This window comes from Streptomyces sp. 4F14 (assembly GCF_048159485.1).
Taxonomy (GTDB): Bacteria; Actinomycetota; Actinomycetes; order Streptomycetales; family Streptomycetaceae; genus Streptomyces.
Genome location: NZ_JBLRVY010000010.1, coordinates 55,872 through 167,651 on the forward strand (window position 1 = coordinate 55,872; position 111,780 = coordinate 167,651).

Sequence of the window (111,780 nt, forward strand, 5' to 3'; positions counted from 1 at the left end):
CACCGAGGTCGACGATGAGGTCGTAGAACGACTCCTCGTCGTCATGGAAGAGCCCCACCATGAGTCGCGCGGTCTGCTCCATTCCCGGCGGGCCGGTCAGCAGCGATTTGAGCATCTCCACGAGCGGAGCCCGGTGTTCCCCCTGGGCCGCGGACACTCTCTCGAACTCGGCGATGATGTCCGCCGCGTCGAGGTTCCGTTCCTGCGCGAGCCAGGCGGTCAGCCCCGCCGCTGCCACACCCGAGCCGATCGCGAGCATGTTGACCTGCTCCGCGCTGCCTGCGGCCAGATCGGCTTCGGCGGCCCTGATCACCACCCGGCACACAGGGGACTCCGTGCGCAGGCGTGCCGTCTTCGTGGCCGGGTCGAGAGCCGCGCGTATCAGCTCCATGGTGGGCCCTTGGCGTGATGTCATCCGGCCATCCTCGCCGCCCGCTCCGCCGCCCGGCGGCCGAACGCCGGATTCAGCGTGCCGAGTTCTCCCCCGGCACGCTCCCGCCTCCCGGCCCGGGGAAACGCTCGGCTCAGCCCTCCTTGATGAACCCCTCGGTCACCTTCAGGAAGATGTCGTTCGCCTCGGTCTCCCCGATCGTCACGCGCGCCCCCTCGGGGAACGGCCGCACGACGACCCCGGCCCGCTCGCACGCGGCGGCGAACGCCGGCGTCCGCTCCCCCAGCCCGAGCCAGACGAAGTTGGCCTGGGAGTCGGGGACGGTCCAGCCCTGGGCCCGCAGGCCGGCGAGCACCCGGGCCCGCTCGGACACCAAGGACCCGACGCGGCCCAGGAGTTCGTCCTCGGCGCGCAGCGAGGCGACGGCGGCGTCCTGGGCGAGCTGGCTGACGCCGAAGGGCACCGCCGTCTTGCGCAGGGCGGCGGCGACGGGCTCGTGGGCGATCGCGAAGCCGACGCGCAGCCCGGCGAGGCCGTACGCCTTGGAGAACGTGCGCAGGACGCAGACGTTGGGGCGGTCGCGGTACAGCTCGACGCCGTCGGGGACGTCGGCGTCGCGGACGAACTCGCGGTACGCCTCGTCGAGGACGACCAGGACGTCGCCCGGCACCCGGTCGAGGAACCGCTCCAGCTCGGCCCGCCGCACGGCCGTACCCGTCGGGTTGTTGGGGTTGCAGACGAAGATCAGGCGGGTGCGGCCGGTGATCGCCTCGTACATCGCGTCCAGGTCGTGGACGGCGCCGGGGGTGAGGGGGACCTGTACGGAGGTGGCGCCGCTGATCTGCGTGATGATCGGGTACGCCTCGAAGGAGCGCCAGGCGTAGATGACCTCGTCGCCCGGGCCCGAGGTGGCCTGGAGGAGCTGCTGGGCGACGCCGACGGAGCCGGTGCCGGTGGCGAGGTGGGAGACGGGGACGCCGAAGCGGTCGGCGAGTTCGGCCGTCAGCGCCGTACACGCCATGTCCGGGTAGCGGTTGAACGAGGAGGCGGCGGCCGTGACGGTCTCCAGGACGCCGGGCAGCGGCGGGTAGGGGTTCTCGTTGGAGGACAGCTTGAAGGCGACCGGGCCGCCCTCGGCGGCCGGCCTGCCCGGCTTGTAGGTGGGGATCCCCTCCAGCTCGACCCGCAGCTTGGGGTTCGTCTCGCTCACCACAGTCCTCCTCGTGCCCGGCTCCGGTACTCAATTCTCCTCACCTTAAGAGGATTCGGCACGTGCACGTCAGCGGGCGTACGGACCCGGTTCGTCACACGCGCATCAGGGGCAACAGCGCACGAAGGCGACGAAACAGGGGGCGTGACGTACATATATCTATGCGCCGGTGGCACGCGCCGTGGCGCGCATCCCTCGTGCAGGTGAGTTGAGACCTCTTCGAGACATCGGTGCCTCGACAGGCTCATCAGCGCCGATGCCACATGTAATGCTGTTCGAACAGCCAACTGACTTTGTTTCTCAAGTACTTGAGCGATTTGACCTTGCAGAAACGTGCCTGTCGATGAGTGCATATGCGTCCGCCCTACCCCACCTCATGAGCCCTACTATCGGCACGCCATGACAGCAGCAGGGAAGCACCAGGTGAGCCGCGCGGAAACCTCACGCCGAGGCAGCCGGCCGGGCCGAGCGGGCATCAGGGACGTGGCCGCCGCCGCCGGAGTATCCATCACGACCGTCTCCGACGCCCTGAACGGCAAGGGCAGGCTCCCTGATGCCACCCGACGCCACGTCCGCGAGGTCGCCGACCGGCTGGGCTACCGCCCGTCGGCCGCGGCCCGCACGCTCCGTACGGGTAAGTCCGGCCTGATCGGACTTACCGTCACCACGTACGGGGATGAACCTTTCACCTTCACCGAGTTCGCGTACTTCGCGGAGATGGCCAGAGCCGCCACCTCCGCCGCGCTCGCCCGCGGCTACGCGCTCGTCATCCTCCCGGCGACCTCGCGCCACGACGTGTGGTCGAACGTCGCCCTGGACGGCACGGTCGTCATCGACCCCTCCGACCAGGACCCGGTGGTCGGCGAGCTCGTCCGGCAGGGTTTACCCGTCGTCTCCGACGGCCGCCCCTCCGGCCCGCTGCCGGTCACCGCGTGGGTCGACAACGACCACGAGGCCGCCGTCCTGGACATCCTCGACCACCTCGCCGACGCCGGCGCGCGCCGGATCGGGCTGCTCACCGGGACCACGACCGACACGTACACCCACCTGTCGACCACCGCGTACCTGCGCTGGTGCGAGCGGGTCGGCCAGGACCCGGTCTACGAGGCGTACCCGGCCCACGACCCGTGCGCGGGCGCCGTCGCCGCCGACCGGCTGCTCGCCCGCCCCGACCGGCCGGACGCCGTGTACGGCCTCTTCGACCCCAACGGCACGGACCTGCTCGCCGCCGCCCGCCGCTACGGCCTGCGCGTCCCCGAGGACCTGCTGCTGGTGTGCTGCAGCGAGTCCACGGTGTACGCGAGCACCGAACCCCCCATCACCACCCTCTCGCTGAAACCGCGCCGGATCGGCACCGCGGTCGTGCAGCTCCTCATCGACGCGATCGAGGGGGTGGACTCGGACCACCCGGTCGAGCAGGTGATACCGACCGAACTGATCATCCGTACGTCCTCCCAGCGCCGCCCGCCGCGTACGACGGTGAGCCCGCCGCGCACGCCCGAGGGGACATAGCGGGACGCTTCCGGGGAGCCCTGAGGGGGTTTCCCGGAAGGTCCGGCCGGCGTGGTGTTTTCGGGGCGGGAGCCGTCGCATGATGTGCGCGGGGCGGGGAACGGGGTCGCGCGGAGCACCGGCGCGACGGACAGGCACGGCTCAATCGGGGCGAATGCCACGCACCGGCGCGCGCCCGAACCGATTCACCACCCCTGGGTCATCACATGGCCCGATCCGCATTCCTATGATGGGCCCACGACACCGCGGGCCGCTGCGACCAGGCAGTCCGAAGCGGTGCAGATGCGGCGCGATGGTGGAGGGGTCTGATGACTCAGGGGGCCGGTCAGGGACCCGAAGCGGAACGGACGGCGACGTTGCGCGACTTCCGGGTGCCCGCGTACGTCCATGAGACCGGTCCGTACGACCCCGCCGGGCATCCCGGCGACGCCGTACCGGCCGACGAGCAGGGCTACCCAGAGGGGTACACGCCGACCCAGCGCGACCTGCCGGTCATCAACCGGGGCGACACGCTGCGGATGCCGGTCGCGGAACCCGTGGCGCCGGTGTCCCCGGACGGCCCCGGACCGCTGTTCGTCGTCGGCGACGTGCACGGCTACCTCGACGAACTCCACGAAGCGCTGCGGGAGAAGGGCCTCATCGACGAGGCCGGACAGTGGTGCGCGGGCAACGCGCGGCTGTGGTTCCTCGGCGACTTCACCGACCGCGGGCCCGACGGCATCGGCGTGATCGACCTGGTCATGCGGCTGTCGGCGGAGGCGGCCGCGGCGGGCGGCTACTGCAAGGCCCTGATGGGCAACCACGAACTCCTCCTGCTCGGCGCGAAGCGGTTCGGCGACACCCCCGTCAACTCCGGCGCGGGCACCGCCACCTTCCAGGCGGCCTGGCTCCTCAACGGCGGCCAGAAGGCCGACATGGACCGCCTCCAGGACCACCACCTCCAGTGGATGGCCCGCCTCGACGCGATCGAGCACGTCGACGACCATCTGCTCGTCCACTCCGACACGACCGCCTATCTCGACTACGGCGACTCGATCGAGGCCGTCAACGACACCGTCCGCGAGACGATCACGCGCAACGACGCGGACGAGGTGTGGGATCTCTTCCGCAAGTTCACCAAGCGCTTCTCCTTCCGCGACGAGGGCGGCGCCGACGCCGTGCGCGCACTGCTCGATACGTACGGCGGCACCCGGATCGTTCACGGACACAGCCCGATTCCCTATCTGCTGGGCGAAGTCGGCTCCGAGGACGGCGAGGACCAGTCGGGTCCGAACGTCGAAGGACCGCACATCTACGCGGAGGGACTCGCCATCGCGATGGACGGCGGAGTGACCATGGCCGGAAAGCTGCTGGTCCAGCGGCTGCCCATGGATAATCGGCAGTCCACCGGGCAGGCGGCCGGTAGGGAGGACTGATCGCCGGCGGCACAGGCCCGGGTCCAATTTCCGCAAACCCCCTGTCACCTTGAGCCGTCGCCGCTCTACCATCGGCTTATCCGTAGCAGGCTCCCCTCCGTTTCTGCCCGACGGCTCGTTGGCATGCGAGCCCCAAGCCCTACGGAGCATCGGGGGATGCACATGAACAGCGTTCCGCAGCACCTGCACAGTGAGGACCGCCAGGAGTACGAGCGGATCCTCGACGAGGCGCTGCGCTCCGCACCACACCACCCGGAACTGGCCGGTATCGGCCGGCGCCTCAACCCCGTACAACTGCGCACCATGGCGCTGGGCGCCACCGCGTTCATCACGACCGCGGCGGCGACCGAGTACCAGCACTACGTGAAGGTCCGTGACGAACTGCGCCATCCGGCGCCGGCTTCCTCCGCATCCCGCGACACCCACGCCGGTGAGCCGGCGAGCGGGGGCGCGGGGATCGCCACCACGCTGGGAGAGGCCGCCGTCGAGCCCGCCGGGGCGGGAGCCGTCGCCGTCGCCGCCGTGCTCACGCCGGTCCTCGCCGGGACCGCCGCGGTGATCTTCCTGCTCGTCGGCTATCTGCTCAAGGCGCTCGACCCGGCCCCGGCGTTCGCCGAGGCGCTGGTCACGGCGGGCTGGGTGTTCGGGGTGGTCACGGCGCTGGCGATCCTCGTCGCCACCGTCGGACTGCTGCTCACCGCGCTGCGCAACCGGCCCGCGCTGGAGGCGGGGCCGTACAACGAACAGGCGGAGGAGGTCGAGCGGGCCAGGGAAGCCTGGCGGGTGGCCCTGCTGGAGCGCGGTTTCCTGCCGTTCTTCCGCGACGCGCTCACCCAGGGCCCGACCGCCCCGGTCCCCCAGACGGCCCCGCCGTCCCCGACCAGCCGCCTCCCGAAAATCGGATACGACCGTCCCGGATTCACCAGCCCCGACGACGGCCCCGCTCCGGGCCACCGCCCGAGCTTCTCCAGCCCGGACTACACCAGCCCGGAATTCGGCGGCCCGGACAACCAGCCCGACTAGATCCACCCATCCCCGGTTGCTCCTGGCTCGCGTCCCTCCACAGGGGGCGCGAGCCAGGGGGGCTTTCACAGCGGCCGAAGGTCGGACAGATAGTCGGTGACGACCACGAAAGAGACCGCCTCTCCCGACGCCGACCGGCCCAGCCAGACGGGGTAGCCCCCGTCACCGGCTGTCGGGAAGCAGATCAGGTCGCTGCCTGTGCTCTCGTCCACACTGCGCAGGTGGCCGTCCGCGACGAAGTCCACGGGAACCTTCTCGCTGTGCCTCCGGTAGTACGTCATGACCTGATCGACGTGCGTGTCCCAGCCGGACGCGTCCGCGAAGGACCCCAGGGCTCCATCGGTGCCGAATCCGAAGCCCCCGCCGTCATGCAACAACCGGACGTCTTCCCCCGACGCCAGCGCCAACTCCCAGGCGGCCACGGGCTCGTCCCGCAACAGCAGGCGTACGGCGACGGGATCCTCCGTCTCGACATGCTCGCCCATGAAGTCGTACTCGTACCCGACGACGGCCTCCTGCATGGGGTACGTCCCCGGCGCGAACCCCTGCACGAGCTCACGTCCGTCGGCCGAAGGATCGGCGACGACCAGCCTGCCGCTGGGCACCCGCAGCCGGGCGATCTCCCGCACCCCGACGACCGTCATCTCCGGCTGGACGTCGGTCGAGAACTTCGTCCCGACGGTGAACAACTCGGTCAGGTAGGCCGGTTCTGCGGGCCGGGGCGAAACCCAGAGCTGGGGCTCGTGGACCGGCTCGGCGGGCTCGGCCTCCTCCGCGTCCACCACCACCGGCGCCGTCCCGGTCTCCCCGGAGACCAGCAACCACCCCTCTCCCCCCACCCCCAACGCCCCTCTGCCCAACCATCGGTCACCCTCGTCGATGTCCGCGGGCGTGTGCGTGGCCCCGCCCCTCGGCCGCTCGACGACCTTGCGCCCCTTGCCGTCGGGGTACAGCTCCTGCCGCACCCACGTGACATCGCCCCCGAACTCCTCCTGCTCGGCGGACACGTACAACCAGGCCCCCACCCGCAGCAGAAAAACCCGCTCCTCCTCCAGCAGCCGCCAATCGGCCTCGGCCTTGCGCCGGCCCCACTCGTCGTACCCCCACACCCCGACGTACGACGCCCCCCAGTCGACAAGATGCACCTCCACCGGCTCCCTCCGCCCAGCCACCCGGTGGACCATCACATATGGCTCCCCCTCCGCGTCCCGCGCCTCGGCCTGTTCCCGGGACAGCGGCCCCACCGCGGCCCGGCCTCTCAGATCCCACCCCACCGCGTACGACACGAACACCTTGTCCACGACACTTGCCCCCACATATCGAACAACCTTGCCAAAACCGTAACCCCCGCCACTGACAACGCCCCATCACGAGGAATACCGGGCTGGGTCACTGCGTCGCGGCGGACGTCATCTCCATGGAATCCACGTGGAGCTGCGGGACAGTCAGCGACCCCCCGACCTGCGTCTCATACGTGAGAGACCCGTTCATCTCGACCTTCGCCTCGAAGGTGTCACCCACGATGAAACGCTCAAGCTGTGCCGCGTCTCCGGTCAGGATGGTGTTGGTCGGATATTCGTAGCTCTCCACGTGCCGAACACCGTCGACGTCGGCACGGAATGTCTCCGAGCCCGTCATCGCGTCGAACTGAGTGACCACCCCGTACACGACGTACCGCTCCCCACTGTGCGCATCGGGGTCCTTGGCGATCTGCGCCCATTCCCGTGCGGTCAACCGCTCGTAGGTCGCCGCAGCCGAGGACGGCGCGGCCTGAGCCGATGCGGCCGGAAGGCGAAAGGCCGTCCCGGGCAGGAGGAAAAGCAACCCGAGTATCGTCAGCGTCCCTATGGTGATCGCTCGTCTGTTCATCGGATCTCCCGGGGTGGTCTCCCCCTTTGTCGATCGTAGATCCGTGCCACGCGACTGTCTCTCCGAACCCGGGCCCGCAGCGGCTTACGCCCCCGCGGGCCCGAGGAGAAGCGGGACTGCTCAGTCCGCGATCGGCAGATACACCCGGTTCCCCGCCGCCGCGAACTCCTTCGACTTCTGGGCCATGCCCTCCTCGATCTCCCCCTGGCTGCCGCCGTGTTCGCGGCGGATGTCCTGGGAGATCTTCATGGAGCAGAACTTCGGGCCGCACATGGAGCAGAAGTGGGCCGTCTTGGCGGGCTCCGCGGGGAGGGTCTCGTCGTGGAAGGCGCGGGCCGTGTCCGGGTCGAGGGCCAGGTTGAACTGGTCCTCCCAGCGGAACTCGAAGCGGGCGTCGGAGAGGGCGTCGTCCCAGTCCTGGGCGCCTGGGTGGCCCTTGGCGAGGTCGGCCGCGTGGGCGGCGATCTTGTAGGTGATGACGCCGGTCTTGACGTCGTCGCGGTTGGGGAGACCGAGGTGCTCCTTGGGCGTGACGTAGCAGAGCATCGCCGTCCCCCACCAGGCGATCATCGCCGCGCCGATCCCGGAGGTGATGTGGTCGTACGCGGGCGCGACGTCCGTGGTCAGCGGGCCGAGCGTGTAGAACGGCGCCTCGTCGCAGATCTCCTGCTGGAGGTCGATGTTCTCCTTGATCTTGTGCATCGGGACATGCCCGGGGCCCTCGATCATCGTCTGTACGTCGTGGCGCTTGGCGATCCGGTTGAGCTCGCCCAGCGTGCGCAGCTCGGCGAACTGCGCCTCGTCGTTGGCGTCCGCGATCGAGCCGGGCCGCAGGCCGTCGCCCAGCGAGTAGGTGACGTCGTACGCGGCGAGGATCTCGCAGAGTTCCTCGAAGTTCTCGTACAGGAACGACTCCCGGTGATGCGCGAGGCACCAGGCCGCCATGATCGAGCCGCCGCGCGAGACGATGCCGGTCTTGCGGTTCGCGGTCAGCGGGACGTACGGGAGACGGACACCGGCGTGGACCGTCATGTAGTCCACGCCCTGCTCGGCCTGTTCGATCACCGTGTCCTTGTAGATCTCCCAGGTCAGCTCCTCGGCCCGGCCGTCGACCTTCTCCAGCGCCTGGTAGAGCGGCACCGTGCCGATGGGGACGGGGGAGTTGCGCAGCACCCACTCCCGGGTGGTGTGGATGTTGCGGCCGGTGGAGAGGTCCATGACCGTGTCGGCGCCCCAGCGGGTCGCCCAGGTCATCTTCTCGACCTCCTCCTCGATGGAGGAGGTCACCGCCGAGTTCCCGATGTTCGCGTTGACCTTCACCAGGAACCGCTTGCCGATGATCATCGGCTCGATCTCCGGGTGGTTGACGTTCGCGGGCAGGACGGCCCGCCCCGCCGCGATCTCCTCGCGGACGACCTCGGGCGCGACGTTCTCCCGGATGGCCACGTACTCCATCTCCGGCGTGACCTCGCCCCGGCGGGCGTACGCGAGTTGGGTGACCGCCCGTCCGTCCCGGCTGCGGCGCGGCAGGCGCGGGCGGCCCGGGAAGACCGCGTCGAGATTCCGCAGGCCACCGCGCGGAGAGGTGTGCTTGATCCCGTCGTCCTCGGGGCGGACGGGACGGCCCGCGTACTCCTCGGTGTCGCCCCGGGAGACGATCCAGTTCTCCCGCAGCGGGGACAGGCCCCGGCGGACGTCCGTCTCGGCGGACGGGTCGGTGTACGGGCCCGAGGTGTCGTACAGGGTGACCGACTGCCCGTTGGTGAGATGCACCTGACGGACCGGCACCCGCAGATCGGGGCGCGAGCCCTCGACGTACGCCTTGTGCCAGCCGATGGACTTCCCGGCCCCGCTGTCAGCCGCGTCCGTGCTGGCCGCGTTCTGCGTGGAGGCAGGCGTGCGTGCGTCCTTGATGGTCATGAGACCTACTCCCTACGCCGGCATTACCCGGTAACAGGTTCAGCGGTCGACGCAGCCGCTTCCGTCTGCCGATGTTTCATGTGAAACATCACTCGAACCCGGTGACGTTTCACGTGAAACACCGCGAAGACGAAGGTCAGCGCCCTCTCAGCCCGGTGCTCCGAGCTCCCGCGTGTGCAAAGGTGCCTCCACGCTAGCGGTATTTGTGGCGCGGTGAACAGTGGGCCTCTGCCGTTCTTGCGATGATCGGTCGGTGACCACGACACCCCGCTCCCCGTTCCCCCCGCCTCCCGAGCCGTCCCGGGACGGGTACGGCGGTGAGGGCGCGGGTCCCACCGACGGCTCCGCGCCGGGCGAGGGCGACGGCGTTCCCGGACGCGGCCCCGCCCCCTCCGGCAACCGCCCCGGCACCCGGCTCGGCTCACTCCCACGCCGGGGCGCGGCCCCCAGACCACCGGACTTCCGGCGTACGGGGGAGCAGGGCCCCGGCACCAACCCGCCCCCCGCGCCCCAGGGTTACGGCTACGGCGTCGGCCCGACCCTGCGCCCGGAGGACACGGGTCCTACGCCGCAGGTGAGGCGCCCGGCGTACGAGAGCGGCCCGGTACCGAGGGTGTCGATGCACGACAGCGGCCCGGTGCCCCAAGTGGGCGGGAGCGGCCTCGGCCCTCATATGTCCCCGCAGGACAGCGGTCCCCTGCCTCAGGTGCCCCCGCACAACAGCGGCCCCGTCCCCCGCGTCCCCGAGCACGAGGCCCACGCCCACCAGGGCGGGCAGCACAGCGCGGGGCCCGGATCCGATGGGCACTCCCACGGCGGCCCTCCCGGTGGCGGGCACGGCGGGCACGGTGACTCGCACGGCGGAGGGCACGGCGGCGGCCACTCGCACTCGCACAGCCATGGCCCCGCCGCCCCCGTCTCCCGGCACCTCCGCAAGGTCATCGGCGCGATCCTGATCCCCTTCGCGGCGGCCGTGGTCGTGGGGCTCGCGGTGCTGTGGCCCGGCGGTGCTCCGCCCCACGAGCGGACCGGGGTCGGCTTCGACCGGCAGACGCAGCAGGCGACGGTCACGAAGGTCGAGAAGCTGAGCTGCGCGTCCGTCAACGCGTCGGGGGTGCCGCCGACCGGTGACACCTCGACGGCCGAGGGCTCCTCGGCGGTGCAGGAGGCGCGCGGCACCTGCAAGCGGGCGACGATCCGGGTGGACACGGGCAGCGACAAGGGCCGTACGTTCACGGAGATCATCCAGCCGGACCAGTCACGGCAGTTGAAGCAGGGTCAGAAGGTCGTCGTCGCGTACGAGCCGTCCGCGCCGAAGGACCTCCAGTACTCCGTCGCCGACATCAACCGGCGCTTCCCGATGGCGCTGCTCGCCGGGATCTTCGCCATCGCCGTCGTGGTCGTCGGCCGGCTGCGGGGCGTCATGGCGCTGGTCGCGCTGGCGATCAGCTTCATGATCCTGAACTTCTTCATCCTGCCGGCCATCCTCCAGGGCTCGAATCCGCTGGTCGTGGCGGTGGTCGGGTCGAGCGCGATCATGCTGATCGCCCTGTATCTGTGTCACGGCCTCTCGGCCAGAACCTCGGTGGCGGTGCTCGGCACGCTGATCTCGCTGCTGCTGATCGGCGTCCTGGGCTCGCTGTTCATCGGCCGGTCCGCGCTCACGGGCAACACGGACGACAACACCGGCCTGATCCACGGCCTGTACCCGTCGATCGACATGAGCGGTCTGCTCCTGGCCGGCATCATCATCGGCTCGCTGGGTGTCCTGGACGATGTGACGGTCACCCAGACCTCGGCGGTCTGGGAGCTGCACGAGGCGAACCCCACGATGGGCTGGCGCGGCCTGTACCGGGCGGGCATCCGCATCGGCCGCGACCACATCGCGTCCGTCGTCAACACCCTGGTCCTCGCCTACGCGGGCGCCGCCCTCCCGCTGCTGCTCCTCTTCTCGATCGCCGACAGCGGCGTCGGCACGGTCGCCAACAGCGAGCTGGTCGCCGAGGAGATCGTCCGTACGCTGGTCGGCTCCATCGGCCTGGTCGCCTCGGTCCCGGTCACCACGGCCCTCGCGGCCCTGGTCGTCTCGGCGGACCGCCCCGAGGCGAAGGGGGCGCCCACACCGGCGGCGGCCCCGACGCAAGCACCGGCAGCGGCGAAGGGAGGCCGGGGGCGGCGCCGCAAGCACTGACGGCTCCGAGGTACGGGGAACTTCGGGGACATGACAGCCCCCGAAACCCCACCTCCGCCGGCGAACGCCCCTCGCCGAATCCCCCAGCCTCAGCAGAACCGTTCCTGCACAGACCCGGAACCGCTGAAGCGTTTCCCCCGCCCCTCGCCCCACCCGGCCTCACCCCGCGCTCTGCTCCTCCGCCAGGATCCGCCCCAACGCCTCGTCGAGATGCGCGTCGAAGTCCGCGAAGGACGCCTCCTGACCGAGGGGGACCACCCGGTCCGTACGGTCGAGGAACGCGATGAGGGGCGCCGCGGAGGAGCGGAACACGGCCTGGTCGGCGCCCACCTGGAGGCGGATGAGGACCTCGCCGAGCGACTCGGGATCGGTGGGGGCGATCCGGACGTCACCCTCGCCGCAGGGCCGGGCGACCCCGTCGACGAGGAGTTCGCGCCCGAACGTCCAGGTCACCGGCGCGTCCCCGGGCAGGTGGAAGGTGAGCCGGACGGCGTACGGGTCGTCCGGCTCGTACCCCAGCTCCACCGGGATCCGGAACGCGAGCTCCTCGGAGACGAGGAAGCTCATCATGACCTCTGCCTGAACTGTCTGTGCGGACTCGCGCATCGCCTTACCCCGTCTGTGCCGTCACCGGCCGGGAATGGACCTCTGACCGGATACCTCTGACTGGAACGCATCTTGCTGAACGTGCACACGGGATCACAAGCAGTGATTTTTCAGATGCTGATAGAGAGCGCGAGCGCCCCCACGGCCCGCCCGACCTCCCGCTCCAGCTTCCGCACCGCCGGCAGCAGCCGCTCGGCCTGCCGCACCGGCAGGGACAGCGCGACGGTCGCCGCCGAGGCCCCCACAGTGATCGGCAGCGCGGCACAGACCGTACCCAGCAGATACTCCTGACGCTCGGTCACCGCCTCGGTGCGCCGCGCCCCGGAGAGCCGGCGCAGCAGACTGTGGCTGTCGCGGACGGTGTACGGCGTGAGGGTCCGCGCCGGATACCGGTCGAGGTGGTCGCGGCGGGCCCCGTCGTCGAGCTGGGACAGCAGGCACTGCCCGATGGCGTGCGCGTGCCCGGTCTCGCGGAAGTCGGCCCACTGCTCGACCGCGGGCGACTCCGGCGTGTCGGCGACGTACAGCGTCTCGATCTCGCCGTCGCGGTACACGGCGTAGTAGACGGGCGCCCCGATCGCGTCCCGCCACTGCGCGAGCGTGTCGACGATCGTGCTGCGACGTTTCTGCGCTGCCCCCGAGGCGGCCAGCCGCTCGGCCGCCTCGCCGAGGAAGAACAGTCCCTTGTCGCGCCGTAAGTAGCCCTCGTGGACGAGGGTGCGCAGCAGGTGGTAGGCGGTGGGGAGGGCGAGGCCGGTCTCGCGGGCCAGTTGTTTGGCCGGAGCGCCGTACGCGTGCCCCGCCACGCTCTCCAGGAGGCGCATCGCGCGCTGGACGGAGCCGATGAGGGTGGTCGTGGGCTCGGGTTGGGCGGGGACGGCCGCGGGGGCGGCCCGTTGTGCCGGGGGGAGCGCGGGGGGTGCGCCCGGTTCCGCGGGGGAGATGTCAGCCGTGGCCAAGGGGCACTCCGGGAGCGCGAGGGTGGTCCGTGCGGGATCGTCCCCGCGTCGGATTCCGGACTCTAACGGCCCGTACGGCCACGCCACCGCGCTGCGCGGGAAACTTCCCCCGCCCGAGGGAACCGGCGTTCCCTGTTACCGCTCTCCGTCGTCACCAGTCGCCGCGGGAGGAGGACCCGGCGGTGAACTTCCGTACGAGGTAGACGAGTCCACCGACGAGCGCGACGAACACCAGCAGCTTGAACAGCAGCCCGATCACGAAGCCGACGACGCTGGCTATCAGCCCGCCGAACACGACGATGGCGATGACCGGCACCGCCACCCACTTCACCCACCACGGCAGTCCCGCGAAGATCTCTCGCATCGCCCTTGTCTCCATCTGTGCACCGGCCGGCGGCCCTTACGGCCACCGGCCCTTTCGGATGTCCTGCTCCGATGCTAGATCCGGCCAGGGGCGGCGCGGGGGCTTCGCACCCCTTGTCCTCCCCTGACCCGTCCCCTAGGGGAAGACCGGGTTCCGGCTCCCCCTTCCGGGTGGGTCTCAGCGCTCCGGCGGTTTCAGCGCTCCGGCGGTGAGAACACCACGAGGACCCGCAGGTCCTCGCTGATGTGGTGGAACTTGTGGGCGACCCCGGCGGGCACATAGACGACGCTGCCGCGCGCCACCTCGGTGGTCTCCATGCCGACGGTGATCGACGCGCGCCCGCTGACCACGAAGTAGACCTCGTCCTGGTTGTGCGGGTTCTGTGGATCGTGGGTGCCCGCGTCGAGGGCGTAGAGGCCGACCGACATGTTCCGCTCGCGCAGAAACTGCAGGTAGGCGCCGTCGTTGGCGGCTCGTTCCGCCTCCAGTTCGTCCAGCCGGAATGCCTTCATCGCCCTCGTCCCGCTCATGGCCCGGTTAGGCCGTCGATCTCTCTGGAACGATCAGACACATGAAGAATTTCGTAGTCAAGACGATCGCCAACGCGGGCGCCCTGGCGGTCGCCGTCTGGCTGCTGGACAAGATCACCCTGACCGGTGACAGCAACGGCAAGAAGATCGGCACCCTGCTGATCGTGGCACTGCTGTTCGGCCTCGTGAACTTCCTGGTCAAGCCGGTCGTGAAGGTGCTCACCTTCCCGCTGTTCATCCTCACGCTCGGCCTGATCACGCTGGTCGTCAACGCGCTGATGCTGATGCTGACCTCGTGGCTGGCCGACAAGCTCGACCTCAGCTTCCACGTGGAGGGCTTCTGGACGGCCGTCCTGGGCGGCCTGATCATCTCGATCGTCTCCTGGGCGCTCAACCTCGCCCTGCCCGACGGGGACTGAGCCCTGGTGCCCTACCGCGTCTGCTTCGTCTGTACCGGCAACATCTGCCGCTCCCCGATGGCCGAATCGGTGTTCCGCGCGCGCGTGGCGGACGCCGGGCTGTCGGGGAGCGTCGTGGCCGACAGCGCCGGTACGGACGCCTGGCACGAGGGCGAGGCCGCCGACCCGCGCACGGTCGCCGTCCTCAGGGAGCACGGGTACGGCACGGCGCACACGGCCCGCCGCTTCGAGCGGGACCGGTTCGCCGGCCTCGACCTGGTGATCGCCCTCGACGCCGGCCACCTCGGGGACCTGCGCCGCCTCGCGCCCACCCCCGAGGACGCCCGGAAGGTACGCCTCCTGCGCTCCTACGACCCCGCGGCCGACCCGGACGACCTGGACGTCCCCGACCCGTACTACGGGGGCCGTGCGGGCTTCGAGGCGTGCCTTGAGATGGTGGAGGCGGCGAGCGACGGTCTGCTCGCCGCCGTACAGCGGGATCTGGAGGGGCGGACGACATGAGTGGCACAGGGATGGGCGACGGCACGCGCGCGGTACGGGCCGGGCTGCCCGAACCCGTCAAGTACGAGCCGGCGCTCCCCGGCCCGGTCTTCGCCGCCCACTACCACCTCCCCGGCGAGCCGACGGGCCCGTACACCTACGGCCGCGACGAGAACCCCACCTGGACGCTCCTGGAGCGCGCCGTGGCCGAACTGGAGGCCCCGGGACAGGACGGCGTCGAGACCCTGGCGTTCGCCTCCGGGATGGCCGCGATCTCGGCCGTCCTCTTCTCCCAGCTCCGCTCCGGCGACACGGTCGTCCTCCCCGACGACGGCTACCAGGCGCTGCCTCTGGTGCGCGCGCAGCTGGAGGCGTACGGCATCGAGGTGCGCACCGCGCCGACCGGCGGGGACGCGCAGCTCGCGGTGCTGGACGGGGCGAAGCTGCTGTGGATCGAGACGCCGTCCAACCCGGAGCTGGACGTGTGCGACATCCGGCGGCTCGCCGAGGCGGCGCACGCGCGCGGCGCTCTGGTCGCCGTCGACAACACGCTCGCCACGCCCCTCGGCCAGCGTCCGCTGGAGCTGGGCGCCGACTTCTCGGTGGCGAGCGGCACGAAACAGCTCAGCGGGCACGGTGACGTGCTCCTCGGGTACGTCACGGGCCGTACGGGGGAGGCTCTGGCGGCCGTCCGGCGCTGGCGCAAGATCGTCGGGGCGATCCCGGGGCCGATGGAGGCGTGGCTCGGGCACCGCTCGCTCGCGACGCTCCCCCTGCGGGTCGACCGGCAGAGCGCGACCGCGCTGGCCGTCGCCCGGGCGCTGAAGGACCGGCCCGAGGTGGTCGCGCTGCGCTATCCGGGGCTGCCCGACGATCCCTCGCACGAGGTCGCCGCCCGCCAGATGCGCCGCTACGGCTGCGTCGTGTCGTTCACCCTCGCCTCCCGCGACCGCGCCGAACGCTTCCTGGAGGCCCTGCGGCTCGTCGACGACGCGACCAGCTTCGGCGGGGTGCGCTCCACCGCCGAACGCCGTGGCCGCTGGGGCGGCGACGCGGTCCCGGACGGCTTCGTACGGCTCTCCGTCGGCACCGAGGACACCGAGGACCTGGTCACGGACGTGCTGCGGGCGCTGGAGGAGTCGGCGGGTTCTTCGCAGGAGTCGGCGGGCTGAGACGTCGTACGCCCGCCGGGCGGCCCCCGCTCCCCACGGCGGCCGGTCCGGCTACGCGTCCCGGACGAGCCCGCCCGGTGCGGCGGGCGGTCCGAGCCTCCCCCCTCGTGGTTCGGACCGCCCTGCGGTTCCGCGCGCGAAGAACCGCGCGAACTAGGCTAGTTGACTCTGTGTCAGTGTCCAATCACAGTAGCGACAGGACCCTATCGACATATTTATAGTTGGCCCCTCGTCGGGGGGCGGGAGAGGCGCCGGAAGGGGGCGGGCCATGGATCTGGCCTTGCTGCGGACCTTCGTGACCGTGCACCGGGCCGGATCCTTCACCCGGGCCGCCGCACTGCTCGGCCTCTCCCAGCCCGCCGTCACCTCGCAGATCCGGACCCTGGAACGGCAGGTCGGGCGGCCGCTGTTCCTGCGCCAGGCGCGGGGCGTCACCCCGACGACGATCGGCGACGAACTCGCCCACAAGGCCGCGCCCCACCTCGACGCGCTCGTCGAGATCGCCGAGACCGGACTCGACGAGGACTCCTCGCTGCGGACCCTGCACCTCGCCGGACCGCCCGAGTTCACCGCCGAACAGGCCCTGCCCGCGCTCACCGAACTCACCGGCGACGACGGCCAGGGGCTCGCCCTGCGCGCCTCCTTCGGCAACGCGGAAGAGGTCCTGGAGGGCCTCGCCGCGGGCCACCACGACCTCGCGATCAGCACGGCCCGCCCCCGCGGCCCCCTGCTGACGGCGACACCGCTGTGCGACGAGGAACACGTCCTGGTCGCGGCGCCGAGATGGGCGGGTACCGCGCTGGAGAACCTCCCCGTCGTCGAGGTCCATGAGTCGCTGCCCTTCGTCGCCCGCTACTGGGCCTCCGTCTTCGACTCGCTCCCGGCCGCCTCCGGCACGGTGATCGTCCCGGATCTGCGCGCGGTCCTCGCGTGCGCGGTCGCGGGTGCGGGGCTCGCCGTGCTGCCCCGCTATCTCTGCGGGCCCGCGCTGGAGCGCGGTGACGTCGTGGCCCTGCACGAGCCCGCGGTGCCGCCGCTGCGGACGTACTTCCTGGTGGTGCGGACGGGGACGCTGGCGATGCCGCACATAGCGCGGGCGCATGAACGGCTGCTGCGGGCGGCGGCGCAGTGGCGGTGATGTTTCACGTGAAACCGAGCCCGACCGTACGACGTGATGTTTCACGTGGAACCAGGTGGGCCACATTCCCCCCATGACCGTCCGACCCGTGGTCAAACGCACCGCACGCGCCGTTCTGCTGGACGGTGACGACCTGATCCTGATCAAGCGCACCAAGCCCGGCATGGACCCCTACTGGCTCACTCCGGGAGGAGGCGTCGAGCCCTACGACGAGACCGTCGTGGAGGCCCTCCACCGCGAGGTGTACGAGGAGCTCGGCGCCAAGATCGCCGATGTGGTCCCCTGCTTCGTCGACACCGTCGAGCACATCGGCGAGGACGGCGGCGCGACCGGCGTGAAGGTGCAGCACTTCTTCGTCTGCCATCTGGAGTCCATGGACCCCGCCCTGCGCCATGGCCCCGAGGTCGACGAGCCCATCGGCGAGTACGAGATCGTCCGGGTGCCGTTCACGCGCGTCGGGATCGCCTCCGTGCACCTCGTGCCGCTGTCGCTGCGGCACTATCTGGACGGGAACATCGAGGGCGTCCGGGCGATGCATGCGCCTGACCTCGGCTGAGGGGTCCGCTCGGCGGCTCGGCTGAGGGTGGCTACCCGGCGGCGACCAGTTCCGCCACCGAGTCGTGCCGTATGCGCTCCTTGGGGATGCCCGCGCCGCGCAGTGCGTCCACTCCGCTGCGGATCATGCCGACCGGTCCCGAGAGGTATGCGTCGTACTCGTCCCAGGGGCCGAACGTGCGGATCGCGTCGGGGAGTTGGAGCAGTCCGTGCTTGTCGACCACCGGGCGGACCTCCAGCCAGGAGTGGGACTGCTGGAGCCGGAGCATCGTGTCGATGTCGTAGAGGTCGTGGTCGGTGCGGGCGCCGTAGAAGACCTCCATGCGGCGCCGGGTGCCGTGTTCGGCGACGTCCTCGACGAGGGCCTTGATGGGGGCTATGCCGGTGCCGCCGCCGAGGCAGAGGAGTCCGCTGTCCCGGGTGTGGTCGACCGTCATCGACCCGGCGGGCGGGCCGAGCCGGATCACGTCGCCGGGCTGGGCGCGGTGCACCAGCGCGCCCGAGACCCAGCCCGCGGGGACCGCCTTCACGTGGAACGAGAGCAGGCCGTCGGAGCGGGGCGCTGAGGCGAAGGAGTAGTGCCGCCAGATCCTCGGCCACCAGGGCGTCTCCAGGCTCGCGTACTGCCCGGCGAGGAACGGGTACGGCTGGTCGGGCCGGACCGTGAGGACCGCGATGTCCTGTGTCCGCAGCTCGTGCGAGACGATCTCCGCCTGCCACCAGGCGGGTGCGCGCAGCTCGTCGACGGCCGCCGCGTCGATCATCACCTGGGAGATCGTGGTGTACGTCCGCACCCACGCCGCCTCGGTCTCCGGCTCCCACACGGACTCGGCGTACTTCGCGAGCGCCTCGATGAGGCACTCGCCGACCGCCGGGTAGTGCTCGGGGCGCGTGCCGTACTTGCGGTGGCCCCGGCCGAGGTTCTGGAGGTAGCCGACGAGCACCGGTGTGTCGTCGATGTGCTCGGCGGCCGTCAGCAGCGCCTTGAGCAGCCGGTCCCGCTGGGCGTCCATCGCGGGCGGGAACAGCGGGCGCAGGTCCGGGTGGCGGACGAAGAGCAGCGCGTAGAAGTACGAGGTGACCTTGTCGGCGACCGAGCCGATGGCGGCCATGGTCCGCCGGACGAGCACGGCGTCCGGGGAGCCCTCGGGTGGGGCTTCCGGAGCGGGCAGGCTGTCGGAGCCGAACGCCCGGAACGGCTCCGGGGCGGTCTGCCCCAGGTCCTCGGCGGGCGCCTGGGGAGGCTCGGGCTCGGCCGGGAGCGTGTCCGTCGTGACCGGGTTCGGCGCGGACGGCCGGGGGAAGCCGGCCGCGGGCCGGAAGGCGTCCGGGACGAACGACCCGTCCGCTTCGGAACCGGCTGCGGCCTGGAGCGTGTCCGAGGCGGACGCCCGCAGGGGCTCGCTCTCGGCCGGCGCCTCTGACGGGAACGCCCGGAAGGGCTCGGAGCCGGAGTCGCCTTCGGGGCGCAGGACGTCCCGGGCGAACGGCCGGAGCAGCTCAGGGCCGGACTCGGATTCGGGCCCGGCGCTGAGGGTTTCCTGGGCGTAGGGCCGGAAGGGTTCGGGGGCCGACTCGGGATCCGGGTGAGGCGTTTCCTGGTCGAAGGACCGAAGGTGTTCGAGGCCCGGCTCGGGCGCGTGAGGCGTCTCCTGGGCGACCGGCCGGGAGGACTCCGGGCCGGGCTCGGGGTGGGGCTGGGGTGCCTCTTCGGTGAACGGCCGGAAGGGGGTCGGCTCGGGGTTCGGTGCGGGCGGCGGGGTCTCGGGCGGCGCGGACAGGGGGGCCGTCGCGGCAGGCGGCGGGGCGGCCGGGGCCGTGCGCTGGGCCGGTACCTGGAGGGCCTCGGGTGCGGCGAACGTGTCGGTGGCCGGGCGGGAGGGGACGGGCGACACGAGGGGGGGCACCGCTGTCGCGGGCGCCGGTATGAGCTTGGGGAGGACGACGGCGGCGGGCTGGGAGGGGGCCTGGGCCGACTGCGCGGCTATTCGGGCGTCGGTGTCGGGGCGGGCGGAGCCGGGACCGTCGGTGCCAAGCCAGGCCCCGTCGTGGCGGCCCATGGTGTGGTGGCCCGTGCTGTGGTGGCCGGCGTCGTCGCGGCCCGCGTCTCGCGGCGCGGCGTCCATGGGAGCCGTCGTCCCGGGAGCCGCTCCGGGCGGCGTACCGGGAGCTGTCGTGCCGCGGCCCACCGGGCGCAGTCCGGCCAGCCGCCTGCCGCCACCCTCCGTGCTCTGCGGTTCCGTGCCTCGCTGCTCGGCGCCGCGCTGGTGGGCGCCTTGTTGCTCGGCGCCGGGGGCGGCTGCCGGCTTGCGCGGCTTGAACCAACCGTCTCCGCCGCCGGACGTGCCGTTGTCGGCCGACGTGGTGGCCGGAGCGTCCATGGTGTGCCTCGCCTCGAACATCTTTCGGTCGGTCTGCACTCCCTACCTCGGGAAGTGCCTGCTCCCCCGCAAACGACTGTGCCCACCTGTTCGGTTCCGCAGCCGCTTCGCCCACAGGGCAGCATCCCACCCCCACCGGATGCCCTGGCCGTATCACCGCGAACGCGGGTTCTCGATCTCTCCGTCCCGTTAGGCTGCGCCGCCTCGTCTCAAGCTCAATCGGAGTCGACCATACCGGCCGCAGGGGACCGCACAACCCCCGCCTTCCCCTCACCGGGGTCTTACCCAGGGGCGATTCGCCGTTTGGCTCAACTACCGGGCGCGGCACACCAATTCGTAGACATCCGCCAGATCCCTCCTTCCGTCCGCATCGCGATTGCGCCGACCTGTGACCCTTCGGCGATCGATGTTTCACGTGAAACGTCCTCTTCGTTTGCTGGTTTCACGTGAAACATGAAGTCTCCCCCCTGATCGCCGGGCATGTTCCCATGGCATGGCCAAAACCGCGTATGTCTCCCGGGAAACAGGTGGACGCCGGCCCCGCCGGTCGGACAGCCTGACCTGCGTGTCGACTCCTTCCCCCACCGCTCTCCCCATCCGCCGCCTGACGCGCCGTGACCTTCTCGCGTGCGCGGACTTGTCCGAGGATCGGGGGTGGCCCCGCGAGGAACACAAGTGGGGCCTCCTCCTCACCGCCGGGAAGGGCTACGGCATCGACGCCCCGGACGGCGGTCTGATCGCCGCGTGCGTCGTGACCGAGTACGGCCCTCAGGAGCACCCCGACCTCGCGGCGATCGGCATGGTGCTGGTCGCCGAGCGGTACGCCCGTCAGGGCGTCGGACGCCGGCTGATGCGGCATGTGGTCGCCGCGCTGAGCCCCACCCCGCTGACTCTGCACGCGACGCCGAACGGCCGCCCGCTGTACGAGGAGCTGGGCTTCAAGGTCACCGGCCGCGCCGAGATGCTGCGCGGCCGTTTCACCCCGGTGGGACCGGAACCCTCGGTGGACACCAGGGCGGCGACGGCCGAGGACCTCACGGGGATCCTGCGGCTGGACGAGGAGGTGTTCGGCTCCGACCGGACCCGCATGATCACCCGGCTGCCCGCCTTCGCCGACCAGCTGAGGGTCGCGGTGGCCGACGGCAGGATCGTGGGGTACGCGGCCGCCTGGCCCAACATGGACACCCATGTCGTGGGCCCGCTCGTCGCCCGTGACACGGAGACCGCCAAGTCCCTCGTCGCCTCCCTCGCGGTCCACACCGACCGCCCGCTGCGCACCGACATCGACGTCCGGCACGAGGAGTTGCTGAGCTGGCTGAAGGAACGGGGCCTGGAGCCGGTCGCCTTCAACGCCGTGATGACGTACGGGATCCCGGGCCTCCCCGGCGACTGGAGCCGGCGGTTCGCTCCGCTGACGGTGGCGGCGGGGTGAGCGCGCGTCAGCGGTGGGCGGCGGCCTGCTGAGGCGTCGTCGTCTCGGAGCCGGCGATCACGGCGCTCGGCCTGCCGTCACGGCGTTCCAGGGTGGCCGAGAGGACGGCGAGCAGGAGCGCGGACCCGGCGAGGGCGGCGCCGACCCAGTTCGGTGAGGTGTAGCCGTGGCCCGCGTCGATGACGAGGCCGCCGAGCCAGGCGGCGAGGGCGTTGCCGAGGTTGAAGGCGCCGATGTTGACGGCCGAGGCGAGCGTCGGGGCGCCGTGGGCCTGGTCCAGGACACGCTTCTGGAGCGGCGGTACGGTCGCGAAGCCCAGGGCGCCGACGAGGGCGATGGTGAGGGCCGCGAGCGCCTTGTGGTGGGCGGTGAGGGTGAAGAGGGCCAGGACGACCGCGAGGGCGCCCAGGGAGACGTACAGCATCGGCATGAGGGCGCGGTCGGCGTACCGGCCGCCGACGAGGTTGCCCGCGACCATGCCGAGGCCGAAGAGAACCAGGAGCCAGGTGACGGAGCCGTCGGCGAAGCCGGTGACGTGGGTGGCCATCGGCGCGATGTAGGTGACGGCCGCGAAGACGCCGCCGAAGCCGAGGACGGTCATCGCCATCGCCAGGAGGACCTGGGCGTTGCGGAAGACGGCGAGTTCGTGCCGGAGGCGGACCCCTTCGGGCCTGGGCAGGTCGGGGACGAGGCAGGCGACCCCGGCGAGGCCGAGCACGCCGAGGGCGGCGACGAGGGCGAAGGTGGCACGCCAGCTGACGTGCTGGCCGACGAGCGTGCCGAGGGGGACGCCGACGACGTTGGCGACGGTGAGGCCGGTGAACATCATCGCGATGGCGCCGGCCTTCTTGTCGGGGGCGACCAGGTCGGCCGCGACGACCGCGCCGATGCCGAAGAAGGCGCCGTGGGCGAGGGAGGCGACGACGCGGCCGATCAGCATCACGGAGAAGGCGGGGGCGAGGGCGGACAGGACGTTGCCCACGATGAACAGCCCCATCAGCAGCATCAGCATCCGCTTGCGGGAGATCTTCGTGCCCAGCGCGGTCATCAGCGGGGCGCCGATCATCACGCCGAGCGCGTAGCCCGTGACGAGGTAGCCCGCGGTGGGGATGGAGACCCCGTAGTCGGCGGCGACCTCGGGCAGCAGGCCCATGATCACGAACTCGGTCGTGCCGATGCCGAAGGCCCCGATCGCGAGAGCCAGGAGCGCGAGAGGCATGGAGGGTGACACCTTCCCGATTGATTGCAGGAGCGTTTTACCCTCACTGACATTAATTGCAGACGCGGGTTATTTGCAAGCGCCGACTATCGCGGTGCTGGCCTATCCTGGTTCCCAGCCGCTCCCGGACGGAGGAGGACGCCCATGGCCGCGACGGACCCCGCGCTCACCGCTCTCGCCCAGGGCTGGTGCGCCCTCTCACTGCTGCACGGCAGGATCGAGAGCCACGTCGAACGCGCTCTCCAGGCCGGACACGACCTGAGCGTGCGCGAGTACTCCCTGCTGAACGTGCTCGGCCGCCAGCACGACGGCGAGGGCGGCCATCTCCAGATGAAGCAGGTCGCCGACGCGGTCGTCCTCAGCCAGAGCGCCACCACCCGCCTGGTGACCCGGCTCGAAGACCGCGGCCTCCTGGAGCGCTACCTCTGCACCACCGACCGCCGGGGCATCTACACGAACGTCACCGAGGCGGGCCAGAAGCTGCTGGACGAGGCCCGCCCGACCAACGACCGGGCCCTGCGCGAGGCGCTCGACACGGCCGCCCTGGACCCGGAGCTGGCACCGTTCGTCCAGGTCGTGGAAACCCGCGGGGCACCGGCCCCCGCCTAGGCTTCCCGTCATGGGAGATCTTGAGACCGCCGACCTGACCATCCGCGGCGCCGGGGCCGACGACCTGCCGGCGATCGTCGCCCTCCTCGCGGACGATCCGCTGGGCGCGCGGCGCGAGTCGCCGGACGACCTCGCGCCGTACCGGGCGGCCTTCGAGCGGATCGGCGCCGACCCGAACCAGCGTCTCGTGGTCGCCGTCCGCGCGGGCGAGGTCGTGGGCACCCTCCAGCTGACGATCGTCCCGGGGCTCTCCCGGAAGGGCAGCACCCGGTCGATCATCGAGGCGGTGCGGATCCGGGCCGACGAGCGGGGCGGCGGGCTCGGGACGCGGTTCATCGAGTGGGCGGTGGAGGAGTCACGGCGGGAGGGGTGCCAGTTGGTGCAGTTGACCTCCGACGCCACTCGGGTCGACGCGCACCGGTTCTATGAGCGGCTGGGGTTCGAGGCGTCCCATGTGGGGTTCAAGCTGGCGCTGTGAGCGCGGTGGTTTCACGTGAAACACGCCTCCGGCCCCCATAGCCGGTGTTTCACGTGAAACACACCCTCAGCGCCCTACAGCCCGCGTTTCACGTGAAACATCCCCGGCGCCTCAGCCGACCCCCCGCCACCCCTCCGGGTCCACCCCGCCCGGCACGACCGCATCGTCGTCGTACGGCTGGCGTGTGAACACGAACGAGCCGAGGTCCAGATGGCTCAGCGTGCCGTCGGGGCGGCGTACGGGGGTCAGGCGCTCGCCGGCGTAGTAGCCCTCCAGGCCGGTCCAGGTGCCGTCGGCGTTCGGCTCGAAGCGGGACTGGCGGCCGGCACGTGCCAGAGGGCCCAGGGACAGGCGGCCGTCGGCGGTCCAGCGCAGGACGAAGGCGTGGGTTCCCCAGTACCACGGGCCAACCAGCTCCAGAGTGCCTGGATCGACGTCCGTGAGGGGCTTCCAGGGCTCGGGGATGCGGGGTTCGGCCTCCGCGACGATCCGGACGAGATCGGCGCCCAGAGAGGCCAGCAGGGGCCCCGAGGTGCAGTTGGCGAGGGCGACCGCGGCGACATCGTCGGCCACGGCGATCGTGAGGTTGGCGAGGAACCCGGGCAGCGAGCCGGAGTGGCCCACGAGGACACGCCCGCCCTGGTGCTGGACCTGGAGCCCGAGCCCGTACCCGGCGCCGACGGCGAGATCCTCGGCCTCGGACGGCGCGGCGGGGGCCCGCATCTCCCGTACCGTCCCGGCGCTGAGCACCCGGTCGTCGCCGTTCGTCAGGAAGAGGGCGAACCTCGCCAGGTCCCGTGTCGTGGACCAGAGCTGTCCCGCCGGGGCCATCCGGCCGAGGTCCTCCACGGCCTCGGGGAGCAGCGCGTCGGCCCAGGGATGCACGGCCCAGCCGCCCGCGTGCGGCATCTCGGGGCGGGCGCCTGTCCGGTTCAGGCCCAGGGGTTCGAGCACTTCACGCCGGAGAACCTCCTCCCACGGGGCTCCCCGCAGCTCCTCGACCAGCGCACCGAGCAGGGTGTAGCCGGGGTTGGAGTAGTGGAAACGGCGTCCGGCCGGGTGCGGGGCGGGCCGCTCGCCCAGGACGTCGGCGAGTTCGGGCCGCAGCGTCCCCGGCGTCCGCTCCCACCAGGGCGCAGGTGACTCCGCCGCCAGCCCGCCGGAGTGCGCGAGCAGTTCGGCGACGGTCACCTCCCCCACGCCGGTCCCGGCGAGGTGCTTCTCCAGCGGATCCCCGAGGTCGATCAGCCCCTCGTCCCGCAGCCGCAGCACGAGCACCGCCGTGAACGTCTTGGTGATCGACCCGATGCGGTACTGCACGTCCCCGTCCGGGCCGTGCCCCTCGACCGACGTCCGGGACCCCTCCCACACGATCCGCCCGCCCCGCACCACGGCGGCGACGAGCGAGGGCGCGCGCCCTTCGGACTGGGCGACGGCGATCCGGTGCAGCAGCGCGCGGCGGGTACTGGGGAGCAGTTCTTCCTGAGGTGTCGTCATGCGCCCAGTCCACCCGCCCGCCGGGGCCGCGTCGAATCCATTTCCCCGCCGGCCGTCACAGAGCGAGGAGGTGCCCGGTCATAGGTGAGCCAACATTCCGCAAAGGAGAACAAGATGAGCCAGGTCGACACCGCACGCCCCGCCGGACCGGGGCTGGACGAGTTAGTGCCGTCGCGCTACGCGCTGAAGGTCGGCGAGATCGACGTCCTGCTGATCAGCGACGGCGTGCTGCCCATAGCCCCGCAGACGCTCGCCACCAACGCCGCCGAGGCCGATCTGGCGGCCTGGCTCGGCGACATGTTCCTGTCGCCGGAGCTGATCGACTGGCCGCTGAACGTGGCCGTGGTGCGCAGCGGCGGCCGGACGATCCTCGTCGACTCCGGGCTCGGGACGGAGTTCCCGGGCTTCCCCCGGGCCGGCCGGCTGGCGACGCGGCTGGACGCCGCCGGCATCGACCCCGCGTCCGTGACCGACGTCGTCCTCACCCACCTGCACATGGACCACATCGGCGGGCTGCTCGTCGAGGGGCTGCGCGGCCGGCTCCGTACGGATCTGCGGGTCCATCTGGCGTCCGCCGAAGCCGAGTTCTGGACAGCGCCGGACTTCTCCCGCACCGCCATGCCGGACCCGGTGCCGGACGTGCTCCGGACGACCGCCGCGCGGTTCCTGGACCTGTACCGCGGCCGGTTGCGGCCGTTCGAGACGGAGTACGAGGTGGCTCCGGGCGTCCTGATCCGCCGTACCGGCGGGCACACTCCCGGCCACAGCGTGGTGCGCCTGGAGTCCGGCGGCGAGCGGCTGACGTTCGCCGGTGACGCCGTGTTCCAGTGCGGGTTCGACAAGCCCGACTGGCACAACGGCTTCGACCACGACCCCGAGCTGTCGACCCGCGTGCGGACCGGTCTCCTGACCGAGCTGGCGTCGACCGGCGGGCAACTGGTCGCCTCCCACCTGCCGTTCCCGTCCGTCTGCCGGGTGGCGACCGCCGGGAACGCCTTCCGCTTCGTCCCGGCTGTCTGGGACCACTGACCGCGTCCGGCGCGGCGCGGGGCTCGTCACCGATGAGTTTCCCGCGCCGCGCCGGTCCGTACGCGTGAGACCGACTCACGGGAGGCTTGCGCCATGCGGAAACTGATCTACGGCATGAACGTGTCCCTGGACGGCTACATCGCAGCGCCCGGCGACGACATCGGCTGGAGCGTACCGAGCGACGAGTTGTTCCAGTTCTGGTCCGACCAGCTGGAGGCGACGGAGCTGTCGCTGTACGGGCGCAAGCTGTGGCAGACGATGGCCCCCCACTGGCCGACCGTCGACCAGCGGCCCGACACCACCCCGGCGGAACTCCAGTTCGGGCACCGCTGGCGGGACATGGCGAAGGTCGTGTTCTCCTCGACGCTCGACAAGGTCGACTGGAACACCCGCCTGGTCACCGGCGACGCCGTCGCCGAGATCACCCGGCTCAAGGCCGAGGACGGTGGCCCGATGGACATCGGCGGCGCGACCCTCGCCGCGGCGGCCATGCGGGCCGGGCTGATCGACGAGTACCTGCTGGCCACCGCGCCCGTCCTGGTCGGCGGCGGCACACCGTTCTTCGCCGCGCTGGACAACTGGGTGGACCTGAACCTGGCCGAGACCCGGAAGCTCCCCGGCGGCGTGCTCCTGACCAGGTACGAGACGCGGCGCTGAGCACCGGCCCGTCAGGTCTGCGCCATGTCCACGAACCGGGAGTAGTGGCCCTGGAACGCGACCGTGATCGTCGCGGTCGGGCCGTTTCGGTGCTTGCCGACGATGATGTCGGCCTCGCCCGCGCGCGGGGACTCCTTCTCGTAGGCGTCCTCGCGGTGCAGGAGGATGACCATGTCGGCGTCCTGCTCGATGGAGCCGGACTCGCGGAGATCGGAGACCATCGGCTTCTTGTCGGTGCGCTGTTCGGGGCCTCGGTTGAGCTGTGAGAGCGCGATGACCGGCACTTCGAGCTCCTTGGCGAGGAGCTTGAGGTTACGGGACATGTCGGAGACCTCCTGCTGGCGGCTCTCGGAGCGCCCCTTGCCGCCGGACTGCATGAGCTGGAGGTAGTCGATGATGACGAGCTTGATGTCGTTGCGCTGCTTGAGGCGCCGGCACTTCGCGCGGATCTCCATCATGGAGAGGTTCGGCGAGTCGTCGATGTAGAGGGGCGCGGCGGACACCTCGGGCATGCGGCGCGCGAGCCGCGTCCAGTCCTCGTCGGTCATCGTGCCGGAGCGCATGTGGTGCAGGGCGACCCGCGCCTCGGCGGACAGCAGGCGCATCGCGATCTCGTTGCGGCCCATTTCGAGGGAGAAGATGACGCTGGCGAGGTTGTTCTTGATGGACGCCGCGCGCGCGAAGTCCAGCGCGAGCGTCGACTTGCCCATGGCGGGGCGGGCCGCGATGACGATCATCTGGCCGGGGTGCAGGCCGTTGGTGAGGGAGTCGAGGTCGGTGAAGCCGGTCGGCACCCCGGTCATCTCGCCGCTGCGCGACCCGATCGCCTCGATCTCGTCGAGCGCGCCCTCCATGATGTCGCCGAGCGGGAGGTAGTCCTCGCTGGTGCGCTGCTCGGTGACGGCGTAGATCTCCGCCTGGGCGCGGTTGACGATCTCGTCGACGTCGTCGTCGCCCGCGTACCCCATCTGGGTGATCCGCGTGCCCGCCTCGACGAGCCGGCGCAGCACCGCGCGCTCGTGCACGATCTCCGCGTAGTACTCGGCGTTCGCCGCGGTCGGCACGGTCTGGACGAGGGTGTGCAGATACGACGCCCCGCCCACCTTGTTGATCTCGCCGCGCTTGGTCAGCTCGGCGGCGATCGTGATGGGGTCGGCGGGCTCGCCCTTGGCGTAGACGTCGAGGATCGCCGTGTAGATCGTCTCGTGGGCCGGCTTGTAGAAGTCGTGGCCCTTGAGGATCTCGACGACGTCGGCGATGGCGTCCTTGGACAGGAGCATGCCGCCGAGGACGGACTGCTCGGCGTCGAGGTCCTGCGGCGGGACCCGCTCGAAGGCCGCGGCGCCGTCCCACTCGCCGTCCTCCCGGCCCCGCTCGTGCTGATCGTCGCGGCCCCGGCGCCGGTCGCCCCCGCCCTCGCCCCGGCGGCGGGTCGAGGGGAGGCGGTCGCTGGGGCCACTGTCCGCCCACGGGTCGTCCAAGGGCTCGGAAATGCTCACCGAGCGACCTCCTCCCGTCCGCGGAGCGGACCTCGCCGTGCCCTCATTTCTACGGCACGGCACTGACAAATGAGAGGCCCGACTCCGGTTGTCGCGCGTCGGTTTTGCGGGGGTTTCCCAGGCCGACGGTCGGAGCGGGCGCCGGACCACGTTAGGCCCCTCAGCACCGTCAGCCAATCTGGTTATCCACAGGCCATGTGGACGACGGCCCCGATGCTGTGGACAACTCCCCGAAACCTGTGCACGAGCCGGTGGACAGTGCTGTGAACAAGCCCTCGACTTTTTCTGACGACCCCCTCTGACCTGCACTTTCTCCATCCACCGGCTGTGCAGAAGAAAAACTTCCCCAGTCGGCCCAAGATGACCTCGAACAGCGCACGAAAGGACACGGAGCGAGACCGCCGGTAAGGATCCAATCCACGTTGCGACACTTACCTGTGGACGATTAGATTGGTGTGCATGACATCGGCCCCCGCGACCACCAAGGCCACCCGCCGCCGGCACGACCGGGAGATCGTCGCGCTGGCCGTCCCGGCCTTCGGCGCTCTCGTCGCCGAGCCCCTCTTCGTCCTCGCCGACAGCGCGATCGTGGGCCACCTCGGCACGGCACAGCTCGCCGGTCTCGGCGTCGCCTCCGCCCTGCTGACGACGGCCGTCAGCATCTTCGTCTTCCTCGCCTACGCCACCACGGCCGCCGTCGCACGCCGGGCGGGCGCCGGTGACCTGCCCGCCGCGATCCGCCAGGGCGTGGACGGCATCTGGCTCGCGCTGCTCCTCGGCGCCGCCGTGATCATCGCCGTACTGCCCTCGGCCCGGGCCCTCGTCGACCTCTTCGGCGCCTCGCCGACAGCCGCGCCGTACGCGACGACCTACCTGCGTATCTCCACGCTGGGCATCCCGGCCATGCTGATCGTCCTCGCCGCGACCGGTGTCCTGCGCGGCCTCCAGGACACCAGGACCCCGCTCTACGTCGCCGTCGCGGGCTTCGTCGCCAACGCGGCCCTCAACGCCGGTCTCGTGTACGGCGCCGACCTCGGCATCGCCGGTTCCGCCTGGGGCACGGTCCTCGCCCAGTGGGGCATGGCCGCGGCCTATCTCGTGGTCGTCGTCCGAGGTGCCCGGCGCCACGGCGCCTCCCTCCGCCCGGACGCCGCCGGCATCAGGGCCTCCGCGCAGGCGGGGGCGCCCCTGCTGGTCCGTACGCTCTCGCTGCGGGCCATGCTGCTGATCGCGACCGCGGTCGCCGCGCGCCTCGGGGACGCGGACATCGCCGCCCACCAGATCGTGCTGTCCCTGTGGAGCCTGCTCGCCTTCGCGCTGGACGCGATCGCGATCGCCGGGCAGGCGATCATCGGGCGCTGTCTGGGGGCCGGCGACGCGGAGGGCGCCCGCCGGGTCTGCCGGCGCATGGTGGAGTGGGGGATCGCCGTAGGAGTGGGCCTGGGCATCGTCGTCGTCCTCGCCCGCCCCCTCTTCCTCCCCCTGTTCACGAGCGACTCCGCGGTCAAGGACGCCGCCCTCCCCGCCCTGCTCCTCATCGCCCTCGCGCAGCCGATCAGCGGCATCGTCTTCGTCCTGGACGGCGTCCTGATGGGCGCGGGCGACGGCCCCTACCTGGCGGGCGCGATGCTGGTGACCCTGGCGGTCTTCGCCCCGGTCGCCCTCCTGGTCCCGACGCTGGGCGGCGGCCTCACGGCCGTATGGGGAGCGATGACGCTGATGATGACGATCCGGATGCTGACGCTGTGGGTACGCACGAGGTCGGGCCGCTGGGTCGTGACAGGCGCTACACGCTGAGCGTTTCACGTGAAACATCGCCCGGTTTCACGTGAAACATCCGGGCGCACCCAGCCCATGAGAAAGGGACCGCACCTCAAGAGGCACGGTCCCTTTCCTGTCGGCTCAAGCCGAGCGCAGCGTCACGCCGCGACGACCTCGATGTTGACCTTCGCGGCCACCTCGGGGTGCAGACGCACGGCGGCCTCGTGGGCGCCCAGCGTCTTGATGGGCGAGCCCAGCTCGACACGGCGCTTGTCGACCTTCGGGCCACCGGCGGCCTCGATCGCGGACGCGACGTCGGCCTGGGTGACGGAACCGAAGAGACGGCCGGCGTCGCCGGAGCGAACGGCCAGACGGACCTTCACACCTTCGAGCTGGGCCTTGACGCTGTTGGCCTGCTCGATGGTCTGGATCTCGTGGATCTTGCGAGCGCGACGGATCTGCTCGACGTCCTTCTCGCCACCCTTGGTCCAGCGGATCGCGAAGTTCCGCGGGATCAGGTAGTTACGGGCGTAGCCGTCCTTGACGTCGACGACGTCGCCCGCGGCGCCGAGGCCGGAGACCTCGTGGGTGAGGATGATCTTCATGTTTCGGTCACCCTTCCCTTATCGAGCCTGAGCGGTGTACGGCAGCAGCGCCATCTCACGGCTGTTCTTGACGGCCGTGGCGACGTCACGCTGGTGCTGCGTGCAGTTGCCGGTCACGCGGCGGGCACGGATCTTGCCGCGGTCGGAAATGAACTTCCGCAGCATGTTCGTGTCCTTGTAGTCCACGTACTGGACCTTGTCCTTGCAGAACGCGCAGACCTTCTTCTTAGGCTTGCGCACAGGCGGCTTCGCCATGGTGCTTTCTCTCCTGTGTGATCAAGAAGTATGAGTGCGAACCCGGCCCTAGAAGGGGGGTTCGTCCGAGTAGCCGCCGCCACCGCCGCCGCCGGAGTTTCCACCCCAGCCGCCGCCACCGCCGCCGCCCTGGTTGCCACCGGCGGGAGCGCCGGTCGCCCACGGATCGGCCTCGGGTGCGCCGCCGCCCTGCTGGCCGCCGCCGGAGTTTCCACCCCAGCCGCCGCCGGCCTGGCCGCCGCCGTAACCGCCCTGGCCGCCCCGGGCACCGCCGCCGCCACCGCCACTGGTCTTGGTGACCTTGGCCGTGGCGTTGCGCAGGCTGGGGCCGACTTCCTCGACGTCCAGCTCGTAGACCGTGCGCTTGACGCCCTCACGGTCCTCGTAGGACCGCTGCTTCAACCGGCCCTGCACCATGACGCGCATGCCTCGCTGGAGCGACTCCGCGACGTTCTCCGCCGCCTGGCGCCAGACCGAGCAGGTCAGGAAGAGGCTCTCGCCGTCCTTCCACTCGTTCGTCTGGCGGTCGAAGGTGCGGGGAGTGGACGCGACACGAAACTTCGCGACCGCCGCACCGGAGGGGGTGAAGCGCAGCTCGGGGTCATCGACAAGATTGCCGACGACCGTGATGACGGTCTCGCCTGCCATGGGGGAACCTCTCGGCGGGTTTGCTCTGGCTGCTTGTTGCTACTCGAATCCCGGGACCCTGCGAGCGGAAGCTCAGTGGGTCTCGGGGCGGAGGACCTTGGTCCGGAGGACCGACTCGTTCAGGTTCATCTGGCGGTCGAGCTCCTTGACGACCGCAGGCTCGGCCTGCAGGTCGATGACCGAGTAGATGCCCTCGGGCTTCTTCTTGATCTCGTACGAGAGACGACGACGGCCCCAGGTGTCGACCTTCTCGACCTTGCCGTTGCCCTCACGGACGACGGAGAGGAAGTTCTCGATCAGGGGGGCGACAGCGCGCTCCTCCAGATCGGGGTCGAGGATGACCATCACCTCGTAGTGACGCATGTGGAACCCACCTCCTTTGGACTCAGCGGCCACGGTCGATCCGTGGCAGGAGGGTTGTGATGCGTGCGCATCGGCGCCCCTGGCAGGCCAGGACAGACACCGGTGCAGACGGTACACACTACCCGCACACCCGCTTCCGGTTGAAATCAGGCCCCGTCGACCGTCAATCTGTACACATCGGGTGTGTACGGCGCTACGATGCGCCGCCTTCCGCAGGAGGTGCCCCATGGCACAGGCATTGCGACCCAACACCGCCGGCTCCCTCTTCGCCACCGACGGCAAGCCCCACCCCCTCCAGGACACGCTGCTCGCGGTGACCCTGGTGCTCGGGGTGACGGCGTTCGTCACGGCGCTGTTCCACAACCTGCATCTGCTCAGCTCCTGGACCGGTCTGGTGGGGATCTTCACCGGCGCCTACGGACAGTGGGTCTCCGAGACCACCCGTGAGCGGTTCGGCCTGATCCTGGGCCTCGGCGCCAGCGCCGTCGGCTTCTTCCTCGGCATGGCCCACGGCGGCCTCTTCGGAGGCGTCATCGGGGGCTGACCCCGGCTCCCGGTTCCCGGCCCAGGACCACCGGTACGCCGCCCCGCGCCCCAACGCGTAGGGCGGCTACGCCACCTGACGGATCGCACCGGCCGTACCGCGGCCCGAACGTAGGTTCCGTACGCCCAGTCGAGGCGCTCGCGGGGCGCAGTAGGCTTCGGCGCTAGAGCCGGAGCCCCTGTACCCATGGGGACACCCCAGCCCGAGGAGCGCCCCGAATGAGCCTGACCCTGAGGACGATCAGCCGCGAGCAGCATCTGGCGTACATCCAGAGCCTGCCGGCGGCGAGCCACATGCAGGTACCGGCATGGGCCGACGTCAAGGCGGAGTGGCGTTCGGAGAGCCTCGGCTGGTTCGACAGGGCGGGTCAGCTGGTCGGCGCGGGCCTGGTGCTCTACCGGCAGCTCCCGAAGATCAAGCGCTACCTGGCCTACCTGCCCGAGGGCCCGGTGATCAACTGGTACGCGCCGAACCTGACGGAGTGGCTGGAGCCGATGCTCGCCCACCTCAAGCACCAGGGCGCGTTCTCCGTGAAGATGGGCCCGCCGGTGATCATCCGCCGCTGGGAGGCGGGCTCCATCAAGGCGGGCATCCAGAACCCGGACGTGAAGCGGCTGCGCGACATCGAGGCCGACTTCATCGAGCCGCGCGCCTTCGAGGTGGCCGACAAGCTGCGCCGGATGGGCTGGCAGCAGGGCGAGGACGGCGGCGCGGGCTTCGGTGACGTCCAGCCCCGGTACGTCTACCAGGTGCCGCTGGCGAACCGCTCGCTGGAGGACGTCCACAAGAACTTCAACCAGCTGTGGCGCCGCAACATCAAGAAGGCCGAGAAGGCCGGCGTCGAGGTCGTCCAGGCCGGCTACCACGACCTGGAGGAGTGGCAGCGGCTGTACGAGATCACGGCCGTGCGCGACCACTTCCGGCCGCGCCCGCTGTCGTACTTCCAGCGCATGTGGTCGGCCCTCAACTCCGAGGACCCCAACCGCATGCGGCTGTACTTCGCCCGCCACAACGGGGTGAACCTCTCGGCGGCGACGATGCTGATCGTCGGGGGCCACGTCTGGTACTCGTACGGCGCCTCGGACAACATCGGCCGTGAGTTCCGGCCGTCGAACGCGATGCAGTGGCGGATGCTGCGGGACGCGTACGCGCTCGGCGCGACCGTGTACGACCTGCGCGGCATCTCGGACTCGCTGGACGAGACGGACCACCTCTTCGGCCTGATCCAGTTCAAGGTCGGCACGGGCGGGCAGGCGGCCGAGTACCTGGGCGAGTGGGACTTCCCGCTCAACAAGCTGCTCCACAAGGCCCTCGACATCTACATGTCGCGCCGCTGACGCCGCGTTCAGTGCTTCGATAACCCCTGACACCACCACAGCCCCGAGAAAGGTCCCAGGTCCGGCCATGGCGCTCACCCTCTACGTCGACACCGCGCGCTGGCGGGCGCACCACAAGCACGTGCAGGACCAGTTCCCGGGCCTCGTCCCGGTCTGCAAGGGCAACGGCTACGGCTTCGGGCACGAGCGCCTCGCGGAGGAGGCGACCCGGCTCGGCTCGGACGTCCTGGCGGTCGGTACGACGTACGAGGCCGCGCGGATCAAGGACTTCTTCGGCGGCGACCTGCTGGTGCTGACGCCCTACCGGCGCGGCGAGGAGCCCGTCCCGCTGCCGGACCGGGTGATCCGCTCGGTCTCGTCGATCGACGGTGTGTACGGCCTGGTGGGCGCGCGGGTGGTCATCGAGGTGATGTCCTCGATGAAGCGGCACGGCATCAGCGAGCAGGACCTGCCGCAGCTGCACGCCGCGATCGAGAACGTCCGCCTGGAGGGCTTCGCGATCCACCTGCCGCTGGACCGCACGGACGGCTCGGACGCCGTCGAGGAGGTCATCGGCTGGATGGACCGGCTGCGCGCGGCCCGGCTGCCGCTGCACACGATGTTCGTCAGCCACCTGAAGGCGGAGGACCTCGGACGGCTCCAGCAGCAGTTCCCGCAGACCCGTTTCCGGGCCCGGATCGGCACCCGGCTGTGGCTGGGGGACCACGACGCCACGGAGTACCACGGCTCGGTCCTGGACGTCACGCGCGTCGCGAAGGGCGACCGGTTCGGCTACCGCCAGCAGAAGGCGGCCTCGGACGGCTTCCTGGTGGTCGTGGCGGGCGGTACGTCGCACGGAGTGGGCCTGGAGGCGCCGAAGGCGCTGCACGGCGTCATGCCGCGCGCGAAGGGCGTCGCCCGCGCCGGTCTCGCCACGGTGAACCGCAACCTGTCGCCGTTCGTCTGGGGCGGCAAGCAGCGCTGGTTCGCGGAACCGCCGCACATGCAGGTGTCGATCCTGTTCGTCCCCTCCGACGCCCCGGAGCCGAAGGTCGGCGACGAACTGGTGGCCCATCTGCGGCACACCACCACGCAGTTCGACCGCATCATCGACCGCTGAGGACGCCCGCCGCAGCACGAAGGCCGTACGCGACATCCCGCGTACGGCCTTTTGCGTACCCCATCAGGGCCGTTCGCCCAGAGCGAACGCGCCCCTAGCCGTCCTTGCCCCAGCTGACCTGCGGTCCGTCGAGCGGCTCGTCCCGGCGCAGCGCGGCCCCGACGGAGCTGAGCACGAAGCGGTCCTCGGCGCCGTCCAGGACACCGCCGGAGGGATCGTCGTCCCCTGTCTGGCGCACGACGTCCCGTTCGGGCATCAGGATGTCGCGGACGACCATCGCGCAGAAGTAGAGCGTGCCCAGCAGGTGGAAGGCGATGGCCCAGTGGTAGCCGTCCATCGACAGCCCCTTGTGGGCGTCCCCGCTGGTCGTGTACGCGAGGTACATCCAGATCCCGAGGAAGTACGCCACCTCGCACACCTGCCAGACGAGGAAGTCGCGCCACTTGGGGCGGGCGAGCGCCGCGAGCGGCACGAGCCACAGCACGTACTGCGGTGAGTAGACCTTGTTGGTGACGATGAACGCGGCCACCACCAGGAAGGCGAGCTGGGCGAAGCGCGGCCGGCGCGGGGCGGTCAGGGTGAGGATCGCGATGCCGAGGAAGCACAGCAGCACCAGCAGCGTGGCCAGCGTGTTGACGCTGTCGGTGGTGAGCGGGTCGGAGGAGTTCTGGGCCAGGATCAGCCAGAAGGAGCCGAAGTCGACGCCTCGTTCCTGGCTGAACGTGTAGAACTTCGACCAGCCGTCGAAGGCGAAGAGCATCACCGGCAGGTTCACCACGAGCCAGGCGACCGCCGCGCCGCCGACGCCCTTGCCGAGGTCCCGCCACTTGCCGGCCCGCCAGCACAGCAGGAACAGCGGTCCGAGGAGGAAGACGGGGTACAGCTTGGCGGCCGCGGCGAGCCCCAGGAGGATCCCGAAGGCCAGCGAGCGGCCCCGCGCCCACATCAGCATCGCCGCGGCCGTCAGGGCGCCCGCCAGCAGGTCCCAGTTGATGGTGGCGGTCAGCACGAAGGCGGGCGCCAGGGCGACCAGGAGACCGTCCCAGGGCCGGCGGGCGTGGGTGCGGGAGACGCAGACGGCGATGACCGCGGCGCAGGCCATCAGCATCCCGGCGTTGACCATCCAGTACCACTGTTCCTGGTGCTGGATGGTGCCGCTGTGCGGGGTGAGCCAGCTCGCCACCTGCATGAACACCCCGGTCAGCACCGGGTATTCGAGGTACTGCATATCGCCGGCGAACCGGTCGAAGTACGGGACGAGCCCGTCGGCGAAGCCGCGTCCCTGGTAGAGGTGCGGGATGTCCGAGTAGCAGGCGTGCGTGTACTGGGTGCTGGCGCCGTAGAACCAGCCGCCGTTGTAGCAGGGCGCCTTCTGGATCAGTCCGAGGGCGAACATCCCGATCGCCACGAGCGCGATGACCCGGACGGGGCTCCACCAGGACGTCCCGAACAGCGCGCGCCGCCCGATGGGGCCGCCGATCAGCTCGCTGCCGGCCTCGGCGATCCGGTCTTCCTTGGTGGGCCGTACCGGGTCCGGCTCGCGCACGCTCGCTGGCGTCGATTCTGCACTGGGCATGGCGCACATCCTGCCGTACCGGCCTGGGAAAAAACCGAGGGCCGCCGCACCTCGTCCGGTGCGACGGCCCTCAAGCGGCCCTCAAGCGGCCCTCACGCGGCCTTCATGGCCGGGGGACGGTCTTCGTTTCACGTGAAACATGGCGATGTTTCACGTGAAACACCCGAGTCGGGCAAGCGGCCCGCTATCCGGTGGAGGTCCCTCCCGAGTTCGCTCCGCCGAAGAGACCGCCCGAATTGCCTCTGGACGTATCTCCCGTGTCGCCGCTCGGCGACGGTGACGGACTGGAACCGGTGCCGCCGTTGTCGCCGCCGTTCGTGGTGCCCGCGTCCGTGCCGCCGTCCTCGCACCCGAAGCCGAAGGCACCGCAGGTGTCGGACGGGGTCGGCGAGGGCGAGGGGCTGTTCTGGCTGGGCGACGGGCTCGGCGAGGAGCTCGGCTCGTCGCTCTCGGAGGCCGAGGGCGTCGGGGTCGGCGACGGCTCGGGGTTGAGGACCTCACCGATCGGCTCCGGCTCCGGGAACGACTCCGCGCGCTGGCCCTTCAGGGCCTCCTCCATGTAGTCGTGCCAGATCTCGGCCGGGAACGAGGCGCCGTGGATCTTCTTCTGGCCGCCCGTGCCGAACATCTTCAGGAACTCACGGTTCTTGTTGGTCTCGTCGTCGTCGTAGCGGAACATCGTGATCGCCGTCGACAGCTGCGGGGTGTAGCCGACGAACCAGGCGGACCGGTTGCCGTCGGTGGTACCGGTCTTGCCGGCCACGTCCCGGCCCGTGAGCTGGGCGGCCGTACCAGTGCCCTTGTCGACGACGGTCTTCAGGATGTCCGTGACGTTGTCGGCGACCTTCTTGGTGAAGGCGTCCTTGGTGACCGTCTCGTGCTTGAAGGCCACGCCCTTGCCCGTGGCCTCCGTGACGGAGAACGGGTCGCGCTGCTTGCCGCTGGCCGCGAAGGTGGCGTACGAGGACGCCATACGGATCGCGCTGGGGTCGGAGATGCCGATGGAGAAGGACGGGAAGGTGGTGCCCGTCAGGCTGCCCGGCTTCAGACCGGCGCTGACCGCGGCCTCCTTCACCTTGTCCAGGCCGACGTCCATGCCGAGCTGCACGAAGGCGGAGTTCACGGACTCGCGCATCGCCTCACGCAGGTCGATCTTGAAGTCGGGCGGGTTGCCGAGGGAGACGTCCCCGTCGTTGGTCTGGAGCCACTCCCTGCCCTTGTCGTCCTTCCAGACGTTCCCGTCGTACTCCTCGATCTTGAGCTTGTTCTTGCCGCTGAACATGCTCTTGGGGGAGACGATGGTGCGCTCGTCCTGGGCCTGCGAGGTGCCGAGCTTCGGATCGCGCACGCCCCAGGTCATCGCCGCGGCCAGGACGAAGGGCTTGAAGGTCGAGCCGACCTGGGCACCGGTCTGGTCGGCGTTGTTGGTGAAGTGCTTGGTGGAGTCCTCGCCGCCGTAGATCGCCTCGATGGCGCCCGTGTCCGGGTTGACGGAGGCCCCGCCGAACTGGACGTGGGTGTCGGTGTCGGGGCGCTGCTCGGGCTTGATGTTGGCGTCCTGGACCGCCTTGACCGACTTCTCCAGCTCGTTGACCTTGTTCTTGTCGAAGGTCGTGTAGATGGAGAGGCCACCGCGCTGGAGCCGGTCCTGGCTGATCCCGGTCGTCTCCTCGTTCGTCACCAGGTAGGCGTTGGCGAGGTCGACCAGGTAGCCGGTCTGGCCCTTCAGGTTGGTGTTCGAACGCGGGTTCTGCCACGGGGGGAGCGTGGTGTACTTCGCCCGCTCCACCGCGTCCAGGTGGCCGTACTCGACCATCTTGTTCAGGGTGTCCTGCATCTGGCGCGTGGCCCGGATGGTGTTCTTCTCGGCCGAGGCGTTCGGGTCGACGGACGGCAGGCCCGCCGGGTCGTAGTACGTCGCGCCCTTCAGCATCGCCGCCAGGAACGCGCACTCGCCGGCGTTGAGCTCCCGGGCCTTCTTGTCGAAGTAGGCGTGCGCGGCGGCCTCGATGCCGTAGGCGTTGCGCCCGTAGTAGGCCGAGTTCAGGTACCCGGCCATGATCTCGTCCTTGGAGACGTCGTTGCCGACCTTGATCGACACGAAGATCTCCTTGAGCTTGCGGGAGATCGTCTGCGACTGGTCGGCCAGCATGGCGTTCTTGACGTACTGCTGGGTGATCGTGGAACCACCCTGGGTCTGGCCGCCGCGGGCCATGTTGAAGACGGCGCGGGCGATGCCCTTGGGGTCGATGCCGCTGTCCGTGTAGAAGGACTTGTTCTCCTGCGAGATCACCGCGAACTGCATCGCCTTGGGGATCTCCGGGAGATCGACGATCTGCCGGTTCGTCTCACCCCCGGTGGCGACCATCTGGGTCTTGTCGCTCCAGTAGTAGACGTTGTTCTGCGCCGTGGCGGTCTCGTCGAGCTTGGGGATCGTCACGAAGGCGTACGCGACGCTCGCCGCCGCCATCATGCCGCCGAAGAAACCGAGGCACAGGCCCGTGACGAGCTTCCACGAGGGCACCCAGCGCTTCCAGCCGTACTTGTCCTGGCGCGGGTAGTCGATCAGGCGCTTGCGGCCGGACGGCTGCCGACCCCGGCCGCGTCCCGGACCTGGATCGGGTGCCCTGCGGCGTGCTCCTCCCGACGGTCTCTGGGCTGCTCGCCGGGCGTCGGCGCGGCCGCCGTACGGCCGCTCCTCGGCTCCCGACTGATACAGACCGTCGGAAGGGGACCCGGTGTCGCCTCGCGGTGCCGCGCGGCGGCCGGAGGACGAACCGGACTGGCCGCGCCGGGCCGCGGCACGTCCGCCTCCTTGCGGCTGCGACTGTTTGCGACGGTGCTCGCTCATCGAACGACTACTCCTCGGGCAGGCGCACCCGTGGGCGCCTGAAAACAACGGCGGCTTTTTTCCGGTCCCCCCGATGTACGGACGCGGCCGGTATCGCATTCATCCGTACGGCAGCGGGGGCGACGACGCCCTCCGGCGTCACTCGGCTCCCGGTGGTCTGCATGGCGCACACACTACGCACCGCCAAAACCCGTCGAGCTCCGAAGTTCACCCCAAAACAGGCAAGTTGATTCCAACGTTTCAGTGATGTGATCCCGTTCACCGATCTCCCTCCCGTCTCCCTCTTGTCGGGTCCGGAAGGTCGTTCTATCGTCGTGATGTATCGAGTCGATACATCGGAGCGAGATAGACGTGCCGAGGACGGAGGAGGAGTGATGAGCCGGCGGTCCGGAATCCTTGAGTTCGCCGTCCTCGGCCTGCTCCGCGAGTCCCCCATGCACGGCTATGAGCTGCGCAAACGACTCAACACCTCGCTGGGCGTGTTCCGGGCCTTCAGCTACGGCACGCTCTACCCCTGCCTCAAGACGCTGGTCGCGAACGGCTGGTTGATCGAAGAGGCGGGGAACACCCCCGAGGAAGCCCCGGCCGTCCCGCTCACAGGACGCCGCGCCAAGATCGTCTACAGGTTGACGGCGGAGGGCAAGGAACACTTCGAGGAACTCCTCTCCCAGACCGGGCCCGACGCCTACGAGGACGAGCACTTCGCGGCTCGTTTCGCGTTCTTCGGGCAGACCTCCCGCGATGTGCGCATGCGCGTCCTGGAAGGCCGGCGCAGCCGTTTGGAGGAACGGCTGGAGAAGATGCGCGCCTCGCTCGCGCGCACGAGGGAGCGCCTCGACGACTACACGCTCGAACTCCAGCGCCACGGGATGGAGTCCGTGGAACGCGAAGTGCGCTGGCTGAACGAGCTGATCGAGAGCGAGCGGGCGGGCCGGGACCTCAAGAGTCCCGCCCATGGAGACCCCGCTCGCGACACCACAGAGGGAGCGCCGGGCGTCCTGCCCCGGCCCGGGGAGACTCCCGGTCCGGATACGCCCGGCGACACCACCGCGTGAGGCCCCTGCCAGGGCCTCACTCAAACACACAGGGAGCAACCGGAATGGGTTCGGTTCGCGTAGCCGTCGTCGGTGTGGGCAACTGCGCCGCGTCGCTGGTGCAGGGAGTCGAGTACTACAAGGACGCCGAGCCGGCGTCCAAGGTCCCCGGACTGATGCACGTCCAGTTCGGTGACTACCACGTCAAGGACATCGAGTTCGTCGCCGCGTTCGACGTGGACGCCAAGAAGGTCGGCCTCGACCTCGCGGACGCCATCGGTGCCTCCGAGAACAACACCATCAAGATCTGCGACGTGCCGCGCACCGGTGTGAAGGTCCGGCGTGGCCACACCCTCGACGGTCTCGGCAAGTACTACCGCGAGACCATCGAGGAGTCCGAGGCCGAGCCGGTCGACGTCGTCAAGATCCTCAAGAAGAAGCAGGTCGACGTCCTCGTCTGCTACCTGCCCGTCGGTTCCGAGGCCGCGGCGAAGTTCTACGCCCAGTGCGCCATCGACGCCAAGGTCGCCTTCGTCAACGCCCTGCCGGTCTTCATCGCCGGGACGAAGGAATGGGCGGACAAGTTCACCGAGGCCGGTGTCCCGATCGTCGGTGACGACATCAAGTCCCAGGTCGGCGCCACCATCACGCACCGCGTCATGGCGAAGCTGTTCGAGGACCGCGGTGTCGTCCTGGACCGCACGATGCAGCTGAACGTCGGCGGCAACATGGACTTCAAGAACATGCTGGAGCGCGACCGGCTGGAGTCCAAGAAGATCTCCAAGACGCAGGCCGTCACCTCCCAGATCCCCGACCGGGACCTCGGCGAGAAGAACGTCCACATCGGCCCCTCCGACTACGTCGCCTGGCTCGACGACCGCAAGTGGGCGTACGTCCGCCTGGAGGGCCGCGCGTTCGGCGACGTCCCGCTGAACCTGGAGTACAAGCTGGAGGTCTGGGACTCCCCGAACTCCGCCGGCGTCATCATCGACGCGCTGCGCGCCGCGAAGATCGCCAAGGACCGCGGCATCGGCGGCCCGATCCTCTCCGCGTCCTCGTACTTCATGAAGTCCCCGCCGGTCCAGTACTTCGACGACGAGGCCCGCGAGAACGTCGAGAAGTTCATCCGCGGCGACGTCGAGCGCTGAGCACCACCCCCCGGCGGGTCATGTTTCACGTGAAACAACGGCCGTTCTGAACGACCGTTTCACGTGAAACACGGTCCGCCACCCACTGAAATTCGCTCCTGCCAGGGCTCATCAGAAAGGTCCCCGGGTCACCCGATCCGGGGACCTTTCCCTGTGCGAGGCCGGGTGTGCCCGTGTGTGAGGCTGTCCCCATGTCCGTCGTCCGTGATCTGCGTATCCTGCTGCGCCTCGGGAACTTCCGCCGACTGCTCGCCGTACGGCTGCTCTCCCAGTGCGCGGACGGTGTCTACCAGGTCGCGCTGGCGACGTACGTCGTCTTCTCCCCGGAGAAACAGACCTCACCCGGCGCAATCGCCTCCGCGATGGCGGTCCTGCTGCTGCCGTACTCCCTGGTCGGCCCCTTCGCGGGCGTCCTGCTCGACCGCTGGCGCCGCCGACAGGTTTTTCTGTACGGCAATCTCCTGCGCGCCGCCCTCGCCTCGGTGACGGCCGTGCTGATCCTGGCCGATGTCCCGGACTGGCTCTTCTACGCCTCCGCGCTCTGTGTCACCGCCGTCAACCGATTCGTCCTCGCGGGACTGTCCGCCGCGCTGCCCCGGGTCGTCGACGCGGAGCGGCTGGTCGTCGCCAACTCCCTCTCCCCGACCGCCGGAACGCTCGCGGCGACGGCGGGCGGCGGTCTCGCCTTCGGCGTCCGGATCCTGGCGTCCGACTCCGACGCGGCGGTGGTCCTGCTGGGGGCGGCGCTGTACCTGTGCTCGGCGCTGGCGGCCCTGCGGCTGGCGGTGGAACTCCTCGGCCCCGAACTCGGGTCTGTGCGACCCCGGTTGTCGGACGCCCTGCGCGGGACGGCCCGGGGGCTCGCGACGGGCGTCCGGCATCTCGCCGCGCCGCAGCGCCGCGCCGCCGCCTGGGCGCTCGGCTCGATGACCCTCATGCGGTTCTGCTACGGCGCCCTGACCGTCACGGTCCTGATGCTCTGCCGGTACGCCTGGTCCTCCGACCCGGACGACGGTCTCGCCCTCCTCGGTCTCGCCGTCGGCATCTCCGGCGCGGGCTTCTTCGTGGCCGCGCTCGTGACGCCCTCGGCGGCGGGGCGGCTCGGCCCGGTCCGCTGGATCGTCGTCTGCGCGGCGGCCGCCGCCGTCCTCGAACCGGCTCTCGGACTGCCCTTCGCCGAACTCCCCATACTGGTGCTGGCGTTCCTCCTGGGCCTCGTCACCCAGGGCGCGAAGATCGCCACCGACACGATCGTCCAGTCCGCGGTCGACGACGCCTACCGCGGCCGGATCTTTTCGCTCTACGACGTCCTCTTCAACGTCGCGTTCGTCGGTGCGGCGGGCGTGGCGGCGCTCATGCTCCCGCCGGACGGCCGTTCAATCCCGCTGGTGATAACAATCGCCGTTATCTACGCGACAGTAGCTGACGTTATGCGGCGCTTTGCCCGTCCCTAAGCTTCACATCAAGGTCACAGATCATATTTAGGGTCCGGCGTTGTCAGTGGTGGCCGGTACTTTACGTGGGTCTTATCCCGCACCGGGCGTATCGCGCTCGGCATGCGCGCCGACGTTCGGCGTGCGCATCCACGTTCCAGGGGGACCCTCCGCATGACCACTCCGCCGCCTCAGGGCCAGAACCCGTACGCCCAGCAGCCCGTACCCATGGGCGAGCAGCACACTCAGCCGTACGGTCAGGTCCCGGGCCAGGGGGCGCCGTTCCAGGCGCCGACCACGCCGCCGCAGCGGAACAAGAAGCTGAAGCGTGTTCTCGGCGTCGTCGGGATGATCGTGGTCGCCATCATCGTCAAGGTGGGCATCGGCGCGGTGTTCAGCAGCGACACCGAAGCCGAGAGCACCTCGGTCGGCGCCTGCATGCACAACGACGGCACCAACACCAAGCCCGACCTCAGCGAGGTCGACTGCACGTCGGACAAGGCCCAGTACAAGGTCGTGGAGAAGTTCGACGACACGAGCGACGACTCGAAGTGCGAGGCCGTCAAGGAGGCCACCGTCTCCTACTACCAGATAGGCACCGGCCACAACGTCGTGCTGTGCCTGAAGGACGTCTGATCGGGCCTTGCCTGAGGGCATGAAAGAGGGGCGATGTTTCACGTGAAACATCGCCCCTCTTCGTGCTCTCACTCGGTGTGTTTCACGTGAAACACACCCGCCCTCACCCCTGCTCCGCCCACCACTCCTTCAACGCCCCCACCGCCGCGTCATGCTCCATCGGCCCGTTCTCCAGCCGCAGTTCCAGCAGGAACTTGTACGCCTTCCCGATCGCCGGTCCCGGACCGATCCCCAGGATCTCCTGGATCTGGTTCCCGTCGAGGTCGGGGCGGATCGCGTCCAGCTCCTCCTGCTTGCCGAGTTCGGTGATCCGCTCCTCCAGCCCGTCGTACGCGCGCGAGAGGCTCACGGCCTTGCGGCGGTTGCGGGTCGTGCAGTCGGAGCGGGTCAGCTTGTGGAGGCGGCCGAGGAGTGGACCGGCGTCGCGGACATAGCGGCGGACCGCGGAGTCCGTCCACTCGCCGGCGCCGTAGCCGTGGAAGCGCAGGTGGAGTTCGACGAGCCGGGAGACGTCCTTCACCAGCTCGTTGGAGTACTTCAGGGCCGTCATGCGCTTCGTGGTCATCTTCGCGCCGACCACCTCGTGGTGGTGGAAGGAGACCCGGCCGTCGCTCTCGAAGCGCCGGGTGCGCGGCTTGCCGATGTCGTGGAGGAGGGCCGCGAGACGCAGGACCAGGTCGGGGCCGGGGCCGTCCTCCTCCAGGGCCATCGCCTGTTCCAGGACGATCAGCGTGTGCTCGTACACGTCCTTGTGCCGGTGGTGCTCGTCGCTCTCCAGACGCAGCGCGGGCAGCTCGGGCAGGACGTGGTCGGCGAGGCCGGTGTCGACGAGGAGCGTGAGGCCCTTGCGGGGGTGCGCGGAGAGGATCAGCTTGTTCAGCTCGTCCCGGACGCGTTCGGCGGAGACGATCTTGATCCGCTCGGCCATGTCCGTCATCGCGGCGACGACCTCGGGGGCGACCTCGAAGTCGAGCTGGGCGGCGAACCGCGCGGCCCGCATCATCCGCAGCGGGTCGTCCGAGAAGGAGGCTTCCGGGGTGCCGGGGGTCCGCAGGACGCGCGCGGCGAGGTCGTCCAGGCCGCCGTGCGGGTCGATGAACGTCCGCTCGGGGAGGGCGAGGGCCATCGCGTTGACGGTGAAGTCCCGGCGGACGAGGTCCTCCTCGATGGAGTCGCCGTAGGACACCTCGGGTTTGCGGGAGGTCCGGTCGTACGCCTCGGAGCGGTAGGTGGTGACCTCGATCTGCCAGCCGTCCTTCTGCGCCCCCACCGTCCCGAAGGCGATCCCGACCTCCCACACCGCGTCCGCCCAGGGCCGGATGATCTTGAGGACGTCCTCGGGGCGGGCGTCGGTCGTGAAGTCGAGGTCGTTGCCGAGCCGGCCCAGCAGCGCGTCCCGGACCGGGCCGCCGACCAGGGCGAGAGAGAACCCGGCCTCCTGGAAACGGCGGGCGAGATCGTCGGCGACGGGCGCGACGGCGAGGTTGTCTGTGTTGGCGTTCGGCACAACAGAAAAGGGTACGTGGCCCCGGGAGCGCCGGGCTCCCGGATTTACGGCCCGCGGGCGGCGGTCGACGCGGTGAAGGCCCCCCGCCCGATACCTGCACAGGATCTCCGCCCGGACCCGCGAGGCATCCGCACCCCGGCCGCCGGAACCGCTCCCCTATATAAGGGCCTCTTTACAAAGACACATTGAGGACTCCTCGCCCGCACTTTCCGATCTTGTGGACCGGACCGCGGCACTTACCCTCAGCGCGCCTCGTTACCATGCGTGGACGCACATTCCGACGACCACTGACGACGACGAGGGACGGGCGAACGCGTGGCCGAGGCGGCAGACATCCCGGGGTCGACCCCCTCACCTGCCCGCCGCTGGCTGCGGCGCACCGGGGCACTGCTCGCGGGAGCGCCTCTGCTGGCCGGGCTGCTGCTGCCCGCTGCCACGGCGGCGCAGGCGGCGCCCGAGGCCCCCAGGGAGGCGTCGGACGCGGGCACGGTCTCCGTGGCCGTCGACGCGCTCACCCCGGAGGTGCCCACCGACGGCGACACGTTGACCGTGTCCGGCACGGTGACGAACAACGGCAAGCAGGCGGTCACCGACGCGCACGTGGACCTGCGTGTGGGGTCCGTGCTGACGACCCGCTCGGCGATCGCGGACGTCGCCAAGCGCTCCGCCTCGGTGTCCGGCGCGACCGGCAGCCCGCTGGGCGGCGCGTACACCGCCAAGTTCACGACGCTCACGCCGGGCGTGGCCCAGCCGTTCACGATCACCGTCCCCGTCGACAAGCTGGACCTCGGCGGCGACGGGGTCTACCCGCTGGGCGTCACGCTCTCCGGCGAGACGGCCGCGCAGTCCTGGGACCAGGTGCTGGGCGCGCGGCGGACGTTCCTGCCGTGGCAGTCGGACGCGCCGGAGGCGACCACGCGGACGACGGTCCTGTGGCCGCTGGTGTCGACCGTGCACGTGACGGCGGAGACAGGCTCGAACCAGCAGCAGACGCCGGTCTTCCTCAACGACGACCTCGCGGCGGAGATCGCTCCGGGCGGCCGCCTGGAGCAGCTCGTGGCGCTGGGCAAGTCCCTGGACGTCACCTGGGTGATCGACCCGGACCTGCTGGCGTCCGTCGACGCGATGAGCGGCGGCTACCGCGTCCAGGCCGGCGACGACACCACCGTCCCGGGCACCCACTCGGCCGTGGCGAAGCAGTTCCTCGCCGAGCTCCAGGGCGCCGTGACCGGCAAGGAGGTCGTCGCGCTGCCGTTCGCCGACCCCGACCTGGCCTCCCTCGCCCACAACGGCACGAACGTCACGGGCACGCTGAGCCAGCTCAAGGCCGCCACCGACGTCGCCGCGACGACCGTGGACACCGTCCTGCACGTCACGCCGTCCACCGACTTCGCGTGGCCGGTGGACGGGGCCGTCGACCCGTCGATCGTGAAGGTCGCGACCTCGGCGGGCGCCGACAAGGTGATCGCCCGCAGCGACAGCCTGGAGGACGACCTGTCGTACACGCCGTCCGCGGCCCGTCCGATCGGTGGCGGCACCACGGCGGTCGTCGCGGACTACCGGCTGTCGACGGCGTTCCAGGGCGATCTGACGAGCGCGTCGTCGGCCACGCTCGCCGTCCAGAACTTCCTGGCGCAAAGCCTCGCCGTGAACCTCCAGAACGACAAGCAGCGCAGCGTCGTCGTGGCGCCGCAGCGGATGCCGACCGCCGCTCAGGCGCAGGCGCTCGCGAAGGCCGTGACGGCGTTGCGGGGCGGCTCCTGGTCCCAGGCGCAGGCCCTGGCGGCGACCGCGGCGGTCAAGCCCGACCCGGGCGCCACCACGACGGTGCCCGGCAGGTCCTCGTACCCGTCGGCGCTGCGCAAGCAGGAGATGGCGAAGAGCGCGTTCCAGGACATCGCGAACACGCAGGACAAGCTCGACAACTTCAAGGTGATCCTGACCGACGAGTCGCGGGTCGTGACCCCCTTCGGGCGGGCCATAAACCGTGAGATGTCGACGTCGTGGCGCGGGCGCGGCACGGCGGCGAGCAGCTACCGGCAGGGTGTGGCGGCGCATCTGACGACGCTCACCGACCAGGTCCGGCTGATCGACAAGTCGGAGATGAAGCTGTCCGGGCGCAGCGCCATGATCCCGGTGACCGTGCAGAACAGCCTGGTGCAGGGCGTCGACCACCTGGTCCTGCGGATCACGTCGACGAACCCGACGCGGCTGGAGATCGCCGGCCACGACTGGGACGAGCAGTCCGTCACGGTCTCCGGCGGGCACAGCACGAGCGTGAAGTTCGCCACGTCCGCCAACACCAACGGCAAGACGACGGTGATCGCGCAGCTCTACACCCAGGACGGCCAGCCGTACGGCAAGGAAGTCGTCTTCGACGTGCGGGTCACCGAGATCACGGCCACGGTCATGCTGGTCATCGGCGGCGGCTTCCTGCTGCTGGTGCTGGCCGGCTTCCGGATGTACACCCACCGCAAGCGCGCCGCCGCCCGCGCGGCGCACGAGGACGCCGGTGAGCCCGCCGAGGAGTCCGCCGCCGGGCCGGGGGCAGACGACCCGCAGCAGCCGAGTGACGAGACACCGGACACCGCAGCGGAAAGCACGGACCCGTCCGGCACGGGTGAGAGAGTGGACCGTTGAGGATGTCGTGGCCGGTCGGCCCGGGACGATGAGGTGGGGTAACCATGAACGCGCCGTACGACGGTGACCGCGGCCAGGGTGTGGGCGGCTCGGGCCACCCCGAGGGCCCGCCGCCGCCCGAGCGCGGTCACGAGCACGGCCAGGTGCCGCAGCAGCCCGCCGACACCTACCTCCAGGACGCCTTCGCCCAGGACCCCTACCGCGCGCAGGACCTCACCGCCCAGGACCCGGTCACCGAGGCCCTGTACGACCGCGCCGCGCACCCCCCGCCACCCCCCGGCACCTACCCCTCGCAGCCCCTGTACGGCCAGCCGCAGCAGTCGGCGTACGCCCCCGACCCGCAGGTCTGGGCCCAGCCCCCGGCACCCGAGCCGGAGGGCCCGACGCAGTACCTGCCGTACGGCGACGACGCGCGCACCACGCAGTTCGTGGGCGTCGACGACCTGGTCACGCACTCCGGCGAGGAGCAGCCGCAGCCGGACGCGTTCGCCCACCTCTTCCGCGACCAGGGACAGGGCGGCACCCCCCAGGCCCCCCGGACCCCGCGCCCGCAGACCGACCGCCCGCACATCGAGACCCCGCAGGTCCCGGCCCCGCAGTACCAGGCGCCGGTGCCCGTCGACGACCGCACGATGAACCTCACGGCCGCGGTCCCCGACCCCCCGGAACCGGTCCCCGCCACCCCCACCGCCCCCTCCGCTCAGGCGAAGAAGAGCGGCAAGGCCGCCGGGCTGCTGAAGTCCAGCGCGGTGATGGCGGCCGGCACGATGGTCTCGCGCCTCACCGGCTTCGTCCGCTCGGCGATGATCGTCTCGGCGCTCGGCGTCGGCCTCCTCGGCGACACCTTCCAGGTCGCCTACCAGCTCCCGACGATGATCTACATCCTGACCGTCGGCGGCGGCCTCAACTCGGTCTTCGTGCCGCAGCTCGTGCGCGCGATGAAGGAGGACGACGACGGCGGCGAGGCGTTCGCCAACCGGCTGCTGACCCTCGTCATGGTCGCGCTCGGCATCCTCACCGCGGCCTCGATCTTCGGCGCCCCGCTGCTGATCCGCCTGCTGTCGGACTCCGTCGCGAACGACCCGGCCGCCAACAACGTCGGTGTCACCTTCGTCCAGTACTTCCTGCCGTCGATCTTCTTCATGGGCGTGCACGTCGTGATGGGCCAGATCCTCAACGCGCGCGGCAAGTTCGGCGCGATGATGTGGACACCGGTCCTCAACAACATCGTCATCATCGTGACGCTGGGCATGTTCATCTGGGTCTACGGCACCGCCGCCGACTCCGGCATGAAGGTCACCAACATCCCGCCGGAGGGCCAGCGCCTGCTGGGCGTCGGCATCCTGCTCGGCCTCGTCGTCCAGGCCCTCGCGATGATCCCGTACCTGCGCGAGACCGGCTTCCGGATGCGGCTGCGCTTCGACTGGCGCGGCCACGGCCTCGGCAAGGCCGTCACCCTCGCGAAGTGGACGTTCCTGTTCGTCCTCGCCAACCAGGCCGGCGCGCTCGTCGTCTCCCAGCTCTCCACCAAGGCCGGCAAGGCTTCCCCGATCGACGGCACCGGCTTCGCCGCCTACGCCAACGCCCAGCTGATCTGGGGCCTGCCGCAGGCCATCATCACCGTCTCGCTGATGGCCGCGCTGCTGCCGCGCCTCGCGCGCTCGGCCGCCGAGCACGACGCGGGCGCGGTCCGCGACGACATCTCGCAGGGCCTGCGCACCACGGCCGTCGCCATCGTCCCGATCGCCTTCGGCTTCCTCGCCCTCGGCATCCCGATGTGCACCCTGATCTTCGGCTCCTCGGGCACCGGCTCGGCCACGAACATGGGCTACATGCTGATGGCCTTCGGCCTCGGCCTGATCCCCTACTCCGTGCAGTACGTCGTCCTGCGCGCGTTCTACGCGTACGAAGACACCCGCACCCCCTTCTACAACACGGTCATCGTCGCCGCCGTCAACGCGGGCGCCTCGGTGCTGTGCTACCTGCTGCTGCCGTCCCGCTGGGCGGTGATCGGGATGTCCGCCGCGTACGGTCTGGCGTACGCGATCGGTGTCGGGGTCGCCTGGGCGCGGCTGCGCAAGCGGCTCGGCGGCGACCTCGACGGCGCGCGCGTGCTGCGGACGTACGCGCGGCTGTGCATCGCCTCGGTGCCGGCCGCGCTGCTCAGCGGCGCCGCCTGCTACGGCATCGCCCACACCCTCGGGCAGGGCGTCGGCGGCTCGTTCGCCGCGCTGCTGGCCGGCGGGGCGGTCCTGCTCGGAGTCTTCTTCGTGGCCGCGCGCCGGATGCGGATCGAGGAACTCAACTCGCTCGTCGGTATGGTGCGCGGACGACTCGGTCGCTGACCTAGGGGCGAGCGCACAACCATCGTCCGCCGCCGTGTGTCGTGCATAGCGGCGGACTGTGGGCACAATTGGTTCGGCGTCGAACGGCGTGCACGATCGCCGGCGGCGCGCGATGACATGGGGAGGCAGGGAACGACGGTGGCGGAACGGAGCACGGCTGCCGTCGACGTGGCAGCGAACGGCGGCGGCGAGCCGCCGACCGCCAAGGCGGACGAGTCCACGGCCGACGGCGTGGCCCAGAACCGGGAGCGGGACACGGACAGCGACGAGGTACAGGGGAGTGACGGGACGGAGCGTCCCGGGAAGACCTCGGCACCGGAGCTGCACAGCGGCCACAAACTTGCCAGACGGTACCGTCTCGAAGAGTGCGTCACCCGTCTGGACGGGTTCAGCAGTTGGCGCGCGGTCGACGAGAAACTCCGCCGCGCGGTGGGCGTCCACGTCCTGCCGGCCGACCATCCACGGGCTCGTTCCGTGCTGGCCGCGGCCCGCTCGGCGGCCCTCCTCGGCGACCCGCGGTTCGTGCAGGTGCTGGACGCCGTCGAGGAGAACGACCTCGTGTACGTCGTCCACGAGTGGCTGCCCGACGCGGTCGAGCTGACCGCGTTGCTGGCCGCCGGGCCTCTGGAGCCGCACGACGCGTACCAGATGGTCAGTCAGCTCGCCGCCGCCATGGCCGCCGCCCACCGCGAGGGCCTCGCGCATCTGCGGCTCAACCCCAACGCCGTCCTGCGCACCTCCACCGGGCAGTGGCGCGTCCGCGGCCTCGCGGTGAACGCCGCGCTGCGCGGCATCACCTCCGACACCCCGCAGCGCACCGACACCGAGGCGATCGGCGCCCTGCTGTACGCGGCGCTCACCCAGCGCTGGCCGTACGAGAACGACGCGCACGGCCTCGCCGGGCTGCCCAAGGACATCGGCCTGATCGCCCCCGACCAGGTCCGCGCGCACGTCCACCGGGGCCTGTCCGAGCTGGCGATGCGCGCCCTCGTCAACGACGGCGCGACCGCCTCCCGGCACGAGTCCGCGTGCACGACGCCGGAGGAACTCGTCAAGGCGATCGGCGAGATGCCCCGCATCCGCCCCCCGGAGCCGGTCTTCACCGCGCCCCCGGACTACCAGCGCACCACCTACCAGCAGGGCACGTACGGCCGTCCGGCCCCCCACCCCGGCGTCACCCAGCCGGTCCCGACCCCGCCGCCCCCGCTGCAGAGCCGTACCGGCAAGGCCCTGAAGTGGGCGGTCTCCGCCCTCCTCATCGCCGCCCTCGGCCTCGGCAGCTGGCAGCTCGCGGAGACCCTCCTCGCCAAGGCGGACTCCGACACCAACCAGACCCAGACGGACGGCGGCGGCGACAAGCCCAGCGCCACGCCGAAGCCGGTCAAGACCCTCACGATCGAGGACGCCGCCGAGTACTACCCGGACGGCAAGCCGCAGCACCCGGACGACGTGGGTCTGACCTACGACACGAAGGGCTCCACCTACTGGCGGACGTACACGTTCACCGGCGGCCCCACCCTCGCTCCGTTCAAGGAGGGCGTCGGCATCGTCTACGACCTCGGCTCCGAACAGTCCGTGTCGGGCGCCTCGATAGAGCTCCTCTACGGCGGGGACCACACGACCGGTGCCCTGTACGCCACCGACTCGCTCTCCTCCTCCGCTCCTCTCAGCTCGATGACGAAGATCGCCGAGAAGGAGACCTCCAGCAGCCAACTCACGTTCTCCGCCAAGACCGCGGTGAAGACGCGGTACGTTCTCGTATGGCTGACGGCGCTGCCGTACTCGGGCAAGGACGAGTACAACGGCGCCGGGTACAAGCAGGCCATAACGAACGTGAAGTTCACGGGCTGACATCTCACCGGAGGGGGAGGAGGCCGATGGCGGAAGGCGCCGGGTTCGACGGTGTGAGCGATTCCGATCTGCTCGCCCGCCATGTGACAGGCGACCCCGACGCCTTCGGTGAGATCGTGCGGCGGCACCGTGACCGGCTGTGGGCCGTCGCGCTGCGGACGCTGGGGGACCGGGAGGAGGCCGCCGACGCCGTGCAGGACGCGCTGGTGTCGGCGTACCGGGCCGCGCACACCTTCCGGGGGCAGTCCGCCGTCACGACCTGGCTGCACCGCATCACCGTGAACGCCTGCCTCGACCGGGCCCGCAAGGCCGCCTCGCGCAAGACCTCGCCGGTCGACGACACCGAGCGGCTCGAACAGCTCCTGGAGCCCCACGAGTCGGCCTCGGAACCGGTCGAGCGGGGTGACGTCCACCGCCAGCTCATCGAGGCCCTCGGCACGCTCCCGCCGGACCAGCGCGCGGCTCTCGTCCTCGTCGACATGCAGGGCTACCCCGTCGCCGAGGCGGCCAAGGTGCTCGACGTCCCCACCGGCACCGTGAAGAGCCGCTGCGCCAGGGGCCGCGCCAGACTCCTCCCGTTGCTCACCCATCTCCGGCCGGAAAACAGCGGCGACGAGAAGGGGCCGGGCACCAGACGGAACCGGGGACCGGGGACATCCGTCCCACCGTCAGCGGATCCCTGCGAGAAGGGTCCGGACGGAGCCGGCACCGGCGATTCAGCTACCGCGAAGGGCGGAGGTGGGCGAGCGTGACATCGACGACGGACACGGCCGGGCACCCGGACGTCGCTGAGCTCTCCGACCTCACCGAGGGTCTCCTCCCCCCGTCCCGGAGCGCCGAGCTGCACCGGCACCTGGACACCTGCGAGCCCTGCACCGACACCCACGCGTCCCTGGAGGAGCTCCGCGACCTCCTCGGCACCTTCCCGGAGCCGGTGAGTATGCCGGACGACGTCGTGCTGCGGATCGACGCGGCGCTGGCGGCGGAGGCGGGGGCCTCTGAGACCGCGGTACCTGATGTGACAGTCGAAACCGGGGAGCCGGACGCTGAGGTGACCGCCGAAGTTGCCGGTGTTTCACGTGAAACATCGGCACCCGACCGCGCCCCCAGCCGCCCCTCCGGCCGCGCCCGCACCGCCACCACCGGCCCTGGCCGTAAAAGCAAGGACCGTCCCCGAAGCCGTCGCCGCACAGCGGCCGTCCTCGGGGTCTTCACCGCCGCCGCCCTGGGCCTCGGCTCGGTCCTGTTCTCTTCTCTCGTCGGGGGCGACGGGGACAGCGGCGGCCCCACAGCCGCGGACACCTTCGCCAAGGGCACCTTCCAGGAATCCGTGAACACCGCCCTCAAGAGCAGCCGCTCCTCCCGCGCCCCCAGGGGCGAGGTCGGCATCCAAGGGAACGTCGAGAGCCCCCAGGTGCTCAGCACCCCGAACGTCCCCCCCTGCGTCCTGAAGGGCACGGACCGTACGGACCCTGCGCTCGCCTCGAAGGAAGGCGTCTACGAGGGCAAGGACGTCCTCCTCGTCGTGTTCCGCAACGCCTCCGACAGCAGCCACGTCGACGCCTACCTCGTCGACCGGGCCTGTGAGCAGCACCCTTCCACCCAGGCCGACGTGCTCCTCAAGGGTTCCTACGCCCACCCGTAGCTCACGGCGTCCCGTCCGCCGCGACCGAGCCTCCGTGTGCCCGGACACACCGGGAATGCACGCCCCTTAATATCCGTTGGGTGGGGTGAGAGCGCAGGGATGCTCCCACCGGTCGAACGACGCAGACCAGAGACGAGGAACCAAGCCGTGAGCGACGTCCGTAACGTGATCATCATCGGCTCCGGGCCCGCCGGTTACACGGCAGCCCTCTACACCGCGCGCGCGTCGCTGAAGCCGCTGGTGTTCGAAGGCGCCGTCACCGCGGGCGGCGCCCTGATGAACACCACCGAGGTGGAGAACTTCCCGGGCTTCCGTGACGGCATCATGGGCCCCGACCTGATGGACAACATGCGCGCCCAGGCGGAGCGCTTCGGTGCCGAGCTGATCCCGGACGACATCGTGTCCGTCGACCTCACCGGTGAGATCAAGACCGTCACGGACACCGCGGGCACGGTCCACAAGGCGAAGGCCGTCATCGTCACGACCGGCTCCCAGCACCGCAAGCTCGGCCTGCCGAACGAGGACGTGCTCTCCGGGCGCGGTGTCTCCTGGTGTGCCACCTGTGACGGGTTCTTCTTCAAGGACCAGGACATCGCCGTGATCGGCGGCGGCGACACCGCGATGGAGGAGGCGACCTTCCTCTCGCGCTTCGCCCGGTCCGTGACGATCGTCCACCGCCGGGACTCCCTGCGCGCCTCCAAGGCGATGCAGGAGCGCGCCTTCACCGACCCGAAGATCAAGTTCGTCTGGGACAGCGAGGTCGCCGAGATCCAGGGTGAGCAGAAGCTCGCCGGGCTGAAGCTGCGCAACCTCAAGACCGGTGAGCTGTCCGACCTCCCGGTCACCGGCCTGTTCATCGCGATCGGCCACGACCCGCGCACCGAGCTCTTCAAGGGCCAGCTCGACCTGGACGGCGAGGGCTACCTGAAGGTCGAGGCTCCCTCGACCCGGACCAACCTGACCGGTGTCTTCGCGGCGGGTGACGTCGTCGACCACACCTACCGCCAGGCGATCACCGCCGCCGGTACCGGCTGCTCCTCCGCGCTCGACGCCGAGCGTTTCCTCGCGGCCCTCGCGGACGAGGAGCAGACCGCCGAGAAGACCGCTGTCTGACCCCCTGCACCAAAGTCTCCCCCTCGCAGAAGATTTAAGGAGCCCCCGTGGCCGGCACCCTCAAGCACGTGACCGACGCCGATTTCGAAGAGGTCGTCCTCAAGAGCGACAAGCCCGTCCTGGTGGACTTCTGGGCCGAGTGGTGCGGCCCGTGCCGCCAGATCGCGCCCTCCCTTGAGGCGATTGCCGCCGAGTACGGCGAGAAGATCGAGATCGTCAAGCTGAACATCGACGAGAACCAGGAGACGGCGCTCAAGTACGGCGTCATGTCGATCCCGACCCTGAACGTCTACCAGGGTGGCGAGGTCGCCAAGACGATCGTCGGCGCCAAGCCGAAGGCCGCGATCGTGCGCGACCTGGAGGAGTTCATCGCCGAATAAGGCTCAGCGCCGAGCAAGCTTCAGCGCCGAGCGAGGCGATGTTTCACGTGAAACATCGAAGGGCCGACCCACACCAGGGTCGGCCCTTTCGCATGCCGCATCACAGCGGCCTCAGCACCGGCTCCTTCTGTACCGCCCCCAGCAGCCGGTCCAGCGCCAGCTCCACATCTTCCTTCCAGGAGAGCGTCGTCCGCAGCTCCAGCCTCAGCCGGGGGTGCGCGTGATGCGGCCGGACCGTCTTGAAGCCCACCGCCAGCAGATGGTCGGCCGGCAGCACACAGCTCGGCCCGCTCCAGCGTGCGTCCCCGAACGCCTCGATCGCCCTGAACCCCCGCCGCAGCAGATCCTTGGCGACCGTCTGGACCATCACCCGCCCGAGCCCCTGCCCCTGATACCCCGGCAGGATGAACCCGGTCATCAACTGCACCGCGTCCGAGGAGACCGGACTCGTCGGGAACGCCGTGGAGCGGGGCACATAGGCGGGCGGCGCGTACAGCACGAACCCGACGGGCGCCTCGTCGACGTAGACGACCCGGCCGCAGGACCCCCAGTCGAGCAGGACTGCGGAGATCCACGCCTCCTTCTCCAGCGCCGGGGTCCCCGCTTTCAGCGCTGCTTCGCCGCTGACGGGGTCGAGCTCCCAGAAGACACACGAGCGACAGCGCTGGGGAAGATCCTGGAGGTTGTCCAGCGTGAGCGGTACGAGCCGACGCCCCATGAAGCCTGTTCCTCGCTTCTCTCGCCCGCGGCGTTGCGGGCGGCTGCCAGAGCACTGCGTTCTCTGAGCAGACTGCCGACGAACCCGCCGACCGTGCCCAGCCCGAGGCCCGCGCTCACCAGTCCGGTCCGGCTCATCGTTCGCATGGCCTCCGCCTCCCCCTCAGAGGTGCTGCCCGGTGGATGCGCCATACCCGTCCGCATCGTATCCAGGAAGAGAAGGCCCCGATACGGCGGAAAAGCAAAGAGCGGGCCGTGTTCCGGTGGATACCGGACACGGCCCGCTCAGGCTCCGGCAGGGCGTCGGACTCCCCTGGCAGCCGCTCCCGGCACGGCGAGCGCGACCGGAGGCCCGACCCCTCGCCTACGCCTCCGCTTCCTCGCTGCCGCCCTCCAGGAGCCCCTTCTGCAGGGCCGGGCCCTCACCAGGGGCGAGGGAGTCGAGGATGCGCTCCAGGTCCTCCATCGAGGCGAACTCGACGGTGATCTTCCCCTTCTTCTGCCCGAGGTCGACCTTCACCCGTGTCTCGAAGCGGTCCGACAGCCGGGTCGCGAGGTCCGACAGCGCCGGGGAGACCCGGCCACCGGCCCGCGGCCCCTTGACCCGCTGCGGGGTCTGGGGACGGGACCCCATGAGGGTGACGATCTCCTCGACCGCCCGCACCGAGAGCCCCTCGGCGACGATGCGGTGGGCCAGCCGGTCCTGCTCCTCCGAGTCATCGACGGAGAGCAGAGCGCGGGCGTGCCCGGCGGAGAGCACCCCGGCCGCGACCCGGCGCTGCACGGCGGGCGAGAGCTTCAGCAGCCGCAGGGTGTTGGAGACCTGAGGACGGGACCGGCCGATGCGGTCCGCCAACTGGTCGTGCGTGCAGTTGAAGTCCTTCAGCAGCTGGTCGTAGGCCGCGGCCTCTTCCAGCGGGTTGAGCTGGGCCCGGTGGAGGTTCTCCAGAAGGGCGTCCAGGAGGAGCTTCTCGTCGTCCGTGGCGCGGACGATCGCTGGGATCGCCTCAAGTCCCGCCTCGCGGCAGGCCCGCCAGCGCCGCTCGCCCATGATGAGCTCGTAGCGCGCGGGGCCCGTCTGCCGGACCACGACCGGCTGGAGGAGACCGACCTCCTGGATGGAGGTGATCAGCTCGTGCAGTGCGTCCTCGTCGAAGACGTCACGGGGCTGGCGGGGGTTGGGCGTGATGTCGTCGAGGGGGATCTCGGCGAAGTGGGCGCCGATGGGGGGCGCCGGCAGCTCCGGTTCGATCGGCTCCTCTGTTTCACGTGAAACAGGCGCCGGGAGCGTGGCCACCTTCGCCGCGGCCACCCCCCGGTCGGTCGTCAGCAGCGGGACCGCCGAGGGAGATGCGGAACCTCCCAGCGCGGCCTGAGCCGGCGACTTCTCCGTCGGGGCAGCGGGGATCAGTGCGCCTAGCCCACGACCCAGCCCCCTCCGTCGTTCACTCACTGGATCCCCTCCACCATGTTCGGGTTGTTCTGGGCGCCGATATGGGCGTGGGGGGCCTCGTAGGTGAGGCCGACGCCCTTCAGCGCGAGTTCTCGTGCCGCCTCAAGATAGGAGAGGGCGCCGCTCGATCCCGGATCGTAGGTCAGCACCGTCTGCCCGTAGCTCGGCGCCTCGGAGATACGGACCGAGCGGGGAATGCTCGTCCGCAGCACCTCCTCGCCGAAGTGGGTGCGCACCTCTTCCGCGACCTGCGACGCGAGGCGCGTCCGGCCGTCGTACATGGTGAGCAGGATGGTCGACACATGCAGGGTGGGGTTGAGGTGCCCCCGTACCAGGTCGACGTTGCGCAGGAGTTGGCCCAGGCCCTCCAGGGCGTAGTACTCGCACTGGATCGGGATCAGGACCTCCTCGCCGGCCACCATCGCGTTGACCGTCAGCAGGCCGAGCGAGGGCGGGCAGTCGATGAGGACGTAGTCCAAGGGCTGCTCGTACGCCTGGATCGCTCGCTGGAGCCGGCTCTCGCGGGCCACCAGGGAGACGAGTTCGATCTCCGCGCCGGCGAGGTCGATCGTGGCCGGGGCGCAGAAGAGGCCCTCGACGTCCGGGACGGGCTGGACGACCTCGGACAGCGGGCGGCTGTCGACCAACACGTCGTAGATGGACGGTACTTCGGCGTGGTGGTCGATTCCCAGAGCTGTCGAGGCATTGCCCTGGGGGTCGAGGTCGACCACCAGGACTCGGCCGCCGTGCAGGGCGAGGGACGCGGCCAGGTTGACGGTCGTGGTCGTCTTGCCCACGCCGCCCTTCTGGTTGGCGACCACGATGATGCGGGTCTGCTCGGGCCGTGGCAGGCCCTCACCGGCACGACCCAGCGCCTCCACCGCTAGTTGGGCAGCACGACCGATCGGGGTGTCGTCCATCGGGGGCGGTGTTTCACGTGAAACATCGTCCCCCAACGGCTCGGTACGGGGACCGGGGACCGGATCGGTCATCGGTCCCGCGATGTTGGCGTCGGACCGCAAGGATTCACTCTCCTCGACATCAGGCTCGCGATAAACAGAGCCTCCCATGTCTCCATGGTCGTGAACCAGTGAGGTCTGGTCTTCTGTGGAGAAATCCACCTCTGTGGACAACTCCGTTCCCTCATCGAGTGAACCGAGAGGCTTACGGTCGCGGGGTTCGGCCGCGGCGCGGCCACGGCTGATGATGCCGTGCAGCAGGGAGCGACGTTTCACGTGAAACACGATGCCCAGCGCCGCCCGTCGAACGGCCGCGACACTCCGTCAGATATCCACTCAAACGCCGGAATCTGACCGGCGCGGTGGTCCTATCGTCGGCGCCGGGCCCGCCCCGTCCGCGCCGCCTTGGCGCGCTTCGCCGCGAACCGGACCCCGCCGGGGCTCTCGCCGACCTCGACCCGGACGACCGTGGAGAGCGGGTCGACGATGCCCTCGCCGACGTGGAGGATCGACGTCCCGACCGCGCCGAGCTTGGTCAGCGCGGTCGCCGCGCTCTTCAGCTCCTCCTCGGCGGCGTCGCCCTTGAGCGCGAGCATCTCGCCGTAGGGACGCAGCAGGGGGATGCCCCAGGTGGCAAGGCGGTCGAGGGGGGCCACCGCGCGGGCGGTCACCACGTGGACGGGCTGGAGCTTGCCCATGACCTCCTCGGCGCGTCCCCGGACGACGGTGACATGGTCGAGGCCGAGCAGTTCGACGACCTCGTTCAGGAAGTTGGTGCGCCGCAGCAGCGGCTCCAGCAGGGTGATCTTGAGGTCGTCCCGGACCAGCGCGAGCGGGATCCCGGGCAGCCCGGCGCCCGAGCCGACGTCGCACACGGTCACCTCCTCGGGCACGGCCTCGGAGAGCACCGCGCAGTTGAGGAGGTGCCGCTCCCAGAGCCGGGGCACCTCGCGGGGGCCGATGAGACCGCGCTGCACGCCCGTCTCGGCCAGCAGTTCGGCGTACCGGACCGCGTCCGCGAAGCGATCGCCGAATACCTCACGAGCCTCCTCGGGCGCAGGGGGGAGTTCCGCTGCCTCCGTCACGGGGACCGTCCTTCCGTACCGCACCGGCGCACCGAGCGCCGGCACCGAACCACCTGACTGACAAAAGACCGGCCCCGTCTGTACGACAAGACAGACGGGGCCGGGAAAAACACGCTGCCTGAACCGGCGTTCTACCGCATTCAGCCGGGCAGCACGACGACGAAGCGCTGGGGCTCCTCGCCCTCGGACTCGCTGCTCAGGCCGGCCGCCTTGACCGCGTCGTGCACGACCTTGCGCTCGAAGGGGGTCATGGGCTTGAGGCGGACCGGCTCGCCGGAGTTCTTCGCGTCGGCGGCGGCCTTGGCGCCCAGCTCGGAGAGCTCGGTGCGCTTCTGGGCGCGGTAGCCCGCGATGTCCAGCATCAGACGGCTGCGGTCACCGGTCTCGCGGTGCACGGCGAGGCGCGTCAGCTCCTGGAGTGCCTCCAGCACCTCGCCGTCGCGGCCGACCAGCTTCTGGAGATCGCGGCCGCTGGAGTCGCTGATGATCGACACAGAGGCACGGTCGGCTTCGACGTCCATGTCGATGTCGCCGTCGAGGTCGGCGATGTCGAGGAGACCCTCAAGGTAGTCCGCCGCGATCTCGCCCTCCTGCTCCAGGCGGGTCAGGGTGTCTGCACCCTCGGCGGCGGCGGAGGTGGTGCCTTCCGTCACGGGATGGGCTCCTTCTTACTTCTTGGAGGGGGACTTGGGGCGCTGCTGGCCACCCTTGCGCTGCCCGGACTGGGCCTTGCTGCGGCCACCTCCGGCGCCCGGCTTGGGACCGGCGGGCTTGGCGGCGGGCGGGGTGTCCTGCGGCTCGTCGGACTTGGTGAGCGAGGTCGTCGGAGCGGGTTCGTCGGCCGCCTTGGCGGGGCCGCCGGACTGGCGCTGGGACTTCGACTGACGCTTGGGCTGCTGGCGCTTGGGGGCGCCGGCGGGCGTCGTCGTGCCGTCCTCGTGCTCGATGACCTGGACCTCGCTCTTGGCCACGCTGCCGTCGGCCTGCGCGGCGAGACCGAGCTTGGTCAGACCGTTGATGAACTTGCGCTCCGCCTCGTTGCGGTCACGGCCCTTGGCGACGATCGCCTTGACGATGACCTTCTCGCCCCGTCGGCGGATCTTGCCGTGGTGCTCGACGTGCTTCGAGAGCCGCTCCAGGTACGCCGCCTGCGCCTTCGAACCCGGGGTCGGGTTGTTGCGGATGACGAACATCTGCTGGCCCATGGTCCACACGTTGGTGGTCAGCCAGTAGACGAGGACACCGACGGGGAAGTTGATGCCGAAGACGGCGAACATGACCGGGAAGATGTACATGAGCATCTTCTGCTGCTGCATGTACGGCGTCTTGACCGTGGTGTCGACGTTCTTCGTCATCAGCTGGCGCTGCGTGAAGAACTGCGACGCCGACATCAGGACGATCATGATCGCGGTGACGACGCGTACGTCGGTCAGCGAGGCGCCGAGCGATTCGACCTTCGCGGCGCTGTCCGTGAACTTCACGGCCAGCGGGGCGCCGAAGATGTGCGCCTGACGCGCGCTCGCCAGCAGGTCGTCGTTGATGACGCCGATGGTCTTGCCCGAGGCGATACCGCTGAGGACGTGGTAGAGGGCGAAGAAGAAGGGCGACTGGGCGAGGATCGGAAGGCACGAGGACAGCGGGTTGGTACCCGTGTCCTTGTACAGCTTCATCATTTCCTCGGACTGGCGCTGCCGGTCGTTCTTGTAGCGCTCCTGGATCTTCTTCATCTCGGGCTGGAGCGTCTGCATGGCGCGCGTGGCCTTGATCTGCTTCACGAAGAGCGGGATCAGGCAGATCCGGATGAGGATCACCAGAGACACGATCGACAGGCCCCAGGCCCACCCGGTGTCGGGGCCGAAGATGGCCCCGTACACCTTGTGGAACTGGACGATGACCCAGGACACAGGTGTCGTGATGAAGCTGAACAGGCTGGCAATCGTGTCCACTAATCATGCTCCTTGGGCATGGGACGGGGGCTCTGCGGCCGGGCCCGAAGGACTGGTGCCTTCGGTGGCCGGTTCGGCGGCGGAGGTCCCGCCCGTGCGCGCACGCCAGGCGTCGCGCAGCATCTCGTGCCATCGCGGTCGTTTCCGCGGCGGCACGTGGTCCACACCGCCCAGGGACCACGGGTTGCATCGCAGGATGCGCCAGGCGGTGAGCGCTGTTCCCTTGACCGCGCCGTGCCGGTCGATGGCTGTGTATCCGTAGTGGGAGCACGACGGGTAGTACTTGCACACCGGCCCGAGCAGCGGACTGATCGTCCACTGGTACAGCTTGATCAGGGCCAGCAGCGGGTACTTCATCGCGTGCCCCCTCCCAACAGCCGTCGAAGGGCGGCATCGAGGTCCTGGGCCAGTTGTGCGTGGCCGGCGTCGCCCGATCCGGGCAGCGCTCGTACTACTACCAGGCTACCGGGGGGCAGCGAGGCGATCCGCTCGCGCATCAGGTGGCGCAGCCGGCGTTTCACCGTGTTGCGCACGACGGCCTTTCCCACGGCCTTGCTCACGACGAAACCCGCACGCGTCGGGGGAGCGTTCTCCCCAGGCGCGTGCGGGTCCGTTGCATCGCTGCGAAGGTGGACGACGAGCGTCGGGCGTCCGGCCCGGCGGCCTCGCCGTACCGCGGTCGCGAAGTCCTCGCGCCGCCTCAGCCGGTTCTCGGTGGGCAGCACGACGGCATGACCTGACCGGGATCAGGCGGACAGACGGGCGCGACCCTTGCTGCGGCGGGTCGCCAGGATCGCGCGACCGGCACGGGTACGCATCCGCAGGCGGAAGCCGTGGGTCTTGGCACGACGGCGGTTGTTCGGCTGGAAGGTGCGCTTGCTCACTCGGGGGCTCCAGAAATCAAATCGGGGGCGGCGGGTGCCGTCCTGGCTGTCACCGTGCGCCCACGAGTAGCTCTCGCTTACGCCCGAGTGCACCGCTTCCCGATCACCTGACGCGATCTGTGCCCATCGGAGGCAGGCGGCAGCAGCCATCGACAACTCGACCTGGTTACGGTACGCGGGGCGCCGCCATCCGGTCAAACCAGGGGTCGCCGGGAGACACTGTCCCCAGGCTGTGGACAACAACTTGAACCGCACCCCACGCGCTGACTACCGTGACTGGACTCCGATTCGTTCCCATGTCCCCCGCCCCACCCGATTTACATCCCGCACCGTCCCGAGATCACACGATCGTGGGACCTTCGAGAGAGCGTGCCCTGTGGCTGACGTACCTGCCGATCTTGCCGCAGTGTGGCCGCGAGTACTGGAGCAGCTCCTCGGCGAAGGTCGCGGACAGGGGATGGAGGTCAAGGACGAACGGTGGCTGCGGCGCACCCAGCCCCTCGCGCTGGTCGCGGACACCGCCCTGCTCGCCGTACCGAACGAGTTCGCGAAGAACGTCCTCGAAGGGCGGCTCGCGCCGATCGTCAGCGAGAGCCTGAGCCGCGAGTGCGGGCGGCCGATCCGGATCGCGATCACCGTCGACGAGTCCGCGGGCGAGCCCCCGCCCGCGCCCCCCGCAGCCCCGCAGCCCCGCTACGACGAGCCCGAGCTCCCGCCGCCGTCGTACGAGAAGCCGACCTACGACGCCCCGGCCCGCTCCGACTACGAGCCGCAGTACGACGATCCCTACGAGGGCGGCTACGGCCGGCACCGCTCCGAGCCCCCCGGCGAGCGGGCCGAGCGGCCCCTGCCCGCGGTCCGGCCCGCCTACCCCGCCGAGTACCAGCGGCCCGAGCCCGGCGCCTGGCCCCGCGCGGAACGCCCCGACCGGCCCGAGCGCGCGGAGCGGCCCGACGAGTACGGCGGCTGGCAGCAGCAGCGGCTCGGCTTCCCCGAGCGCGATCCGTACGCGGGCACGCCGCCGGAGTCGTACGGATCACAGGAGCCGTACAGCCAGAAGGAGCCGTACGGGCAGGACGCGTACCCCGCCGGGCCCGAGCGGCGGGCCGCGCCCGAGGCGTACCGGCCACCGGCGGCCGAGCGGCCCCCCTACGAGGCGCCCTCCCGGCCCGACTACGACCAGCGCGACCCCGTACGGCGTGAGCTGCCCGAGCCCGCGCACCGGCCCGGCGGGGCTCCCGCGCCCGCCTCCGGAGGGGCCCCGGCCGCCAAGGGGCCCGGTGAGCCGACCGCCCGGCTCAATCCCAAGTACCTCTTCGACACGTTCGTGATCGGCGCGTCCAACCGGTTCGCGCACGCCGCGGCCGTCGCCGTCGCCGAGGCGCCCGCCAAGGCGTACAACCCGCTGTTCATCTACGGCGAGTCCGGGCTCGGGAAGACGCACCTCCTGCACGCCATCGGGCACTACGCGCGCAGCCTGTACCCCGGTACGCGCGTGCGGTACGTGTCCTCCGAGGAGTTCACCAACGAGTTCATCAACTCCATCCGGGACGGCAAGGGCGACAGCTTCCGCAAGCGGTACCGGGAGATGGACATCCTGCTCGTCGACGACATCCAGTTCCTCGCGGACAAGGAGTCGACGCAGGAGGAGTTCTTCCACACGTTCAACACGCTGCACAACGCGAACAAGCAGATCGTTCTCTCCAGCGACCGGCCTCCCAAGCAGCTCGTCACCCTTGAGGACCGGTTGCGGAACCGTTTCGAGTGGGGGCTGATCACGGACGTGCAGCCGCCCGAGCTGGAGACGCGGATCGCGATCCTGCGCAAGAAGGCCGTGCAGGAGCAGCTCAACGCGCCGCCGGAGGTCCTGGAGTTCATCGCCTCCCGGATCTCGCGCAACATCCGTGAGCTGGAGGGGGCGTTGATCCGGGTCACCGCGTTCGCGTCCCTCAACCGGCAGCCCGTCGACCTGGGCCTCACGGAGATCGTCCTCAAGGACCTCATCCCCGGGGGGGAGGACTCGGCGCCCGAGATCACCTCCACGGCGATCATGAGCGCCACGGCCGACTACTTCGGGCTGACCGTCGAGGACCTCTGCGGGACCTCGCGGGGGCGGGCCCTGGTGACCGCCCGGCAGATCGCCATGTACCTGTGCCGAGAGCTGACCGACCTCTCCCTGCCCAAGATCGGTGCGCTGTTCGGGGGCCGTGACCACACCACGGTCATGCACGCGGACCGCAAGATCCGCAACCTCATGGCTGAGCGGCGGTCGATCTACAACCAGGTGACGGAACTGACGAACCGCATCAAGAACGGCTGAGCCGCGTACGACCGCTGAGGGCGCCCCTGGACGACCGGGGGCGCCCTTCGCCGTCCACACCCTGTGAGTTTCCTCGCCCCCGCCGCCCTTACCCGTCCCATCCCCAGGGGCTGCCGCCCCTTCGACCCCGCCAGGGGTGGGTGGGGGAGGTGGGGGCTGCTTCGGGTGGGTGGGTGGTTGATCGGCCCCGAAAGGGCCTCGTCCTCAAACTCCCCCAAGCTCTTCGAGCAGGGAGGTGCCCCCAGACGGGCTGAAGAAGAGGGGCCTCGGCCGGTCCGTCGGGCAGGTTCTGCCCGGCGGCAGGCTGCCGGGGCGGCTCCCTCGGGGGCTTCCCCGGTGCTTCCCGGTGCTTCCTCGGCGGGCTCGGTGTTCGAATCCCGCGAGGGTTACGGCCTTCGTCCACAGATTCGGTGGGTTTTTGGCTTCCACAGGGTGGGGACCGTGGAGTTGTCCAGACTGTGTCCACAGGCTGGGGGTGTGCGAGATCATCTGGGCAGGTCAGGTGGCTGTGGATTAGTGGATAAAGGTTTTCCACAGGGTGTGGACAACTTGGCGGTCCACAGGGTGGGGATGAAGTTGTCCACCGGGTTTCCCCAGGTTGGGGGGCGTTTTCCCCAGGGAGGAGGGGGTTCTCCACAGCGTTGTCCACTGTTCGGCAACACGACGCGCCTCCTCACCGGGTCGAGTGAAGCGCGTCACACGAAGGTGCCGGGTTGGCCTGTGGGAAACGTGGGTAAACCTGGGGACGCAGCTGGGGACAACCGGGCCCGGTCTGTGGACGGGGTGTGCAGAACTTTTCGTTCTCCACAGATGAGGTGGGTTATCCACCGGAGCCATCCACAGGGTCGGTGGATAAAATTCGGGCCCTGAGCTGGGAAAACGGGGTTATCCACTGTATCCACAGGCCCTACTACTAAGACCAACTAGAGAGAGCCTGGGAATCGGTTCGAAGCGGGGCCTGTGCACAACTCGCTCCGCGGCCTCCGGCTGCCCGTTGTCACGACTTGACCCCGAGGGGCACCAGGTGTCAGTGGGGTGCGTCAGACTGGTCCCCGGATGTCCTTCCCCTCGCCGAGGGCCGTGACACCCAGACAGACGACGAAGGCGAAGCAGGCCGAGAAGCGCCGGCAACAGCAGGAGGCGGCAAGAGTGAAGATCCGGGTGGAACGCGACGTACTCGCGGAGGCCGTGGCCTGGGCGGCGCGCAGCCTCCCGGCCCGCCCGCCGGCGCCTGTCCTCGCCGGCCTCCTGCTGAAGGCCGAGGAAGGCCAGCTGAGCCTGTCGAGCTTCGACTACGAGGTCTCCGCGCGGGTCGGCGTCGAGGCCGAGGTCGACGAGGAGGGCACGGTCCTGGTGTCGGGGCGGCTGCTCGCGGACATCTGCCGGGCGCTGCCGAACAGGCCGGTGGAGATTTCCACAGACGGTGTACGGGCGACGGTGGTCTGCGGCTCCTCGCGGTTCACGCTCCACACACTGCCTGTGGAGGAGTACCCGGCGCTCCCGCAGATGCCGAACGCGACGGGCACCGTGCCGGGCGAGGTCTTCGCCTCCGCCGCCGCCCAGGTCGCCATCGCCGCCGGGCGTGACGACACGCTCCCGGTGCTGACCGGCGTCCGGATCGAGATCGAGGGCGACACGGTCACGCTGGCGTCCACGGACCGCTACCGCTTCGCCGTCCGCGAGTTCCTGTGGAAGCCGGAGAACCCCGAGGCGTCGGCGGTCGCGCTGGTGCCCGCGAAGACCCTGCTGGACACGGCCAAGGCGCTCACCAGCGGCGACAGCGTCATCCTGGCGCTCTCCGGCTCGGGCTCCGGCGAGGGCCTGATCGGCTTCGAGGGCGCGGGCCGCCGGACGACGACGCGTCTGCTGGAGGGCGACCTCCCGAAGTACCGCACGCTCTTCCCGACCGAGTTCAACTCCGTCGCCGTGATCGAGACGGCCCCCTTCGTGGAGGCGGTCAAGCGTGTCGCGCTGGTCGCCGAGCGGAACACCCCGGTGCGGCTGAGTTTCGAACAGGGTGTGCTCATCCTGGAGGCCGGTTCCAGCGACGACGCACAGGCTGTGGAGCGCGTCGACGCGAACCTGGAGGGCGACGACATCTCCATCGCCTTCAACCCGACGTTCCTGCTGGACGGCCTGAGCGCGATCGACTCCCCGGTGGCGCAGCTGTCGTTCACGACGTCGACGAAGCCCGCGCTGCTGAGCGGCAAGCCCGCGCTCGACGCCGAGGCGGACGAGGCGTACAAGTACCTGATCATGCCGGTGCGGCTGAGCGGCTGAGCGGCTGAACCCGCTGAGCCGGGGCGGGACGAGAGAGCATCTGAGCGGTTATGCCCACAACTGTGCGCTGACCTCCGGGTTTAGGGTCGTGCGGGGTGCACACGCACCCCTCCCGCCCCACCGCAACCTAAGGAACCACTGATGGAGCTCGGTCTCGTCGGCCTCGGCAAGATGGGTGGCAACATGCGCGAGCGGATCCGCCGCGCGGGCCACACCGTCGTCGGGTACGACCGCAACCCGGAACTCGCGGACGTCCACAGCCTCAAGGACCTTGTGGACACGCTCCAGGCGCCGCGCGTCGTGTGGGTGATGGTCCCGGCGGGTGCGGCCACCCAGGCGACCGTCGACGAGCTGGCCGAACTCCTCGATCCCGGGGACGTCGTCGTGGACGGCGGCAACTCCCGCTGGACGGACGACGAGAAGCACGCCGAGGAGCTGGCGGCCAAGGGCATCGGCTTCGTCGACTGCGGTGTCTCCGGCGGCGTCTGGGGCCTCACCAACGGCTACGCGCTCATGTACGGCGGCGACGCCGAGCACATCGCGAAGGTCCAGCCGGTCTTCGACGCCCTGAAGCCCGAGGGCGACTTCGGCTCCGTCCACGCGGGCAAGGTCGGTGCCGGGCACTTCGCGAAGATGGTCCACAACGGCATCGAGTACGCCATGATGCAGGCGTACGCCGAGGGCTGGGAGCTGCTGGAGAAGGTCGACTCCGTCACCGACGTACGCGAGGTCTTCCGGTCCTGGCAGGAGGGGACGGTCATCCGGTCCTGGCTGCTCGACCTCGCGGTGAACGCGCTGGACCAGGACGAGCACCTGGACACGCTGCGCGGTTACGCGCAGGACTCCGGCGAGGGGCGCTGGACCGTCGAGGCCGCCATCGACCACGCCGTGCCGCTGCCCGCGATCACCGCCTCGCTGTTCGCGCGGTTCGCGTCCCGGCAGGACGATTCGCCGCAGATGAAGATGATCTCGGCGCTGCGCAACCAGTTCGGCGGGCACGCCGTCGAGTCCAAGTAGTCCGAGCGACACCCCGGAGAGGTCGGCCATGCACGTCACGCATCTGTCGCTGGCCGACTTCCGTTCGTACGCCCGGGCCGAGGTCCCGCTCGACCCGGGCGTCACCGCGTTCGTGGGCCCCAACGGGCAGGGCAAGACGAACCTCGTCGAGGCCGTCGGCTACCTCGCGACCCTCGGCAGCCACCGCGTCGCCTCGGACGCGCCGCTGGTGCGGATGGGCGCCGAGCGGGCCATCGTCCGCGCCCAGGTCCGCCAGGGCGACCGGCAGCAGCTCGTCGAACTGGAGCTGAACCCCGGCAGGTCGAACCGCGCGCGCATCAACCGGTCGAGTCAGGTCCGCCCCCGCGACATCCTCGGCATCCTGCGCACGGTGCTGTTCGCGCCGGAGGACCTCGCGCTCGTCAAGGGCGACCCCGGCGAGCGCCGCCGCTTCCTGGACGAGCTGGTCACCGCCCGCTCCCCGCGCATGGCCGGGGTCCGCTCCGACTACGAGCGCGTCCTCAAGCAGCGCAACACCCTCCTCAAGTCGGCGGCCCTCGCGCGCCGGCACGGCGGCCGGAGGGGGGCACCTCCCGCGCGAGTGGATTCGAGCGTGGGGGCGGACCTCTCCACCCTGGACGTCTGGGACCAGCACCTGGCCCGCGCGGGCGCCGAACTCCTCGCCCAGCGCCTCGACCTGGTGGCGGCCATCCAGCCGCTGGCGGACAAGGCGTACGAGCAACTCGCCCCCGGCGGCGGCCCGATCGCCCTGGAGTACAAGCCGTCGGCCCCCGGCGAGGCACACACCCGCGAGGAGCTGTACGAGCAGCTCATGGCCGCCCTCGCGGAGTCCCGCAAGCAGGAGATCGAACGGGGCGTCACCCTCGTCGGCCCCCACCGCGACGACCTCCTCCTCAAGCTCGGCCAGCTCCCCGCGAAGGGCTACGCCTCGCACGGCGAGTCCTGGTCCTACGCCCTCGCCCTGCGACTGGCCTCCTACGACCTGCTGCGCGCCGAGGGCAACGAGCCGGTCCTCGTCCTCGACGACGTCTTCGCCGAACTCGACGCCCGCCGCCGCGAACGCCTCGCGGAGCTGGTGGCGCCCGGCGAACAGGTGCTGGTGACGGCCGCGGTGGACGACGATGTGCCGGGCGTGCTGGTCGGGACGCGGTTCTCGGTGTCGGGCGGGCAGGTGGAGCGGGTATGAGTACCGACGAACGGGACGCGAAGGAAGTTCCCGGCAAACCGGCTTCCCGGAAAGAGCCTTCCGGCGTCGACCTCGCGCGCGTGGCGCTCAAGGCGGCGCGTGAACAGGCCCGCGCGCGCGGGGACGCCGCCCAGCAGAAGAAGCAGGTCCGGCGCGGCGGCGGCCTGCGCTCGGGCGCGCGCGCGGACGGCCGTGACCCCATGGCGCTCGGCGCCGCGATCAACCGCCTGCTGAACGAGCGAGGCTGGGAGGCCCCGGCCGCGGTCGGCGGGGTGATGGGCCGCTGGCCGGAGATCGTCGGCGAGGACATCGGCAAGCACTGCGTCCCGGAGCGGTACGACGAGGACGCGCGCGAGCTGGTCGTGCGCTGCGACTCGACGGCCTGGGCGACGAACCTGCGGCTGCTGGCGCCGACCCTGGTGGCCCGTCTCAACCAGGACCTCGGGCACGGTGCCGTACGGCACATCAAGGTGCTGGGGCCCGGTGGTCCCGTACGCCGGTACGGGCCGCTGCGCGCCCCCGGGAGCACGGGGCCCGGCGACACTTACGGGTGACTTACATCACGCGGCCCTCGTGCCGTGCCGGGCGGCGTCACCCCGCCCGGTCTCCTCGCGCACGCGCGCGCGGGAGCGCCGTACGCCCGAGGGCGCCCTTCCCGCGTACCCAAAACGCTTGTCGTACAAGGCTGTAGACGACGTATGCAGGGGTGAATCCGGAGCTGACTCGCCGGTAGCCAAGGGTTGACAGCCGGAAGCGCTGAGTGCCGCTGTGAGCCTCTTGGGCCCCCCGTCCGTATATCGGGAGTCGTAAGAGGCGGGTTGAGGGCGGCACATGCGGACTCAGGTACCGGCAAACCCCCATCACTGTCGGTGCTACCGGTAGACTGGAAGCCAATCCCGCCCCAAACGTGGGGACCGCCCGGGACCCGCTGAGCAACGCTGATCAAGGCTTACCAACGCAACATGCCGCAGCCGCTCCGGCAACCTGCCGAGGAGTCTGGCTCGTGCTGTGCCAGAAAGGGCGCTTCGTGGCCGATTCCGGCAACCCCAACGAGAACATCCCGTCCACCGACGCGGGCGTGAACGGCGAGGTCACCGCCTCGTACGACGCCAGCGCCATCACCGTCCTCGAAGGGCTGGACGCGGTCCGCAAGCGGCCCGGTATGTACATCGGCTCGACCGGTGAGCGCGGTCTGCACCACCTCGTGTACGAGGTCGTGGACAACTCCGTCGACGAGGCCCTGGCCGGGCACGCCGACACCATCGACGTCACGATCCTGCCCGACGGCGGGGTGCGCGTCGTCGACAACGGCCGCGGCATCCCGGTCGGCATCGTGCCGTCCGAGGGCAAGCCGGCCGTCGAGGTTGTGCTCACGGTGCTGCACGCGGGCGGCAAGTTCGGCGGCGGCGGCTACGCGGTCTCCGGCGGTCTGCACGGCGTCGGTGTCTCGGTCGTGAACGCCCTGTCGTCGAAGGTCGCCGTCGAGATCCGCACGGACGGCCACCGCTGGACGCAGGACTACAAGCTGGGCGCCCCGACGGCCCCGCTGGCCCAGCACGAGGCCGTCACCGAGACCGGCACCTCGGTCACCTTCTGGGCGGACCCGGACATCTTCGAGACGACCGTCTACTCCTTCGAGACGCTCTCGCGGCGCTTCCAGGAGATGGCGTTCCTCAACAAGGGCCTCACGATCAAGCTCACCGACGAGCGCGAGTCGGCGAAGGCGACGGCCGGGGCGGACGAGGCGGGTTCGGACGACAAGGACGAGGTCAAGACCGTCACGTACCACTACGAGGGCGGCATCGTCGACTTCGTGAAGTACCTCAACTCCCGCAAGGGCGACGTGGTGCACCCCACGGTCATCGACCTGGAGGCGGAGGACAAGGACAAGGCCCTCTCGCTCGAAGTCGCCATGCAGTGGAACAGCGGCTACAGCGAGGGCGTCTACTCCTTCGCCAACATCATCCACACGCACGAGGGCGGCACCCACGAAGAGGGCTTCCGCTCGGCGCTCACCAACCTGATCAACAAGTACGCGCGCGACAAGAAGCTGCTGCGCGAGAAGGACGACAACCTCACGGGCGACGACATCCGCGAGGGTCTGACGGCGATCATCTCGGTGAAGCTGAGCGAGCCGCAGTTCGAGGGCCAGACCAAGACCAAGCTGGGCAACACGGAGGCCAAGACCTTCGTCCAGAAGGCGGTCTACGAGCACCTCAACGACTGGCTGGACCGCAACCCGGTGGAGGCCGCGGACATCGTCCGCAAGGGCATCCAGGCGGCCACCGCGCGCGTCGCCGCCCGCAAGGCGCGCGACCTGACGCGCCGCAAGGGCCTGCTTGAGTCGGCGTCGCTGCCGGGCAAGCTCTCCGACTGCCAGTCGAACGACCCCACCAAGTGCGAGATCTTCATCGTCGAGGGTGACTCCGCCGGCGGCTCCGCGAAGTCGGGCCGCGACCCGCAGTACCAGGCGATCCTCCCGATCCGCGGCAAGATCCTGAACGTCGAGAAGGCGAGGATCGACAAGATCCTCCAGAACCAGGAGATCCAGGCGCTGATCTCCGCGTTCGGCACCGGCGTGCACGAGGACTTCGACATCGCGAAGCTCCGCTATCACAAGATCATCCTGATGGCGGACGCCGACGTCGACGGCCAGCACATCAACACCCTGCTGCTGACCTTCCTGTTCCGCTTCATGCGGCCGCTGGTCGAGGCCGGGCACGTCTTCCTGTCCCGCCCCCCGCTGTACAAGATCAAGTGGGGCCGCGAGGACATCGAGTACGCCTACTCCGACCGCGAGCGCGACGCCCTCCTGGAGATGGGCCGCCAGCGCGGCAAGCGCGTGCGCGAGGACTCGATCCAGCGCTTCAAGGGTCTCGGCGAGATGAACGCCGAGGAACTGCGCGTCACCACCATGGACCAGGACCTGCGCGTCCTCGGCCAGGTCACCCTCGACGACGCCGCCCAGGCCGACGACCTGTTCTCGGTCCTCATGGGCGAGGACGTCGAGGCCCGCCGCGCGTTCATCCAGCGCAACGCCAAGGACGTCCGCTTCCTCGACATCTGAGTCGGTCTCAGCTGACCGCTACAGAAGGGATCTTCACCGGCAATGACCGACCAGAACACTCCAGAGGTTCCGGAAGAGGGCAACACCCGCATCGAGCCCGTCGGGCTCGAAACGGAGATGCAGCGCTCCTACCTCGACTACGCGATGTCCGTCATCGTGTCCCGCGCGCTGCCGGACGTCCGTGACGGCCTCAAGCCCGTACACCGCCGTGTCCTGTACGCCATGTACGACGGCGGCTACCGGCCCGAGAAGGGCTTCTACAAGTGCGCCCGCGTCGTCGGCGACGTCATGGGCAACTACCACCCGCACGGCGACTCCTCGATCTACGACGCGCTGGTGCGCCTCGCGCAGCCGTGGTCGATGCGGATGCCGCTCGTCGACTCCAACGGCAACTTCGGTTCCCCGGGCAACGACCCGGCCGCCGCCATGCGGTACACCGAGTGCAAGATGATGCCGCTGTCCATGGAGATGGTCCGCGACATCGACGAGGAGACCGTCGACTTCACGGACAACTACGACGGCCGCTCCCAGGAGCCGACCGTCCTCCCGGCCCGTTTCCCGAACCTGCTGATCAACGGCTCGGCGGGCATCGCGGTCGGCATGGCCACCAACATCCCCTCGCACAACCTGCGCGAGGTCGCGGCCGGCGCCCAGTGGTGTCTTGAGCACCCGGACGCCTCGCACGAGGAGCTGCTCGACGCGCTGATCGAGCGGATCAAGGGCCCCGACTTCCCGACCGGCGCCCTCGTCGTCGGCCGCAAGGGCATCGAGGAGGCGTACCGCACCGGGCGCGGCTCCATCACGATGCGCGCGGTCGTCGAGGTCGAGGAGATCCAGAACCGCCAGTGCCTGGTCGTCACCGAGCTGCCCTACCAGGTCAACCCGGACAACCTCGCGCAGAAGATCGCCGACCTCGTCAAGGACGGCAGGATCGGCGGCATCGCGGACGTCCGTGACGAGTCGTCGTCGCGCACCGGCCGGCGCCTCGTCATCGTCCTCAAGCGGGACGCGGTCGCCAAGGTCGTCCTGAACAACCTCTACAAGCACACCGACCTCCAGACGAACTTCGGCGCCAACATGCTGGCGCTCGTCGACGGCGTGCCGCGCACCCTCTCGCTGGACGCGTTCATCCGGCACTGGGTGACCCACCAGATCGAGGTCATCGTCCGCCGGACGAACTTCCGGCTGCGCAAGGCCGAGGAGCGGGCGCACATCCTGCGCGGCCTGCTCAAGGCGCTCGACGCGATCGACGAGGTCATCGCGCTGATCCGGCGCAGCGAGACCGTCGACATCGCGCGCACGGGCCTGATGGACCTGCTCACGATCGACGAGATCCAGGCCAACGCGATCCTGGAGATGCAGCTGCGCCGCCTCGCGGCCCTGGAGCGGCAGAAGATCATCCAGGAGCACGACGAGCTCCAGGTGAAGATCACCGAGTACAACGAGATCCTCGCCTCGCCGACCCGCCAGCGCGGCATCGTCAGCGAGGAACTCGCCGCGATCGTCGAGAAGTACGGCGACGACCGCAAGACCATGCTGGTGCCCTACGACGGCGACATGTCCATCGAGGACCTCATCGCCGAGGAGGACATCGTCGTCACCGTCTCCCGCAGCGGCTACGTCAAGCGGACCAAGACGGACGACTACCGGGCGCAGAAGCGCGGCGGCAAGGGCGTACGGGGCACGAAGCTCAAGGAAGACGACATCGTCGACCACTTCTTCGTCTCCACCACCCACCACTGGCTGCTGTTCTTCACGAACAAGGGCCGCGTGTACCGCGCCAAGGCGTACGAACTCCCCGACGCCGGCCGGGACGCGCGCGGGCAGCACGTCGCGAACCTCCTCGCCTTCCAGCCGGACGAGGCCATCGCCGAGATCCTCGCCATCCGCGACTACGAGGCGGCGCCCCACCTGGTGCTCGCCACGAAGGCGGGTCTGGTGAAGAAGACGCCTCTGAAGGATTACGATTCGCCGCGCTCCGGCGGGGTCATCGCGATCAACCTGCGTGAGCGCGAGGACGGTTCGGACGACGAGCTGATCGGCGCGGAACTCGTCTCCTCCGACGACGACCTGCTCCTGATCAGCAAGAAGGCGCAGTCCATCCGGTTCACCGCGACCGACGACACGCTGCGTCCGATGGGCCGCGCGACCTCCGGCGTCAAGGGCATGAGCTTCCGCGAGGGCGACGAACTGCTCTCGATGAATGTCGTGCGACCGGGTACGTTCGTGTTCACCGCGACAGACGGTGGGTACGCGAAGCGAACCAATGTCGACGAATATCGCGTCCAAGGACGTGGGGGCCTCGGAATCAAGGCCGCCAAGATCGTCGAGGACCGGGGTTCGCTCGTCGGTGCGCTGGTGGTCGAGGAGACCGACGAGATCCTCGCCATCACGCTCGGCGGGGGTGTGATTCGTACGCGAGTCAACGAGGTCAGGGAGACGGGCCGTGACACCATGGGCGTCCAACTGATCAACCTGGGCAAGCGCGATGCCGTCGTCGGCATCGCCCGTAACGCCGAGGCGGGGCGCGAGGCGGAGGCGGTCGAGGGTGACCTCGACGCCGCCGAGGCCACCACCGAGGCCGGCACGGACGAGGGCGACGGGCCCTCGGCCGAGTAGCACCGAGGAGAGAGTCATCGTGAGCGGAGCCACGGGCGCCGGTACGTCTACCGGATCTGCCGGTACATCCGGTACTTCCGGGTCTTCCGGGTCTTCCGGGTCTTCCGGATCGGAGAAGGACGGCGGCGGTCGTGGCTCCGCCGCGAACTCCTCCGCCGGGGAGGGTGCGGCGGGGGGCGCCGATCCGCGTGACTCGCACACGACGCAGTTGAAGGCGATCAAGCCGGACACGGAGGCGCCGGGGGCCGCTGCTCCCGCCGCGCCTGCCAAGAGCGGGCGCGGGCGGGGCTCTGGCGGCTCCGCGGGCAACGGGCGGGGGACGCAGGGGGGTTCGGGGTCCGCGGGGGCTCAGCCGGGCGCCGGCGTCCCGGGCGGCCGGCCCGCCGGCGGTGCCCAGGTCGGACACCAGCAGACCTCGTCCCCGCTGCCCGGCGAGCGCCGCCAGGAGCCCGGCGGTCCGGGGGACACCCCCTACCACCCGCCGCAGGCGTACGCCGCCGAGGAGGCCGCCCCCGACGGGGCCGTCCGGCGGCCCCGTACCGGCGCGCGGACCGTGCCGCGGGTGCGCAAGGCGCGGCTGCGGGTCGCCAAGGCCGACCCCTGGTCCGTGATGAAGGTCAGCTTCCTGCTGTCCATCGCGCTCGGGGTGTGCACGATCGTCGCCTCGGCGGTGCTGTGGATGGTCATGGACGCGATGGGGGTGTTCTCCTCGGTCGGCTCCACGATCTCCGAGGCGACCGGGTCCAACGAATCCAACGGGTTCGACCTCCAGTCCTTCCTGTCCCTCCCCCACGTCCTGATGTTCTCGACGGTCATCGCGGTCATCGACGTCGTCCTCGCCACGGCGCTCGCCACGCTCGCCGCGTTCATCTACAACCTCTCCGCCGGCTTCGTGGGCGGGGTCGAGCTGACGCTCGCCGAGGACGAGTGACCTGCGGTGAAACCTCGTGGGCCGGGGCCGTCTCAACCGATTTTGGGACTGCCCCGGTCGTGCGCTAACCTTCAGGAGTCAGCGCGCGGGACACACACCGCAAGCGCGGCGGGGCTATAGCTCAGTTGGTTAGAGCGCATCCCTGATAAGGATGAGGCCACAGGTTCAAATCCTGTTAGCCCCACATCGTCGAGAAGGCGTCTCCCTCCGGGGAGGCGCCTTCTTCGTGTCCGGTGCTTTTTCCGGGCAGCGAAAAACCCGGTCGCTGGCGACGGGGGATGCACCAGCGACCGGGCTATGGCCAAGGCTAACAAGGGTGTTGGGGGCGGTGGGGGGTGACTGCGCGGACGAGGTGGTCATATGTGAGCGGGATCACTCCGGGGGTGTCAAGTCCACACCCCGCGCGCGGGCCCGGGCGGCGATCGTCCGAAAGGGCATGGCGAAGGCCCGGGGCTCCAGGGAGCCGCCGGGCCTGGCGTGTGGGGCGTACGCAAGTTCGCCGTTACGTCGGTGAGGGGGTGCGGGAGGGTCAGTTCTGGAGGGGGGCCTCGCCGTCCGTGGTGGGGCAGGTCTGGAGGAGGGCGTCCGCGTCCGTGCGCGGGAGGTGGCGGCAGTTCGGGGATTTGCCGTGGGCCTCGGCGCGGATGCGCTGCTTCATCGTCGGGGGGAGGGAGCGGGCCTGGGACCAGTCCCAGAGAGGGGGTTCCGCCGTCGTCGCCGTCGCCGTCGTCGTGTTGCGGGGGTGCTCGGGGTGGGCTACCGCCGGTGCGGCCGTCGTCGTGATGAGGCCGAGGGCCGTGAAGAGGGAGAGGAGGGCGGTGATGATCGTCGTCCAGAGCTTCGTGACCTGCGTGCGGGCCATGGCCCCTCACTTTCGGGTTGGGCGGATTTGCGTACTTTCCTCATGATGTGTATGTCGGGCGGAGAAGTGTGGACCGACGCACGTGGCGTGGCGATGTTCAGATGAACACCACCCGGATGGGCGCATCGGGGAGGTAAAGGGCGAAAAGTGACCGTCCGTGGGGGTGTGATCACCCTCAGATCGGAGTGGTGGACGGCATCCACGCAAGGCGTCTACTCGGCCGTACCGAGCGGTAGTTGGGCGCCCGGGGAGGTCACCGATCGGTCTCGGTCGGTGTGTATAGTCGGGCGCCAGAGGTCCCCTACGTCAAGAAAGACGAGGTCGCGCGGTGAAGAAGCTTCTCCTGGTCGCACTGGCCGCCATCGGCGGGCTCCTCGTGTACCGCCAGATCCAGGCGGATCGCGCCGAGCAGGATCTGTGGACGGAGGCGACCGACTCCGTGCCCACGGGTTCGTGACTGCCGATTCCCAGAACTCCAACAGACCCCGACCGTCGATGCGGTCGGGGTCTTGCGCTGTCCGGCGACCGGGCGTGAGGGTTTCGACCGACAGGTGCTTCGGCGGGGTGAGCGAGGGGGCGGGCGATGGGTGCGGCGCGGCGGTGGGCGGTGCCGGTGTGCGCGGCGGGGCTGGTGCTGGCCGGACCGGGCACACCGGCCCGCGCGGCCGAGGCACCGGCGTACGCGTACGACAGCGAGGCGCGGGCCGTCAACGCGGCGGACGCGACCAGTGACGCCGTACGGCTGGTGGCGGGGGGTGTCTACCGCAGCGGGCTCGGGGGGCGGGGGAAGTCGTACTTCAAGGTCGAGCTGGACGCGCGGGCGACGACGTACGTGTCCGTGACGGCGGTGCCCGGGGCGGACGAGCTGCCTGCCTTCAACGACGGCCTGAAGCTCGCGCTCCAGGACGCCAACGGGCTCACCTGCTCCAGCGACACCGTGACCTTCGGGTCGGTCGTGGGCGCTCGGCCGATCACCGCGTGGGCGGTGCGGGAGGTGCGGGCCGGGCGGTCGGTCTGTCAGGACGCGGGGACGTACTACGTGGTGGTGGAGCGGGCCGGGGAGGGCGGGGAGAAGAAGGAGAAGGACGAGGCCGGGAAGGCTTCGGGCGACACCTCAGGCAACCCCTTCAGCTCCTCCAGCCCCTCGGGCTCCCCGGACCCCTCGGGCTCTGCCGGGTCCTCCGGTTCTTCCGGCTCCGCCGGTTCCTCGGGGACTCCCGGTACCTCCGAATCCTCCGAGGACGGCGACTCCTGGGGCCTGGAGCTGGCCGTCGTCGACGAGCCGCCCGCCGGCCCGGGGGGTGCCACCGCCGCGCCCGAGGGGTGGAGTTCCGCCACCCCCTCCCCCATGGAGGGGGATCCGCGGCGGCTGCCCGGCGGGGCCGGGTTCGCGACGGCCACCGATCTGGAGCAGGGGGCCTGGCGGGACGACATCCTGCCGGGGCAGACGCTCTACTACGCCGTCCCCGTCGCGTGGGGGCAGCAGGTGTACGTCGCCGCCGAGCTGGGCAGCGGCGGCGACGGCTCCGGGTACGTCGCCTCCGCGCTCGACGTGACCCTCTTCAACCCCGTCCGCGCCAAGGTCGACGACCTGCGGTTCGGGTACGACGGCGAGCAGAAGGCGGGCGCGCTGCGCCCCCTCGCGCCGGTGGACTACGCGAACCGGTACGCCGCGAGCGAGGCCGTCAACGGGATGCGGTTCGCGGGGGCGTACTACCTCGCCGTCCACCTCTCCGAACAGGCCGGGGAGAAGTTCGGGGACCAGGCGTACGGGGTGACGCTGCGCGTGCGCGTCAAGGGGGCCGCGGGGGCGGGGCCCGGGTACCGGGGGGAGTCCGTGCCGGGCGGGCTGTTCGGGACCGGGGGGTCCGCGAGCGCTCCGCGGGGGGCCGGGGGCGCCGGGGAGACCCGGGCCGCCGGGGGCACCGGAGGTGAGGACCGGGGGGCCATGGTCGTCGTCGCCGCGGGCGGGTTCGGGGCGGGGACCCTCGTACTCGTCGTCCTGGGGGTGTGGACCCTCCTCGGGCGCCGTCAGATGCGGGTGAGGGCCCAGAAGCCGATCGCGTAGCAGGCGAGGGCGAAGAGGAGGAGGGGGACGGCGAGGGAGCGGGGCGGGCCGGGACGGGGCGCCGCGCGGCTGTGGCGGGCTGTGCGGGGGGTGGTGGGGGCCGGGGCCGTGTGGGTGGTGGTGGAGGCCGTCGAGGGGGTGCGGGGGAGGGCGTAGGTGGTGGGGTCGTACGGGGGTGGGGGTGTGGTGTGGACGGGGGTGAAGGACGGGTCGTGGGGGTGGTGGGTGGTCAGTGGGGGCGGGAGGTGGAAGCTGCCCGTGTCCGACATCGTGGGGGTCGGTGTCGGGGTCGGTGTGGGGGTGTGGGGGGCCATGGTGGGGCGGGACGTCGGCGGTGGGGCCGCCGCCGCTCCCCAGCCGGCCTGGACCGAGGCCGTGGGGGTGGGATTGGTCCAGGTGGGCGCCGCGCCGGGCCAGGTGGCGGTGGGCGGGGAGTCGGGGGGCGGGGGTGTGGGGTGGGTGGTCGGTTTCGGGGGGAGGTGGGGGGTGCTTCCCGGGGTGTGGGGGGCGTCTTCGGCGTCGTAGCCGTCGTAGCCGTCATAGGTGTTGTGGCCCTCGTACCGCGTGCTGCCGTACGACTGGCCCGTGTACGACTGGCCCGTGCCCGTTCCTGTCAGGTTCAGGGCGGTGGAGGTGGGGCCCTCGGGGGTGAAGCCCTTGGGGAGGGGGCCCAGTTGGTCGAAGATCTCGATGGACTCGTCGTCCGGGGTGGGGGTGAGGAGTTCCGTGGCCGTCAGGAGGGCCTTGCGGGCGCCTGTGGCGGTGCGGAAGCGGGACGTGGGGTCCGGCTGGAGCAGGGAGGCTATGACCTGCCAGAGGGGCTCGGGGATGCCCTTGGGGGCGCCCGGCGTGCCGTGCTCGGCGAAGTGCTGGATCAGGGCCTTCGCGTCCGGCTTCGTGCCCTCCAGGAGGTACAGCGCGACCAGCCCTACGGCGAACAGGTCGGCCGGGAAGTCCGGGTCGGCGCCCAGGAGTTGTTCGGGGGCGATGTAGCCCGGGGTGCCGACGACGAGGTTCGTGTCGGTCAGGCGCGGCTCCCCCAGGCGCATCGAGATGCCGAAGTCGGACAGGCGCAGGCGCGGGCGTGCCGTACCCGTCGCCTCCAGGAGGATGTTCGCCGGTTTCACGTCGCGGTGGACGACGCCCTCGGCGTGCACGGCGGAGAGGCCGGCCAGCAGCTGGTCGATCAGGACGCAGACGAACGGCGGCGGGAGGGGGCCGTAGTCGCCGATCAGGTGGACCAGCGAGCCGCCCGAGACCAGGTCCATCGTGAAGAGGACCTTGTCGTCGTCGGCGGCCCAGCTCGCCGGGGCGAGGACGTTCGGGTGGTCGATGCGCAGCGCCTGCTCGCGGACGAACCTCAGCAGGGAGTGGGCGTCGCTCTGCTGGAGGACCTTCGCGGCGACGTACCGCCGGCGGCGGTGGTCCCAGGCACGCCAGACCGCGCCGACGCCGCCGCGTCCGATCGGGTCGACGAGTTCGTACCGTCCGGCGAAGACCTCACCCATGCTGTGTACCCATGCCGTGTGCCGCTCCTCCCCCTGCGGTTACCCCTGGGCGGGGGTCGGGTATTCCTCGGTGTTCCTTTGTACGTGCCTCCCGGCTCTCGGTCAGGGTTTCCCCGGGGATGTCTCCGGGTTGTGTCCTGTGGTGGTCTGGGTCCCCCGTGATGTGGTGAACCGGCCGGGCCCGTTCGCCGAACCCCCTTCGGCGCGCGGGCTGTCGGTCAGTTCTGGTGGGACTGGTAGTGCGTCACCGCGTCCGACGTGCGGCCCGCGCCGTAGACCCGGAGGAACTCGGCGAGTTCCGGGTGGGTCGGGGCGAGGGTGTCCGCCGCGTCGATGATGTCGCCGGCGGCGGCGACCGAGCGCAGCAGGGACTGGATCTCGCGCACCACGCGCTTGACGGTGGGAGCACCTGAACTGCTCGTCGTCTGCGTGGTGTTGCTGAGTACCGATCCGCCCTGCGAACGCTTGATCTCGTCCATCCGCTGGGTCGCCTCGGCGGCGCTGACGCTGCCGTCCGCGACCTGGGCGGCGAGATCCTGAAGCAGCTGTACGCGCTGCACGACCGCCGGGTTGCCGATCTTCGCGCGCTGTCCGCTCATCAGCTGGGACAGCATCGGGGCGGAGAGTCCCAACACCCCTGCGAGACGAGCCTGGTTGAGGCCAAGATCGTCGATGAGCTTACGGAAGAGCGCCCCCAGTGGCTCTCCGTACCAGTTCCGCTGAAGCTCCCGCGCTCTCGCGGTCGCTTCCTGTTGTGCGGCGTCCATTCGCGTCTCCCCATCGCTTCCCCAGAAAACCGCGGTTCGCTGTAGCGAACCACGTCCGAGCATCTTACGGAGAGTGGTCGGCCGCGGGGACCCCCAATCTTTTTGCGGGATCAGGGGGGTGACCCGGTAGTCTGGTCTCCGACGTCCCTCGGAGCGCGGTTCCTTGTGGGTGTTGCGGGGCCTTAGCTCAGTTGGTAGAGCGCCGTCTTTGCATGGCGGATGTCAGGAGTTCGACTCTCCTAGGCTCCACTTTTTCAGACCCCCTTTGACCTGCGGAAACGCGGGGCGGAGGGGGTTTCTTGCTGGGCTGAGGGTCTTGCTGGGTGCGCAGGGACTCGGCGGTGGTCCGGAGCCGGGTCAGGGCCGCTGGGGTGCCGGCCAGGTCGAGGCGTTCGGTGAGCGGGCGGCGGGTCGCGGGCGAGGGCGGGGGGGCGTCCAGCGGCTCGTCGAGGACGTCGAGGTCGCGCAGGCAGGTCGGGACGGTGTCGCCGGGAGCGCGGCAGAGTTCTGTGGTCACTTCGAGGCGGAAGTCCCGGGTCTCGTCCGCGCGGAGGCCGCCCGGGCGGGCGGGGTGGGGGGGAAGGCGGGTGGAGTCCTCGGCGTCGGCGGCCTCACCGGCGATCTGGAACTCGGCGCCGACCAGCTCCAGGCTCGCCCGATCGAACCGGAGCTCGTCGGGCGTGTCCCGCAGCCACGGCTCGCTGCCGAAGGTGTCCAGCAGGAACTGTCCGTGCCTCACAGGCCGGGTATGACATGCGGGGCAAGGGCCTTCAGGCCGCCCAGGATCAGGCGCAGGCCGCCGGCTTCCACGGCCTCACGTCGCAGACCCCGGCCCCCGGTGAGCATCCGACGGACACGAAGGTGGACTTCGGGGCGGTCGAGCTGGAGGAGAGCTGCCCGGCCAGGGACGCGGGCGCTGTGCAGGACGCGGGAGCGACGATGCCCGATTTCAGAGGCAAGTCGGTCAAGGCCGCCCGCCAGGCTCTCGGCTTCTCCACCGGCATCACCGTCGACGACGTCTCCGGCGAGAGCCGTATGGTCCTCATCGAGTCCAACTGGAAGGTGTGCACGCGGAACCCGAAGCCGGGAGCCGAACTCGATGGGCAGCCCGTCGAGTTCGGGGAGTCCTGCTGACGCCGACTGCCGGTCTCCGCCGCCGAGCAAGCCGAGCAAGCCGAGCAAGAGGAGCTGGGCGGCGGAGTGCCTCGCGGCTACCGGGGACGGGCCGTTACTTCAGGGTGTCGCAGGTCTTGACGCTGCTGCCCTTGAACTGGGTGCAGATCACCGTGTTCTTGGGGTACTTCTTGCCCGTGTGGGAGTCGTTCTTGCCCCAGCCGGCGTGGGCTTCCCACTTGCCGGTGGTGGCGATCTTGTAGACGTTGGCCTTCTTCCAGTCGCTGCCGGCCTTGTAGGTGCCGCCGGGCTTCTTGTAGAGGAAGCGGGCGTAGAGGGTGACCTTCTTCGGCATGCCGGACTTGTGGGCGCCGACGGAGTTGAGGGCCCGCCAGGAGGCGCCGTTGGTGTACCAGTACTCCCCGCTCGTCCCGTACGCGCCGTTGACCTTGCGGATCGTCTTGTCCGTGGTCGCGGCGGAGGCCGGTGAGACGCTGACGCCGAGCGCCAGGGCCGCCATGGTGGCGAGCGTGAGAATCTTCCCCGTTGTGTTGCGCACTGTGTGCCTCTGACGGCCGCCGTCCGCGCCGCCGGGCGGCTGTCGTGTTGATCGGATGAAGGGCGCGGGGCAGCAGGCTACCGGGTGATCCTGGGAGGCTCCGGGGGGCTTGTGGGGAGGAGGTGGGGAGGTCACCCAGGTGGTCGAAATGGCCTACCGGGAGAGGGAGTTGAAGGCCGCGGTCAGCCGGTCCAGGAGCGGGGCCGTACGGGGGTGAGGAGTGCGGCGCGGGACGAGGACGTGGATGCCGCGCGTCGGAGGGTCGACCAGGCGCACGGTGACGATGTCGGGCCGTAGCGCGCGCGTCAGGATCCCGGGGATCAGCGCGATGGCGTGGCCCGTCGCGACGAGGGCGAGTTTGCCGGGCAGGTCGGCCGCGGGGAGGGCGATGGGGGCGGCGGTGCCGGCGCGGGCCGCGTGCTGGTGGAGGAGTGCGGCGGAGCCGTCGTCGTCCTCGGTCCAGGTCTGGCCGGCCAGGGCCTCGATGGGGACCACGCGTCGGGCGGCCAGGGGGTGGTCGAGGGGGAGGGCGACGACCATGTCGTCCAGTCCGAGGAAGCGGCGTTCGACCTGCGGGTCGTGAGGGAGTCCCGGCGGCGCGTCGGTGACGACGGCCACGTCGAGGTCGCCGGTGAGGACGCGGTGGTGCAGGTGCGCGCTCGGGCCGGGGAGCAGGGTCCACCGGACAGGGCCGGTGGATGTCAGCAGCGCGCGGACCGCCTCGGGGACGATCCCGGCGGCGAGGGAAGGCGTCGCGCCGATCCGCAGCGGCCCGTCACCGGCCTCCCGTACGGCGCGCAGGGCCCGGTCGGCCTCGGTGAGGGTGACCAGGGCGTGGTGGCGGAAGACCTCGCCCGCGGGGGTGGGACGTACCCCGCGGGCGTGCCGTTCGAGCAGCGGGACGCCGAGGTGGCGTTCGAGGCCGGCGATCTGCCGGGAGACGGCCGACTGGGTGTGGTGGAGTTCGGCGGCCGCGGCGGACAGGGAGCCGAGGCGGCACACGGTCACGAAGGTTCGCCACAGGGTCAGGTCCACCCCGGAAGTATGCGGGTCACGCAGAGGTGGGCCGCGAGATCTGCGCTTGTCGCAGGCCGTGCGGTGGATCAGGCTGGCGCGCATGACCACCGCCGACGCCGTACGTGAACCGCTCCTCGCCTACATCCGCGGGCACGCCACCGGCGACCCCGCCCCCTTCCGCGACGCGTTCCTCCCCACCGCCCACATCGAGGGCCTCCGCGACGGCGTCTTCGTCTCCTGGGACCTGGACGAGTACTGCGCCCTCTTCCCGGGCCGGCCCGCCCCGGACGAGGCGGACCGCTCCCGGCGTATCGACGCCCTCGACGTCCACGGCACCGTCGCGACCGCGACCATGACCCTCGTGCACGGCCCGGACACGTTCACCGACGTCTTCCTGCTGGTCCGTGTCGAGGGCGGGTGGCGTATCGCCAACAAGGCGTATCACCGGCGGACGTAGACGGTGACCGACGCCCCGCTCACCCGGGTCGTCCGGTACGCGCGGAAGTGGTCCCGCAGCGTGTTCGTCTTCGCCGCCTCGCGCGGGTCGTCCGACACGTGGCCACCCGTCGCGTCGACCACCACGATGCGGTCGAAGTCCAGCATGCGTACGGCGATCTCGCGGCCGGGCAGTTCGACACCCGCGAGGGTGTTGGAGGAGGCCGGGTCCTGGGCCAGCGCGAGGTCGGTCAGGGAGCCGGCCGGGGAGAGGAAGCGGTGCCGGCCGGTGAGGTAGAGGATGCCGTCGCCCGGGCGGGCCTCCTCGCGGACGGCGGCGGTGACGGCGGTGGCGTCGTTGGTGCGGCTCTCGGGCGTGCGGAGACTGAGGCTCAGCGGGATCAGCGCGGCCAGTGCGGCGAGCGCCGCCAGGCAGGCGAAGCGCGGGGAGAGGCGCAGGAGGTGGTCGAGGGCGGCGCCCAGCAGCAGGGCGACGCCGATGCTGCCGTAGAGGACGTACCGGTCGACGAACAGGGGTTTGACCAGGGACGCGGTCAGCAGGAGGAGCGTCGGGACGACGACGAGCGGTACGGCCAGCGCGGCGAGCCGTACGGGGCCCCTCGCCCGCACCGGCGTACGGGCACAGGCCACCCCCACGCACCCCATCACCAGCACGTCGGACAGCCGTACCGGCGCCCCGATCCAGGCCACTTGGTCCGACTGCCCCGCACTCGCGACCGCCAGCGGCAGCAGCCCGGCGACGACGCACGCGGCCGTCGTGCCCCACGCCTTGAGCCGGCGCCGGGAGACGGCCAGGGTCACCCCGTGCGCGGCCAGGGCGAGGACCGCGAACTCGTGGAGGAGGCAGGCGAGGAGCATGGTGACGCCGTAGATCGTCCAGCGCCGGGCCAGGAGGGCGTACGTCGCCCAGGCGACCAGCGCGCAGACCAGCGCGTACGAACGGCCCTCCTGCGCGTACTTCTGGACCTGGGGCAGGAGCGGGAGGACCAGGCCGGCGAGGAGTCCGGCGCGGGGGCCCGCCAGGCGCAGGCCGATGAGGGCGACCGCGCTCGCCGCCGCGGCCGTCGCCAGGACGGACGGGAGGCGCAGGGGGACCAGACCGTCGCCGAGGACGCCGAAGACGCCGTGCATGACGGCGTAGTACAGGGCGTGGACCAGGTCGATGTGCTGGGCGGTCCGCCAGATCTGGGCGAGGTCGCGGTGGGCCAGGTCGTAGGTGACGGCCTCGTCGCCCCACAGGGTGTTCTGCCGGCGGATGCCCCACAGGCCCACGGCGAGGGCCAGGGCGAAGGGGGCCACGGCTATGACGTGAGCGGCCCGCCTCGGTCGGGCGGGCAGAGTGAGCGGTCCGGTCGTGGCGACGGCTTCGGCGACGGGCATCGGCGGCCTTTCGGGAGGAGAGCCGTCAGGGTGCCGGGGCCCCGGTGACCGGTTGCTGATCCAACCTGACCGGACGATCAGGAAGGTCGCCGCACGCTGTGCGAGGCTGCACCGCATGCGGATCCTGGTCGTCGAGGACGAAGTGGACCTGGCGCAGACCCTGCACACCGGGCTGACCGCCGAGGGGTACAGCGTCGACCTCGCGCACGACGGGCGGCAGGGGCTGTGGATGGCCAGGACCGGCGAATACGCCCTGGTCGTCCTGGACTTGATGCTTCCCGGGCTCAACGGCTACAAGGTCTGCGCCCAGTTGCGCCGGGAGGGCAACGCGACGCCCATCCTGGTGCTCACCGCGAAGGACGGGGAGTGGGACCAGGCCGAGGCGCTTGACACGGGGGCCGACGACTACCTCGCCAAGCCGTTCTCGTACCTGGTGCTCGTCGCGCGGCTGCGGGCGCTGGTGCGGCGGGCCGTCGCCGTCGCGCCGCCCGTGCTCGCGGTGGGGGACCTCTCGCTGGACGTCGCCGGGCGGGTGTGCCGGCGGGGCGGGGTGCGGGTCGATCTGACGCCCCGGGAGTTCGCCGTACTGGAACTGCTGGCCCGGCGGGCCGGGCAGGCGGTGTCCAAGGCCGACCTGCTGTATCACGCGTGGCCCGACGAGGCCCTGGATCCCAACCTGGTGGAGGCGCGGGTGAGTGCGTTGCGCAAGAAGGTCGACGCCGCGTTCGAGCGGCGGTCGCTGGAGACCGTACGGGGAGCGGGGTACCGGCTGGTGGACGACCGTGAACGCGGGTAAGGGGCGGCGGTGGTGGTGGCCGCGGTCGGTGCGGGCCGTCGCGGCGCTGACCGCCGCCGCGACCGCCGCCGTCATCCTGCTGGGCATCGGCTGGTGGGTGCATCACGAGGTCGACCGCGAGAGCGCGCGGATCGCCGAGGAGCAGGCCCGTAAACAACTCTTCGCCCTCACCGCCCAGTTGACCGAGGGGACGGTGCCCAGCCGGACGAGCGCCGTGCCGTACGAGGTCGTCGCGACCGGCAGGCGTACCGCTGTCGCCTCCGGCGGGGGCATGGACGACTTCGATCCCGGCAACGGCCATGTGCTGCCCGCCCCGGCCGGCCCTCCCGCGGGCTCGTGGGGCGACGCGGAGTGGGGCTACACGGTCCGTCCCCTGCGCATACCGGTGCGCCGCGACTACGACCCGCCCGCGAGCAGGTTCGACCTGGCCGGCGGGACCTACCCCGTGCTGTACGTCGACATCGCGGCCGGCGCCCTCGGCCGCGACAAGGCCGCCGCCCTCGGCGTCGCCCCCGGCGCCACGCTGCGGACCTACGTGGTGGCGCTCCCGGACACGGCCCGGGCGATCACCGGCACCATCGACGGCCTGCTGCTGCGGGCCGCCCTCGCCGGTGTCGTCCTCCTCGCCGCCGCGACCTACTTCGCCGTACGCATCGCGCTGCGCCCCGTCGAGGCGATCCGCGTCCTCACCGCCTCCGTCACCGCGAACGACCCCCGCGAACGCGTCACCGTCCCCGCCTCCGGGCACGAGATCGCCGCCCTCGCCACCACCATCAACGCCACCCTCCAGCGCCTCGACAACGCGGCAACCCAGCAGCGGCGGTTCGTCGCGGACGCCGCACACGAACTGCGCAGCCCGCTGACGACCCTGCTGGCCAGCCTGGAGGTCGCACTCGCCTACCCCGAGCGCACGGACTGGCCCGCCACGGCGACCACGGCCGCACGGCAGACACGGCGGCTCCAGGCGCTCGCCGAGGACCTGTTGCTGCTCGCGCGGATGGACACGCGTACGGCTGCCGGGGGCGCGGTCGTGGATCTGACCGGGGTCGCCGGGCGGCTGGTCGAGCAGTATCCGCCCGGTGAGCTGGAGTTGACGATCGATCAGGGCGGTGCGGAGCCCGTGTACGTCCTCGGGCACGCCGGTGAGTACGAGCGGCTCGTGCGCAACCTCGTCGACAACGCCGTCCGGCACGCCGCGCACCGGGTCCAGGTCACCGTCCGGGAGGAGGACGGGTGGGCCGTCCTCGCCGTGCACGACGACGGGCCCGGGGTCCCCGCCGAGGACGCCGAGCGGATCTTCGAGCGGTTCGTACGGCTGGACGACGCGCGCTCCCGGGACCACGGGGGGACCGGGCTGGGGCTCGCCATCGCCCGGGACCTGGCGCAGCGGCACGGCGGCACCCTCACGCTCGCGCCCCGCACCCTCGGGGCCTGCTTCCTGCTCCGGGTGCCGTCCGTCGAAGGAGTCCAACCGCTCGCATAGTTGGATCGAACGGGAGGTATTCCCCCGCCGGATCGGGGACGTTGGGGGCAGACACGAACGGCTGGAGGAACGGCGTGAACAAGAAGCAGCGGCGGCAGGTGCTGGCCGAGGTGTACGCGGAGCGGGAGAGGCTGCTGCCGCTCCGGGGGCAAGCCTCCCGGACCACCATCGAGATGGTGCGGTCCAGTGCCGGGAGTGTGCGGGAGCCCGAGATGGTGCCCTACCTCAACCTCGCCTATCTCCTCGGTGTGAAGCGGGGGTTGGGGGAGGACGCGCTGATGGCGTTCGCCCTGTCGCTGGCCAACTGGGCGGTCGCGGCGGTCGCCGAGGTCGCGCGGTGCACCGAGCGGACCGTGGAGCAGGTGGTCGACGTGTACGAGACCGCGATCATGGCGGCGGGGGCGGAACTCGCGGAGGAGGAGAAGGTGCCGCTCGACGAGAAGACGCTGCGGGAGGACTTCCTCAACGACGAGTTCCTGGAGGGCGAGGACTGAGGCAGCGGGAGCCCGCGCGCACGGCCCGGCGGAAGCGCATCGGAAGCGGGTCGGCTCTGGTGGCGGAAGCGGGCGTTCTGGTGGCATCGGCGGTGTCAACCAGCCGTTCCGCGCGCTCCTTGCCGTCGGCTCGCTGCCGACTCGTGCGTCCCACGGGTCGTGAACGTTGGAGTACCCATGAACGACCCAGGACCACCACCTTCCTGGAATGCTCCCGGGAAGGACTTCCCCGCCGCGCCGTCGGCCTACCACGGTGTGGGGCTCGTCCCCCCGGCCGGGCCGGCCCGCACCTGGGGGCTCGCCGTCGTCGGCGTACCGCTGGTGCTCGTGCTGCTCCTGGCGCTGGCCGGGAGTCTGTCGGGCGGCGGCAGCGGCAACTCCGCCCGGTCCGGCAGCGCTTGGAGCGGCTCGTCGGGCTGGCCGGGCACCTCGGAGACGACGTACACGCCGGATCCGACCGACACGCCTGTGCCGTACGAGTCGGACACCGCCCCCTCCTACACCTACGAGGAGAGCGCGACCCCGACCCCGACACCGACACCGTCCCCGACCCCGTCTGAGGTCGACGCCACCAGCCCCGAAGCCGTCGTCACCGCCTACTTCGCGGCCATCAACAGCCGTGACTACGCGACCGCCTGGTCCCTCGGCGGCAAGAACCTCGACAGTGACTACGACTCGTTCGTCGAGGGGTTCGCCACCACCGAGTCGGACACCATCACCATCACCTCCGTGCAGGGCGACGACGTGACACTGACGCTCGAAGCGCTCCAGACGGACGGCACGACGAAGACGTACGACAAGGTCTACACCGTCAGCGGTGGAGAGATCGTCAAGTCCACGGGACCAGAGCGGAGCACTGAACCGTCGTGACCACCCAGGTGATCCAACCGCCGCGCACCGCCCGCGCGTACGCGTGCACCAAGGCCACCCGCCTGCTGTCCGCGGGCACGTACCTCGACGCCGGCTACCGCCGCGCGGTGATCCGGGAGTTGCTGCACAACTATCCCCGGGTCGTGGCGCCGTCGTACGGCTACGACGCCGTGTCGGTGCTCGCCCACGCGCTCGCCGCCCGCCGGCTGCACCGCCTCCAGTGGGCCGTGTGTCTCGGTTCGGCCTTCCTGGCCTGGCTGCTGCTGGGCCAGGGCGCGCTGAACGGCCTCACGGCCGCGCTGTTGCTGGTGTGGGCGGTATGGGGCGCGGCCTACCTGCGGCGTATCGCGACCCTGCACATCCTGATGACCCGGCTGAAGGAGACCCGCCCCGACGGGGGTTTCGACGGCGCCTACCCCGCCAACCGGGCCCTCACCGACACCGTCGTCCACAAGATCGACCAGGAGCAGTCCAGTAGCGGCGGCCTCGTCTTCTACGGCGGCTTCCGGCCGTTCGTCGGTGCCGGTGTACCCATGCGCGAGTGGTCCAACGCCCAACTCCTGCTCGGTGCGCGCAGGAAGCGGATCGACACCCGGGCGGGGGCCGACGGCGGCGGCGTCCTGGACCTGGAGGCGCGCGAGAGCGTCGTCCCGTTCACCGTCCACGAGATCACCGACTACGTGGCCGCCCGGATGCGGGCGGAGCTGCGCGACGAGGCACGCGGGGACGAGCGCATCGAGGGCCTGACCGTCGAGCAGCGCCGCTTCACCACCGCGATCCGCACCAACGACCGTACCCGCGGCCTCGGTTGGTCCCGGCTGCCCGGTGCGGACGACCTGCCCGGCATCCACTGGCGGGAGGACTACGACTCCGCCCGCGAATACCTGTGCGTGCGGGTCGGGTCGTGGAACGAGGAGCTGGTGACCTCGATCTTCGTCGGGTTCGACCTCAAGGGCGACACCCTGCACACCGAGTTCTACACCTACGTACTCGGGCCACTGGTGGACGAGTTCCACCTCGCCGACCGGCTGCCCGACGCCTTCGACGGCAGGCTGGCCGTGCGCGTCGCGTGGGGCATGGTCAAGGCCGTGCCGCTGCGCGTCCTGGCGCTGGCGCTGTCGCCGCTGCGCCTGGTCCCGCAACGGTTCCTGCCGGCATCGGTACGACGGCTGCTGCAATCCGGACGCAGCCGCGCCCGTACCGTCGTCGGTGCCGAGGTGGAGTTCGTCTCGGTCGACAACAGCGAGTTGCAGTTGGGCCGTTACGTGACCGAGGCGGTCGACTGCGGTGCGCTGACCAGCGTCCGGGAGATGGCCACCAGCGACACCTACCACCACTTCTTCCAGAAGACCGACGCCGTCAAGTACATGCAGATCGTGCAGCGCCGCACGCTCCAGAACATCCGGGCGTTCCTGGCGGAGCACAACGTCGACCTCGCCGAGCACGACCGGGCGCAGACCAACATCCTGATGGGGGACCGGAATCAGGTGTTCACGGGCGACAACGCCCACGACATCGGCTACCACTACCACGAATCCAACGGCGGTTCGCCCGGCCCGTCCGGCGACCGAGGGGGACAGTGACCATGAGCGGGAACAACACGTTCGGCGACAACAACCAGGTCTTCACCGGAGACGGCAACCAGCGGATGGGCTACCACTACCACGAGGCAGCGGCGGCCCCCGTAGTGGAGAAACCGTCGGGGCCGGGAACGCCCACGGTCCCCTCCGACGACGTCCGCGCCCGCAGCGTCTTCGTCGTGCACGGCCGTGACGAGGAGGTGCGCTCGGCGATGTTCGGGCTGCTGCGCCGACTGGACCTACGGCCCCTGGAGTGGGAGCAGTTGGTGCGCGCCACCGGCAAGGCGTCGCCCTTCCTCGGCGAGGTCGTCGCGCACGCGCCGTCCCAGGCACAGGCCGCGCTGGTGCTGCTCACGCCGGACGACATCGCCAAGCTCCACCCGCAGTTGCTGGGCGAGAGCGAGAGCGACGACGAGACCCGGTTCACCGGCCAGCCACGGCAGAACGTGCTGATCGAGCTGGGCATGGTGCTGATGGCGTACCCCGAGCGGACCGTGATCGTCGAGGTCGGCCGGCTGCGGCAGGCCGCCGACACCGCGGGCCGCAACGTCATCCGCTTCGACGGTTCGCAGGAATCCATCAGGAAGATCGTCGCGCGGCTGAAGGTGGCCGAGTGCCAGGTGGACGACTCCCGGGCCGACTGGCTCGACACCTCGTACTTCGAGGACCTGTCGGCGTATCGGCGGCTCGCCTGAACTGAGGCGAGTTGAGTACGGCGGTGAGCGCGGGCGTGGTGGGGACGCCCGCGCTCACCGTCGTCTTTCACAGCGTGGCGGGTCCCGACGCGAGGTTGCTCAGGAAGGCGCCCAGCTCCCGCATGTCGATCCGCTCCAGGTCCGACGGCCGTACCACCACCCGCAGTTCGCGGCAGATCGCCCGCTCCCGGGACCGGGCGACGAAGGACATCAGCAGCAGCCGCAGCAGGCTGTCCTGGTCGAGGTGGCCGAGCCGGGACAGCCCCGAGCCCACCAACGGCATGGCCACACACTCCAGTTGGGCGTGGTCGCGCAGCGCCTCCCACAGCCGGGTCAGCCCGGCCGAGAGGTCCTCGACGCTGGAGGCGGCCACGTAGTCGTTGCCGATCCGGCTGTACGCGACGCCGAACACCAGCCGGGGCCGGGTGCCGAGCACCGCGACCGTGCCGATCGGGTACCGGTCCAGTTTGCCGAGCGGTTTGCGGGCCCGTTCCTCGCGCGCGACCGGGGCGAACGGGGCGAGCGCCGCGGCCAGTTCCGCGTCCAGCCGCCGTACGTCGCCGTCGTAGCACCGGGCCAGCAGCTGGGCCTGCACGCTGTCGCCGTTGATGACGATCGACTGGTGGGACGCGGTGTCGAAGGTGTCGCAGAACCCGACGACCAGGTGCGCGCTCTGGTCGAAGACGTCACCGGCCTCGACCACCACCGTCATGTCCGGCCGCCGGAACTCCTGCCGCACCCGCTGCACCGGCCGTGCCGTGCCGAGCCCCCACAGCAGGCAGGCGCCCACCGACACCAGGCTGACGATCCCGGCGTCCGGCAGGCTGCCGGGGAAGAACTGGCCGGCGAACTGGAGCAGCGCGGACATCCCGCCGAACGCGACGGCCGTGTTCCGTACGAAGACCTGCCGGGCGCGGCGGGTTCCGAACAGCCGCGACGGCCGTCGTAGCAGACGTGTCGCGGCCGGTCCACCGGAATCACCCGACCACATCGTTCCTCCAAGTCATCGTGATAATCTGCCGGTCACTTGATAGTTACGCAGAGTGGCGCACAGATGCGGCGGGGGCGACGCGAGTGGCCGATGCACAGACGCAGATCCACGTGAAGGTGCTGGGCCCGGTCCGGCTCGAAGTCGACGGTGTCGCGGTCCGGTTGACGCCGCTGACCACCCGGCTGCTGGTCCGCCTGGTGGCCGCCGAGGGCGAGGCCGTTCCGGTACGGCAACTGCGGCGGGACGTCTGGGGGCTGGCCGACGAGCCGCGCCACCTGGCCCAGCGCAACCGCAACGAGGTGCAGAAACGCGTGCTGGAGCTGCGGCGCGCGCTCGACCCCCGGCAGGACGGCACCGGCGCGCGCGTCCTGCGCACCGAGCAGCAGGTCGCCGTGCACGGCACGGAGTCGGCCTACCGCCTGGTGCTGCGGCCCGGGGAGCTGGACAGCGCGCGGTTCACCGACGTCGTCCGCGGCGCCCTGCTCGACCCGCCCGCCACCGCCGCGCACCGGCTCGACGAGGCGCTGTCCCTGCTCCACGGGCGCCCGCTGGCCGAGGTCAACGGCGAGGAGTTCGCGGCGCCCTTCATCCGCCGGCTCATCGCGCTGCGGGACGCCGCGCGCCGTGAACTCGTGCGCGTCCAGGCCGACCTGGGGCATCCCGAACTCGCCCTGCCGGTCGCCGAGTCGATCGTCCGCGACCATCCCGACGACGCCGAGGCCGCGCACACGCTGGACGCCCTGCGGGCCACGCTGCGTGCCCGGCACGGGGCCGAACTCATGCGCCACCGGGTGCCGTTGCCGGGGCAGCGGGCCGATGTCGTCCTGGTCCGGGGGGACTTGTTCGAGCAGACCGACTCCAACCTGGTGGTCGGGTTCACGGACACCTTCGACACCGAGTCCGACCAGTCGATCGTCATCAGCGGCGAGAGTGTGCAGAGCCAGCTCGTGGACCGGCTGTTCGCCGGGGAACGCCGGCTGCTGGACGAGAAGCTCAGGTCCGGGCTGCGGACGGTGCAGGCCGTCTCGACCGAGAGTGTGCGGGCCAAACCCCGTGGGCGGCGCGTGCGTTATCCCGTGGGCACCACCGTCGTCGTCCCCGTGGACGGCGGACGCCGGGTGTTCGCGACCGCGTACTCGCGGCTCGGCAACGACCTCGTCGCCCGCTCCGGGCACGACGACCTCCGCATCAGCCTGGAGAACCTGTGGGCGTCCGTCGCGGTGCACGGCCTGTTCAAACCGGTCGCCGTTCCGCTCATCGGCTCCGGGCTCGCCCGCGTCACCGACCTCGACCGGGGGCAGCTCGTCGCCCTGATCGTCGACTCGTTCATCGACGCCTGCCGCCGTCATCCCGCGCTTACGCCCGAACTGCGCATCGTGGTCCGCCCGGAGGACCTGGCGAGAACCGACCTCTCGCCGGTCGAGAGACGGTTCCAGGAACTGGTGCCGGATCTGGAGCGGGGCCCTGAGCGGGGCCCTGAGCGGGGCTTGGAGTGGGGCTCGGAGTGGGGCTTGGGCGGGCCGACTCCGGCCGGCTGAACGGGGGCTGGCCGGAGGGGGTCCGGCCGAGCGCGGCGTGGCTGAACGGGGTGTAGCCGATCGGGCGCCGTCGTATCCCCCGCGATGGCTCCAAGGTGAGGCCGGGCGGCGGTTGTCGGTTCCCGCCCCCCGGTCCGGTGGGTTCCTCCGCATCTCTCGGCTCCCCGTCCGCGGCGTCGTCCCACCGGTCACGCGGTCCGCCACCGCCGCTCGGCCTCACCGGGCTCCACTGCACCGCGTACGCCGCTTCCGGGGGGACCCGCCGTCCGCTTCCGAACCGATTCCGACGGCGCCGGGGTTATCGGCCGCTCCTCCCGAACTCGCACCACACCACTTTCCCCGGGTGCCTCCTCTCCGCTCCCCACCTGTCCGCCAGCGCGGCGACCAGCAGCAGCCCCCGTCCCCCGTCCTCCCTCGGCACGGGGACGACCGGCAGCGTGCCGTCTCCGCTGTCGTGCACCTCGACCCGTACGCCGGTCTCGCCCTGCCGGCGCAGACGCACGAGGAAGAAGCGGCCCGGGGGGACGCCGTAGCGGATGGCGTTCGTGGTGAGTTCGCTGACGCACAGGAGGACGTCGTCCAGGGGGACCGGCGTGTTCCACGAGGTCAGGGTCGTGCGGGCGAAGTCGCGGGCGGCGGGGATCGATCGGCGGGCCCGGGGGTACAAGCGCTCGCGGGTGGTGGGGCGTTGGGTTTCCACGTTCATGTGACGAGGGTTACGGGGGGTGGTCATCATGAGGCAGTGGCCCGGCTGGTACATCGCGTTTGTACCAGCCCGCGTCAGTGAGAAACGCGGCGTGGATGGGGAGTTGGGCGGCATGGGAGCGAAGAGGCCCCGGCGTAATGCCACGGCACACAAGATGGTCGGCTCCGCGCTGGCTGCCCTCCGGCAGAAGGGTGGGTACACGCAGGAGAGGTTGGCGCAGGAGTTCGGTATCAGTCTGGGCAGCTTGACGTCGTACGAGCAAGGGAGACGGCCGCTGCCGTTGGATGTCGCGGAACAACTCGATGAGTTCCTCGATACGGGTGGGGTGTTGGGGCGGTTGGTGAGGCATCTGCCGGAGGTGGATCTGATCGCGTTGTGGGCGGACGAGTTTCTGACGGAGGAGATGAGGGCCATCCTGATCTCGTCGTACGAGGTCCAGGTGATTCCAGGGGCGCTTCAGACGGATCGGTACGCGGAGGCGGTGTTCCGGAGCCGTGTTCCCGCGTACACCGAGGAGAAGCTCGCCGAGTTGGTTGCGGAACGGGTCGAGCGCCGGTCCATCTTCCATCGCAAAGAGCCCCCGGTCTCGTGCTTCGTGATCTGGGAGCCTGCGCTGAGGGCGCCCATCGGTGGCACGGAGGTCTGGCTGGAGCAGTTGCGGTACCTGCGGGAGTGTTGCGATCTCCCCAACTTCGTTCTCCAGGCTCTGCCGTTGAACAGGACCACTCACGCGGGTCTGCAAGGCGGGTTCGTCCTGCTGGAGACGCCCGACCACGACCACCTTGCTTACACGGAGGGACAGAAGGGGAACCAACTGATTTCCGACCCAGAAGCCATTGCGTCGCTCACTCACAAGTATGGGATGCTGCGTTCTCAGGCCCTCAACCCCGACGAGACGAGGGCGCTGCTGGACCAGATCCTGGGAGAGCAAAGGCGATGAGCAGCACGGCACTTCGGTGGGTCAAGTCCAGCTACAGCGGTGACGAGGGCGCCAACTGCGTTGAGGTTGCTTGCAACTGGGTCAAGTCGAGCTACAGCAACCCTGACGGTGCCGCCTGCGTCGAAGTCGCCGCCCACACCACCGCGATCCACATCCGCGACTCCAAGACCCCCGAAGCGCCGTACCTCACCATCGCCCCCACCACCTGGACCACGTTCCTCCACAGCACCGCCAGCTGACGGCAGTTCACGCCGTGAGGTCCAGGAAGTCCGCGACCGATCGGGCCTTGCGGTGGGCCGTGAGCTGTTCACGCAACTCCACCAGCGTGCTGGTGCCCCGGGCCGAGTCCGCTCCGCCGAGTTGCTCGATGGCCTGCCGGGCGACCTCGACGGCCGCGTCCACATCGCCGAGCGTGAGGTAGATGCCCGCGCCGCGCGCTTCCGTGCCAGTGTCGTAGGGCGGTGTCGAAGTGCTCCAGCGCGCGGGCCGGTTCGCTCAAGGTCAGCGCACATGACGCCGCGACTTCGTGGCATTCCCCGTGGGAGAACCAGTACATCGAGGGCAGGTCGTGTACGGCGGGCCCGGCCCGGTCGTAGGCGGTGAACGCCGCGTCGATCGCGCGGTACGCGGCCTTGGCGAGTTGGGCGGTGAACTCGGGCTCGGTGCCCTTCGTCCACCGCGTGAGCTTCTCCTTGCGGTGGACCATCTGCCCGTATCCCAGCGTCCGGTGCCGGTCCGCGACCCGCTTGAGGTACGCGGCTGCGGTAGTCGGCAGGGGCGTCGAAACTCAAGACGTCAGCAGGCGTCGTACTTCCAGGCCGTGCCCTCCAGCGCCCACGGCTGCATCGTCTGATCGAACTTCGGCAGGCCCACGCCGTAGCTGACCCGCGCCAGCTTCCCGGACAGCTCTTCGATCACCATCTCTGTCACGATCTGGGGCCCGTAGTCGGCGGCGGCCTGCTCGACTACGGCCTTGTACTGCTCGGCGGAGACCTTGGTCTTGCAGCGCGTCGACAGGGTGTCGTAACCGACCTCGGCGTCGCCCTTGAAGTACGCCTCGGTGTAGTCCTGAACGGTCTGCCGGAGGTTGCTCTCCTGCGCTGGGTCGACGAGGGGCGTCGGCTCGCTGCTGGGCGCGCTGCTCGGGGTGGCGGCCGGCGGCGTGCTGGGTGCGGCGGCCTTGTCGTCGTTGGACGAGGAGCAGGCGGCGAGCGCGAGGAGCGCGGTGGTTGTGGTGATGGTGGCGCGGATGCGCATCATGTCCCCCCTTGGACAGCGTGTAGGGGGATGGTGCCATAGGGGACAGACAACAGGGCTTCGCCTGGGGGGCCTCGGCGAGGGGCTGGCCTCAGTGTGCTGCCGCACTGGCGCGGGCGGGAACAGGGTGGGCCGTGCGGCAGGCAACGATGGGCAACCCTCGGCAACCTCAACAGGCGTTCCCTGCCCTGTACTTCAGCGCTGTGCTGGGAGCCGAGTCGGACACCCCGGACACCCTGCGAGTCCCGATGATCCGCTGGAGGCGGTGTCTTCGGGTGGCGTCCTCGCTGCGGACGCGGGTCGGGACACCGTGGTACGGCCGAGCAGGGCGAAGGCCGTGGCGGATACGGTGAAGGTGGCGGCGTCCAGCAGGAACAGCCTCTCGGCGGGCATGAAGCCCAGCAGCACAGGGGTCGACCCGGGGCCGAGGAACCAAGGAACCGTTGCCCCCGACGCCCCTGGAGGAAGCCGTGGCCTCCGGACTTCCCGTGTGGAGGATCCCGACCACGCCCAGCGGCTGGGAAGCGGACGACCTCGATCATCTTCCGCAGGCTCCGTGTCATACCGAACTCCTCGACGGGGTCCTGGTTTTCAGGTCGGCGCCTCAGAGGTACGGGCACACCCTCCTGGTGGAGGGCATCATCGTCGCGCTGAGGCAGGCCGCCCCCGAGGGAGTCCACGCCGCCCGGGAGATGACCGTACGGCTCGACAAGTGGGCCGACGGTGCACACGTATGAGGTGGACGCGCTGACCAGCACGTACGTACCCACCGGGACCGTCTCCGGGCCGCTGTCCCTTACCCGCTCGACATCGACCTCAAGAGCCTGGTGTCCTGAGCCGCGAAGGGGCGGAACATCGCCCGGAGGGTTTCGGCGGTCGGGGTCCAGGGGGTGCCGGGGTGGTGGGTGCGGGTGAAGTGCTGGGGGTTGTTGAGGAAGGGGGTGTAGACGCCCAAGGAGAGGCGGAGGAGGGGGTCGGCGGCTTGGGCGGTGGTGTAAGTGGGGGGTGGGGCGCCGCAGTTGGTGAGGAGGGCGGTGAGGAGGGCTCCTGTTGAGGGAGGGGTGGGGTTCGTGAGGTGGTGGATGCCTGTGGTGGCCTGGGTGCTCAGGGCGTGGGCCTCCCCCACCACGTGGTCGATCGGGATGATGTTGAAGGGCTCGTGGGGGAGGGCCTGGATGCGGGGGGAGGTTGTCGGGGGGATCGCTCTGTAGTGGGCTGCCAGGAGTTGCTGGATCTTGTAGGCGCCGCTGGGGGTGCCGGGGTAGGCCAGGGTGGCGCTGTGGCCGACCACCACTGAGGGGCGCAGGATGCGTACGGGGATGTCGGCGGCCTCCAGGAGGATGCGTTCGGCGGCGATCTTGCTCAGCTCGTAGGGGGTGCGGGCTGTTGCCGGGTCGGCCGGGGTTTCCGCGATGTCCCCCGTCGCCGTGCCCGCCACGTACGCCGTGCTCAGGTAGTTGAAGCCCTCGGCGTTCACCGCACGGGCCAACTCCAGCATGCGGCGGGTGCCTTGGACGTTCGTGCGGAAGGTGCTGCGCCAGGTGGAGGCGCGGAAGTGGAGGACGGCGGCGGAGTGCCAGAACTCCGTGTGAAGGGGGAGGCGGAGGGGGGTGGTGAGGTCGCCTTCCACTGTTCGGGTGCGTCTCAGGGCTTCGGCCAGGCCCCCCGGTCTCACCCCGTACGCCGATGCCGACCGTCTCAGCGTCTCGTGGAGGCGGGAACCCGGCGCGCGGACCAGGCAGACGAACTCGTCGTCCGTGTGCTGTGCCAGGTGGAGAAGGAGAGCCGCGCCGATCAGGCCGGTCGAGCCGGTGAGGAAGTGGGTCTTGGGCATCAGGTGTTCCAAGTGCGCAGGAGCAGAGCCGTGTTGTGGCCGCCGAAGCCGAAGGAGTGGCTGAGGGCGACCGAAGGGGTGGAGGTGCGTGCAGACACGACGAGGTCGAGGTCCGATGCCTCCGGCGAAGGTGTCGACAGGCCCGCTGTGGGCGGGAGTTGGCCGTACGACAACGTCAGTGCCGTCAGTGCCGCCTCCACCGCGCCCGCCGCGCCCAGGAGATGGCCCAGGGAGCCCTTCGCGGAGGTCACGGAGGGCCCGTGGGGAAAGAGGCGGGCGATCAGCGAGGCTTCCGCCTTGTCGTTCAACTGGGTAGCGGTGCCATGCGCGTTGATGTGGTCCACCTCGGCGGCGGCGACTCCGCCCTCCGCCAGCGCCCCCTGGACGGCGAGGGTCGCCCCCCTCCCGGTCGGGTCCGGCGCCACGGCGTGATGCGCGTCGCCGGTGGCGGCGTACCCGGCGAGCAACGCGTACGCCCCTCTCCCCCGGGCCCGCGCGTCAACTGCCCGTTCCAGTACGAGAATCCCGGCCCCCTCCCCCATCACGAACCCGTCCCGCCCGGTGTCGAAGGGCCGTGACTCACCGCGTCGCGACAACGCCCCCATGCTGTCGAACCCGGCGATCCACAGGGGGTGGACGGCCGCGTCGGTGCCCCCGGCGACCGCGATGTCGCAGACGCCGGCCCGCAGGAGGCCCCACGCCGTACCGATCGCCGTGGCCCCGGACGCGCAGGCCGTGGAGACGCCGGAGACGGGTCCGCGCGCGCCGATGCGCAGGGCGACCTGGGCGGCGGCCATGTTGGGGAGGTACATCGGGATGAGGTACGGGGAGAGCTGGGCGCCGGACAACAGGCGTTCGTGCTGGGCGAGTTGGGACTCGGTACCGCCGAAGGCCGTACCGACGACCACGGCGACCCGGTCACCGTCCCAGTCACCGGGGTCGAGTCCCGCGTCGGCGAGGGCCTCGTCGGCGGCGGCCAGAGCGAACCGCGTGTGCCGGTCGTACTGCCAACCCTGCTTCAGCGCGGGCGGGTCGGGGATCGTGCACGCGAACTCGGCGTTGAGGCCCTTGAGTTGGGGGACACGGACAGCGGTGGCCCGGCCCTCCAAGACCGTACGCCACGTCGTCCCACGGTCCGCGCCGCCCGGCGTCACCAGCCCGATGCCGGTGACCGCGATCTCCTGAGAGGCGTCAACTCCGTTCATCACGCGCCTTCTCCACCAGCGCGGCCGTCGCCGCGACCGTCAGTCCGGGGTCCGCCTCCGTGTCCGGCAGGGTGATCCGCCAGTGGTCGGAGAGGGAGACGAAGAGCTCGACGACGGCGAGGGAGTCGAGGTCGAGGTCGGTGAACGTGGCGTCGGGGGTGGGCGCGGAGACGTCGAACTTCGTGGCCAGGAGGTCGACGAGGTGGTCGTAGACGGGGGACACGGCGGGCTCGGTGGTCGTCATGGCGGGCTCCTTCTGTGGATCGGGCCAGGTCAGCGCGGCGGAACCCCAGGTCAGGCCGCCGCCGAACGCGGTGAGGAGGGTGCGGGTGCCGGGGCGTACGGCGCCTCGCGCGACGGTGTCCGCGAGGGCGAGCGGGATCGACGCGGCGGCCGTGTTGCCGACGTCGTGGATGTTGCCGTGGCGGTGGCCGGGGGCGATGCCGAGGCGGTCGGCGACGGCGTCCAGGATGCGCTGGTTGGCCTGGTGGCCGATGAAGGCGCCAACTGAGTCGGCGGGCCAGCCGAGTTGGGCGAGGGTGCGGTGCGCCGAGGCCGTCATGCGGCGTACGGCCTGGCCGTAGACCTCTCTGCCCTTCATGCGCAGGGTGTGCGCGGGGGTGCCGTCGAGGCGGGCCGGGTCGGGCCAGCGGGAGCCGCCCGCCTCGATCATCACGTGGTCCGCGCCGGTGCCGTCGCTGCCGAGGTCGGTGGCGAGGACCGCGCCCGGTTCGTCGCGGGTGCCGACGGTCAGGGCGACCGCGCCGGCGCCGTCGCCGAAGAGGATCGCCGTGTTGCGGTCGGCGGGGTCGACGATCGTCGAGTACGTCTCCGCGCCGATGACCAGCGCCGAGGTGACCGTGCCGGAGCGGATCCAGGCGTCGGCGGCGGCCAGCGCGTACACGAAGCCGGAGCAGACCGCCGCGAGGTCGAAGGCGGGGATCGTGCCGAGGCCCAGCCGGTGCGCGACCTCCGGGGCGGTGGCCGGGCAGGGGTGGTCCGGGGTGGTCGTCGCGAGGATGAGGAGCTGGGGACGCGTATCAGGGGGGAGGCCGGTCAGGGCCTGCCGGGCGGCGCCGGCCGCGAGGTCGCCCGTGCTCGTGCCGGGGGTGACCCTGCGTCTGGTCGCGATGCCCGTGCGGGTCCGGATCCAGTCGTCCGAGGTGTTCAGGCCGCCGGCCACCAAGTCGTCGTTCGTCACGGTGAGTTCGGGGAGGCAGGCGCCGACGCCTCGGATCACCGAGGCGGGGGTGGGGGACATGGGTGACTCGCTCTGTGAGGGGGAGGTCCGCCGGGTTCCAGGAAAGCGGTTGCGGACACCCGGAGTCATCACTCACACGGGGGGCGGTCGAGGCGCCAAGGGAGGTGCGGCGGGGTTCGCGGCGCGGATTCGTACACTGCCGCCATGGCATGCCGTATCAGCGAACTCGTCATCGACTGCGTCGACCCCGAGCGCCTCGCCGGCTTCTGGGGGGACGTCCTCGGGTACGTCGAGGTGGGGCGCGAGGACGACGGGAGCATCGAGATCGGGCCGCCCGGTACGGGGTTCGGCGGGCCGCTACCGACGCTGGTCCTCAGTCCGAGCGGTGATCCCCGGCCCGTGAAACTCCGCCTCCACCTCGACGTGAGTCCCACGGACCGGGATCAACAGGCCGAGCTGGAGCGGCTGTTGGCGCTCGGCGCCCGGCATGCCGAGATCGGGCAGACCGGGGCGGAGAGCTGGTATCCGCTGGTCGACCCCGAGGGGAACGAGTTCTGCCTCCTGCGCAGGCAACTCCCGCCGGTCTAGCGGGAGTTCATCAACACACCCTTACTCGCCGCCCGAGAACCACCAGTAGTCCGCCGTACGCGACGTCGCGATGATCGTCCCCGAATTCGGGATGTTGTAGAGCCAGTTACCGGTCTGGCGGTTCTTCGCGAGGATGTACTGACCCGAGGTCTGGTAGTCCCAGTTCTGGTAGTTGCCGCCGTTGCACTCCAGCCAGTACACGTTGCCGTTGGCGTTGCTGTCGAGGCACTGGTTCGTGTACGCCCGCTTGATCTGGGAGCCGACGCGGTCCCAGAGCTGGGAGCGGTCGCCGAAGCGGCAGGTCTGTCCCGACACCGAGCCGTCGGACGCCGAGGTGATGCAGTAACCCGTCGTGGAGCTGCGGATCCACGTGTTGTTCGAGGCGCTCGCGGTGGGCGCGAAGAGGGCCGCGCCCGCGAGGGACAGGGCGATCGTCGCGCCGGCGACCAGGGAAGTCCGCTGGAGTCTCATGGAAGATCATCGTGCCGGAGGCGGACGCGGGGGAGGCTCCGGAGGAGCGTCCGGCGCTTAAGTACAGGGAAACCGGACACAAACCCCTCTCACGCCGGTACGCCCCGGCCGTGCAGCACCCGGAAGTCCCCCGGCACCACCCCCGTCATCCGCGCGAAGAACTTGCTGAAGTTCGTCGTCTCGCCGAAGCCCAGGGCGCGGGCGATGGTGGAGACCGGCTGTTCCGTGTGGGCGAGGAGGCGTTGCGCCTGGAGGGCGATGCGGTCGTCGATGACCTGCTTCGCCGTGCGGCCGGTCGCGGACTGGCAGGCGCGGGTGAGGGTGCGGACGGTGTAGCCGAGGCGGGCCGCGTACTGGTCGACTCGGTGATCGGTCGTGTACGACGCTTCGAGGGCCGAGCAGAAGCTCGCGTACGTGTCGTTGCAGTCGCGGGATTCCGACGGGCGCCGGGGCAGGCGGTCCAGGTCGAGGAGGACGGCTGTCAGGAGGTGCCGGAGGATCTCGCGGGACGGTTCCAGGCGGGCGTACTCCCTGGTCAGGGCGGCGAGGGAGAGACCACCCGCCTTGAGGTCCCCCGCCTTGAGGTCGCCCGCCTCGTGGAAGACGTGCCGGTGCCAGGGCGCGAGCAGGCTCTCCGAGCCCGGGAAGGGCGGCGGGAACGCGGGCGCGAACCGCAGGTGCGTGCCCTTCAGCTCGCCGCGCGGGCCGAAGCGCTGGACCTGGCCGGGGCGGACCCACAGCAGGGTGCCGGGGACGCAGTCGTACGTCACGAAGTCGACCGTGTGCTCACCCCGGCCCTCCGTGATCAGCGTGACGGTGTGGAAGTCGACCCGGTTGAACCGTTCGAGGATCCCCTCGGGCACCCGCCCCCGCAGCTCCTCCAGCGGACCGATCTGGAACCCGGGGACGGGGCCCTCCGGCGCCATGCACTCGATGTCGTGGATGCGCGCTCGCTGCATGTCCGCTCCGGATCTCGGGCTGTCACTTGCGTACCTCGTCCCGCAATCCTCCCGACCCTAGCCTTTCGGACATAGGCGGCGCCCCACCCCTTCCCCCTCAGCAACGCGAACCAGCGAGGAACCCCCCATGTCCATCACCGTCACCGCGGCCACCGGCAACCTCGGCCGCCTCGTCGTCCACGCCCTCCTCGACCGGGGGGCCGAGCCCGGCGGGATCGTCGCCGCTGTCCGCGATCCGCGGAAGGCCGCCGATCTCGCCGCGCTCGGCGTCGAGGTGCGGGAGGCCGACTACGCCCGGCCCGAGACCCTCGTACGCGCCTTCGAGGGGGCCGAGCGGCTGCTGCTGATCTCCAGCAGTGCGGCGGGCGCGCGGATCGAGCAGCATCTGAACGTCGTCGAGGCGGCGGCCGGGGTGCGGCAGCTCGTCTACACCAGCGCCGCGTACGCCGACACCGTGCCGATCGCCATGAACGCCGAGCACGCGGCGACCGAGGAGGCGATCCGGGCGTCCGGGATCCCCTTCACGATCCTGCGCAACAACTGGTACCTGGAGAACACGACCGGCAACCTCGGTCGGGCCCTGGAGAACGGGGTGATCCTCGGGGCGTCCGGGGAGGGCCGCCTGTCGGCCGCGTCCCGGGCGGACTACGCGGAGGCCGCCGCCGTCGTCCTCACCTCCGAGTACTGCACGGGTACGACCTACGAGCTAGCCGGGGACCACCCCTTCACCATGGCCGAGCTGGCCGCCGAGGTGACCCGGCAGAGCGGGCGCGAGGTCGTCTACCGCAACCTCCCGCAGACCGAATACGCCGGTCTGCTCGCGAAGTTCGGGGTGCCGGAGGTGTTCGCGGCGATGCTCGCCGAGCGGGACGTGGCGATCTCGCGGGACGAGTTCCTCGTCGAGAGCGGCGACCTGTCGCGGCTCATCGGGCGGCCCACGACCACCGTCGCGGACGCCGTGTCCGCGGCTCTCCAGTAGGGGGGTACGACGATGACCACCGCCGACAACAAGGCCCTCGTCCTCCGGTTCTACGACGCGCTGTTCAACCAGGGTGACCTGGGCGTCGTGGACGAACTGGTCGGCCCGGAGTACGTCGACCACGCGCCGGCTGCCACCGGGAACGGCCCCGCCGCGCTGAAGGCCGCCGTCACCGGCATCCGCGCCGCGAACCCCGGCATGCGGGTCCGGGTCGTCCGCGCCCTCGCCGAACGGGATCTCGTGCTCCTGCACGTCGACGCCGGGGCCTTCGCGGTCGCCGGGATCTTCCGGGTCGAGGCCGGGAAGGTCGTCGAGCACTGGGAGGTGATGCAGGAGGTGCCCGCGGGGAGCGACATGTTCTCCCAGGCCGGGGCGGGGAGCGGGGAGGACGGCAAGCGGGTCGTCCTCGACTTCTTCGACGAGGTGGCGATCGACCGGGACCTCGGGGCGTTCGACCGGTACGTCGGTGAGCCGTACACCGAGCACAGTCCGCGGACCCCGGACGGGGCCGCCGCGTCCAAGGAGAAGTTCGCGGGGGCGTTCGCCGCGCACCCGGAGCTGAGCCTCACCCGGAAGCGGGTCGTCGCCGACGGGGATCTGGTGGCCGTCCACCACTACTTCCAGACGTACGCGGACGATCCGGGCGCCGTGTGCGTCGAGATCTTCCGGGTCGCGGGCGGGAAGATCGTCGAGCACTGGGACGTGGTGCAGCCGGTGCGGGAGAAGCCGGTGTTCTGAAAAGCGAGGGGCGGGCCCTGCGTCCAGGGCCCGCCCCTCATCTCCTCACCGGCGAGTCCGCTCCACCGGGATCCACAGCGCCGCGTCCGCCTCCGCGCCCCGCAGCTCCACGCGCAGGATCTCCGGGCCCGGCCTGCTCTCGTACGGGTTCGACGGGAACCACTGGGTGAACACGTCGCGCCACAGGTACTGGAGGGTCTGCGGGAACGGCCCCGAGCTCTCGAAGACCGCCCAGGTGCCCGCGGGGACCGCCAAGGTGTCCAGGTCCTCCGGGATCTCCGCCTCCGGGGGCGTCAACACCGCGTGGTAGTAGTCGAGTTCGGTGCCCTCCGCGCGGGTCGGGTCGAGCTGGTCGCTGATGCCGAGGAGGCCGGACGGCTCCTCGGCGGACAGGGCCTCTATGCGGGCGAGCGTCTCCTTGCCGAGGCCCCGGACGAACTCGGCGATCGCCGGGTTCGGACCCTCGTGCACGAGGGGGACCCGGGCCCTCCGCCCCACCACACGGAACTCCTTCTTCTCCACGATCCGGTATCGCATGCTGCTGCTCCCTTCGACGACGAGCCGGAAGGACAGCCGGGGCTGGGAGTTCAGGGCCGCGCCCGTACGCCGCGCCTCGCCCGGACCCACGCCGTGCATGGCGCGGAACGCCCGCGCGAACGACTCGCCCGAGCCGTAGCCGTACCGCGTCGCGATGTCCAGCAGGGTCTGCCTGTCCGCCAGGACCTCCGCGCCGGCCACCGTCAGCCGTCTGCGCCGGATGTACTCCGACAGCGGCAGGCCCGCGAGGGCCGGGAACAGGCGGCGGAGGTGGTACTCGGAGGTCGTGGCGATCCTCGCGAGGTCGGCGGCGTCGATGTCCTGGTCGAGGTGGGCCTCGATGTGGTCCATCGCCTGGTTGAGGCGCTCCAGCATGCCGGTGTCCTTCCGTTGACGAGCTCCACGTTAGGAAGGGGGCAGGGTGCCGGACCCGACAATCGGTGCCCGCTTCTGGGGGGTGTCCCAGTTGAGGATCAGGTACACGAGCGGCGCCGCCGTCAGCAGGATCAGCGGCGGGGTCAGCCACCACACGACGCCGGTCCACACCGCGAGGATCCCCACCACCCCCGCGACCGCGCCCACGCCGAGCGCGAGGCGGCGGGTCGGGAAACGCGGGTGCCTGCGGGGGCGTACGAGGTGGTCGGCGCCGCGTACGAGGAGGAGACCGGCGAGGAGGGAGGCGTACGTGCCCAGCGCCGCCTGCGGCTGGGGCTCGTCACGGGGCTCGTCCGACGTGTGCTGGCGGACCTCGCCCCGTGCGACCGCCACGAGGTCGCCGCGCCAGGTCGTCCCCGTGATCTCGTCGCCCTTTCCCAGGTCCCTCACGAGCGGGCCGGGGTCGCCGAAGTCCGTCCGGTACGACCAGAACGGCGCCTCGGTCATCGTCGCCGTCAGGTGCCGGGCGCCCTTGCCTCTCCGCTCGATGCCGTCGACGCGCAGGGGGACCGTACGCAGGCAGTCGTTCTCCGCCCGGAGGGGGCCCGCGCAGGTGCTCGCCGCCCGGTAATCGTCGTACCGCTCCGCCGAGGCCGGCATCCACAGGACGAACACGGCGTACCCCACGAACGCGGACAGCCCCCCGATCAGGACGAGGAGAGCCCCCCTCCCCCGGACGCGCCACGGCCTGTACTCCTTCTCGACCTTCCCCCAGGTCGTCCCGGCCACCGGCATGCGTTCCCCCTCTCCTCGTCCTGGGTTCATCCTCGGGGGCGGTGGGGCGTGGGGGGAGGTGGGGGTTCGGCAGTGTGCGGGGGTGGCGGGTTGCCGGGGTCCGGCAGCGCTACAGCGCGGTCGAGGCGATGACGGCCGTCAGCGCGGCGATCGTGGTGCGGATCGTGTCGCCGAGTTCGGCGGACCGGTCCTGGCTCTCGGTGAGCGCGGGGCTCTGCGGCAGGACGGCCCAAAGACCCGCGTGGTGGAGGACGGCGAGCAGGACGGTGTCTTCTTCGCGTACGGCGGTCAGCCGGGCGCGCAGCGCGGTGAGCTGGGGCGGGTCGATGACCGGGTGCTTCGCCGAGCCGAACGCGCCGAGTACGCGGCGGCCTTGCTCCCGCACGATCCGCTTCTCCAGGAGGCCCTGGTACGCCGCGTCGAGCGCCGCTTCCCGCGTGGCGAGCAGCTGTTCCCGGGTCGGCGGGCGCTGCTCGTCCAGGGCGGCAGCCGCCGAGCAGGCGAGGGACACCCTGAGCGGGGCCTCCCGCAGCTCGCCGCTCTCCTCGTCGAGCGCGAGCAGCACGATCTGCTCGCCGACGGTCAGATCTGCGGTCATGGAATCCCCCGATTCAGAACTGCCCGACACTTGGTGCAGGCTACGCGCGTCACTTCACCACGATCAACGAAAGCCAGGTGTGAGCCACCATGATCGGACTCTTCTGGATCGAGGAGACCCGCGTCTGCCTCGGCGCACCCCCCGCCGACGGCTGCACCGGCGTCTTCCTCTCCCCCACGGAACTGTCCATCACCGGCCCCGAGCCCCGCGTCCTGCCCTGGACGGACGTCACCGACCTCCAGGTCCTCGACATCCCCGTCCGCTCCACGCCGGCCCGCTGGGCGATCCGCGCGGCGACGGTCGCGGCGGCTGCCCTCGACGTCTGGCAGCCGAGCGATCCCCCGGCGTTGACGGTGGTGGTGTACGTCGGCGCCGACCGCATCGAGGCGTCGGTGCCGTCGGCGGCGGCAACGGCGTACACCCAACGCGAGGTCGACCTCTCCCTCGCGCTCCTCTCCCACTTCGTCCGCGGCACGGCGTCGCCCGCGACCCTCACCGGCTGGTGGACGGAGAACCGCCCGACGGAAACCCTGCACTCCCGGGAACGGGAAGCGGTGTTGGAGGGGTGGGTGGGGCCGCTGCTGGGTCAGTCGTAGGGGTTGAGCGCCTGGATGCTGGTGAAGCGGTACTCCGCCTCCCGCAGCGACAGGACGGTGGCTGACTGCCCCGACGTCGCCAACTGCCAGGCCACCGCCGCCGCGTGGGCCACACTGTGCTCGGCACGTGGCCAGGACACCGCGTCCAGGGCGTGAGCCGTGGTGAAGGGAACGCCCTCCGTGTACCGCAGGCCGGTGGCGTACGCGCCGCAGCCGGGTTTGAGTTGGTCGGCGGCCAGGACGCACAGCGAGGGCACGAGGATCTGTCCACGCTGGTGGCTGGCCTCCACGTACAGCCCCGTGAAGAACGCGTCACCTTCGTAGAGGGCGACGAGGCAGGTGTGGTCCAGAACGACGGTCTCGACGGAGTCGCTCACGCGGCGTGCTCACCTCGGGCCGCCCGGTGCGCCCGGATCTTCGCCCAGGCGTCGGTTCCCTGGGCCTTCACCTCGGGGGTGTACTCCACGCCGAGTTCCTGGGCGGCGTCCCGAGCGCGCTGCTCCCGCTCCTCCTCGGTCAGCTCCCGGAACGCGAGCTGCTCCAGGAGGCCGTCCATGGTGGTGCCGTGCTCGGCCGCGAGCACCCGCAGCCGGGCGGCGACCGCTTCCTTGGTCTTGATGCTCGTCCACTTCTGATCAGCCATGGCGGCGATTCTACCGACGGTAGAAATGGCTCGCTTGCGGATTCAGGGCACGAGGCTCGTGAGGTCGAGGTCCAGGGGGAAGGGGACGGAGGTCTTGAGGCGGTCGCGGTGGATGCCGGTGGCGACGTATGCGCTGGTCAGGGTGTCGAGTTCGTACGTGTGCACCGTGGGCGCACCTTCCTCGTCCTCGATGCGCCAGAAGTGGGGGATCCTGGCCTGGGCGTACTTGGTGGGTTTGAGGTAGCGGTCACGGTGCACCGACTCCTCGGAGACGACCTCGATAACCAGGACGACGTCTTCGGCCGCATACCAGGTGCGGTCGGGGCCGTAGGGGGCGGTGGTGACCAGGACGTCCGGCTCGGGACGGTTCTTCTTGTTGAGACGGACAGTCATCTCCCGCGCGGCCTGGAACCCCTCGGGGGCCGCCTGACGCAGAGCGAAGGTCAGGTTGTCCACGACCATGCCGTGCCAGAACCGCTGCGGCGACATCATGAAGATCAGTGCTCCGTCGATGAGTTCGGTGTGGCGCGGCGCCTGGGGAAGATGATCGAGGTCGTCCGCTTCCCAACCGCTCGGCCGGGGTGGATACATCCACTCGGGGAGTTCGGCGGTCACAGCTTCCTCCATGTGCGTCGAAGGGCGGTGCGGGCTCGGTCGTACGGCTGATGTCAGCGTAGTAGAGGCAACCGTGCGCCTCAGCGGAGCGCCGTGTGGACGTGGTGTCGGAGGGTGGGGTCGGGGAGGTCGCCCACGGGGCGCCAGGTGAAGCCGTTGACTTCCTCCGCCTGCAAGGTGACGGCACGCTCTCCCGTCAGCCGGAACAGGTGGCGGAAGTCGAAGTGCTGGTGCGCGGGTTCGTTCTTGGTGGTGTTCGCCGGGATGGGGTGCACGTCGATGTGGACCGGCAGGGGCAGGAGCGGGGTGATGCCGCCGGAGATGCCGGTCTCCTCGGCGAGTTCGCGCAGGGCGGCGTCCAGGAGGGTGGCGTCCTCGGGCTCCAGGTGGCCGCCGGGGGTGAGCCAGATGTCGAGGGCGTTGTGGTGGATGAGCAGGACGTGCATGTCGTCGCCGACGAGTAAGGCCCCTGCGGTGGCGTGTCCGCGAAACTCCTTGCGGCTGGCCAACTCGGCGTGGGTGTCGAGGAGTTCGATGGCCGGGGCGAGGAAGTTCTTTTCGGTGGGGTGGGCGTCCATGTACGCGGTGAGGGTGTCGCGGATGTGGTCAGGGGTGATGGCCACGGGCTGCTCCTCGGAGGAAGGGGCTTCATACATACCGGGTTTCCGGGCTCCCCCGGCGCCCGGTGGCACGCCCTGTTTATGCGAGAACGTGCATAGCGGCGTCCCGGCGTGGACGCCGGAGCCCGCTCTGTCTACCGTCGTTGAGCAGGCGGCCCGACCAGGGTCCGGGCAAGGGGGTTGGTATGTCCGAGCGTGCGGAACTCATCCGGCTCACGGGGAACGGTGAAGGTGAGTGCGGGGAGAAGGACTGCCCGAACGTGTACCGCACGGCGACGGGGTCGTTCGTCGTGCAGGGTGATGTCTGTGACGTGTTCACCCCACCTACCGGGGAGGGACTCGTCGAGATTCCGGAGTCGGTGTTGAGGGAGGCATTTCGTGCTCTTGGATGGTGACGCGTGGAACGACTGCTTCGACTCGATGCGCAGTGAGGCGTGGCGGCTGGAGACGCTGCCGGTCTACACGATGCCGCAGGAGGCGGAGAAGCTGGCGAGGTTTCTCGCGGGGGAGAAGTCGCCGGACGACTACGCGTCGGCCTGGATGGACGAGGTCCGCCAGTGGACCGCGCAGGGCAAGTACGTCGGCCGCGTCCACATCCTCACCCGCCCCCTCTCCGACTACCTCCGCTTCGAGTTCGAGTACTACTACCGCCACCACGTGACCGCCAGCGAGGACATCCGCATCCTTGACCTCACCGGCCGGGACAACCCGGGGCTGCCGGAGCAGGACTTCTGGATGTTCGACGAGTCCAAGGTCGTCCTGATGAACTACCGGGCGGACGGGACGCAGATCGGACGTGAACTGTACGAGGGTGATCCGGAGCCGTACCGGAGGTGGCGGAGGCTCGCGGTCGCGGAGTCGGTGCCGTTCTTGGAGTACGTGAGCGGGTGACGTTCGACCCCGAGCAACTCGGGCGGCAGAAAGAGGAACTTGCCGCCCGGCTCAAGGAATTGCGCAGACGAGCCGGTCTCACAGGTGACCGGCTCGCTCTGCGTTGCAACATGTCCCAATCGAAGATCAGCCGCATAGAGAACGGTAAAGCACAGCCGACACTGCTCGATCTGGAGCGAATTCTTCGAGCCGTCGCGGCACCGCCCGATATCGTCGAGGAGATCATCGCCCTCGCCAGACTGGCCAACACCGAATGGCAGGATCTTCGCTCATTGCGTCGGAGGGGCCTGGAAAAGAAGCAGACCGAACTCGCCGCACTGGAGGCGTCGGCCACCGAGTTCCGATTCTTCCTCCTGTCGATGATCACGGGACTGCTGTCGACTCCCGAGTACATCAGGGCGAGTCTCGCCCGTTCCCCGGCGGACGTCGGCAGGACGATCGTGAAGAAACTGGAGCGCCAGGAAGCCCTGCACGACACGACGAAGAAGTTCACCTTCGTCCTCACCGAACAAGCCGTACGGTGGCCCCTTCTGCCACCGGCCGCGATGGCGAAGCAGATCGACCGGCTTGCTTCGCTGACTTACCTGACGAATGTTCGGCTGGGCATCATTCAGGCGACCGGATACAAGCCTGTTGCTCCTATGGACACCTTCACTGTCTACGACCGCACCTTGGCCACTGTGGAGAACACCACCGGCGTCGTGATCCTGAAAGATCCCCGTGACATCGACATGCATATGCGGTGTTCGGAGAGGAGGCGAGGGTTCTGCTTGGGGAGTGGTCTGCTCGCTGCCGTTCATGATCTTTAGTCGATTACGCGAAAGGAGAGGTCAACTTTATTTCCTCGGGGAAATCTGACTCTGCCGGTGTCCGCGCACCAGCCATATGGGAGAGGACGAGTGGACATGCAGCAGCAGTACGACGTACCGGATGACGAGGAGCGCATTGGCCCCCTCACCTCGCCTGCGGTGATTGCTCTGGGTGACGCAGCCATCCTGACCCGGGGGAGCGACAACAACAGCACCGAGTCGAAGCAGACTCCGTATGACTGATCCGGGCGGGTGGCGACGATGGTTCGGCGGATGTGCGCCGGGCGGAGGGACCGCCGTACCGGATGGCGCTCGTCTGCTCTGGGACGATCCGCTGCTGTGGGTTGTCGGTGACTGGGCTCAAGGGCAGGTGCGGACGACGGAACGTGGTGGCGTGAGGATCGCCGTTCTCGGTCCGTGTTCCGCGACGGCAGTCGAGCTCGGGTACGCCTCAGC

The 111,780-nt window shown here is 70.4% G+C and carries 110 protein-coding genes, 2 tRNA genes, 1 pseudogene and 1 riboswitch (2 of these 114 running past the window's edge); of the genes and pseudogenes, 62 read left to right on the plus strand and 51 right to left on the minus strand.

The features are described 5' to 3' along the window. Together ACLZOT_RS18880 and hisC are read right to left on the minus strand one after the other, a co-directional pair. Positions 1-415, minus strand: partial view of a hypothetical protein gene (locus ACLZOT_RS18880; protein ID WP_416970126.1) — the 5' portion only. Its footprint begins 107 nt before the window's first position; the window shows 415 of its 522 coding nt (coding positions 1-415); its start codon is at positions 413-415; its stop codon lies beyond the left edge, outside the window. A gap of 109 nt (positions 416-524) precedes the next feature. Next, a complete protein-coding gene (gene hisC, locus ACLZOT_RS18885; RefSeq protein ID WP_416970127.1) occupies positions 525-1,601 on the minus strand; it encodes a histidinol-phosphate transaminase in 1,077 nt (358 codons plus the stop codon). A 399-nt stretch (positions 1,602-2,000) separates the two neighbouring features. Here hisC and ACLZOT_RS18890 point away from each other — a divergent pair, with 399 nt between their 5' ends. The 3 genes from ACLZOT_RS18890 (at position 2,001) to ACLZOT_RS18900 (ending at position 5,551) form a co-directional block, all read left to right on the plus strand. Beyond that, positions 2,001-3,113, plus strand: a complete 1,113-nt coding sequence (locus tag ACLZOT_RS18890; protein ID WP_416970128.1) for a LacI family DNA-binding transcriptional regulator — start codon at positions 2,001-2,003, stop codon at positions 3,111-3,113. Between the two features lie 308 nt (positions 3,114-3,421). Next, positions 3,422-4,528 (plus strand): metallophosphoesterase, encoded by a 1,107-nt coding sequence (locus tag ACLZOT_RS18895; RefSeq protein ID WP_416970129.1) that lies wholly within the window; start codon positions 3,422-3,424, stop codon positions 4,526-4,528. 156 nt (positions 4,529-4,684) lie between these two features. Next, complete coding sequence (locus ACLZOT_RS18900) at positions 4,685-5,551, plus strand: hypothetical protein (RefSeq protein WP_416970130.1); 867 nt, start codon at positions 4,685-4,687, stop codon at positions 5,549-5,551. A 65-nt stretch (positions 5,552-5,616) separates the two neighbouring features. Here the strand turns inward: ACLZOT_RS18900 and ACLZOT_RS18905 are convergent, their stop codons facing one another. From ACLZOT_RS18905 to thiC, 3 genes are all read right to left on the minus strand, one after another. Continuing rightward, positions 5,617-6,867 carry a DUF4241 domain-containing protein gene (locus ACLZOT_RS18905; protein WP_416970131.1) on the minus strand — a complete coding sequence of 417 codons (1,251 nt, stop codon included), beginning with the start codon at positions 6,865-6,867 and terminating at the stop codon, positions 5,617-5,619. A 73-nt stretch (positions 6,868-6,940) separates the two neighbouring features. Beyond that, entirely contained in the window at positions 6,941-7,420 is a 480-nt protein-coding gene (locus ACLZOT_RS18910; protein ID WP_416970132.1) for a hypothetical protein, read from the minus strand. A gap of 120 nt (positions 7,421-7,540) precedes the next feature. After that, positions 7,541-9,340 (minus strand): phosphomethylpyrimidine synthase ThiC, encoded by a 1,800-nt coding sequence (thiC, locus tag ACLZOT_RS18915; protein ID WP_416970133.1) that lies wholly within the window; start codon positions 9,338-9,340, stop codon positions 7,541-7,543. Then, positions 9,333-9,522, minus strand: a riboswitch (TPP riboswitch). (Overlaps the previous gene by 8 nt.) Positions 9,523-10,013: 491 nt before the next feature. Between thiC and ACLZOT_RS18920 the strand changes: the two genes are divergently transcribed. Further along, positions 10,014-11,531, plus strand: coding sequence for a YibE/F family protein (locus ACLZOT_RS18920; RefSeq protein WP_416970399.1), 1,518 nt, complete (start codon positions 10,014-10,016; stop codon positions 11,529-11,531). Between the two features lie 159 nt (positions 11,532-11,690). Here the strand turns inward: ACLZOT_RS18920 and ACLZOT_RS18925 are convergent, their stop codons facing one another. The 4 genes from ACLZOT_RS18925 to ACLZOT_RS18940 form a co-directional block, all read right to left on the minus strand. Continuing rightward, a complete protein-coding gene (locus ACLZOT_RS18925; RefSeq protein ID WP_416970134.1) occupies positions 11,691-12,137 on the minus strand; it encodes an SsgA family sporulation/cell division regulator in 447 nt (148 codons plus the stop codon). Positions 12,138-12,247: 110 nt separating this feature from the next. Further along, a complete protein-coding gene (locus ACLZOT_RS18930; protein WP_416970135.1) occupies positions 12,248-13,096 on the minus strand; it encodes an IclR family transcriptional regulator in 849 nt (282 codons plus the stop codon). A 151-nt stretch (positions 13,097-13,247) separates the two neighbouring features. Then, complete coding sequence (locus ACLZOT_RS18935) at positions 13,248-13,460, minus strand: DUF5326 family protein (protein ID WP_416970136.1); 213 nt, start codon at positions 13,458-13,460, stop codon at positions 13,248-13,250. A 194-nt stretch (positions 13,461-13,654) separates the two neighbouring features. Beyond that, positions 13,655-13,972: a cupin domain-containing protein gene (locus tag ACLZOT_RS18940; RefSeq protein ID WP_055724579.1), complete on the minus strand. Its 318-nt coding sequence runs from the start codon at positions 13,970-13,972 to the stop codon at positions 13,655-13,657. Between the two features lie 59 nt (positions 13,973-14,031). On the opposite strand from ACLZOT_RS18940, the gene ACLZOT_RS18945 reads away from it, so the two are divergent. From ACLZOT_RS18945 to ACLZOT_RS18965, 5 genes are all read left to right on the plus strand, one after another. After that, entirely contained in the window at positions 14,032-14,409 is a 378-nt protein-coding gene (locus tag ACLZOT_RS18945) for a phage holin family protein (RefSeq protein WP_416970137.1), read from the plus strand. A gap of 6 nt (positions 14,410-14,415) precedes the next feature. Further along, entirely contained in the window at positions 14,416-14,910 is a 495-nt protein-coding gene (locus ACLZOT_RS18950) for a low molecular weight protein-tyrosine-phosphatase (protein WP_416970138.1), read from the plus strand. Continuing rightward, entirely contained in the window at positions 14,907-16,061 is a 1,155-nt protein-coding gene (locus ACLZOT_RS18955) for a cystathionine gamma-lyase (RefSeq protein WP_416970139.1), read from the plus strand. The genes ACLZOT_RS18950 and ACLZOT_RS18955 overlap by 4 nt, the downstream gene beginning before the upstream one ends. Positions 16,062-16,329: 268 nt before the next feature. Then, positions 16,330-17,199, plus strand: a complete 870-nt coding sequence (locus ACLZOT_RS18960; RefSeq protein WP_416970140.1) for a LysR family transcriptional regulator — start codon at positions 16,330-16,332, stop codon at positions 17,197-17,199. Between the two features lie 73 nt (positions 17,200-17,272). Then, positions 17,273-17,755, plus strand: coding sequence for an NUDIX domain-containing protein (locus ACLZOT_RS18965; protein WP_416970141.1), 483 nt, complete (start codon positions 17,273-17,275; stop codon positions 17,753-17,755). Positions 17,756-17,786: 31 nt separating this feature from the next. On the opposite strand, the gene ACLZOT_RS18970 is transcribed toward ACLZOT_RS18965, so the two are convergent. Further along, positions 17,787-20,156, minus strand: coding sequence for a globin domain-containing protein (locus ACLZOT_RS18970; RefSeq protein ID WP_416970400.1), 2,370 nt, complete (start codon positions 20,154-20,156; stop codon positions 17,787-17,789). 544 nt (positions 20,157-20,700) lie between these two features. On the opposite strand from ACLZOT_RS18970, the gene ACLZOT_RS18975 reads away from it, so the two are divergent. Continuing rightward, positions 20,701-21,567: a GNAT family N-acetyltransferase gene (locus tag ACLZOT_RS18975; RefSeq protein WP_416970142.1), complete on the plus strand. Its 867-nt coding sequence runs from the start codon at positions 20,701-20,703 to the stop codon at positions 21,565-21,567. Between the two features lie 7 nt (positions 21,568-21,574). Here ACLZOT_RS18975 and ACLZOT_RS18980 read toward each other — a convergent pair whose 3' ends face one another. Further along, entirely contained in the window at positions 21,575-22,786 is a 1,212-nt protein-coding gene (locus ACLZOT_RS18980) for an MFS transporter (RefSeq protein WP_416970143.1), read from the minus strand. 144 nt (positions 22,787-22,930) lie between these two features. Between ACLZOT_RS18980 and ACLZOT_RS18985 the strand changes: the two genes are divergently transcribed. Both ACLZOT_RS18985 and ACLZOT_RS18990 read left to right on the plus strand, forming a co-directional pair. After that, a complete protein-coding gene (locus tag ACLZOT_RS18985) occupies positions 22,931-23,395 on the plus strand; it encodes a MarR family winged helix-turn-helix transcriptional regulator (RefSeq protein ID WP_416970144.1) in 465 nt (154 codons plus the stop codon). Positions 23,396-23,405: 10 nt separating this feature from the next. After that, positions 23,406-23,873: a GNAT family N-acetyltransferase gene (locus ACLZOT_RS18990; protein WP_416970145.1), complete on the plus strand. Its 468-nt coding sequence runs from the start codon at positions 23,406-23,408 to the stop codon at positions 23,871-23,873. A 111-nt stretch (positions 23,874-23,984) separates the two neighbouring features. On the opposite strand, the gene ACLZOT_RS18995 is transcribed toward ACLZOT_RS18990, so the two are convergent. Next, positions 23,985-25,370: a serine hydrolase domain-containing protein gene (locus tag ACLZOT_RS18995; protein ID WP_416970146.1), complete on the minus strand. Its 1,386-nt coding sequence runs from the start codon at positions 25,368-25,370 to the stop codon at positions 23,985-23,987. A 114-nt stretch (positions 25,371-25,484) separates the two neighbouring features. On the opposite strand from ACLZOT_RS18995, the gene ACLZOT_RS19000 reads away from it, so the two are divergent. Then, a complete protein-coding gene (locus ACLZOT_RS19000) occupies positions 25,485-26,399 on the plus strand; it encodes an MBL fold metallo-hydrolase (protein ID WP_416970147.1) in 915 nt (304 codons plus the stop codon). A 93-nt stretch (positions 26,400-26,492) separates the two neighbouring features. Beyond that, on the plus strand, positions 26,493-27,056 hold the full coding sequence (locus ACLZOT_RS19005; protein WP_416970148.1) for a dihydrofolate reductase family protein: 564 nt from the start codon (positions 26,493-26,495) through the stop codon (positions 27,054-27,056). Between the two features lie 11 nt (positions 27,057-27,067). On the opposite strand, the gene dnaB is transcribed toward ACLZOT_RS19005, so the two are convergent. Then, positions 27,068-28,555, minus strand: a complete 1,488-nt coding sequence (gene dnaB, locus ACLZOT_RS19010) for a replicative DNA helicase (RefSeq protein ID WP_416970149.1) — start codon at positions 28,553-28,555, stop codon at positions 27,068-27,070. Positions 28,556-29,014: 459 nt separating this feature from the next. Here dnaB and ACLZOT_RS19015 point away from each other — a divergent pair, with 459 nt between their 5' ends. After that, a complete protein-coding gene (locus ACLZOT_RS19015) occupies positions 29,015-30,352 on the plus strand; it encodes an MATE family efflux transporter (RefSeq protein WP_416970150.1) in 1,338 nt (445 codons plus the stop codon). Positions 30,353-30,474: 122 nt separating this feature from the next. Here the strand turns inward: ACLZOT_RS19015 and rplI are convergent, their stop codons facing one another. The 4 genes from rplI to rpsF form a co-directional block, all read right to left on the minus strand. Next, on the minus strand, positions 30,475-30,921 hold the full coding sequence (gene rplI / locus ACLZOT_RS19020) for a 50S ribosomal protein L9 (RefSeq protein WP_055719654.1): 447 nt from the start codon (positions 30,919-30,921) through the stop codon (positions 30,475-30,477). An 18-nt stretch (positions 30,922-30,939) separates the two neighbouring features. Further along, entirely contained in the window at positions 30,940-31,176 is a 237-nt protein-coding gene (gene rpsR / locus ACLZOT_RS19025) for a 30S ribosomal protein S18 (protein WP_010354088.1), read from the minus strand. A 48-nt stretch (positions 31,177-31,224) separates the two neighbouring features. After that, positions 31,225-31,824 (minus strand): single-stranded DNA-binding protein, encoded by a 600-nt coding sequence (locus ACLZOT_RS19030; protein ID WP_416970151.1) that lies wholly within the window; start codon positions 31,822-31,824, stop codon positions 31,225-31,227. A gap of 72 nt (positions 31,825-31,896) precedes the next feature. Beyond that, complete coding sequence (gene rpsF / locus ACLZOT_RS19035) at positions 31,897-32,187, minus strand: 30S ribosomal protein S6 (protein WP_005482942.1); 291 nt, start codon at positions 32,185-32,187, stop codon at positions 31,897-31,899. Positions 32,188-32,413: 226 nt separating this feature from the next. On the opposite strand from rpsF, the gene ACLZOT_RS19040 reads away from it, so the two are divergent. The 3 genes from ACLZOT_RS19040 (at position 32,414) to ACLZOT_RS19050 (ending at position 35,167) form a co-directional block, all read left to right on the plus strand. Beyond that, positions 32,414-32,731 (plus strand): hypothetical protein, encoded by a 318-nt coding sequence (locus ACLZOT_RS19040; RefSeq protein ID WP_416970152.1) that lies wholly within the window; start codon positions 32,414-32,416, stop codon positions 32,729-32,731. A gap of 218 nt (positions 32,732-32,949) precedes the next feature. Continuing rightward, positions 32,950-34,068 (plus strand): lipid II:glycine glycyltransferase FemX, encoded by a 1,119-nt coding sequence (locus ACLZOT_RS19045; RefSeq protein WP_416970153.1) that lies wholly within the window; start codon positions 32,950-32,952, stop codon positions 34,066-34,068. A 67-nt stretch (positions 34,069-34,135) separates the two neighbouring features. Further along, complete coding sequence (locus ACLZOT_RS19050; RefSeq protein ID WP_416970154.1) at positions 34,136-35,167, plus strand: alanine racemase; 1,032 nt, start codon at positions 34,136-34,138, stop codon at positions 35,165-35,167. 94 nt (positions 35,168-35,261) lie between these two features. Here ACLZOT_RS19050 and ACLZOT_RS19055 read toward each other — a convergent pair whose 3' ends face one another. After that, entirely contained in the window at positions 35,262-36,752 is a 1,491-nt protein-coding gene (locus tag ACLZOT_RS19055) for a glycosyltransferase family 87 protein (protein WP_416970155.1), read from the minus strand. A 175-nt stretch (positions 36,753-36,927) separates the two neighbouring features. Further along, positions 36,928-39,594: a transglycosylase domain-containing protein gene (locus ACLZOT_RS19060; RefSeq protein ID WP_416970156.1), complete on the minus strand. Its 2,667-nt coding sequence runs from the start codon at positions 39,592-39,594 to the stop codon at positions 36,928-36,930. Positions 39,595-39,968: 374 nt separating this feature from the next. On the opposite strand from ACLZOT_RS19060, the gene ACLZOT_RS19065 reads away from it, so the two are divergent. The 4 genes from ACLZOT_RS19065 to ACLZOT_RS19080 all read left to right on the plus strand — a co-directional run bounded on the left by ACLZOT_RS19065 (position 39,969) and on the right by ACLZOT_RS19080 (position 43,845). Next, positions 39,969-40,649 (plus strand): PadR family transcriptional regulator, encoded by a 681-nt coding sequence (locus ACLZOT_RS19065; protein WP_416970157.1) that lies wholly within the window; start codon positions 39,969-39,971, stop codon positions 40,647-40,649. Positions 40,650-40,693: 44 nt separating this feature from the next. Beyond that, complete coding sequence (locus ACLZOT_RS19070; protein WP_416970158.1) at positions 40,694-41,776, plus strand: inositol-3-phosphate synthase; 1,083 nt, start codon at positions 40,694-40,696, stop codon at positions 41,774-41,776. 191 nt (positions 41,777-41,967) lie between these two features. Further along, positions 41,968-43,230: an MFS transporter gene (locus tag ACLZOT_RS19075; protein ID WP_416970159.1), complete on the plus strand. Its 1,263-nt coding sequence runs from the start codon at positions 41,968-41,970 to the stop codon at positions 43,228-43,230. 153 nt (positions 43,231-43,383) lie between these two features. Continuing rightward, entirely contained in the window at positions 43,384-43,845 is a 462-nt protein-coding gene (locus ACLZOT_RS19080) for an LppU/SCO3897 family protein (protein WP_416970160.1), read from the plus strand. 103 nt (positions 43,846-43,948) lie between these two features. Here ACLZOT_RS19080 and ACLZOT_RS19085 read toward each other — a convergent pair whose 3' ends face one another. Then, complete coding sequence (locus ACLZOT_RS19085; protein WP_416970161.1) at positions 43,949-45,352, minus strand: CCA tRNA nucleotidyltransferase; 1,404 nt, start codon at positions 45,350-45,352, stop codon at positions 43,949-43,951. A gap of 315 nt (positions 45,353-45,667) precedes the next feature. On the opposite strand from ACLZOT_RS19085, the gene ACLZOT_RS19090 reads away from it, so the two are divergent. The 7 genes from ACLZOT_RS19090 (at position 45,668) to trxA (ending at position 55,326) form a co-directional block, all read left to right on the plus strand. Next, positions 45,668-47,992 carry a DUF6049 family protein gene (locus ACLZOT_RS19090; RefSeq protein WP_416970162.1) on the plus strand — a complete coding sequence of 775 codons (2,325 nt, stop codon included), beginning with the start codon at positions 45,668-45,670 and terminating at the stop codon, positions 47,990-47,992. 44 nt (positions 47,993-48,036) lie between these two features. After that, positions 48,037-50,337 carry a murein biosynthesis integral membrane protein MurJ gene (gene murJ, locus ACLZOT_RS19095; RefSeq protein WP_416970163.1) on the plus strand — a complete coding sequence of 767 codons (2,301 nt, stop codon included), beginning with the start codon at positions 48,037-48,039 and terminating at the stop codon, positions 50,335-50,337. 138 nt (positions 50,338-50,475) lie between these two features. Next, positions 50,476-52,188, plus strand: a complete 1,713-nt coding sequence (locus ACLZOT_RS19100; protein WP_416970164.1) for a protein kinase family protein — start codon at positions 50,476-50,478, stop codon at positions 52,186-52,188. A 26-nt stretch (positions 52,189-52,214) separates the two neighbouring features. Then, entirely contained in the window at positions 52,215-52,940 is a 726-nt protein-coding gene (gene sigM / locus ACLZOT_RS19105) for an RNA polymerase sigma factor SigM (protein WP_416970165.1), read from the plus strand. After that, positions 52,937-53,833, plus strand: coding sequence for an anti-sigma factor family protein (locus ACLZOT_RS19110; protein WP_416970166.1), 897 nt, complete (start codon positions 52,937-52,939; stop codon positions 53,831-53,833). Before sigM ends, ACLZOT_RS19110 begins: the two co-directional genes overlap by 4 nt. A 147-nt stretch (positions 53,834-53,980) precedes the next feature. Further along, complete coding sequence (gene trxB, locus ACLZOT_RS19115) at positions 53,981-54,946, plus strand: thioredoxin-disulfide reductase (RefSeq protein WP_416970167.1); 966 nt, start codon at positions 53,981-53,983, stop codon at positions 54,944-54,946. A 47-nt stretch (positions 54,947-54,993) separates the two neighbouring features. Next, positions 54,994-55,326 (plus strand): thioredoxin, encoded by a 333-nt coding sequence (trxA, locus tag ACLZOT_RS19120; RefSeq protein WP_416970168.1) that lies wholly within the window; start codon positions 54,994-54,996, stop codon positions 55,324-55,326. Between the two features lie 100 nt (positions 55,327-55,426). On the opposite strand, the gene ACLZOT_RS19125 is transcribed toward trxA, so the two are convergent. From ACLZOT_RS19125 to rpmH, 9 genes are all read right to left on the minus strand, one after another. Beyond that, complete coding sequence (locus tag ACLZOT_RS19125; RefSeq protein WP_416970169.1) at positions 55,427-56,044, minus strand: GNAT family N-acetyltransferase; 618 nt, start codon at positions 56,042-56,044, stop codon at positions 55,427-55,429. 363 nt (positions 56,045-56,407) lie between these two features. Continuing rightward, complete coding sequence (locus ACLZOT_RS19130) at positions 56,408-57,496, minus strand: ParB/RepB/Spo0J family partition protein (protein ID WP_416970170.1); 1,089 nt, start codon at positions 57,494-57,496, stop codon at positions 56,408-56,410. After that, positions 57,493-58,566, minus strand: coding sequence for an AAA family ATPase (locus ACLZOT_RS19135; protein WP_416970171.1), 1,074 nt, complete (start codon positions 58,564-58,566; stop codon positions 57,493-57,495). Before ACLZOT_RS19135 ends, ACLZOT_RS19130 begins: the two co-directional genes overlap by 4 nt. Before the next feature lie 257 nt (positions 58,567-58,823). Beyond that, positions 58,824-59,540: a 16S rRNA (guanine(527)-N(7))-methyltransferase RsmG gene (rsmG, locus tag ACLZOT_RS19140; protein ID WP_416970172.1), complete on the minus strand. Its 717-nt coding sequence runs from the start codon at positions 59,538-59,540 to the stop codon at positions 58,824-58,826. Positions 59,541-59,680: 140 nt separating this feature from the next. Further along, the gene (locus ACLZOT_RS19145; protein WP_416970173.1) at positions 59,681-60,193 is read right to left on the minus strand and encodes a protein jag; all 513 of its coding nucleotides are present in this window, start codon (positions 60,191-60,193) and stop codon (positions 59,681-59,683) included. A gap of 15 nt (positions 60,194-60,208) precedes the next feature. Further along, positions 60,209-61,486, minus strand: coding sequence for a membrane protein insertase YidC (yidC, locus tag ACLZOT_RS19150; RefSeq protein WP_416970174.1), 1,278 nt, complete (start codon positions 61,484-61,486; stop codon positions 60,209-60,211). A 3-nt stretch (positions 61,487-61,489) separates the two neighbouring features. After that, entirely contained in the window at positions 61,490-61,843 is a 354-nt protein-coding gene (gene yidD / locus ACLZOT_RS19155; RefSeq protein ID WP_355880154.1) for a membrane protein insertion efficiency factor YidD, read from the minus strand. After that, a complete protein-coding gene (gene rnpA, locus ACLZOT_RS19160) occupies positions 61,840-62,211 on the minus strand; it encodes a ribonuclease P protein component (RefSeq protein ID WP_416970175.1) in 372 nt (123 codons plus the stop codon). Before rnpA ends, yidD begins: the two co-directional genes overlap by 4 nt. Positions 62,212-62,232: 21 nt before the next feature. Continuing rightward, positions 62,233-62,370 carry a 50S ribosomal protein L34 gene (gene rpmH, locus ACLZOT_RS19165; RefSeq protein ID WP_003975051.1) on the minus strand — a complete coding sequence of 46 codons (138 nt, stop codon included), beginning with the start codon at positions 62,368-62,370 and terminating at the stop codon, positions 62,233-62,235. 376 nt (positions 62,371-62,746) lie between these two features. On the opposite strand from rpmH, the gene dnaA reads away from it, so the two are divergent. From dnaA to ACLZOT_RS19210, 9 genes are all read left to right on the plus strand, one after another. Then, entirely contained in the window at positions 62,747-64,690 is a 1,944-nt protein-coding gene (gene dnaA, locus ACLZOT_RS19170) for a chromosomal replication initiator protein DnaA (protein WP_416970176.1), read from the plus strand. Positions 64,691-65,839: 1,149 nt separating this feature from the next. Then, the gene (gene dnaN, locus ACLZOT_RS19175) at positions 65,840-66,970 is read left to right on the plus strand and encodes a DNA polymerase III subunit beta (RefSeq protein WP_416970401.1); all 1,131 of its coding nucleotides are present in this window, start codon (positions 65,840-65,842) and stop codon (positions 66,968-66,970) included. 141 nt (positions 66,971-67,111) lie between these two features. Then, complete coding sequence (gene gnd, locus ACLZOT_RS19180; protein ID WP_416970177.1) at positions 67,112-67,987, plus strand: phosphogluconate dehydrogenase (NAD(+)-dependent, decarboxylating); 876 nt, start codon at positions 67,112-67,114, stop codon at positions 67,985-67,987. A 28-nt stretch (positions 67,988-68,015) separates the two neighbouring features. Then, the gene (gene recF, locus ACLZOT_RS19185) at positions 68,016-69,173 is read left to right on the plus strand and encodes a DNA replication/repair protein RecF (RefSeq protein ID WP_416970178.1); all 1,158 of its coding nucleotides are present in this window, start codon (positions 68,016-68,018) and stop codon (positions 69,171-69,173) included. Continuing rightward, positions 69,170-69,727 carry a DUF721 domain-containing protein gene (locus ACLZOT_RS19190; protein ID WP_416970179.1) on the plus strand — a complete coding sequence of 186 codons (558 nt, stop codon included), beginning with the start codon at positions 69,170-69,172 and terminating at the stop codon, positions 69,725-69,727. The genes recF and ACLZOT_RS19190 overlap by 4 nt, the downstream gene beginning before the upstream one ends. Before the next feature lie 449 nt (positions 69,728-70,176). After that, positions 70,177-72,240: a DNA topoisomerase (ATP-hydrolyzing) subunit B gene (gyrB, locus tag ACLZOT_RS19195; protein ID WP_416970180.1), complete on the plus strand. Its 2,064-nt coding sequence runs from the start codon at positions 70,177-70,179 to the stop codon at positions 72,238-72,240. Positions 72,241-72,282: 42 nt separating this feature from the next. After that, positions 72,283-74,859, plus strand: a complete 2,577-nt coding sequence (gyrA, locus tag ACLZOT_RS19200) for a DNA gyrase subunit A (RefSeq protein WP_416970181.1) — start codon at positions 72,283-72,285, stop codon at positions 74,857-74,859. 19 nt (positions 74,860-74,878) lie between these two features. Further along, positions 74,879-75,790, plus strand: coding sequence for a DUF3566 domain-containing protein (locus tag ACLZOT_RS19205; protein ID WP_416970182.1), 912 nt, complete (start codon positions 74,879-74,881; stop codon positions 75,788-75,790). A 110-nt stretch (positions 75,791-75,900) separates the two neighbouring features. Continuing rightward, positions 75,901-75,974, plus strand: a tRNA-Ile gene (locus tag ACLZOT_RS19210). Between the two features lie 345 nt (positions 75,975-76,319). Here the strand turns inward: ACLZOT_RS19210 and ACLZOT_RS19215 are convergent. Then, positions 76,320-76,652, minus strand: a complete 333-nt coding sequence (locus ACLZOT_RS19215; protein ID WP_416970183.1) for a DUF6344 domain-containing protein — start codon at positions 76,650-76,652, stop codon at positions 76,320-76,322. Between the two features lie 328 nt (positions 76,653-76,980). Here ACLZOT_RS19215 and ACLZOT_RS19220 point away from each other — a divergent pair, with 328 nt between their 5' ends. Both ACLZOT_RS19220 and ACLZOT_RS19225 read left to right on the plus strand, forming a co-directional pair. Next, positions 76,981-77,109 (plus strand): DLW-39 family protein, encoded by a 129-nt coding sequence (locus ACLZOT_RS19220; RefSeq protein WP_003999697.1) that lies wholly within the window; start codon positions 76,981-76,983, stop codon positions 77,107-77,109. Positions 77,110-77,235: 126 nt separating this feature from the next. Next, entirely contained in the window at positions 77,236-78,720 is a 1,485-nt protein-coding gene (locus ACLZOT_RS19225; protein ID WP_416970184.1) for a hypothetical protein, read from the plus strand. Here ACLZOT_RS19225 and ACLZOT_RS19230 read toward each other — a convergent pair. Together ACLZOT_RS19230 and ACLZOT_RS19235 are read right to left on the minus strand one after the other, a co-directional pair. Next, positions 78,684-80,228: a serine/threonine-protein kinase gene (locus ACLZOT_RS19230; protein WP_416970185.1), complete on the minus strand. Its 1,545-nt coding sequence runs from the start codon at positions 80,226-80,228 to the stop codon at positions 78,684-78,686. The two genes, ACLZOT_RS19225 and ACLZOT_RS19230, sit on opposite strands and share 37 nt — an antisense overlap. Before the next feature lie 218 nt (positions 80,229-80,446). After that, a complete protein-coding gene (locus ACLZOT_RS19235) occupies positions 80,447-80,995 on the minus strand; it encodes a helix-turn-helix domain-containing protein (protein WP_010353434.1) in 549 nt (182 codons plus the stop codon). A gap of 176 nt (positions 80,996-81,171) precedes the next feature. Between ACLZOT_RS19235 and ACLZOT_RS19240 the strand changes: the two genes are divergently transcribed. Both ACLZOT_RS19240 and ACLZOT_RS19245 read left to right on the plus strand, forming a co-directional pair. Further along, positions 81,172-81,244, plus strand: a tRNA-Ala gene (locus ACLZOT_RS19240). Positions 81,245-81,748: 504 nt separating this feature from the next. After that, entirely contained in the window at positions 81,749-82,129 is a 381-nt protein-coding gene (locus ACLZOT_RS19245; protein ID WP_416970186.1) for a hypothetical protein, read from the plus strand. A 94-nt stretch (positions 82,130-82,223) separates the two neighbouring features. Here the strand turns inward: ACLZOT_RS19245 and ACLZOT_RS19250 are convergent, their stop codons facing one another. Both ACLZOT_RS19250 and ACLZOT_RS19255 read right to left on the minus strand, forming a co-directional pair. Then, a complete protein-coding gene (locus tag ACLZOT_RS19250; protein WP_416970187.1) occupies positions 82,224-82,628 on the minus strand; it encodes a hypothetical protein in 405 nt (134 codons plus the stop codon). A gap of 192 nt (positions 82,629-82,820) precedes the next feature. Continuing rightward, a complete protein-coding gene (locus ACLZOT_RS19255; protein WP_416970188.1) occupies positions 82,821-83,702 on the minus strand; it encodes a LysR family transcriptional regulator in 882 nt (293 codons plus the stop codon). 94 nt (positions 83,703-83,796) lie between these two features. On the opposite strand from ACLZOT_RS19255, the pseudogene ACLZOT_RS19260 reads away from it, so the two are divergent. After that, positions 83,797-84,141 (plus strand): annotated as a pseudogene (locus ACLZOT_RS19260) (nuclear transport factor 2 family protein); the annotation flags it as partial. Here the strand turns inward: ACLZOT_RS19260 and ACLZOT_RS19265 are convergent. Continuing rightward, positions 84,126-85,520 carry a hypothetical protein gene (locus tag ACLZOT_RS19265; RefSeq protein WP_416970189.1) on the minus strand — a complete coding sequence of 465 codons (1,395 nt, stop codon included), beginning with the start codon at positions 85,518-85,520 and terminating at the stop codon, positions 84,126-84,128. The pseudogene ACLZOT_RS19260 and the gene ACLZOT_RS19265 sit on opposite strands and share 16 nt — an antisense overlap. Positions 85,521-85,635: 115 nt before the next feature. On the opposite strand from ACLZOT_RS19265, the gene ACLZOT_RS19270 reads away from it, so the two are divergent. The 6 genes from ACLZOT_RS19270 (at position 85,636) to ACLZOT_RS19295 (ending at position 91,438) form a co-directional block, all read left to right on the plus strand. Next, complete coding sequence (locus ACLZOT_RS19270) at positions 85,636-86,316, plus strand: response regulator transcription factor (protein WP_416970190.1); 681 nt, start codon at positions 85,636-85,638, stop codon at positions 86,314-86,316. Further along, positions 86,303-87,799 carry a sensor histidine kinase gene (locus tag ACLZOT_RS19275; RefSeq protein ID WP_416970191.1) on the plus strand — a complete coding sequence of 499 codons (1,497 nt, stop codon included), beginning with the start codon at positions 86,303-86,305 and terminating at the stop codon, positions 87,797-87,799. The genes ACLZOT_RS19270 and ACLZOT_RS19275 overlap by 14 nt, the downstream gene beginning before the upstream one ends. Before the next feature lie 74 nt (positions 87,800-87,873). Further along, positions 87,874-88,293 (plus strand): hypothetical protein, encoded by a 420-nt coding sequence (locus ACLZOT_RS19280; RefSeq protein WP_416970192.1) that lies wholly within the window; start codon positions 87,874-87,876, stop codon positions 88,291-88,293. A gap of 177 nt (positions 88,294-88,470) precedes the next feature. Beyond that, entirely contained in the window at positions 88,471-89,163 is a 693-nt protein-coding gene (locus ACLZOT_RS19285) for a hypothetical protein (protein WP_416970193.1), read from the plus strand. Then, positions 89,160-90,746, plus strand: coding sequence for a hypothetical protein (locus ACLZOT_RS19290; protein ID WP_416970194.1), 1,587 nt, complete (start codon positions 89,160-89,162; stop codon positions 90,744-90,746). The genes ACLZOT_RS19285 and ACLZOT_RS19290 overlap by 4 nt, the downstream gene beginning before the upstream one ends. 2 nt (positions 90,747-90,748) lie before the next feature. Continuing rightward, positions 90,749-91,438, plus strand: coding sequence for a TIR domain-containing protein (locus ACLZOT_RS19295; protein ID WP_416970195.1), 690 nt, complete (start codon positions 90,749-90,751; stop codon positions 91,436-91,438). Positions 91,439-91,505: 67 nt separating this feature from the next. On the opposite strand, the gene ACLZOT_RS19300 is transcribed toward ACLZOT_RS19295, so the two are convergent. Next, on the minus strand, positions 91,506-92,429 hold the full coding sequence (locus ACLZOT_RS19300) for a macro domain-containing protein (RefSeq protein WP_416970196.1): 924 nt from the start codon (positions 92,427-92,429) through the stop codon (positions 91,506-91,508). An 83-nt stretch (positions 92,430-92,512) separates the two neighbouring features. Here ACLZOT_RS19300 and ACLZOT_RS19305 point away from each other — a divergent pair, with 83 nt between their 5' ends. Further along, the gene (locus ACLZOT_RS19305) at positions 92,513-93,967 is read left to right on the plus strand and encodes a macro domain-containing protein (RefSeq protein WP_416970197.1); all 1,455 of its coding nucleotides are present in this window, start codon (positions 92,513-92,515) and stop codon (positions 93,965-93,967) included. A 298-nt stretch (positions 93,968-94,265) separates the two neighbouring features. Here the strand turns inward: ACLZOT_RS19305 and ACLZOT_RS19310 are convergent, their stop codons facing one another. Then, entirely contained in the window at positions 94,266-94,673 is a 408-nt protein-coding gene (locus ACLZOT_RS19310; protein ID WP_416970198.1) for an ATP-binding protein, read from the minus strand. A 28-nt stretch (positions 94,674-94,701) separates the two neighbouring features. Here ACLZOT_RS19310 and ACLZOT_RS19315 point away from each other — a divergent pair, with 28 nt between their 5' ends. Both ACLZOT_RS19315 and ACLZOT_RS19320 read left to right on the plus strand, forming a co-directional pair. Next, the gene (locus ACLZOT_RS19315) at positions 94,702-95,613 is read left to right on the plus strand and encodes a helix-turn-helix domain-containing protein (protein ID WP_416970199.1); all 912 of its coding nucleotides are present in this window, start codon (positions 94,702-94,704) and stop codon (positions 95,611-95,613) included. Next, a complete protein-coding gene (locus tag ACLZOT_RS19320; protein ID WP_416970200.1) occupies positions 95,610-95,852 on the plus strand; it encodes a DUF397 domain-containing protein in 243 nt (80 codons plus the stop codon). The genes ACLZOT_RS19315 and ACLZOT_RS19320 overlap by 4 nt, the downstream gene beginning before the upstream one ends. Before the next feature lie 7 nt (positions 95,853-95,859). On the opposite strand, the gene ACLZOT_RS19325 is transcribed toward ACLZOT_RS19320, so the two are convergent. Continuing rightward, positions 95,860-96,015: a hypothetical protein gene (locus ACLZOT_RS19325; protein WP_416970201.1), complete on the minus strand. Its 156-nt coding sequence runs from the start codon at positions 96,013-96,015 to the stop codon at positions 95,860-95,862. A gap of 393 nt (positions 96,016-96,408) precedes the next feature. After that, on the minus strand, positions 96,409-96,873 hold the full coding sequence (locus ACLZOT_RS19330; protein WP_416970202.1) for a hypothetical protein: 465 nt from the start codon (positions 96,871-96,873) through the stop codon (positions 96,409-96,411). 440 nt (positions 96,874-97,313) lie between these two features. On the opposite strand from ACLZOT_RS19330, the gene ACLZOT_RS19335 reads away from it, so the two are divergent. Next, positions 97,314-97,607, plus strand: a complete 294-nt coding sequence (locus ACLZOT_RS19335) for a hypothetical protein (protein ID WP_416970203.1) — start codon at positions 97,314-97,316, stop codon at positions 97,605-97,607. A 59-nt stretch (positions 97,608-97,666) separates the two neighbouring features. On the opposite strand, the gene ACLZOT_RS19340 is transcribed toward ACLZOT_RS19335, so the two are convergent. The 3 genes from ACLZOT_RS19340 to ACLZOT_RS19350 are packed head-to-tail and all read right to left on the minus strand — an operon-like array spanning position 97,667 to position 101,170. Next, positions 97,667-98,704, minus strand: a complete 1,038-nt coding sequence (locus tag ACLZOT_RS19340) for an SDR family oxidoreductase (protein ID WP_416970204.1) — start codon at positions 98,702-98,704, stop codon at positions 97,667-97,669. Next, positions 98,704-99,909 carry a beta-ketoacyl-[acyl-carrier-protein] synthase family protein gene (locus ACLZOT_RS19345; protein ID WP_416970205.1) on the minus strand — a complete coding sequence of 402 codons (1,206 nt, stop codon included), beginning with the start codon at positions 99,907-99,909 and terminating at the stop codon, positions 98,704-98,706. The genes ACLZOT_RS19340 and ACLZOT_RS19345 overlap by 1 nt, the downstream gene beginning before the upstream one ends. Next, positions 99,896-101,170, minus strand: a complete 1,275-nt coding sequence (locus ACLZOT_RS19350; RefSeq protein ID WP_416970206.1) for a beta-ketoacyl-ACP synthase 3 — start codon at positions 101,168-101,170, stop codon at positions 99,896-99,898. The genes ACLZOT_RS19345 and ACLZOT_RS19350 overlap by 14 nt, the downstream gene beginning before the upstream one ends. 144 nt (positions 101,171-101,314) lie before the next feature. Here ACLZOT_RS19350 and ACLZOT_RS19355 point away from each other — a divergent pair, with 144 nt between their 5' ends. After that, the gene (locus tag ACLZOT_RS19355) at positions 101,315-101,698 is read left to right on the plus strand and encodes a VOC family protein (protein WP_416970207.1); all 384 of its coding nucleotides are present in this window, start codon (positions 101,315-101,317) and stop codon (positions 101,696-101,698) included. A gap of 21 nt (positions 101,699-101,719) precedes the next feature. Here ACLZOT_RS19355 and ACLZOT_RS19360 read toward each other — a convergent pair whose 3' ends face one another. Both ACLZOT_RS19360 and ACLZOT_RS19365 read right to left on the minus strand, forming a co-directional pair. Further along, a complete protein-coding gene (locus tag ACLZOT_RS19360; RefSeq protein WP_416970208.1) occupies positions 101,720-102,169 on the minus strand; it encodes an RICIN domain-containing protein in 450 nt (149 codons plus the stop codon). 89 nt (positions 102,170-102,258) lie between these two features. Continuing rightward, entirely contained in the window at positions 102,259-103,128 is an 870-nt protein-coding gene (locus ACLZOT_RS19365) for an AraC family transcriptional regulator (protein WP_416970209.1), read from the minus strand. A 127-nt stretch (positions 103,129-103,255) separates the two neighbouring features. Here ACLZOT_RS19365 and ACLZOT_RS19370 point away from each other — a divergent pair, with 127 nt between their 5' ends. Both ACLZOT_RS19370 and ACLZOT_RS19375 read left to right on the plus strand, forming a co-directional pair. After that, positions 103,256-104,107, plus strand: coding sequence for an SDR family oxidoreductase (locus ACLZOT_RS19370; RefSeq protein WP_416970210.1), 852 nt, complete (start codon positions 103,256-103,258; stop codon positions 104,105-104,107). A 12-nt stretch (positions 104,108-104,119) separates the two neighbouring features. Then, a complete protein-coding gene (locus ACLZOT_RS19375; protein ID WP_416970211.1) occupies positions 104,120-104,845 on the plus strand; it encodes an ester cyclase in 726 nt (241 codons plus the stop codon). A gap of 45 nt (positions 104,846-104,890) precedes the next feature. On the opposite strand, the gene ACLZOT_RS19380 is transcribed toward ACLZOT_RS19375, so the two are convergent. The 3 genes from ACLZOT_RS19380 to ACLZOT_RS19390 all read right to left on the minus strand — a co-directional run bounded on the left by ACLZOT_RS19380 (position 104,891) and on the right by ACLZOT_RS19390 (position 107,150). Next, positions 104,891-105,757: an AraC family transcriptional regulator gene (locus ACLZOT_RS19380; RefSeq protein ID WP_416970212.1), complete on the minus strand. Its 867-nt coding sequence runs from the start codon at positions 105,755-105,757 to the stop codon at positions 104,891-104,893. A 30-nt stretch (positions 105,758-105,787) separates the two neighbouring features. Continuing rightward, positions 105,788-106,552, minus strand: a complete 765-nt coding sequence (locus ACLZOT_RS19385; RefSeq protein WP_416970213.1) for a hypothetical protein — start codon at positions 106,550-106,552, stop codon at positions 105,788-105,790. A 109-nt stretch (positions 106,553-106,661) separates the two neighbouring features. Next, entirely contained in the window at positions 106,662-107,150 is a 489-nt protein-coding gene (locus ACLZOT_RS19390) for a GPP34 family phosphoprotein (RefSeq protein WP_416970214.1), read from the minus strand. An 89-nt stretch (positions 107,151-107,239) separates the two neighbouring features. Between ACLZOT_RS19390 and ACLZOT_RS19395 the strand changes: the two genes are divergently transcribed. Next, positions 107,240-107,746: a hypothetical protein gene (locus ACLZOT_RS19395; protein ID WP_416970215.1), complete on the plus strand. Its 507-nt coding sequence runs from the start codon at positions 107,240-107,242 to the stop codon at positions 107,744-107,746. Here the strand turns inward: ACLZOT_RS19395 and ACLZOT_RS19400 are convergent. The 4 genes from ACLZOT_RS19400 to ACLZOT_RS19415 all read right to left on the minus strand — a co-directional run bounded on the left by ACLZOT_RS19400 (position 107,737) and on the right by ACLZOT_RS19415 (position 109,627). Further along, positions 107,737-108,123, minus strand: coding sequence for a hypothetical protein (locus ACLZOT_RS19400; protein WP_416970216.1), 387 nt, complete (start codon positions 108,121-108,123; stop codon positions 107,737-107,739). The two genes, ACLZOT_RS19395 and ACLZOT_RS19400, sit on opposite strands and share 10 nt — an antisense overlap. Continuing rightward, on the minus strand, positions 108,120-108,389 hold the full coding sequence (locus tag ACLZOT_RS19405; RefSeq protein WP_416970217.1) for a hypothetical protein: 270 nt from the start codon (positions 108,387-108,389) through the stop codon (positions 108,120-108,122). The genes ACLZOT_RS19400 and ACLZOT_RS19405 overlap by 4 nt, the downstream gene beginning before the upstream one ends. 42 nt (positions 108,390-108,431) lie before the next feature. Beyond that, positions 108,432-109,016, minus strand: a complete 585-nt coding sequence (locus ACLZOT_RS19410) for a Uma2 family endonuclease (protein WP_416970218.1) — start codon at positions 109,014-109,016, stop codon at positions 108,432-108,434. A gap of 68 nt (positions 109,017-109,084) precedes the next feature. After that, positions 109,085-109,627 carry an NUDIX hydrolase gene (locus tag ACLZOT_RS19415; protein WP_416970219.1) on the minus strand — a complete coding sequence of 181 codons (543 nt, stop codon included), beginning with the start codon at positions 109,625-109,627 and terminating at the stop codon, positions 109,085-109,087. 182 nt (positions 109,628-109,809) lie between these two features. Between ACLZOT_RS19415 and ACLZOT_RS19420 the strand changes: the two genes are divergently transcribed. The 5 genes from ACLZOT_RS19420 to ACLZOT_RS19440 form a co-directional block, all read left to right on the plus strand. Further along, positions 109,810-110,019: a hypothetical protein gene (locus ACLZOT_RS19420; protein WP_416970220.1), complete on the plus strand. Its 210-nt coding sequence runs from the start codon at positions 109,810-109,812 to the stop codon at positions 110,017-110,019. After that, positions 110,003-110,515, plus strand: coding sequence for a DUF6879 family protein (locus ACLZOT_RS19425; protein ID WP_416970221.1), 513 nt, complete (start codon positions 110,003-110,005; stop codon positions 110,513-110,515). Before ACLZOT_RS19420 ends, ACLZOT_RS19425 begins: the two co-directional genes overlap by 17 nt. Continuing rightward, entirely contained in the window at positions 110,512-111,324 is an 813-nt protein-coding gene (locus ACLZOT_RS19430) for a helix-turn-helix domain-containing protein (protein WP_416970222.1), read from the plus strand. Before ACLZOT_RS19425 ends, ACLZOT_RS19430 begins: the two co-directional genes overlap by 4 nt. A gap of 96 nt (positions 111,325-111,420) precedes the next feature. Beyond that, complete coding sequence (locus ACLZOT_RS19435; RefSeq protein WP_416970223.1) at positions 111,421-111,567, plus strand: albusnodin family lasso peptide; 147 nt, start codon at positions 111,421-111,423, stop codon at positions 111,565-111,567. Next, positions 111,560-111,780, plus strand: partial view of an albusnodin/ikarugamycin family macrolactam cyclase gene (locus tag ACLZOT_RS19440; protein WP_416970224.1) — the 5' portion only. It continues 1,477 nt past the right edge of the window; 221 of the gene's 1,698 nt are visible here — the first part of the coding sequence; the start codon lies at positions 111,560-111,562; its stop codon lies beyond the right edge, outside the window. Before ACLZOT_RS19435 ends, ACLZOT_RS19440 begins: the two co-directional genes overlap by 8 nt.

Bases quoted from the DNA above. Each gene is read 5' to 3' on its own strand.
- ACLZOT_RS18890 (WP_416970128.1), top strand. From the start codon at position 2,001: ATGACAGCAGCAGGGAAGCACCAGGTGAGCCGCGCGGAAACCTCACGC.
- ACLZOT_RS18895 (WP_416970129.1), top strand. From the start codon at position 3,422: ATGACTCAGGGGGCCGGTCAGGGACCCGAAGCGGAACGGACGGCGACG.
- ACLZOT_RS18900 (WP_416970130.1), top strand. From the start codon at position 4,685: ATGCACATGAACAGCGTTCCGCAGCACCTGCACAGTGAGGACCGCCAG.
- ACLZOT_RS18910 (WP_416970132.1), bottom strand. From the start codon at position 7,420: ATGAACAGACGAGCGATCACCATAGGGACGCTGACGATACTCGGGTTG.
- thiC (WP_416970133.1), bottom strand. From the start codon at position 9,340: ATGACCATCAAGGACGCACGCACGCCTGCCTCCACGCAGAACGCGGCC.
- ACLZOT_RS18920 (WP_416970399.1), top strand. From the start codon at position 10,014: ATGTCCCCGCAGGACAGCGGTCCCCTGCCTCAGGTGCCCCCGCACAAC.
- ACLZOT_RS18925 (WP_416970134.1), bottom strand. From the start codon at position 12,137: ATGCGCGAGTCCGCACAGACAGTTCAGGCAGAGGTCATGATGAGCTTC.
- ACLZOT_RS18935 (WP_416970136.1), bottom strand. From the start codon at position 13,460: ATGCGAGAGATCTTCGCGGGACTGCCGTGGTGGGTGAAGTGGGTGGCG.
- ACLZOT_RS18940 (WP_055724579.1), bottom strand. From the start codon at position 13,972: ATGAAGGCATTCCGGCTGGACGAACTGGAGGCGGAACGAGCCGCCAAC.
- ACLZOT_RS18945 (WP_416970137.1), top strand. From the start codon at position 14,032: ATGAAGAATTTCGTAGTCAAGACGATCGCCAACGCGGGCGCCCTGGCG.
- ACLZOT_RS18955 (WP_416970139.1), top strand. From the start codon at position 14,907: ATGAGTGGCACAGGGATGGGCGACGGCACGCGCGCGGTACGGGCCGGG.
- ACLZOT_RS18960 (WP_416970140.1), top strand. From the start codon at position 16,330: ATGGATCTGGCCTTGCTGCGGACCTTCGTGACCGTGCACCGGGCCGGA.
- ACLZOT_RS18965 (WP_416970141.1), top strand. From the start codon at position 17,273: ATGACCGTCCGACCCGTGGTCAAACGCACCGCACGCGCCGTTCTGCTG.
- ACLZOT_RS18970 (WP_416970400.1), bottom strand. From the start codon at position 20,156: ATGTTCGAGGCGAGGCACACCATGGACGCTCCGGCCACCACGTCGGCC.
- ACLZOT_RS18980 (WP_416970143.1), bottom strand. From the start codon at position 22,786: ATGCCTCTCGCGCTCCTGGCTCTCGCGATCGGGGCCTTCGGCATCGGC.
- ACLZOT_RS18985 (WP_416970144.1), top strand. From the start codon at position 22,931: ATGGCCGCGACGGACCCCGCGCTCACCGCTCTCGCCCAGGGCTGGTGC.
- ACLZOT_RS18990 (WP_416970145.1), top strand. From the start codon at position 23,406: ATGGGAGATCTTGAGACCGCCGACCTGACCATCCGCGGCGCCGGGGCC.
- ACLZOT_RS18995 (WP_416970146.1), bottom strand. From the start codon at position 25,370: ATGACGACACCTCAGGAAGAACTGCTCCCCAGTACCCGCCGCGCGCTG.
- ACLZOT_RS19000 (WP_416970147.1), top strand. From the start codon at position 25,485: ATGAGCCAGGTCGACACCGCACGCCCCGCCGGACCGGGGCTGGACGAG.
- ACLZOT_RS19005 (WP_416970148.1), top strand. From the start codon at position 26,493: ATGCGGAAACTGATCTACGGCATGAACGTGTCCCTGGACGGCTACATC.
- ACLZOT_RS19015 (WP_416970150.1), top strand. From the start codon at position 29,015: ATGACATCGGCCCCCGCGACCACCAAGGCCACCCGCCGCCGGCACGAC.
- rplI (WP_055719654.1), bottom strand. From the start codon at position 30,921: ATGAAGATCATCCTCACCCACGAGGTCTCCGGCCTCGGCGCCGCGGGC.
- rpsR (WP_010354088.1), bottom strand. From the start codon at position 31,176: ATGGCGAAGCCGCCTGTGCGCAAGCCTAAGAAGAAGGTCTGCGCGTTC.
- ACLZOT_RS19030 (WP_416970151.1), bottom strand. From the start codon at position 31,824: ATGGCAGGCGAGACCGTCATCACGGTCGTCGGCAATCTTGTCGATGAC.
- rpsF (WP_005482942.1), bottom strand. From the start codon at position 32,187: ATGCGTCACTACGAGGTGATGGTCATCCTCGACCCCGATCTGGAGGAG.
- ACLZOT_RS19040 (WP_416970152.1), top strand. From the start codon at position 32,414: ATGGCACAGGCATTGCGACCCAACACCGCCGGCTCCCTCTTCGCCACC.
- ACLZOT_RS19045 (WP_416970153.1), top strand. From the start codon at position 32,950: ATGAGCCTGACCCTGAGGACGATCAGCCGCGAGCAGCATCTGGCGTAC.
- ACLZOT_RS19050 (WP_416970154.1), top strand. From the start codon at position 34,136: ATGGCGCTCACCCTCTACGTCGACACCGCGCGCTGGCGGGCGCACCAC.
- ACLZOT_RS19055 (WP_416970155.1), bottom strand. From the start codon at position 36,752: ATGTGCGCCATGCCCAGTGCAGAATCGACGCCAGCGAGCGTGCGCGAG.
- ACLZOT_RS19060 (WP_416970156.1), bottom strand. From the start codon at position 39,594: ATGAGCGAGCACCGTCGCAAACAGTCGCAGCCGCAAGGAGGCGGACGT.
- ACLZOT_RS19065 (WP_416970157.1), top strand. From the start codon at position 39,969: ATGAGCCGGCGGTCCGGAATCCTTGAGTTCGCCGTCCTCGGCCTGCTC.
- ACLZOT_RS19070 (WP_416970158.1), top strand. From the start codon at position 40,694: ATGGGTTCGGTTCGCGTAGCCGTCGTCGGTGTGGGCAACTGCGCCGCG.
- ACLZOT_RS19075 (WP_416970159.1), top strand. From the start codon at position 41,968: ATGTCCGTCGTCCGTGATCTGCGTATCCTGCTGCGCCTCGGGAACTTC.
- ACLZOT_RS19080 (WP_416970160.1), top strand. From the start codon at position 43,384: ATGACCACTCCGCCGCCTCAGGGCCAGAACCCGTACGCCCAGCAGCCC.
- murJ (WP_416970163.1), top strand. From the start codon at position 48,037: ATGAACGCGCCGTACGACGGTGACCGCGGCCAGGGTGTGGGCGGCTCG.
- sigM (WP_416970165.1), top strand. From the start codon at position 52,215: ATGGCGGAAGGCGCCGGGTTCGACGGTGTGAGCGATTCCGATCTGCTC.
- ACLZOT_RS19125 (WP_416970169.1), bottom strand. From the start codon at position 56,044: ATGGGGCGTCGGCTCGTACCGCTCACGCTGGACAACCTCCAGGATCTT.
- ACLZOT_RS19135 (WP_416970171.1), bottom strand. From the start codon at position 58,566: ATGGGAGGCTCTGTTTATCGCGAGCCTGATGTCGAGGAGAGTGAATCC.
- yidD (WP_355880154.1), bottom strand. From the start codon at position 61,843: ATGAAGTACCCGCTGCTGGCCCTGATCAAGCTGTACCAGTGGACGATC.
- gnd (WP_416970177.1), top strand. From the start codon at position 67,112: ATGGAGCTCGGTCTCGTCGGCCTCGGCAAGATGGGTGGCAACATGCGC.
- recF (WP_416970178.1), top strand. From the start codon at position 68,016: ATGCACGTCACGCATCTGTCGCTGGCCGACTTCCGTTCGTACGCCCGG.
- ACLZOT_RS19190 (WP_416970179.1), top strand. From the start codon at position 69,170: ATGAGTACCGACGAACGGGACGCGAAGGAAGTTCCCGGCAAACCGGCT.
- gyrA (WP_416970181.1), top strand. From the start codon at position 72,283: ATGACCGACCAGAACACTCCAGAGGTTCCGGAAGAGGGCAACACCCGC.
- ACLZOT_RS19215 (WP_416970183.1), bottom strand. From the start codon at position 76,652: ATGGCCCGCACGCAGGTCACGAAGCTCTGGACGACGATCATCACCGCC.
- ACLZOT_RS19225 (WP_416970184.1), top strand. From the start codon at position 77,236: ATGGGTGCGGCGCGGCGGTGGGCGGTGCCGGTGTGCGCGGCGGGGCTG.
- ACLZOT_RS19230 (WP_416970185.1), bottom strand. From the start codon at position 80,228: ATGGGTGAGGTCTTCGCCGGACGGTACGAACTCGTCGACCCGATCGGA.
- ACLZOT_RS19235 (WP_010353434.1), bottom strand. From the start codon at position 80,995: ATGGACGCCGCACAACAGGAAGCGACCGCGAGAGCGCGGGAGCTTCAG.
- ACLZOT_RS19245 (WP_416970186.1), top strand. From the start codon at position 81,749: ATGCGGGGCAAGGGCCTTCAGGCCGCCCAGGATCAGGCGCAGGCCGCC.
- ACLZOT_RS19250 (WP_416970187.1), bottom strand. From the start codon at position 82,628: ATGGCGGCCCTGGCGCTCGGCGTCAGCGTCTCACCGGCCTCCGCCGCG.
- ACLZOT_RS19265 (WP_416970189.1), bottom strand. From the start codon at position 85,520: ATGCCCGTCGCCGAAGCCGTCGCCACGACCGGACCGCTCACTCTGCCC.
- ACLZOT_RS19270 (WP_416970190.1), top strand. From the start codon at position 85,636: ATGCGGATCCTGGTCGTCGAGGACGAAGTGGACCTGGCGCAGACCCTG.
- ACLZOT_RS19285 (WP_416970193.1), top strand. From the start codon at position 88,471: ATGAACGACCCAGGACCACCACCTTCCTGGAATGCTCCCGGGAAGGAC.
- ACLZOT_RS19295 (WP_416970195.1), top strand. From the start codon at position 90,749: ATGAGCGGGAACAACACGTTCGGCGACAACAACCAGGTCTTCACCGGA.
- ACLZOT_RS19300 (WP_416970196.1), bottom strand. From the start codon at position 92,429: ATGTGGTCGGGTGATTCCGGTGGACCGGCCGCGACACGTCTGCTACGA.
- ACLZOT_RS19310 (WP_416970198.1), bottom strand. From the start codon at position 94,673: ATGAACGTGGAAACCCAACGCCCCACCACCCGCGAGCGCTTGTACCCC.
- ACLZOT_RS19315 (WP_416970199.1), top strand. From the start codon at position 94,702: ATGAGGCAGTGGCCCGGCTGGTACATCGCGTTTGTACCAGCCCGCGTC.
- ACLZOT_RS19320 (WP_416970200.1), top strand. From the start codon at position 95,610: ATGAGCAGCACGGCACTTCGGTGGGTCAAGTCCAGCTACAGCGGTGAC.
- ACLZOT_RS19330 (WP_416970202.1), bottom strand. From the start codon at position 96,873: ATGATGCGCATCCGCGCCACCATCACCACAACCACCGCGCTCCTCGCG.
- ACLZOT_RS19340 (WP_416970204.1), bottom strand. From the start codon at position 98,704: ATGCCCAAGACCCACTTCCTCACCGGCTCGACCGGCCTGATCGGCGCG.
- ACLZOT_RS19345 (WP_416970205.1), bottom strand. From the start codon at position 99,909: ATGAACGGAGTTGACGCCTCTCAGGAGATCGCGGTCACCGGCATCGGG.
- ACLZOT_RS19350 (WP_416970206.1), bottom strand. From the start codon at position 101,170: ATGTCCCCCACCCCCGCCTCGGTGATCCGAGGCGTCGGCGCCTGCCTC.
- ACLZOT_RS19355 (WP_416970207.1), top strand. From the start codon at position 101,315: ATGGCATGCCGTATCAGCGAACTCGTCATCGACTGCGTCGACCCCGAG.
- ACLZOT_RS19360 (WP_416970208.1), bottom strand. From the start codon at position 102,169: ATGAGACTCCAGCGGACTTCCCTGGTCGCCGGCGCGACGATCGCCCTG.
- ACLZOT_RS19365 (WP_416970209.1), bottom strand. From the start codon at position 103,128: ATGCAGCGAGCGCGCATCCACGACATCGAGTGCATGGCGCCGGAGGGC.
- ACLZOT_RS19370 (WP_416970210.1), top strand. From the start codon at position 103,256: ATGTCCATCACCGTCACCGCGGCCACCGGCAACCTCGGCCGCCTCGTC.
- ACLZOT_RS19375 (WP_416970211.1), top strand. From the start codon at position 104,120: ATGACCACCGCCGACAACAAGGCCCTCGTCCTCCGGTTCTACGACGCG.
- ACLZOT_RS19380 (WP_416970212.1), bottom strand. From the start codon at position 105,757: ATGCTGGAGCGCCTCAACCAGGCGATGGACCACATCGAGGCCCACCTC.
- ACLZOT_RS19385 (WP_416970213.1), bottom strand. From the start codon at position 106,552: ATGCCGGTGGCCGGGACGACCTGGGGGAAGGTCGAGAAGGAGTACAGG.
- ACLZOT_RS19390 (WP_416970214.1), bottom strand. From the start codon at position 107,150: ATGACCGCAGATCTGACCGTCGGCGAGCAGATCGTGCTGCTCGCGCTC.
- ACLZOT_RS19395 (WP_416970215.1), top strand. From the start codon at position 107,240: ATGATCGGACTCTTCTGGATCGAGGAGACCCGCGTCTGCCTCGGCGCA.
- ACLZOT_RS19405 (WP_416970217.1), bottom strand. From the start codon at position 108,389: ATGGCTGATCAGAAGTGGACGAGCATCAAGACCAAGGAAGCGGTCGCC.
- ACLZOT_RS19410 (WP_416970218.1), bottom strand. From the start codon at position 109,016: ATGGAGGAAGCTGTGACCGCCGAACTCCCCGAGTGGATGTATCCACCC.
- ACLZOT_RS19420 (WP_416970220.1), top strand. From the start codon at position 109,810: ATGTCCGAGCGTGCGGAACTCATCCGGCTCACGGGGAACGGTGAAGGT.
- ACLZOT_RS19435 (WP_416970223.1), top strand. From the start codon at position 111,421: ATGCAGCAGCAGTACGACGTACCGGATGACGAGGAGCGCATTGGCCCC.